84 protein-coding genes and 1 pseudogene are annotated in these 89,368 nt (G+C 53.5%); 36 read left to right on the forward strand and 49 right to left on the reverse strand.

Annotated features, from left to right (window positions below; all coding sequences use genetic code 11):
- The 5 genes from BN1123_RS20815 to BN1123_RS08110 all read left to right on the forward strand — a co-directional run.
- A partial coding sequence (locus BN1123_RS20815; protein ID WP_235620511.1) for a sigma factor-like helix-turn-helix DNA-binding protein occupies positions 1-316 on the forward strand: 316 nt, incomplete at its 5' end.
- Positions 309-1,085 (forward strand): DUF3379 domain-containing protein, encoded by a 777-nt coding sequence (locus BN1123_RS08095; protein WP_042026314.1) that lies wholly within the window; start codon positions 309-311, stop codon positions 1,083-1,085. The genes BN1123_RS20815 and BN1123_RS08095, both read left to right, overlap by 8 nt.
- 392 nt (positions 1,086-1,477) lie before the next feature.
- Entirely contained in the window at positions 1,478-2,803 is a 1,326-nt protein-coding gene (locus BN1123_RS08100; RefSeq protein ID WP_042026315.1) for an outer membrane protein transport protein, read from the forward strand.
- A gap of 253 nt (positions 2,804-3,056) precedes the next feature.
- Positions 3,057-4,343: an outer membrane protein transport protein gene (locus BN1123_RS08105; RefSeq protein ID WP_042026316.1), complete on the forward strand. Its 1,287-nt coding sequence runs from the start codon at positions 3,057-3,059 to the stop codon at positions 4,341-4,343.
- Positions 4,344-4,460: 117 nt separating this feature from the next.
- Entirely contained in the window at positions 4,461-5,684 is a 1,224-nt protein-coding gene (locus BN1123_RS08110) for an EAL and HDOD domain-containing protein (RefSeq protein WP_042026317.1), read from the forward strand.
- Here the strand turns inward: BN1123_RS08110 and BN1123_RS08115 are convergent.
- The gene (locus tag BN1123_RS08115; RefSeq protein ID WP_042026318.1) at positions 5,681-6,844 is read right to left on the reverse strand and encodes a thiolase family protein; all 1,164 of its coding nucleotides are present in this window, start codon (positions 6,842-6,844) and stop codon (positions 5,681-5,683) included. The genes BN1123_RS08110 and BN1123_RS08115 overlap by 4 nt on opposite strands.
- A gap of 120 nt (positions 6,845-6,964) precedes the next feature.
- Here BN1123_RS08115 and BN1123_RS08120 point away from each other — a divergent pair, with 120 nt between their 5' ends.
- Positions 6,965-7,360: a MerR family transcriptional regulator gene (locus BN1123_RS08120; RefSeq protein ID WP_042026319.1), complete on the forward strand. Its 396-nt coding sequence runs from the start codon at positions 6,965-6,967 to the stop codon at positions 7,358-7,360.
- A 106-nt stretch (positions 7,361-7,466) separates the two neighbouring features.
- On the opposite strand, the gene rplY is transcribed toward BN1123_RS08120, so the two are convergent.
- From rplY to BN1123_RS08145, 5 genes are all read right to left on the reverse strand, one after another.
- A complete protein-coding gene (gene rplY / locus BN1123_RS08125; protein WP_024945378.1) occupies positions 7,467-7,754 on the reverse strand; it encodes a 50S ribosomal protein L25 in 288 nt (95 codons plus the stop codon).
- Between the two features lie 117 nt (positions 7,755-7,871).
- The gene (locus tag BN1123_RS08130) at positions 7,872-8,708 is read right to left on the reverse strand and encodes a hypothetical protein (RefSeq protein WP_042026320.1); all 837 of its coding nucleotides are present in this window, start codon (positions 8,706-8,708) and stop codon (positions 7,872-7,874) included.
- 96 nt (positions 8,709-8,804) lie between these two features.
- Positions 8,805-12,704: an ATP-dependent RNA helicase HrpA gene (gene hrpA / locus BN1123_RS08135; RefSeq protein WP_042026321.1), complete on the reverse strand. Its 3,900-nt coding sequence runs from the start codon at positions 12,702-12,704 to the stop codon at positions 8,805-8,807.
- Between the two features lie 213 nt (positions 12,705-12,917).
- On the reverse strand, positions 12,918-13,340 hold the full coding sequence (locus BN1123_RS08140) for a CBS domain-containing protein (protein WP_042026485.1): 423 nt from the start codon (positions 13,338-13,340) through the stop codon (positions 12,918-12,920).
- 149 nt (positions 13,341-13,489) lie between these two features.
- Positions 13,490-14,380, reverse strand: a complete 891-nt coding sequence (locus tag BN1123_RS08145) for a LysR family transcriptional regulator (protein WP_042026322.1) — start codon at positions 14,378-14,380, stop codon at positions 13,490-13,492.
- A 115-nt stretch (positions 14,381-14,495) separates the two neighbouring features.
- Between BN1123_RS08145 and BN1123_RS08150 the strand changes: the two genes are divergently transcribed.
- From BN1123_RS08150 to BN1123_RS20820, 4 genes are all read left to right on the forward strand, one after another.
- Positions 14,496-15,647, forward strand: a complete 1,152-nt coding sequence (locus BN1123_RS08150; RefSeq protein ID WP_042026323.1) for a methionine aminotransferase — start codon at positions 14,496-14,498, stop codon at positions 15,645-15,647.
- A gap of 8 nt (positions 15,648-15,655) precedes the next feature.
- Positions 15,656-16,471, forward strand: coding sequence for a carbon-nitrogen hydrolase family protein (locus tag BN1123_RS08155; protein WP_042026326.1), 816 nt, complete (start codon positions 15,656-15,658; stop codon positions 16,469-16,471).
- A gap of 51 nt (positions 16,472-16,522) precedes the next feature.
- Complete coding sequence (locus BN1123_RS08160; RefSeq protein ID WP_042026327.1) at positions 16,523-17,293, forward strand: ABC transporter substrate-binding protein; 771 nt, start codon at positions 16,523-16,525, stop codon at positions 17,291-17,293.
- A gap of 1,088 nt (positions 17,294-18,381) precedes the next feature.
- Entirely contained in the window at positions 18,382-18,729 is a 348-nt protein-coding gene (locus tag BN1123_RS20820; RefSeq protein ID WP_082037509.1) for a hypothetical protein, read from the forward strand.
- A gap of 4 nt (positions 18,730-18,733) precedes the next feature.
- On the opposite strand, the gene BN1123_RS08165 is transcribed toward BN1123_RS20820, so the two are convergent.
- From BN1123_RS08165 to BN1123_RS08295, 25 genes are all read right to left on the reverse strand, one after another.
- Entirely contained in the window at positions 18,734-18,937 is a 204-nt protein-coding gene (locus BN1123_RS08165) for a hypothetical protein (RefSeq protein WP_042026329.1), read from the reverse strand.
- Positions 18,916-19,659: a hypothetical protein gene (locus tag BN1123_RS21300; protein ID WP_156130441.1), complete on the reverse strand. Its 744-nt coding sequence runs from the start codon at positions 19,657-19,659 to the stop codon at positions 18,916-18,918. The genes BN1123_RS08165 and BN1123_RS21300 overlap by 22 nt, the downstream gene beginning before the upstream one ends.
- Positions 19,660-19,703: 44 nt before the next feature.
- On the reverse strand, positions 19,704-27,290 hold the full coding sequence (locus tag BN1123_RS08170; RefSeq protein WP_042026331.1) for an LPD38 domain-containing protein: 7,587 nt from the start codon (positions 27,288-27,290) through the stop codon (positions 19,704-19,706).
- Between the two features lie 80 nt (positions 27,291-27,370).
- The gene (locus BN1123_RS08175) at positions 27,371-28,840 is read right to left on the reverse strand and encodes a hypothetical protein (RefSeq protein ID WP_156130443.1); all 1,470 of its coding nucleotides are present in this window, start codon (positions 28,838-28,840) and stop codon (positions 27,371-27,373) included.
- A 261-nt stretch (positions 28,841-29,101) separates the two neighbouring features.
- Positions 29,102-29,482, reverse strand: coding sequence for a hypothetical protein (locus BN1123_RS08185; RefSeq protein WP_042026333.1), 381 nt, complete (start codon positions 29,480-29,482; stop codon positions 29,102-29,104).
- A gap of 11 nt (positions 29,483-29,493) precedes the next feature.
- On the reverse strand, positions 29,494-30,120 hold the full coding sequence (locus BN1123_RS08190; RefSeq protein ID WP_042026334.1) for a hypothetical protein: 627 nt from the start codon (positions 30,118-30,120) through the stop codon (positions 29,494-29,496).
- Between the two features lie 362 nt (positions 30,121-30,482).
- Entirely contained in the window at positions 30,483-31,880 is a 1,398-nt protein-coding gene (locus BN1123_RS08200; RefSeq protein WP_042026338.1) for a hypothetical protein, read from the reverse strand.
- Positions 31,877-33,487 (reverse strand): hypothetical protein, encoded by a 1,611-nt coding sequence (locus BN1123_RS08205; protein ID WP_042026340.1) that lies wholly within the window; start codon positions 33,485-33,487, stop codon positions 31,877-31,879. The genes BN1123_RS08200 and BN1123_RS08205 overlap by 4 nt, the downstream gene beginning before the upstream one ends.
- Before the next feature lie 98 nt (positions 33,488-33,585).
- On the reverse strand, positions 33,586-33,831 hold the full coding sequence (locus BN1123_RS08210) for a hypothetical protein (RefSeq protein WP_042026342.1): 246 nt from the start codon (positions 33,829-33,831) through the stop codon (positions 33,586-33,588).
- A gap of 8 nt (positions 33,832-33,839) precedes the next feature.
- Positions 33,840-34,340 (reverse strand): hypothetical protein, encoded by a 501-nt coding sequence (locus BN1123_RS08215; protein WP_042026343.1) that lies wholly within the window; start codon positions 34,338-34,340, stop codon positions 33,840-33,842.
- Positions 34,324-36,150 carry a prophage tail fiber N-terminal domain-containing protein gene (locus tag BN1123_RS08220; RefSeq protein ID WP_042026345.1) on the reverse strand — a complete coding sequence of 609 codons (1,827 nt, stop codon included), beginning with the start codon at positions 36,148-36,150 and terminating at the stop codon, positions 34,324-34,326. The genes BN1123_RS08215 and BN1123_RS08220 overlap by 17 nt, the downstream gene beginning before the upstream one ends.
- A 3-nt stretch (positions 36,151-36,153) precedes the next feature.
- Positions 36,154-36,813: a phage adaptor protein gene (locus BN1123_RS08225; RefSeq protein WP_082037496.1), complete on the reverse strand. Its 660-nt coding sequence runs from the start codon at positions 36,811-36,813 to the stop codon at positions 36,154-36,156.
- A 9-nt stretch (positions 36,814-36,822) separates the two neighbouring features.
- Entirely contained in the window at positions 36,823-37,455 is a 633-nt protein-coding gene (locus BN1123_RS08230; RefSeq protein WP_042026347.1) for a hypothetical protein, read from the reverse strand.
- Positions 37,455-37,889 (reverse strand): hypothetical protein, encoded by a 435-nt coding sequence (locus BN1123_RS08235; protein WP_042026349.1) that lies wholly within the window; start codon positions 37,887-37,889, stop codon positions 37,455-37,457. The genes BN1123_RS08230 and BN1123_RS08235 overlap by 1 nt, the downstream gene beginning before the upstream one ends.
- 65 nt (positions 37,890-37,954) lie before the next feature.
- Positions 37,955-38,332: a hypothetical protein gene (locus tag BN1123_RS08240; RefSeq protein ID WP_042026351.1), complete on the reverse strand. Its 378-nt coding sequence runs from the start codon at positions 38,330-38,332 to the stop codon at positions 37,955-37,957.
- Positions 38,333-38,370: 38 nt separating this feature from the next.
- A complete protein-coding gene (locus tag BN1123_RS08245; RefSeq protein WP_042026352.1) occupies positions 38,371-39,588 on the reverse strand; it encodes a phage capsid family protein in 1,218 nt (405 codons plus the stop codon).
- A gap of 66 nt (positions 39,589-39,654) precedes the next feature.
- Complete coding sequence (locus BN1123_RS08250) at positions 39,655-40,611, reverse strand: hypothetical protein (protein WP_042026353.1); 957 nt, start codon at positions 40,609-40,611, stop codon at positions 39,655-39,657.
- A gap of 525 nt (positions 40,612-41,136) precedes the next feature.
- On the reverse strand, positions 41,137-43,263 hold the full coding sequence (locus BN1123_RS08255) for a portal protein (protein ID WP_042026354.1): 2,127 nt from the start codon (positions 43,261-43,263) through the stop codon (positions 41,137-41,139).
- A complete protein-coding gene (locus tag BN1123_RS08260; RefSeq protein ID WP_224212379.1) occupies positions 43,263-44,963 on the reverse strand; it encodes a terminase large subunit in 1,701 nt (566 codons plus the stop codon). Before BN1123_RS08260 ends, BN1123_RS08255 begins: the two co-directional genes overlap by 1 nt.
- Positions 44,960-45,808, reverse strand: a complete 849-nt coding sequence (locus BN1123_RS08265; RefSeq protein WP_042026355.1) for a hypothetical protein — start codon at positions 45,806-45,808, stop codon at positions 44,960-44,962. The genes BN1123_RS08260 and BN1123_RS08265 overlap by 4 nt, the downstream gene beginning before the upstream one ends.
- Before the next feature lie 28 nt (positions 45,809-45,836).
- Positions 45,837-46,388, reverse strand: coding sequence for a DUF2514 domain-containing protein (locus BN1123_RS08270; RefSeq protein WP_042026356.1), 552 nt, complete (start codon positions 46,386-46,388; stop codon positions 45,837-45,839).
- Positions 46,389-46,390: 2 nt separating this feature from the next.
- Entirely contained in the window at positions 46,391-47,065 is a 675-nt protein-coding gene (locus BN1123_RS08275) for a lysozyme (protein WP_231555601.1), read from the reverse strand.
- 541 nt (positions 47,066-47,606) lie between these two features.
- Positions 47,607-48,428, reverse strand: coding sequence for a hypothetical protein (locus BN1123_RS08285; RefSeq protein ID WP_042026359.1), 822 nt, complete (start codon positions 48,426-48,428; stop codon positions 47,607-47,609).
- Positions 48,421-48,906 carry a type VI secretion system PAAR protein gene (locus BN1123_RS21805; RefSeq protein WP_042026360.1) on the reverse strand — a complete coding sequence of 162 codons (486 nt, stop codon included), beginning with the start codon at positions 48,904-48,906 and terminating at the stop codon, positions 48,421-48,423. The genes BN1123_RS08285 and BN1123_RS21805 overlap by 8 nt, the downstream gene beginning before the upstream one ends.
- A gap of 183 nt (positions 48,907-49,089) precedes the next feature.
- Positions 49,090-49,500, reverse strand: a complete 411-nt coding sequence (locus BN1123_RS08295) for an H-NS family histone-like protein (RefSeq protein WP_042026361.1) — start codon at positions 49,498-49,500, stop codon at positions 49,090-49,092.
- 480 nt (positions 49,501-49,980) lie between these two features.
- Here BN1123_RS08295 and umuD point away from each other — a divergent pair, with 480 nt between their 5' ends.
- On the forward strand, positions 49,981-50,403 hold the full coding sequence (umuD, locus tag BN1123_RS08300) for a translesion error-prone DNA polymerase V autoproteolytic subunit (RefSeq protein ID WP_042026362.1): 423 nt from the start codon (positions 49,981-49,983) through the stop codon (positions 50,401-50,403).
- A gap of 3 nt (positions 50,404-50,406) precedes the next feature.
- The gene (gene umuC / locus BN1123_RS08305) at positions 50,407-51,681 is read left to right on the forward strand and encodes a translesion error-prone DNA polymerase V subunit UmuC (protein WP_042026363.1); all 1,275 of its coding nucleotides are present in this window, start codon (positions 50,407-50,409) and stop codon (positions 51,679-51,681) included.
- A gap of 1,056 nt (positions 51,682-52,737) precedes the next feature.
- Here umuC and BN1123_RS08310 read toward each other — a convergent pair.
- The 5 genes from BN1123_RS08310 to BN1123_RS08330 form a co-directional block, all read right to left on the reverse strand.
- Positions 52,738-53,436, reverse strand: coding sequence for a TIGR02642 family protein (locus BN1123_RS08310; RefSeq protein ID WP_042026365.1), 699 nt, complete (start codon positions 53,434-53,436; stop codon positions 52,738-52,740).
- The gene (locus BN1123_RS21670) at positions 53,378-53,764 is read right to left on the reverse strand and encodes a hypothetical protein (RefSeq protein WP_395523990.1); all 387 of its coding nucleotides are present in this window, start codon (positions 53,762-53,764) and stop codon (positions 53,378-53,380) included. Before BN1123_RS21670 ends, BN1123_RS08310 begins: the two co-directional genes overlap by 59 nt.
- 89 nt (positions 53,765-53,853) lie before the next feature.
- Complete coding sequence (locus tag BN1123_RS08320; protein WP_042026367.1) at positions 53,854-54,183, reverse strand: nuclease domain-containing protein; 330 nt, start codon at positions 54,181-54,183, stop codon at positions 53,854-53,856.
- Positions 54,180-54,773, reverse strand: coding sequence for a DUF1367 family protein (locus BN1123_RS08325; RefSeq protein ID WP_042026368.1), 594 nt, complete (start codon positions 54,771-54,773; stop codon positions 54,180-54,182). Before BN1123_RS08325 ends, BN1123_RS08320 begins: the two co-directional genes overlap by 4 nt.
- Positions 54,764-55,090, reverse strand: coding sequence for a hypothetical protein (locus BN1123_RS08330; protein WP_042026370.1), 327 nt, complete (start codon positions 55,088-55,090; stop codon positions 54,764-54,766). The genes BN1123_RS08325 and BN1123_RS08330 overlap by 10 nt, the downstream gene beginning before the upstream one ends.
- Positions 55,091-55,773: 683 nt before the next feature.
- Here BN1123_RS08330 and BN1123_RS20830 point away from each other — a divergent pair.
- The 5 genes and pseudogenes from BN1123_RS20830 to BN1123_RS08355 all read left to right on the forward strand — a co-directional run bounded on the left by BN1123_RS20830 (position 55,774) and on the right by BN1123_RS08355 (position 61,897).
- Positions 55,774-57,462 (forward strand): glycerophosphodiester phosphodiesterase family protein, encoded by a 1,689-nt coding sequence (locus BN1123_RS20830; RefSeq protein ID WP_082037497.1) that lies wholly within the window; start codon positions 55,774-55,776, stop codon positions 57,460-57,462.
- 63 nt (positions 57,463-57,525) lie between these two features.
- Entirely contained in the window at positions 57,526-58,494 is a 969-nt protein-coding gene (locus BN1123_RS08340; protein ID WP_042026374.1) for a glycerophosphodiester phosphodiesterase family protein, read from the forward strand.
- 79 nt (positions 58,495-58,573) lie between these two features.
- Positions 58,574-58,985 (forward strand): annotated as a pseudogene (locus BN1123_RS08345) (helix-turn-helix domain-containing protein); the annotation flags it as partial.
- Positions 58,986-59,160: 175 nt separating this feature from the next.
- Entirely contained in the window at positions 59,161-60,588 is a 1,428-nt protein-coding gene (gene uhpT, locus BN1123_RS08350; protein WP_042026375.1) for a hexose-6-phosphate:phosphate antiporter, read from the forward strand.
- A 406-nt stretch (positions 60,589-60,994) separates the two neighbouring features.
- Positions 60,995-61,897 carry an endonuclease/exonuclease/phosphatase family protein gene (locus BN1123_RS08355; protein WP_042026377.1) on the forward strand — a complete coding sequence of 301 codons (903 nt, stop codon included), beginning with the start codon at positions 60,995-60,997 and terminating at the stop codon, positions 61,895-61,897.
- Positions 61,898-61,955: 58 nt separating this feature from the next.
- Here BN1123_RS08355 and BN1123_RS08360 read toward each other — a convergent pair whose 3' ends face one another.
- The 5 genes from BN1123_RS08360 to BN1123_RS08375 form a co-directional block, all read right to left on the reverse strand.
- Positions 61,956-62,327, reverse strand: coding sequence for a hypothetical protein (locus tag BN1123_RS08360; protein WP_042026378.1), 372 nt, complete (start codon positions 62,325-62,327; stop codon positions 61,956-61,958).
- A 74-nt stretch (positions 62,328-62,401) separates the two neighbouring features.
- Positions 62,402-62,572: a DUF4411 family protein gene (locus BN1123_RS22020; RefSeq protein WP_082037498.1), complete on the reverse strand. Its 171-nt coding sequence runs from the start codon at positions 62,570-62,572 to the stop codon at positions 62,402-62,404.
- Positions 62,573-62,588: 16 nt separating this feature from the next.
- Positions 62,589-63,593: a FecCD family ABC transporter permease gene (locus tag BN1123_RS08365; protein WP_042026379.1), complete on the reverse strand. Its 1,005-nt coding sequence runs from the start codon at positions 63,591-63,593 to the stop codon at positions 62,589-62,591.
- Positions 63,594-63,596: 3 nt separating this feature from the next.
- Positions 63,597-64,547, reverse strand: a complete 951-nt coding sequence (locus tag BN1123_RS08370) for an ABC transporter substrate-binding protein (protein ID WP_042026380.1) — start codon at positions 64,545-64,547, stop codon at positions 63,597-63,599.
- Entirely contained in the window at positions 64,547-65,356 is an 810-nt protein-coding gene (locus BN1123_RS08375; protein WP_042026381.1) for an ABC transporter ATP-binding protein, read from the reverse strand. Before BN1123_RS08375 ends, BN1123_RS08370 begins: the two co-directional genes overlap by 1 nt.
- A gap of 589 nt (positions 65,357-65,945) precedes the next feature.
- Between BN1123_RS08375 and BN1123_RS21310 the strand changes: the two genes are divergently transcribed.
- From BN1123_RS21310 to BN1123_RS20850, 7 genes are all read left to right on the forward strand, one after another.
- Complete coding sequence (locus BN1123_RS21310) at positions 65,946-66,326, forward strand: hypothetical protein (RefSeq protein ID WP_156130444.1); 381 nt, start codon at positions 65,946-65,948, stop codon at positions 66,324-66,326.
- Positions 66,327-66,398: 72 nt separating this feature from the next.
- Positions 66,399-66,788 (forward strand): hypothetical protein, encoded by a 390-nt coding sequence (locus BN1123_RS21315; RefSeq protein ID WP_156130446.1) that lies wholly within the window; start codon positions 66,399-66,401, stop codon positions 66,786-66,788.
- A gap of 712 nt (positions 66,789-67,500) precedes the next feature.
- Positions 67,501-68,853 carry an AAA family ATPase gene (locus BN1123_RS08385; RefSeq protein WP_042026383.1) on the forward strand — a complete coding sequence of 451 codons (1,353 nt, stop codon included), beginning with the start codon at positions 67,501-67,503 and terminating at the stop codon, positions 68,851-68,853.
- Positions 68,854-68,946: 93 nt separating this feature from the next.
- On the forward strand, positions 68,947-69,678 hold the full coding sequence (locus BN1123_RS08390) for a hypothetical protein (protein WP_082037499.1): 732 nt from the start codon (positions 68,947-68,949) through the stop codon (positions 69,676-69,678).
- A gap of 149 nt (positions 69,679-69,827) precedes the next feature.
- The gene (locus BN1123_RS21320) at positions 69,828-70,355 is read left to right on the forward strand and encodes a hypothetical protein (RefSeq protein ID WP_156130448.1); all 528 of its coding nucleotides are present in this window, start codon (positions 69,828-69,830) and stop codon (positions 70,353-70,355) included.
- 425 nt (positions 70,356-70,780) lie between these two features.
- Positions 70,781-71,266 (forward strand): hypothetical protein, encoded by a 486-nt coding sequence (locus BN1123_RS08395; protein ID WP_197064480.1) that lies wholly within the window; start codon positions 70,781-70,783, stop codon positions 71,264-71,266.
- A gap of 173 nt (positions 71,267-71,439) precedes the next feature.
- Positions 71,440-72,321, forward strand: a complete 882-nt coding sequence (locus tag BN1123_RS20850; RefSeq protein WP_082037501.1) for a DUF2971 domain-containing protein — start codon at positions 71,440-71,442, stop codon at positions 72,319-72,321.
- 403 nt (positions 72,322-72,724) lie between these two features.
- Here the strand turns inward: BN1123_RS20850 and BN1123_RS21895 are convergent, their stop codons facing one another.
- The 5 genes from BN1123_RS21895 to BN1123_RS08425 form a co-directional block, all read right to left on the reverse strand.
- A complete protein-coding gene (locus tag BN1123_RS21895) occupies positions 72,725-72,850 on the reverse strand; it encodes a hypothetical protein (RefSeq protein WP_268746124.1) in 126 nt (41 codons plus the stop codon).
- Between the two features lie 346 nt (positions 72,851-73,196).
- Positions 73,197-74,012 carry a hypothetical protein gene (locus tag BN1123_RS21810; RefSeq protein ID WP_052449251.1) on the reverse strand — a complete coding sequence of 272 codons (816 nt, stop codon included), beginning with the start codon at positions 74,010-74,012 and terminating at the stop codon, positions 73,197-73,199.
- A 197-nt stretch (positions 74,013-74,209) separates the two neighbouring features.
- Positions 74,210-74,410, reverse strand: coding sequence for a hypothetical protein (locus tag BN1123_RS08415; protein WP_042026385.1), 201 nt, complete (start codon positions 74,408-74,410; stop codon positions 74,210-74,212).
- Between the two features lie 3 nt (positions 74,411-74,413).
- Positions 74,414-74,812 (reverse strand): hypothetical protein, encoded by a 399-nt coding sequence (locus BN1123_RS08420; RefSeq protein ID WP_042026387.1) that lies wholly within the window; start codon positions 74,810-74,812, stop codon positions 74,414-74,416.
- 33 nt (positions 74,813-74,845) lie between these two features.
- Entirely contained in the window at positions 74,846-75,061 is a 216-nt protein-coding gene (locus BN1123_RS08425) for a Cro/CI family transcriptional regulator (protein WP_042026388.1), read from the reverse strand.
- A gap of 168 nt (positions 75,062-75,229) precedes the next feature.
- Here BN1123_RS08425 and BN1123_RS08430 point away from each other — a divergent pair, with 168 nt between their 5' ends.
- Positions 75,230-75,805 (forward strand): helix-turn-helix domain-containing protein, encoded by a 576-nt coding sequence (locus BN1123_RS08430; RefSeq protein WP_042026389.1) that lies wholly within the window; start codon positions 75,230-75,232, stop codon positions 75,803-75,805.
- A 398-nt stretch (positions 75,806-76,203) separates the two neighbouring features.
- On the opposite strand, the gene BN1123_RS08435 is transcribed toward BN1123_RS08430, so the two are convergent.
- Positions 76,204-76,443: a hypothetical protein gene (locus tag BN1123_RS08435; RefSeq protein WP_156130450.1), complete on the reverse strand. Its 240-nt coding sequence runs from the start codon at positions 76,441-76,443 to the stop codon at positions 76,204-76,206.
- 270 nt (positions 76,444-76,713) lie between these two features.
- Between BN1123_RS08435 and BN1123_RS08440 the strand changes: the two genes are divergently transcribed.
- The 5 genes from BN1123_RS08440 (at position 76,714) to BN1123_RS08460 (ending at position 79,968) form a co-directional block, all read left to right on the forward strand.
- Positions 76,714-76,905 carry a hypothetical protein gene (locus BN1123_RS08440; protein ID WP_042026393.1) on the forward strand — a complete coding sequence of 64 codons (192 nt, stop codon included), beginning with the start codon at positions 76,714-76,716 and terminating at the stop codon, positions 76,903-76,905.
- Between the two features lie 2 nt (positions 76,906-76,907).
- On the forward strand, positions 76,908-77,273 hold the full coding sequence (locus BN1123_RS08445; RefSeq protein ID WP_042026395.1) for a hypothetical protein: 366 nt from the start codon (positions 76,908-76,910) through the stop codon (positions 77,271-77,273).
- Positions 77,270-78,112, forward strand: a complete 843-nt coding sequence (locus tag BN1123_RS08450; protein ID WP_052449252.1) for a PD-(D/E)XK nuclease-like domain-containing protein — start codon at positions 77,270-77,272, stop codon at positions 78,110-78,112. The genes BN1123_RS08445 and BN1123_RS08450 overlap by 4 nt, the downstream gene beginning before the upstream one ends.
- Positions 78,109-79,212 (forward strand): hypothetical protein, encoded by a 1,104-nt coding sequence (locus tag BN1123_RS08455; protein ID WP_042026397.1) that lies wholly within the window; start codon positions 78,109-78,111, stop codon positions 79,210-79,212. The genes BN1123_RS08450 and BN1123_RS08455 overlap by 4 nt, the downstream gene beginning before the upstream one ends.
- Positions 79,213-79,386: 174 nt before the next feature.
- Positions 79,387-79,968, forward strand: coding sequence for a hypothetical protein (locus BN1123_RS08460; RefSeq protein ID WP_042026399.1), 582 nt, complete (start codon positions 79,387-79,389; stop codon positions 79,966-79,968).
- A 233-nt stretch (positions 79,969-80,201) separates the two neighbouring features.
- On the opposite strand, the gene BN1123_RS08465 is transcribed toward BN1123_RS08460, so the two are convergent.
- Positions 80,202-81,395, reverse strand: coding sequence for a tyrosine-type recombinase/integrase (locus BN1123_RS08465; protein ID WP_042026400.1), 1,194 nt, complete (start codon positions 81,393-81,395; stop codon positions 80,202-80,204).
- A 183-nt stretch (positions 81,396-81,578) separates the two neighbouring features.
- On the opposite strand from BN1123_RS08465, the gene sbcB reads away from it, so the two are divergent.
- Both sbcB and BN1123_RS08475 read left to right on the forward strand, forming a co-directional pair.
- Positions 81,579-83,006 (forward strand): exodeoxyribonuclease I, encoded by a 1,428-nt coding sequence (sbcB, locus tag BN1123_RS08470; RefSeq protein WP_042026401.1) that lies wholly within the window; start codon positions 81,579-81,581, stop codon positions 83,004-83,006.
- Between the two features lie 144 nt (positions 83,007-83,150).
- The gene (locus BN1123_RS08475) at positions 83,151-83,651 is read left to right on the forward strand and encodes a hypothetical protein (protein WP_042026405.1); all 501 of its coding nucleotides are present in this window, start codon (positions 83,151-83,153) and stop codon (positions 83,649-83,651) included.
- A 69-nt stretch (positions 83,652-83,720) separates the two neighbouring features.
- On the opposite strand, the gene BN1123_RS08480 is transcribed toward BN1123_RS08475, so the two are convergent.
- Positions 83,721-85,430, reverse strand: a complete 1,710-nt coding sequence (locus tag BN1123_RS08480) for a glycoside hydrolase family 36 protein (protein WP_042026406.1) — start codon at positions 85,428-85,430, stop codon at positions 83,721-83,723.
- 168 nt (positions 85,431-85,598) lie between these two features.
- Here BN1123_RS08480 and BN1123_RS08485 point away from each other — a divergent pair, with 168 nt between their 5' ends.
- The 4 genes from BN1123_RS08485 to BN1123_RS08500 all read left to right on the forward strand — a co-directional run bounded on the left by BN1123_RS08485 (position 85,599) and on the right by BN1123_RS08500 (position 89,330).
- Entirely contained in the window at positions 85,599-85,955 is a 357-nt protein-coding gene (locus BN1123_RS08485) for a CidA/LrgA family protein (protein ID WP_026457331.1), read from the forward strand.
- Positions 85,952-86,638 carry an LrgB family protein gene (locus tag BN1123_RS08490; RefSeq protein WP_042026408.1) on the forward strand — a complete coding sequence of 229 codons (687 nt, stop codon included), beginning with the start codon at positions 85,952-85,954 and terminating at the stop codon, positions 86,636-86,638. The genes BN1123_RS08485 and BN1123_RS08490 overlap by 4 nt, the downstream gene beginning before the upstream one ends.
- A 175-nt stretch (positions 86,639-86,813) precedes the next feature.
- Positions 86,814-87,707 (forward strand): cytidine deaminase, encoded by an 894-nt coding sequence (gene cdd, locus BN1123_RS08495; RefSeq protein ID WP_042026409.1) that lies wholly within the window; start codon positions 86,814-86,816, stop codon positions 87,705-87,707.
- 357 nt (positions 87,708-88,064) lie between these two features.
- Entirely contained in the window at positions 88,065-89,330 is a 1,266-nt protein-coding gene (locus tag BN1123_RS08500) for a D-amino acid dehydrogenase (RefSeq protein WP_042026411.1), read from the forward strand.
- The last annotated feature ends 38 nt before the right edge of the window (positions 89,331-89,368 follow it).

An 89,368-nucleotide genomic window follows, 5' to 3' on the forward strand; every position in this document is an offset into this window, starting at 1 on the left:
GGAGAACGCCCGCCGTTTCGAGCGTAAACAGTTCGATCTTGTGGATCTGGATGAACATCCCCAAAGTCACCCGGATGCCCTGCCTAGCGAACAGGAGATGGAACACGAGTGGCTGCGCCGCCATATCGGCCGCCTGCCCGAGGAGTACCAGGAACCCCTGCTGCTGCAAGTGATGGGGGGATTCAGTGGTGACGAAATTGCCGAGATGCTCGGCCTCAACAAAAACACCGTCATGACCAGATTGTTTCGAGCCCGCAACCAGATCAAAGAGGCGATGGAACAGAAGAAACCAGCAAGAGGACACGGACATGGATGAACTCGAATTTCGCCGCAACGCCATGATCCAGCCCCATGATCAGCAGCCGGATTTTCTCGAGGCGGCCAATGCCAATCCGGCCAATCGCCAATATCTGGACGAGATGAAGCGGCTCGATCGTTCGCTCCATCAGGCCATGGAGGTCGACGTCCCAGCCGGACTCGCCCAGCGGATCCTGCTAAAACAGGCCTTGCTGCGAGAAGAAGATGAGGCCCGGCAACCGGCTCATCCCGTGGGGAACCTGCCCACGGCAACATCAGGTACTGCCAGGACCAATTGGCGCCATCTGGCCATGGCCGCCTCCGTCGCCTTCCTGCTTGGGCTCAGCACACGCTGGATAACCCTGCCCCAGGCTCCGGCCACGACCCAGTCCCTCGCCCAGGTGGCGATGGCCCATGTCTATGGGGAAGCACCTTTTATCAAGGGAGTCGACGAGCGGGTCAACCTGCAAAACATCAACGCCAAGATGGAGAAATATGGCGCCACCTTAAGCGGGATGGACGGGCTCAAGGTGACCTATGTCAACCATTGCTCTTTTTATCAGGGGCCCGCGCTGCACATGGTGATCCAGGGCAAGATGGGACCGGTCACCCTGTTTCTGGTACCCAAACACGTGCCCTTGACCCTGCAACCCAACTTTGAGGATGGCACCCTCAAGGGTGAAATAGTGCCGCTGCGGGGTGCCAACATGGTGCTGATTGGTGACATGCAAGAGCCCCTTGCGCCAGTTGCCGACACACTGGAGTCACGTCTGCACTGGTCCATTTAACAAAACCGGTCGATCCCCATATTCACAGGCAGTCTGGCTCGCCCAGCTGCCTGTTCAACTCAAGTTCCCCCCTCTTTTTCCGCCAGATGTCGCACGTTATCCCATTTTTCAAAAAAATATTTTTGTGAGCCAGATCGGTTAATTTGCTCTAAAAATGGCCTCCCACCCCCGAAATTGATGAATTAAACAGCCAAATAAAACAAATGATTAACACCTTGGTCACTTTTATGTATTCTGCTGTCACTGGTCTGATTTCTTACCTCCTACCAGATCCATAGAATCACGCCAGCATTGATTGGGAAGAAGCTGAAATAACAACGGATTTTGTCGAGGTCTGCAGTGAACATGCAGCCAAGTATCGGCAAAAAAATCTGCCTACAAGAGAGAACACCATGACCACAACAGTTTTCAAGAAGAGCCTGATTGCAGCCACTATTGCCCTGGCCACCAGCCAGGTTCATGCTGCTGCGTTCCAGCTGAACGAGCACTCCGCCTCCGGTCTGGGCCGTGCCTATGCCGGTGAAGCGGCCATTGCCGACAACGCCGCCGTGCTGGCCCGCAACCCGGCAGCCATGACCACCTTCGACAAGATGGCCGTTTCCGTCTCCGGCACCTATATCAAGCCGGATGTGGATGTAGAGGGGCAAACCTCCGGCAATTTGACTTTGCCAACTGGCACGTCGGTTCCCAACTACTTCAACCGTAGCGCCTCTGAATCAAATATCGCGCCCGCCGCTTTTGTTCCGGCCTCCTACTTCATTCAGCCACTGAATGATCAGTGGGCCTGGGGTATCGGCCTCTTCTCCAACTACGGCCTCTCTACCGAATATGAGAAGAACTTTGCCGCGGGTTCCGGTGCCGGTGATACCGAGCTGTTGACCCTCAATATCAACCCGAATATCGCCTACCGCATCAACGAGCAGTTCAGCATTGGTGCCGGCATCAATGCCGTGTATGCAGAAGCCGAGCTGAACCGCTATGCCGGTGTACTGGCACCTGTTTTGTCTCAAAAAACAGGGAAAGTACACTCCGCCGACACCAAAATTGCGGGACTTAAAGGTGACACATGGGGTTTTGGCTGGAACGTAGGCGCCCTTTATGAAGTCAACGATGACCATCGTTTCGCACTGACTTATCGTTCCCAGGTCGATCTCAGCTTTGATGGCGATTTCAATGGTACCAGCTCTAATTACAAGACTGTTGACGGCAACCTGAAGCTGGATCTGCCGGCACAGGCCGAGTTCGCCGGCTACCACCGCCTTAACCAACAGTTTGCCGTTCACTACTCCGTCAACTGGACCGACTGGAGCGCCTTCCAAGAGCTGAAAGCCACCAGCAACCAGTGTGCTGGCGGTGTCTGCCTGCAAAAAGACGAGAAGTTCAAGGACTCCACTCGTTACTCCATCGGCGGTACCTGGTATATCAACCCGGCTTGGGAAGCGCGTCTGGGCTTCGCCTACGACAACAGCCCGATCGAACCTGAATACCGCAGCCTGAGCATCCCTGACTCTGACCGTGTCTGGTACAGCGCCGGTGCTACCTACCACATCAACCCGGATATGAGCGTCGACTTCGGCATGGCCTATCTGGACGGGAAAGAAGTTGATGTTAACGAAGGTTTGGTCACCCACAGTGGCACTGTCAACAACCCTCGCTGGCAAGGTACCTCCCACGGCAACGCCTTCCTGGCATCTGCCCAGTTCAACATGAAGTTCTGATTGTTGAGCAACATAAAAGAGCGCCGCAAGGCGCTCTTTTTTTATGCAACATCTGCTTCTCGGCGTACAGCTGTAGCACACACATGTTCACTTTTCTTTTTTAATCAAACTATTAGAGTGCTTTCTCCCAGTATTTAATCCCGTTTTCATCCTCTGTGTGCCTCCGTGGTTGCCTTACTGGTCATACCATATAAAATCCTGCCTCCATTCATATGGCCTACTGAACATTCGGTTCATACCCAAGGATTTTGTCATGCAATCCATCATCAAACCGTCCGCCATCGCCCTGTTGGTGATCGCGGGTCAAACCCATGCCGCCGGATTCCAGCTGGCCGAGCAATCTGCCACCGGCCTCGGCCGCGCATTTGCCGGTGAAGCCGCCATTGCCGACAACGCCTCCGTATTGGGCCGCAACCCGGGTGCCATTACCCGCTTCAAACAGACCGCCTTCTCCGGCGGCTTCATCTATATTCGCCCCCAGGTCGATATCGAGGGGCGTGTGAGCGATAAGTTCGTGACCCCAGTGGGTAGCCTGCCCACCGGCAACAAGTCCGCCGACGCCAGCGACGTGGCGGGCGATGCCTGGGTGCCCAACCTCTATGTCGTCACCCCCCTGAATGAACGACTCAGCCTAGGGCTTTCCCTCTCCTCCCAATACGGGCTCGGGATCGAGATGCCCAAAGGGTACAGCGCCGGCCACTTTGGCAATGTGTCCGATATCAAGACGGTCGAGCTCGGCACGGCCCTGGCCTATCAGTTCACCCCCTTATTCTCCGCGGGCATGGGACTTTCCATTATTCGTGGCGAGGGAGAAGTAGGTGGCACCTTCCCCCACCAGGACAAGATCGCCAAGCATCTCGAAGGCACTGGGAACGAGCTGGGCTGGAATATCGGTGTGCTGCTCACCCCAAGCGAGCAGACCCGTATCGGTCTCACCTATCGCAACGGGGTCGATCTCAAGCTCAAGGGGGATGCCGTCGGGGTCGATGGCCAGGGACAGACGTTCAAAGATACTGGCAATCTGGTACTGCCACTGCCTGCCACCGCCGAACTTGCCCTCTTCCAGCAGCTCACAGACAAGCTCGCGCTCCATGGCAGCGTCAACTGGACTAACTGGAGCAAGTTTGTCGGTCTGGATGCCAACCTGGATCATCAGGGGCCGATGCACATCAAAGATGAAAACTGGCAGGACAGCTGGCGCTATGCGATCGGCATGACCTATCAAGTGGCGCCCAAGTGGCAACTGCGCTCAGGCATTGCCTACGATGAGAGTCCGGTCCCTGCGGCCAACCGCACCATTTCCATCCCCGACTCGGATCGCATCTGGTACAGCCTGGGGATGGGATATCAGTACAGCAAAGCGCTCTCGGTCGATGTGGGCGTCACCCTGATCGATGGCAAAAAAGTGGGGGTACATGAATCCTTCACGCAACCGGTTCGCCTGCCCAACGGCATCCCGGCCCACTACCAGTCCAATTTTGACGGCACTTCGGAAGGGGATGCCTGGCTGGCCGGTGCCCAGCTGAGCTATCTCTTCTAACTCGTTCTTCTTGCAAACAAACACTATGCCAGTCATTGACTCAGCGAGCCGGGTCAATACTGGCATAGTGCCGCGCTACACCATAGAATCAAGCCAGTACCCATATCGGAGCCAGGCATGTATTCCTACGTAGCTAGACAGCCGATCCTCGACAAGGATCTCAATACCCATGCCTATGAATTGCTCTTTCGCGATAGCCTGAACAATGTCTTCCCCAGCATCTCCTCCCAGCAGGCCACATCACGCCTGGTGGTGGAGCAATTTTTGCAGCAAAACATCGATCAATTGCTGGGAGGCCGACCCTGCTTCATCAACTTCCCTCACTCCCTGTTGCTGGATGGTCTGGCGGAATGCCTCCCTCCCGACAAGGTGGTGATTGAAATTCTGGAAGATGCGGCGCCGGATGATGCTCTGCTGGAGAAGGTCAAACAGCTGCATACACAGGGCTACCAGCTGGCACTGGATGACTTCACCCTGTCGCCGGAGTGGGAGCGTTTCCTTCCCTTTATCCACATCATCAAATTTGATCTCAGGGCCACCTCCCTGTTCCAGATCAAGGTGTTCATTCAACGTCACAAAAGCCTCAACCTCACCTATCTGGCGGAAAAGGTGGAGGACAAGGCCGAATTCGAACGGATGAAGAAACTGGGCATCCAACTGTTTCAGGGGTTTTTCTTCAGCCGCCCCGAACTGGTCAAGCAGGCGACCATGGAGCCGACCCAGGTAGTGGTCATGCAGCTGCTCAACGTGGTCAATCAGGCAGAGCCCGACATCAACCGGATTGAACAGCTGCTGAGTCAGGACGTGGCCCTCTCCCTCAAGTTGCTGCGTTATGTCAATCATCTCAAGGGGCGTACCAATCCCATCTCTTCCTTTCGCCAGGCGGCCATCTACCTTGGCAACACCCAGCTAAAGCGCTTTGTCTCCCTAGTCGCCGCCACCAGCGCAGGTAAAGGCAAGAGTGCCGAGCTCTATCAGATGTCCCTGATCCGGGCACGTTTCTGCGAATTGCTTGCCCATGTCCATGCTCCCGCCCAGCAGGAGCCGCAAGCCTTCATCACCGGCCTCTTCTCGCTGCTGGATGTGCTGATGGAACAACCGATGGACACGCTGCTGGGTACCATTCCGCTCGCCGAAGAAATCCGGTTGGCCCTGCTGGAGCGCAAGGGCGACCTGGGTTTCTACCTCGCATTTTGTGAAGAGTACGAAAGCGCCAACTGGGCACAGGTCGCAGCCAGAACGGCCAGGCTGGGGCTGAGCGAAGACAGGATCAGCCACCTCTATCTGGCCGCCACCACCTGGGTCAACGAACAGTTCCAGGCGATGACGGCAACCGACTAGTCGATCTCGACCGCCATCGCGGTCGCCTCCCCGCCCCCGATACAGAGCGCAGCCACCCCGCGTCGCAAACCCCGTTGGCGAAGTGCTGCGATCAGGGTCACCAGCACACGGGCGCCACTCGCTCCCAGCGGGTGACCCAGGGCGCAGGCGCCACCGTGCACATTGACCTTGTGATGGGGAATATTGCATCCGGCCATCGCCAGCATGGTGACCATGGCGAAGGCCTCGTTGATCTCGAACAGGTCGACCTCCTCCACCGACCAGTCGAGTTTGGCCAGCAGACGAGAGATGGCACCGATGGGTGCCGAGGTAAACTCCGCCGGCAACGCGGCATGGCTCTGATAACCCACGATCCTGGCCAGCACCGGGATCTTGTGCGTTTGCGCCAGCTCGGGCGCCATCAGGATCAAGGCGGCGGCCCCATCGGAAATGGAACTGGCGTTGGCTGCCGTGATGGTTCCCTCCTTGCCGAAGGCCGGCTTGAGCGTGGGGATCTTGTCAGGTCGCCCCTTACCGGGCTGCTCGTCTTCGGCAAGCAACAACTGCTCGCCCCGATAGACGGGAGCCAGCTCGGCGGCAAAGAGCCCCTCCTGCTGGGCCTGACGCGCCCGTTGCAGCGAGGCAAGGGCAAATTCATCCATGGCCACCCGGGTCAGCCCCGCCTGATCGGCGCTGTGTTGGGCGTGGATCCCCATCAACTGGCCATCATAGGCATCCTGCAGCCCGTCGAGGAACAGGTGATCGAGCACGGTTTGATGTCCCATGCGAAAGCCGCTGCGCGCTTTGTCCAGCAGATAGGGGGCACGGCTCATGCTCTCCATGCCGCCGGCCACCACGACCTGGTTATCCCCGAGCCGGATGCTGTCTGCGGCCAGCATCACCGCCTTCATGCCGGAGCCACACACCTTGTTGATGGTCGTGGCGGGGACCGCAAGAGGCAGACCGGCCTTGAGCGTCGCCTGCCTCGCCGGCGCCTGGCCGACACCGGCCCCGAGCACATTGCCAAGATACACCTCATCGACCTGATCCGGGGACAAGCCACTCTGCACCAGGGCCGCCTGAATGGCACAAGCCCCCAGCCCCGGGGCTGACACCTCTGCCAATGCCCCTTGAAAGGCTCCCATGGGCGTTCGTTTTGCCGCTACGATTGCAATATCCATTTGCTGCTCTCTCCTTGTTGGATGGTCCTAACATATGTGCTCTGGCGCCATGGAACAAGAGTTGCAGTGCAGTTTACGTTTAGGTAAGGTGCCCTCAGGATCGTTTGCCAAGATAGCCATATGAATAAAACCAAGGATGAGAGCCGGCGTTACAGCATCAGTGAGCTGGCCCGGGAATTTGATGTAACGACTCGCAGTATCCGCTTCTATGAAGATCAGGGCTTGCTTAACCCAGCCAGAGAGGGGCAGACCCGTATCTACAGCAAACAGGACAGGGTGCGCCTCAAACTCACTCTACGCGGTAAACGGCTGGGGTTCAGCCTGGCTGAGATCCGCGAACTGTTTGATCTCTATGATGCCGACAAGAGCAGCCGGACCCAGTTACAGACCATGCTAGAACTGGTGGCGGAGAGAAGGGAAACCTTGCAGCAGCAGATGGAAGACATCCGGGTCGTGCTGCTGGAGCTGGAGGCCGCCGAGCAGCGCTGCCAGCAGGCGCTGAACCAGATGAAATAAAAAGGGATTTATCCTGAACGCGCACTGGCAAGTGCCAACCGGGGAACCCCGGATAGCAAAAAGCCACTCCTGAGAGTGGCTTTTTCTTCAACCGGACAGTTAGCGATTAAACGCGAACGAAGTCCAGGTGAACCAGCTTGTAACGTACCGGGTGACGCTGGATAGCTTTCACTTTTACGTTAACTTCTTCGCCGTTGATCACCAGAGTCAGTACAGACTCATAGAATTCCGGCTTTTCTTGGGCCAGGATGAATTTCTTGTGGTCAACAGTGATGGACTGAGCTTCTTTACCTGCGCCGTAAACGATGGCAGGAACTTGGTCAGCATGACGCAGGCGGCGGCTCGCACCTTTCCCCAGGTCAGAACGGACTTCAGCTTGGAATACGAAAGACATAGTAAGTATCTCTTTTAGATGAATGTATGGTGTTGACTGCGACCGGTCAGCACCTCGCAAAACGAGCGCGAATACTACCACGGGCCAATATCGGATACAAGGCGCGTACTTCTCTATTTAATTGCCCTGCTCCAGCCTGGCAAACTGTTGCTGACGCTGGCCCGGGCTCAGGGCATCAAACTGCGCCAACGTCTCGGCGCGGGGGCAATAGAGCGCATCCCCAGTCTTGACCCGAATGCCGTTGCTCAGTCGGGAGCGATTGTCCGCCGCCAGCGCCAACAGGTAGCTGTAAGTGTCCGCCCCGATGCGATTGGCGAGCTGATTGGCGATACGCCACAGGGTCTCACCGGCAGCCACCCTGTGACACAGAGCCCGCCCATCCCCAGCCGCCGGTTCGACATCGTATTGATAGGAGGGCGGTGACATCCCTTCGGCCAACACCATGCCGGCTCCTGCCATCGTCCGGACGTTCATCCCCAGTTGTGCCAGCAGAGGCTCAGCCCCCTCGTCCCGCCCGCGCAGCGCCCGTTCATTGCGCGCCAGCTCCGGCATGCGGAACTCGGCGATAAAGGGAACCAGGGCATCATCCTCACGCGGTGACGCAGCTACCAGGGTGGTCGCAGGCGCCGTGGTCACGCCCTGATTGGGGGCAACCCCGTAGGCCATTTCGTCGATGCGCCTGAGCCTCGCCAGATAGGCCTTGGAGAGTTCGGCCTCCCCTTCGAACAGATCGAACGGTGGTACCAGCCTGGCAGGAAAGAGGATCTGCCAGCGCCCGTTTTTCTGCCTTTGCGCCAGCGGTGGAAACTGGTTGCCATGCCAGGCCACGAACATGGCGGGGGGCGTGCGCCCCAGCGGATAATATTCCGGGTTCAACTGTACCCAAGTTTGTTCGGCAATAGGCTGGTAACCGCTGATCACCACCTGCGCCACACTCAACCAGATCCCCAGCATCCTGCCTCCCAGTCTGGTTTGGCAACGGGGCGGCCAATCCTGCCCCTCCCCTTGTCAACGACACATATCATCTTGTTAATTCAGACAAATAGCAGCTTAGCACTGGGCGATGGCGTTTAGCACCCGTTTATCGGAGACCGGATAGGGGGTCCCCAGATTCTGGGCAAAGAACGACACCCGCAGTTCCTCGATCATCCAGCGGATGTTGGCCACCTCGGTGGGCACCAGTTGGGATTTCGGGATCTTGGCCAGCAGCGCCTTGTACTCCGACTCCACGCTGTGCACCTTGAGCATGTAGACCCGATCCCGGTTGGGATCGATGGCCAGCTTCTCAAGGCGCCGCTCGATGGCGCGCAGGTAGCGCAAGAGGTCCGGCAGCCGCTGCCAGCCGGTCTCGGTCACGAACCCCTTGTGAATGAGGTTGCCGAGCTGCTGCTGGATGTCGGACATGGCAAAGGCGGTGTCGAGCTGCATCTTGCCCTTGAGCCGTTTCTTGATCTCATGGGAGAGGGTCAGCACGGCTTCCACCTGTTTGGCCACTTCCACCACCGCATCGTTGAGCTCGGCGCGGACATACTCCTTGAGCGCCTCGAAACCGGCTTCATCCCAGGCCATGCCGCCGTGCTGCTCAATCAGCTTGTCGCAGCCGCAAGCGATGCAGTCATCGATCAGCTCCGCTACCTTGCCAAAGGGGTTGAAATAGAGCCCCAGCTTGGCCTTGTTGGGCAACTTCTCCTGCAGGTACTTGATGGGAGATGGCACATTGAGCAGCACCAGCCGGCGCTGGCCTGCCCACATCAGCTGCTGCTGCACCGCCGGGCTCTCCACCAGCTGGATGGCCACCGAATCCTTCTGATCCACTAACGCCGGATAGGCCTTCACCTCGAAACCGCTGCGCTTTTGGCTGTACTCCTTCGGCAGCTCGCCAAAGCTCCACAGGGTGAGGCCGGACTGCTCGATGTCATCGTCCGCCACTTGCGACAGGGTCTCCTGCACCTTGCCGCGCAGGGACTCTTTCAATGCCTCCAGGTCTTTGCCTTCCGCCACCTTCTTGTGCTTGTCGTCCACCACCCGGAAGGTGAGTTTCAGGTGATCGGGTACCGCAGCCCAGTCCCAGGATTCACGGGGCACGGCCACGCCGGTCATGCGACGCAGCTGGCGCTCCATCTCGTCCAGCAGCGGCCCCTGCTCGGGATTGATGCTGGCAAGCAGGGCATCGGCATAGTTCGGCGCCGGTACGAAGTTCTTGCGCATCGGCTTTGGCATCGACTTGATGAGGGCCACCAAGAGCTCGTGACGAAGTCCCGGGATAAGCCACTCGAACCCCTTCACCTCCACCTGGTTGAGCAGGGGCAACGGGATATGCAGGGTCACGCCATCGGCGGCCTCCCCCGGTTCGAACTGGTAAGTCAATTTGAGCTTGAGGCGCCCCTGCTGCCAGAAGTTGGGGTAGTCGAGATCGCTGATGTGGGCCGTGTCCCCCTTCATCAGCATCTCTTTTTCGAAGTTGAGCAGCTCGGGATCCTGCTTCTGCGCCTCCTTCCACCACTTGTCAAAGTGACGGGCAGAGATAATTTCTTCCGGCAGGCGGGCATCGTAGAAGCGGAACAGATCCTCGTCATCCACTAGGATGTCGCGACGACGCGACTTGTGCTCCAGCGCCTCCACCTCCGCCAGCAGCTTGCGGTTGTCACTGAAGAAACGATGGCGAGTCTCGAAATCCCCCTCCACCAGGGCGCGGCGGATAAACAGCTCGCGGCACAGGGCCGGATCGATGCGGCTGAAGTTGATGGTGCGCTCGGCAACCAGGGTCAGGCCGTAGAGGGTCACCTTCTCCTTGGCCATGACGGCGCCGTTTTTCTTCGACCAGTGGGGATCGCTGTGGTGCAGCTTGATGAGGTGGCCCGCCAGCGGCTCCACCCACTCGGGTTCAATCCTGGCGTTGATGCGGGCGTAGAGGCGCGAGGTCTCCACCAGCTCGGCGGCCATCACCCACTTGGGCGGCTTCTTGAACAAACCCGAGGCCGGGAACAGATGGAAGCGGCCATTGCGGGCGCCGAGAAACTCCGGCTTCTCCAGATCCTTGTTGCCAATATGGCTGAGCAGGCCCGTTAGCAGGGCGCAGTGCACCGTCTTGAAATCCGCCGGCTCCTGGTTGGCTTTAAAACCCAACTCTTTCACCGTCTGGCGCAGCTGGAAGTGAATGTCCTGCCACTCACGCACCCGCAGGTAGGAGAGAAACTCCTTCTGGCACATGCGGCGGAACGGATTGCTGCCAAGGGCATCCTGCTGCTCTTTCAGGTAGTTCCACAGATTGACGAAGGCGAGGAAGTCGGAATCCTTGTCTTCAAAGCGTCTGTGCTGCTCGTCGGCGGCCTGCTTTTTCTCCATGGGCCGCTCGCGGGGATCCTGAATGCTGAGGGCGGCGGTGATCACCATCACCTCGCTCAGACAGCCTGTTTGCGCGGCGCTGCTCACCATCTTCGCCAGACGGGGATCAAGGGGGATACGCGAGAGCTGGCGACCGGTCTCGGTCAGCTGCAATTTTGCCTCACGATCGCCCGTGGCAGGCAGCTCGCGCACCGCCTCCAGCTCTTTCAAGAGGGTCAAACCGTCCTTGATATGGCGCGACTCCGGCGGCTCGACGAAGGGGAAGGCCTCCATGTTGCCAAGGCCGAGTGCCAGCATCTGCAGGATGACGGAAGCCAGGTTGGTGCGCAGGATCTCGGGATCGGTAAAGGCCGAGCGGCCGTTGAAATCCTCCTCGGAGTAGAGGCGGATACAGATACCGTCCGCCACCCGGCCGCAGCGGCCTTTACGCTGGTTGGCGCTGGCCTGGGAGACCGGCTCGATGGGCAGGCGCTGCACCTTGGTGCGCCAGGAGTAGCGGCTGATACGGGCGGTACCCGGATCGATCACGTAACGAATACCAGGCACGGTGAGAGAGGTCTCCGCCACGTTGGTGGCGAGCACAATGCGCCGTCCGGCGTGGGGCTGGAACACCTTGTTCTGCTCGGCATTGGAGAGGCGGGCGTAGAGCGGCAGCACCTCGGTGTCGCGCAGGTTGAGCTTGCGCAGGGCATCGGCGGTATCACGGATCTCCCGCTCGCCGTTCATGAAGATGAGGATGTCCCCCAACCCTTCGCGGGCCAGCTCTTCGACTGCATCGAAGATCCCCTGCAGTTCGTCGCGCTCCTCCAGCCCCTCGCTCTTGTCACTGACGAGGGGGCGGTAGCGTACTTCTACCGGGTAGGTGCGGCCGGAGACCTCGATCACCGGCGCCTTGTTGAAGTGGCGGGAGAAACGCTGCGGGTCTATGGTGGCCGAAGTGATGATGACCTTGAGGTCGGGGCGCCTCGGCAGCAGTTGCTTCAAGTAACCCAGGATGAAGTCGATGTTGAGGCTGCGCTCGTGGGCCTCGTCGATGATGATGGTGTCGTACTGGGTCAGCATCCGATCATTCTGGATCTCGGCCAGCAGGATACCGTCGGTCATCAGCTTGATGTGGGTCTGCTCGCTCACCTGATCGGTAAAGCGCACCTTGTAGCCCACGTAGTGACCGAGCTCGGACTCCATCTCCTCGGCGATGCGCGCCGCCACGGTGCGGGCCGCCAGACGGCGCGGCTGGGTGTGGCCGATAAAACCTTTCACCCCGCGCCCAAGCGCCAGGCAGATCTTGGGGATCTGGGTGGTTTTGCCCGAGCCGGTTTCCCCGGCGATGATCACTACTTGATGATCTTGGATCGCCTTGGCGATCTCCGCCTGCTTCTGGCTGACCGGCAGGTTGTCGGGATAAGTGACCCTGGGGACGCCCGCCAGACGGGACTGGTAGCGCGCCTCGGCCACATCCAGGTCGGCGGCAATGGTCTCGAGCACGGCGGCCTGCTTGGCTTCCGGCAGCTTCTTGGCCCCGTGCAGACGGCTGGAGAGACGGCGGGCGTCGAGGTTCATGCAGGCAGATAGACGGCGGCGCAGCGCCTCGATAGAGAGAGACAAGGTACGAATTCCTTAAAAGAGTGCCCATCAAGGGCCATATCGATAGCTGGGGGTGATCCTAAAGAGCGGGAATGAGTGGTGCAAGCCTTTCAGTATCTGGCGTTAATGGTTCAAGGCTAACTGCCCAAAAATGGCCACAAGCCAGGGGCAATCCATATCAGAGACAAAAAAGCAGGCCAGCGGCCTGCTTTTGAGATAGTCACGTGCAGCGGCTTAGCCGTGCGCATGATGAACGAAGCAGGTTGTCAGCTGGGCATGGATAGCCTGCATCACGTTGTGGCGGTTGATCACCCCCACCAGATGCCCCTCCTCCACCACCGGATAGATCTTGGGCTTTTGCCCCATCATCATCTCCGCCAGCGCCAGAATGCTGGTATCCGGCCCCACCGTCAGCACCTCCTTGCGCATCACATCCTTGACCTGGGCCACCTGCTCGCAGTGATAGGCCTCCCTGAGCATGACGGCGATGCAATCCTGCTCGGAGATCCAGCCGATCAGGTGTCCCTTGTCATCGACAACCGGCCCCCCCAGCTGGTGGCTGTTCAAGAATTTCTCCACGGCCGCTTGTACCATCATGTCCGCCTTGAAGGTGATCGGCCTGTTTTGCATATAGTCCCTGGCTTTTAGCGATTCCATATCCATTCCCCCAATCGGCGCCTTGCGCGCAGATACCGGCACTATGCACGGCTTATACCAAGCATAGCCCGCTCACCGCAGTATGGTCTTGTCGCCACCTTGTACCAAGGCAGCATTACATCACGTATGTAGAGTCAGAATTATGTTTGTCAGAAAGAGGGGCGCTCGCCCAGCAACCACTGGCAGACCCGGGTTACGCCGGGAGGCGGGTTGCCAGGACAGACAAGCAGGGCGTATTCGTGATCCGTCTCCAGCACGGGGGCGAAGGGTGCCACCAGGGCGCCGCTCTCCAGCTCCTCGGCCACTATGGTGGGATCCCCGAGAGAGAGGCCAAACCCCTGCAACGCGGCATTCATCGCCAAGTCCAGGGTATCGAACAGCTGCCCTCCCTGGGGCTGCCAGGAGGTCGCGATGAAGGTGGCAAACCAGTTGCGCCAGTCCCGGCGATCGACGCTGGCATGGATCAGGGGGAGCAAGGGGAGCTCCTCCAGGGAGCGTTCGAACAGGCGGTGCTTGGCGGCAAACGCCGGGGCGCAGACCGGGGTCAGCCGCTCCCGGAACAGGGGCTGGCTGTTGGGATAGCGCCCCAGGCAGGGCTGGTAGACGATGGCGAGATCGAACGGCTCCCGGGAGAAGTCGATGCCGTGGTGGTGGCTGCCGCGCACCTCCACCGCCTCCCCCTCGAACGCCTGCAGCCGCCGCAGCACCCAGCGGCTGGCGCAGGAGGGCACCTTGATGCTGATGGCCTGCTCGTGGGGCAGGGCCTGCAGGGCGCTGAGCCCCTCCCCCATGCGTACCAGCCCCTCCCGGATGAAGGGCAGCAGGCGCTCGGCGGCCGGGGTCAGGGTCAGGCTGCGGGTGCCGCGCACGAACAGCAAGTGCCCCAGGCGCGCCTCCAGCTGGGCGATCTGCTTGCTCACGGCCCCCTGGCTGACGCACAGCTCGTCGGCGGCCAGGGTGAAGCTCAGGTGACGGGCGGCGCACTCGAAGACCTGCAAACCGTAGAGGGGCAGCTGGGTACGCGGCGGGGTGAACAACATGACAAGCCTCCATGCTTGAGAAAAACTCATGCATACCATGCCGAATAATCCGTTGTCCGGCAAGCGCCCCGGGGGCTAAAACAGGGGCTCATTCCCACACTCAGGTGACGGCGCCATGTCTTCCCCCCAGGTTCTCAGCAAACTGCCCCAGGTGGGCACCACCATCTTCACCGTGATCGGGGATCTGGCTGCCCGCCACCCCAGCATCAACCTCTCCCAGGGGGCGCCGAGCTTCCCCTGCGATCCCGAGCTCATCCGGGTGACCCACGAGGCCATGTTGGCCGGCGAGAACCAGTACGCCCCCATGACCGGGCTGCCCGCCCTGCGCGAGCAGCTGGTGGCCAAGATTGCGACCAGCTACGGCCACCACTATGACGCCGGCGAGGAGATCACCATCACCGCCAGCGCCAGCGAGGCCCTGTTCTGCGCCATCACCGCCCTGGTTCACCCCGGTGACGAGGTGATCATGTTCGAGCCGGCGTTCGACAGCTACCGCCCCATGATCCAGCTGCAGGGGGCCACCCCGGTGGTGATCGCCCTCAAGGCGCCGGACTTTGCCATTCCCTGGGAGGAGGTGGCCGCCCGCATCACTCTGCGCACCCGCATGATAGTGCTCAACACCCCCCACAACCCGACAGGCACCGTCTGGCAGGCGGCGGATCAGGAGCACCTCGCCCGCTTGGTGCGCGGCACAGACATCCTGATCCTCTCGGACGAGGTGTATGAGCACGTGGTGTTCGACGGCGCCCTGCACCAGAGCGTCATCCGTTACCCGGAGCTGGTGGAGCGCTCGGTCGCCGTCTTCTCCTTCGGCAAGACCTTCCACGTCACCGGCTGGCGCGTGGGCTACTGCGTGGCCCCCCGTCCCCTGATGGAGGAGATCCGCAAGGTGCACCAGTTCGCCATGTTCGCCGCCGACACCCCCATGCAGTACGGCTTCGCCCACCTGTTGCAGCAACCGGCCCACTACCAGGGGCTGGCGGCCTTCTACCAGCGCAAGCGCGACTTGCTGACCTCGGCCCTGGCAGAGTCGCGTCTGACCCTGCTCCCCTCCGCCGGCAGTTTCTTCATGCTGGCCAGCTACGAGCGCATCAGCGACGAGTCCGACAGCCTGTTCGTGCAGCGGCTGATCCGCGATCACGGGGTCGCCACCATCCCCGTCTCCGCCTTCTATCACGACGGCACGGATCAACGGGTCATCCGCCTCTCCTTCTCCAAGGATGACGACACCCTGCTGGCGGGCGCCGAGCGTCTGAGCCGCGTCTAGGAGGCCACATGGAGAGCGTACGCGTCGCCGTGCTGCAGATGGTCTCCGGGGATGACCTCGACCACAACCTGACCCAGGCCGAGGCGCTGCTGCGCCAGGCGGCGGCCGAGGGGGCCGAGTTCGCCCAGTTGCCCGAATACTTCTACCTGATGCCAGAAGATGAGCGGGCACGGGTCGCCCTGGCCGCCCCCGTCGGCGATCACCCCCTGCTGGCCTGGGTACAGGGGCTGGCCCAGGAGCTCGGGATCTGGATCCTGGCCGGCACCCTGCCACTGGCCAGCCACGAGCCCGGCAAGATGCACAACAGCAGCCTGCTCGTCGACCCCGAGGGCCGCCTGGCCTGCCGCTACGACAAGCTGCATCTGTTTGGCTTTTGCACCGGGCAGGAGCAGTATGACGAGGCCGCGACCATGACCCCGGGGGAGACGGTAGTGAGCCATCCCCTGCCCTGGGGACTGCTGCGCCTCGGGATCTGCTACGACCTGCGCTTCCCGGAGCTGTTCCGGCTGGGGCCGGCCTCCGACGTCATCGCCCTGCCCGCCGCCTTCACCCACACCACGGGGCTCGCGCACTGGGAACTGCTGCTGCGGGCCCGGGCGGTGGAGAACCTGGCCTTCGTGCTGGCCTCTGCTCAGGGGGGACACCACCCCGGCGGGCGCCGCACCTTCGGCCACAGCATGATCATCGACCCCTGGGGCCGGGTACTGGCCCGGGTCGAGGAGGGTCAGGGCATGGCCATCGCCACCCTGGATCTGGCAGCCCAGCGCACGGTGCGCAGCCAGCTGCCGGCCCTCGCCCATCGCAAGATAGCCGTCGGCCCCTAGGCCGACACCCGTTACGACCATCGACACGACGCCACACTCAAGGGACTGACTATGAAACTCAACACCGCAATGATGCTGGTGGCCCTGGCCACCACAGGCCAGGCCGCCGCCAAACCCCTGGTGATCGCCACCGACGCCACCTATCCCCCCTTCGAAATGGTCGACAGCAGCGGCAAGCTCGGCGGCTTCGAGGTCGAGCTGGCCTACGCCCTGTGCGAGGCCATGAAGACCGAGTGCGAGGTGATCAACCAGCCCTGGGATGCCCTGCTCCCCGGCCTGCAGGTGCGCAAGTACGACGCCATCATGTCCTCCATGAACATCACCGACGAGCGGCGCCAGAAGGTGGACTTCAGCCAGGTCTACTACATGATGCAGAACCGCTTCGTGGGGCGCAGCGACAAGGCCGCCGACTTCGCCGACGAGCCGGCGCACTTCAAGGACAAGGTGATCGCGGTGCAGGAGGGCACGCCCCAGGACAACTTCGTCACCGCCCGCTACGGCGACGTGGCCAAGATCAAGCGCTACGTCAACGCCCAGTCTCCCATGCTGGATCTGCAGTCCGGCCGCGCTGACTACACCTTCGGCAACATGGTGCAGTTGAAGGTCGGCTTCCTCGACAAGGAGATGGGCAAGCAGTTCGCCTTCGTCGGTCCCCAGTTCAACGGCACCCAGGACAAGATCCTGGGGGAAGGGGTCGCGGTGGCCCTGCGCAAGCACGACGACAAGCTCAAGAGCCAGTTCGATGCCGCCATCGAGAGCGTCAAGGCCGACGGCACCTTCGAGCAGCTGCTCAAGAAGTACCAGCTCGAAGATCTGCTCTAAGCGCTCAACTGGCAGGCCCTCGGCCTCAACTTGCCATGCCGGTCGGGCAACCCGACTGGTATGGTCTTTTTGGGTGTGCTCACCGCCCCTCAATGCCGTGGCAAGCGCAAGACATGCCCGCAGGCAACATTCGCCGTCGCAGATGGTCAGGACGCCCTGCCCGCCGACACACCCAAGAACCTCCCTCATTTTCCCCCTGCCGATTAAACCAGCAGGCAATTCCCCCAGGCTTCGCTCTGGCGGCACTATGGTTTACCATGCAGACCATTGTGGTGCCTGGCACCGCCCACCCTGGCGCCAGGCGCCGCCGTCACCGGATACCCCATCTCGAACAACATGAGCAAGACAGCGCACCCGGGCAGCGAGCCCACTTTTTACTTTCACGATTACGAGACACCGTAAAAAGCTTCTGATTCCAATCTAAAATTTTTGGATTTTCTCAATCTGTACTTGGTTTTGTACTAAGTTTGAGAGGCTGCAAGCTAACCGAATCCTTCCACATCATTTCGAAGAAATGGCATCATCGCGTAATTTGTCGACAGCGCGAATGAACGCCCCCCTCTCCCCATTGAGTCAACTCCAATACTCATATTCGCGAGATGCTGTATAAATTCACAGTCTTCTGTGGGCTGCCAAGAATATATAAAAAGGGGCCGAAGCCCCTAGCTGTGACTGAACTCAAGCCTGCATCATTCGCATAATTCGCTCTGTCAGTGCATGCCGATCTTGCGGCGTTAGGTCAATACTATCCAACTTATCCAATAACGCCTGTAAACCCGCTCGAATTTGTGCACTTTTCATGCCCCCTCCCCCGTTGAATATATATCCTGAGCAGATAGACCATCCCAGCACTTCATCATTGGGAGTATTTTTCAGGTACAGCTGGTAGATACGCTCGCCCCCTCTGGACTAGACTGGGGTGGAAACAATAAACGGTTCATGTCCATGGGGAGAGTGTTCGTTCAACACTTTTGAGAACATAAAGAAAAAATAATACTGAAGAAGTATACATAGTGATCTTGGTCACTGATGTCACGTTTCAAACGGTTCAGACTACTTCTTTTGTAATCAGGATGAGGATTGTCATTATGCGTTTAGCAACTATCGCAGCATTGATACTACTGTCTAGTTCTGCCTCTGCAGAATGCATTGGTACTGGTGATTTTAAAACCTGTTATGACAACAGTGGTAATACATACACTGTTCAGAAATTTGGCAACTCCACCTACGTCAATGGGCAAAACTCGAATACAGGCTCAAACTGGCACCAGCGTAGCCAACAATTTGGCAATAGTACTTATACCACTGGTCAGGATGCTGATGGTAACTCTTGGAACAGTACGGCTACAAAAGTTGGAAATTCCACCTTTATCAATGGTACTGATAGTGATGGCAATACTTTCCGTCGGACCTGCAATGAATATGGTTGCTACTAAAATTTCACCACATTGAAATTAATAGATTCAATACAAGTCCAACCAGGGCGAGCAGAAAGCTAAAAGCCATGAAGTTCTCCAAGCTCTTCTGGTTGGATCGACCAAAGCACAAACAGCCAATGAAAAAGGGGATCAACGCCAACGTGAAGCTGAAGTTAAACACTTTGAGTGCCAGCACCATACACCCTATCGCAAGCAGGATCCACATACCCTTCTCCTTCTAGAGAAAGGTTTTATTTTACGCCCATCACAAATAGCAAATCTAGGGCCGTAATTGCCGTTAGTGCTATCCATGATATTATTATCTAGTTCTATCCACTTTAAGAATTTACAAATATTAAAATATTTCTTTTTCTCTGAATACAAATAATCTTGTAGTAACCAGAGCAATGGGATAATCCCCATAATGAAATACACAATGAGAACCAATACAAAACCGCTGTTATTTTTCACTAACTCCATAGAGACAATTGTTGACATGATTGCTGACAAAATCAATATAAAAATTGGATTGTGAAAAAGACTTGATATATCAAGCTTCTTGAACCTAGCTTCATTCCATGCCAATAGATTATCTATCGAAATGCTGGATAGCTCTCTGTTTGATTTGAAGTCCATTCGGAACATACGATAGCGAGCATATAGCTCTCTCTCCGAAACTGATAGTGATGAACATTCCTTGGCGTATCGACCAATTCTCCATGAAAGCATATATCCTACTAAAAAAGCTACCGCAAACTCTGTTACGATGGTAAGAACTAAATTATATGAACTGTCCTTTGTCCATAAAAATACTAATACCGAAATGGCTACGTATGAAGAAATCCCTATCCAATACCATCTCTTGTGTCCGTTACGCTTCAACATTCCAATACGGCTGCAATTTTTGTACATATGAAATAGTTGATTCCAATGATTTACGTGATCCATTACCTCTCCAAACAATCATTGTTGTCATTTGAGAATCAAATATATCATTCCTCCCACAACAATCTATTCTTATTTACCACCCAATAAACCAGCTCATTCCTGCGGGTCAGCAAATCATCAATTCGTATGCGTTTCTCCTCCGCATTTAAGGTCTTATCTCGCTGGGTCAGCTCGACCTTGTTCCGTAGCGCCCTTACCAGTTGCTGGGTACGACTCAAGCTTTGACGCGCCTTCAAGATGCCGCCCTGTTCCTCCAGTAACTCCTTCGCTCTGTCGATCAACCCTTCGCGGCGGTACTGATCCACTGTTCTCTTGAGTTGGTTCACCTCATTCAGCATCCGGTAAAACTCTTCCATGTGTTGCGTAGACTTGGCTGGGCCAGTCCCTCGGTACACCGCTTTCACCAACGGGATCTCGTCAGCCCTCCAGCTTGCTGACTCACCAGGCCGAGTGACACGGATTAGTCCGTCTGCGGCAGCCATCACATAGCTGCCCATGGTGCCTGTATAGCCGATCACCAAGTGCTCCAACTGCTTGGGCGAGAACCCGGTGAGCTCTCCCAACTCACGCATCAGCAAACTGGTCTGCTCGTTGTAGCGGGCCTCTGCCTGGACAGCTAGGTCCTGCTGATTCTCAATGGGTCCCCAACGGAAACTGTCGTAGTTGAATGCGGCCTCCACCATCGGTTTGACGATTTGGGGGATGGGATTGAGGGCGAAAGTATCGCCAATGGCGCGTGTTACTGCCTTCCCAAACTGAGCTCCGGTATCTTTGTCTCCCATAGCGCGAGCCATACGCTCGGGGATCGTGCCAAATAACACGCCGATCTCAAACGGCTTGGGGATCCGCCAATGCTGCTCACCAAACCAGAAGTGCCAGTTGGCATCTTTATCCCAGTCTGGTAGCGCTTCATAGCGCTCATCGTCCCAGTTCCACGTTAACAGCGCCAAGCTCGCTGCAGTGATCATCCCTGCTCGCTTCGCTATCTCGCGTGGGTTGTCGCGCAGCTCGCGGGCTAACTTGCCAAGCCCTTGTGCCCTGGCATTGAAGAATGGCAGCACCTGCACCATCACCTGCATGGCCCGCGATGCGCCTAGCATAGAGAAGTCCATCAAGTCCTTTGACTCAAAAGCAGCTTGGGCATGACTCTTGCCAGCCTTAAGCGCTGCCTCATAAACCGCCTCTCGATTGGCATTTTCCAACGCCTCTCCCCACCGTCGATAATGGTCCCACACATCAGCCACAATCCCTTTTGCTTGGACGGCATTGTGGACAATCGACCTTTCATATTTGGTGATCTGCTCCGGAGTCATCCCTTTACGACGCAACGATTTACGAACAGCATCGGCCATTGCTCCCGGCTCAGTGCCGTTGACATAGCCGCCCAGAAAGCTGGCACCACTGAACATCACATCCAGTGTGCTTCCCTTCGTGGTCAAGGTTTTATTCACTCCCTTGATTGAGTCGATTAATGGCTTGAAACCGTCTTTGCTGATCGCCCAGCTCGATACTGAATCACGCAAGAAGTTGCGCAACATGAACTCCGGTGATGCAGTCACCCCGGCTGTTAGCAGTCGTTTGGCCTTGGCTGCCATGTTAACCATGGTCCCGAACGGCTGACGGTCGAAGAAGGTCATTGCCCGATAGAGGTCGGGGTCATTCACTCGGATCATGTAATCCTCTCCCTCCAGCTTGACGGTGATCAGACCCTTACCATTCTTGAGCTTCCGCCAATCCATTCTGTTCGGTGTGGGCACGACTTCGATGATGCCGGAGTCAGCCAGATTCCAGACTGTCTTTTGTGCCGCCATGTTTTTCATCGAAGCATCAATTAGCTTGCTGGTACCAGCGAAAATGTTCTCGAGCAAGTCGTGAGTGTTGGCCTTGCCCCCTTTGAGTTTCTTGATGCCAGCATTCTGGTTGGCAATCCCTTTCACCTTGAAGGGAGCTAGCACATCACCATCCTCCGACTCACGGAAAAACGGGATATACCACTCGCTTTCGAACTCGGCACGCGCTTCCGGAGTAAAGAGTCCAGCCTCTTGAGCCAAATCCAGTGTGGCGGCATTAAGCCGGTTCCAACGCGCCTTGGCATGCGTAAACATGGCTTCTTTGCCCTTACCAAGGGCTTTCAGTACACTGATATCCTGCTTGCTCAACAAATTCTCGCGCCCCTGCTCCATCAGCATTTCAGCCCGGTGTCCGGCCATCCACCCCAACCAGTTATGCAGGTCATTCCCAAGGTCAGAAAAAATGCCCAATAGGGCATCTTTTTCGTCGGTACCTGCTTTTCGCTGGATCACTCCATCCTTCCACTCCGGCAAACCATAAAGCATGGTTGCTTGCATCGTGGAAGCCGCCCCGGTTGCCATCCGAGCTGCGATGTACCCAGACTCAGTAGCGTCACTAATGCCTGCTACATCTTCTGCATACTTGATGGGGGCAAGCGCATCTAGCACTTCGGTGTTGGCTTTCTTGATGAAACGATTGAGCCATGACGAGAGCATTCCGCGATCGACTGAACGCAGCTTGGCAAGGTTGGCTTTGGTTGTATCGATGATGTCGGAGTGGGGGCCTAGGCTGAGTTTCTCCAGTGCCACGTCAGTAGCCATATTGGACTGGCTAAACCACTGACTATCACGGCCGCTCGATAAGACCCTGCCCTCCCCCTCCAATTTTTTACCCAACGCCTCGATCATGGTGCGGACTTCAGCAGCTTTGATACCTTCCGGCACAAACCCCACGGCACGCAAAGCCTGGGTGACCCAGCTTACTACTTTGTCCCAGCCACGGCGCCAGGCACTTTGTTCCAGCTCGGCCAAATGAGCGATGATCTCTACGGCCTGTACGCCGACATCTTCATCGGCGTAATTGGAGCTCACCCAATCCCATACGTCCTTCATACTGGGCTCAGCCTTGGACTGGATCACTCGACTGATTAGTTTGGTGTACTCTCCACCGCCAAGCACATTGGCTAGCCCATAATGGGCTATTACCTCATGGCGCAAGATCTCACGTAGACGCTTGGGATTGGCAACCGTATCAGCAGCCACATGCAGCGTCGCTGTATCACCATCAAATACCGCACGCCGGAGCAAACCTGGTTGAGTATCAAGCCCCACTACCAGCTCCAGATCATCCTGAGTGGCGTGGATCTGAACATTGATACCCCGAGCCCCTTGGTACCGCTTGAACCACTCACGGATAACCAAGTCAGCCTCTTTGCTGGTCAGGTGCTGAACAGGTTTCACGCCTTCCGCAATGGCTTGCTTGGAAAACAGGATGCGACGTTCCCCTTCTTCTCGCTCTTCAATCGTGTTGAAGAACTGGTCGAAACCGGAACGGATTGCCGGAATTTCCCCCGCCGTAGGATAGGGATAACTCCTATCCAGACGAATTCCCAAGGAGGCCTCAGCATCCCAGGCGGCTTCACTGACAATGTTGGCCAGGTAATCATTGCTGGCCCCCTGGTCTTGCAGCTTGGCTATCAGATAGGATTCAAACGCTCGAGCACTCAACTCTCGGTCAGTCGTCCAATAAGCCTTGCTGCGCTTGTCATCCAGTTTGCGTGAACGTTCTTTGAGAGCGGTTTGTTTGATGACTCGGTTGACGATACCGAATGCCTCGATCATCTCTCGACGCACCGCGCCACGATGGATAAACGAGCTTTCTCTGGCAGCCAGCGAGACATCTCGAGCCTCAGTCATCATCCCGCTCGGTTCCTCTCTCATCCTGGCAAAGTAGCTATCCAAAGCGTGCCACCACTCGTGACCCAATGAGCCGGCACCCTTCATCTTGGTCAGATTGATCACCACTTTGCCGGGTTCATAATGCGCTGCAGCTGGGCTAACTCCGCCTGAGCCTCTGGCACCAAAGGCCAAGCCCAGTTCACCATTGAGTGACAAGGCCTTGGGAGAAATGCCCAGTACCGCAGCCATGTCCATCAACGCATCGTAAGCATCATTTAGGTCTCGTTGACGGCGACGCTGCTCGACCCAGTTACCAAACTCCACCCCGCGAAAACCGAAAGCCTGGCCAAATAGTGCTGGCGTAACATTCGCCCCACCGCGCATGTCCTCGCCTACTCGAGGTTGATTGATATCTCGGCGTTCATGCGGGATCTTCTTAGCCTTTTCCAGCTTGCTGATCAGCTCGTCATAGTGGTCATCCCGATATTTCCTGGCGTCATTAGCACGCTCAAATGCCTCTGTCAGATCCAGGTGATTGCGGCCGATTTTTTTACCTACTATCCAGCCTTGGCCATGCCGACTATAAATGTCGAACGAGATGGCTCTTGGCTTACTCACCTCTTGTGTCAACTGATCGTATTGACGTTTGAACTCAGCAATCACCTCTGCCTTGTTTGATCCAGATGCAATAGTGCGTGGCCAGCCGCAAAAGACGTTCGACCGGGAGGCTCTACGAATGGTCCAAATCCGCTTGGGCGGATCGTATTTCACACCATCGTAAAGGCTGTAGCTGCCGACGCTGAGCTCGAGATCCGCCAGGCTGCGTCGGTGACCGACAGCCTGGTACAGCTCTGCTCTGTTTTGAATAGCATGGGCACTGCGCAAGTTGGCGTTTGACATCTCTTGTTTCGCCGTATCGATATCAACAGCGCCATCCATCAGACCCAGGGACAGGTCGCGCAGCAACTCCACTGCCTGTGCCCAGTTGCGAACCTTGTAGCTAACTCGAGGTTTAGCGGGGATGGCATCGCGTGCAGCCCTGGCAATGGCCACCGCATCGCGATCGACCCCAGCCTCAAGCAACTTGTCGTAGTCAGGCGCTGGCCATGCTTTGGATAAGGGCAACGCCTTGATCTGCTCGGTCGTCGCTCCTTCGATGGTGTCACGGTAAGCTGACCAAGTATCTTTGCGCGCCCCACCAATCTTCTCGCCAAAATCAGCTATCTTGTTCTGTCGCTCACTTCTACCCACGGAAACAGGTTTGGTAGTACCACCGTCATTGAGCCACCGCTTGAATGTGTCGAGCGTCATGGCCTTGATAGCGCCCAACCCCTGCCAGCCGTTCTCGTAGCTGGCCAGGTAACCAGCACGTGCTGCGGCTTCGTCGGCAAAGCCCAGCATCACCTTGTGCTCGTCAAACGCACCGGACCTGGGATCAATCTGATCCACCACAAAGACGGTCTCGCTATCAGGCTGATCACCAATAAACACATCCACTTGATCACCATCAGTGCCGGATGTTCGTTTGATATAGCCGTAGTCATGTGCCAGGGTCGATTGCCACGTTCTTCCGTCCTGATCAGTGCCTGTACGAGTGGAGCCCTTGGTGTTTTCAAGCGTGATGTCGAGACCCTGCAGCGTAATGTGGCCCTTCTTGTAGTTGCCGGCCTCTTTCTGCGCCTCAGTAGGGGCTGGCGCCACCTCAGCACGAGCAGCGAATTGGCGCACCTTGCCAGCTGATAGCTTGGCCACGATCAGCCCGCCCTTGCCGGGTATCACCTTCACACCATTGTTCCTGGCCCACTGTTTGATGAGTGGCAACTCTCCTTGCAAGGTGATGGTGCCATCAGGGTTATCAATGGCTTCTGCCCAAGGCGTCGTCACAGGGATTGGCTCAGGTTTCGTCACCTCAGAAACAGCAACCCCGGCATCAGTGGCCGGGGTTGTCAGTGTCTGGTCATCACGCTGCAGTCCAGTTGGTACAGGTACAGGAGGAGCGAGATTTCTTTGATCTCCGCTTCCAGTTCGGCTGGCGAGCTCGGTAGAGGCTGGTCCAGCACCCTCTGCAGCTGGTTGGCCTGCGCCAAGCTGATCACCTGGTCGTTCACCGCCGATTGCAGATATCTGGACAGGCTGGTCATGGGCCACCTCGAGTTGTTCATTGGAATGGAGGACATCACGGTAAACGGTATCGACTGCTGGTGTGAATTGCTGTGTCTGAGCGACATTGGGCTGATCAGCTTTGACTCGCTCAACCTCGGCGATTTCGGCAACGCCAAAGCCGCCGCCATTAAGGGGGACCGGCACCTCCATGTCCTTTCGGCTAGCAAGCAGGGCCTCCTTCATACTGGCGAATGGCTTACCTCGTTTAGTAACGCGAAGTGAGTTGAGTGGACCAATCCTCGCCGCTATAGGCGATACAGGAGCCTGAACCTCTTCCTCTCCCATTGGCACAGGTTCTGCGACACCTTCCGGCTGTTGGTTTTTTGCTTGAGCCAGCAACTCATCTACTGTCGGGGCTGTAGCCTCAGCGAGCGCCTCCTGCACCTCACTATTCTCAGCCATCCCCTTGAAGCGTTCTGCGGTATCATCTTGCCGGAGGTAGGCAGGCACATCGCGCAACTCATCAAATTGGCTATGACTGGGCCCCAAGGGAGATTGTTTTACCTCAGGTTCTGCCGCCGGTTCCGGCATGGCGCCTTTGGGGCCAGGCTGTGCCGGCGTTGGCTGGTTAGCCTCAGATGCCAACTCATCCTGGGCAGCAATATCATCACTGCGCAGGCCCGCGATCCCACCTGTTGCGCCACCAACACCAGCGCCAATCAAACCACCTTCGAGCGCCGCAGGGACAACCCCTTGATAAGGGTCGAAGACAGCACCGGTCACGTCACTCAGGGCTTCATTCACGCTGAGCTGTTGGGTACCTTCTTCAATAGCCTCACTGCCGCCCTCCCCGACAGCCCCTTTGACCACTTTTCTGAGCATGCCTCCACCAACCGCCTTGCCGGCCAGCATCTTGAAGAGCATGGTGTCCCCCATCAGGGTTCCTACAGCTGCAGCCCCCCAGGTCTTGGCATCTCCCATGGTGGCCTGACTAGCCAGATTGGCGGTTTCTTCACGCGCCATCTGCAATTTCTCGCTATCACTGAATTGTGCTGACCGCTGATCTGTGTCGATTCGTCGGAAGGCATCACGGAAAGTGGTACTGTTACTCAGTTCATCAAAGCTCATCCCCAGTACCGCATCCCGGGCATTCGTACCCGCTGAGCCTACCGAACCGGTCATCCCCGTGGTCACTGCCGCCCCGGTGGCCAAACGTGAGACCGTTTTGGATGCTACCAACTCAGCCACCTCTTGGGTGACACCACGCTTCATCATGGAAGTGGTGACCATCCTGCCAACCGTGGCCTTGGCAGCCAAACCAGTAATACCGCCGCTGGCGAGCGTCGGCAAAAGCGAGCCAATACCATTGGCCATCTTCATCGCCCAAACATCAATGTCCCCTGCTCCCTCTCCCCATACCGTGCGGCCTGAAGGAGATTCACTTACCAACGAACGCCCTAGCGCTTCCTTGGCATCATCACTCATTCCCGCCTTAAGGCTATCTGCGCCGGATTGAGCAAGCTCACCAATACCAGCCACAGCGTTCATCACTGGGGCTAACTTGTTCGCCATGCTGGCCCGCACATTTTGCAGGTACTCACCCTGATCTTTACCGGCATTCAAACGACCATAGTTGCCCGCCTGGCGAGCCAACTCGCCGATACCGCCGATCAGTTCCAACCCTCCAGCCCCAGTTGCGCGAGCCACATCAATAAGCCCTACATCCAAATTGCGCGGCGGTACGGGAGAAGCCAATCCTGATTCAAGGCTGTCCCAGAACTCATCCATGCGTGAATCGCTCTGCTGTGCTGTTGGCAACATGGTGGTGGTCTTATCCATGGCGTCCTCAAGAATGGAACAAGAAAAGCCCCGACCAGCGAACCAATCAGGGCTTGGCGAAACGGATCATTGAACTGCTTTTATTTGGCCATAGCCTGATATGCAGCAAGGCTATCTGGAGATTTGTTAAGAGCCTTGGTTGATTTGAACGGATTAATCAACGCCTTCAACGCAGCTTTCTCTGCAGCACGTGGATCGTGTTTGGCTGTCTTAGACACATCGCCATCACGAAGCGCATTGGCTGTTTGGCTGTCCTGGCGAAGTGTTTTCCATTCACCATAGATACGGTCGAGCTGGCCCAGATCCACATTGTCGGAGATCTTCATCCCCCTCAAGGCAGCTTCCCGTAAGAACTCATGACGTAGGCTTTCCTCACTCGCCCACTGATTGAGTCGCGAACGGTCTGGAGAGTCAGGTTCGGGGGCTGCTGACTGGCGAGTCTCCACACCGAAGACATCACGTAACCCCTGCGTTTGCTGTTTGGCTGCCTTACGCTCTGCTGCGATGGCAACCTCCTTCTCCTCCTGACTCAGCATGCTGTCTTGCCGGATCTGGCCAATGGCCTTTTCCGTATCGACTTGCACTTTGACCACGGCCTGACGGTACCCCTTCAAATCGGCACCCGGCACTAACCCAAGGCTGGTCCGAATGCTGTCAGTGTTGGTCATCATTTCCCTCGAGATGACCGCCCGCTTATATCCGGTCCCTATCCAGTCACTGATCGGGAGCACCTTAGGTTGATCATCCTCACGGGCAGTCCGGTTCTCCGTCACCGGCCGCAGTGCCGTTGAACCATCGTCATAGGTCACCTTAACCCCCAATACCACGCCAGCTCCATCTGGCGTCACCATGATGGAACCCAGCGCCTTGTCTTTGATGCGCTTGCCTGTGTTAGGGTCGATGTCACCGACCCCAGTCTTGATTTCATCCTCATAAAGGATGCCGGCCGATCCGAGCAGTTCCGGGTTGTTAATCCGCCTAACCCCCTCTTCACTGTTCCAATCCAGCTTGCCGCTCTCGACATCACGCATCAGTGCCCCGACCTGGGTCACAAAGGTCTTGCCAGCAGCAAGTCGCTCCTTCCCCTCATCGCCGATATACCTTGACGGGTTGTATTGCCCCGCACGCGGATCACTCACCGCCTCCAGGAAGGCATCGCTGACCCTTTTCCCGTCAGCAATATCCTGCCAACCCTGCTGAAATATCGGCATGTGTTCCTCTTGAAAGGCTTGTTTGTCGCGCTGTGCCTTAAGCCACTCGTACTCATCTTCGGCTCTGGCATCGGCTCTGGCACCTCTAGCAATGGAAGCTCGCGCCTGCTCTTCATACAACCCATCCCTGTGAGCCTCACGTTCCTCCTGTTTGCGATCTCGCTCTCTGGCATAAGATCTCTCGTCGGAGTAGCGTTCATCAGCCTCGCGCTGACGATTCAGCGTGTTTTGCCACATGGTATCCCGCAAACCTATCGCCTTATCCAGGCGTTCGTCCTCTTTCTGGCCACGTTGATACCGGTCCATGATGTTGAAACCAGCCAGAAAACCTTCTGCCAACCCCCTCACTGCCATATCTTGCCCCCTAGAAAAGGCTGGCCAATGCGCCAAGCCCGGCGCCAATCACCGTCCCTATCCCCGGCATCACCATTGTGCCCACGGCGGCACCAGTACCGATGTTGGTCATGGTTTGTCCCCTCTGTTGTGACCTGAGGCGCTTGTTCAGTGCTTCGCGCTGATCATCCAGTTGTGCCGACTCCTGCAGTCCCTGCAATGCCTGCCGCCGCGTCTGCGCACCTATATCGATTAGGCCATATCCCATCACCGCCCCCCACCCACTTTGATAGCCTCACGTAGCCCAGCGTCAGCACCGGTCATGATGCCCATCTGCCGCTCTTTCTCCTGTTCACGCAGGCCCTGCTCAGTCCCCACGGTCATCAAGGCCATCCGTAACCCCTGGCTGTTATCGCCGACCAGCTGCGCCGTATTGATCCCCATGCGGGCATTACGGTTGGCAGTCGCCTGCTGAGCAGCCCGCAAGGCGTTAGCGTTGTTAGTTGGCACACGATTCAACTGCTCTTGCAGCAACTGCCCAGTGGTCGCCAGCCCCATCAGTTCCTTTTGTTTCGGGTAAAACCGGTTCAACCAATCTTGGTATTGTTCCCGGGTGATCCTGGCGAACGTATCAGCGGCGTATCCCATGGCATCTCTCCTCAGTAACCTTTGCCCTGAAGCACGCTGGCGATGGGACTGATCTTCTCTTTGGATGCCCCAGGGTTCGCCCGTGCCATGCCATAGGCCGCAGCAGTCCCTCCCGCAGCACCAATCAGCCCGAGTGCCGCCTGCTTCTCATCAAACTCGCTCTGGGCATCGCCAGCGGCCTTCTGCAAGCTGATGTTGGCCAGATTGCGATACCCGGCCAACGCCTCGGCCTTTTGTCCCTGCCCGATTGAAGCCACGTCTACGAGACCGGCCACATACTTGTCCTGCTGGCTCGATTGCACCCGATTGGTTGTATCTGTTTGACTCAACGCCTGGTCTGTTTCGATCTCTGCCATCGCGTCCTGATACTTACCGCTGGTTGGATCCACCCTGTTCGCGGCCATCGCATCGGCTAGCCCGGTGCGTGCTTCACCAAAACTCTGTGCGGTTGCCAGCGCCGCCGTACCGGCCAGCTTGTCGTGAGCATCCTGGCTGTTGAGATCATCCACTTTGTCGATGAACAGGTCTTCGTACTGCTGCAGATCCCCCTTGTAGAGGTTCCATTGATTCATGGCGACCTCAGCCAGGGCTTTCTGCGCCTCGGTTTCCTTCACTTCATTGGAACCACCTTTGCCCATTTCACTGCCTCACAAATCCAGCTGAAATACCAATAAGCCCTCGGTATCGTCAGGCTGACGAACCCATCCCATTTTGGGCGCAACCCGAAGCCAACCACGACGGCGAGAGTGGAAGCGTAACCAACGTGCCCCAATCAAACGGGCCAGTCGCTTTACCTCCGGCAAGTGCCGCTTCGGCGCGCCCCCTTCCCCCCAGCCCACCCAGACCAATACCCCTGTGACGCCCTCCTCAACCAACGGTTTGAGCACAAAGCCGTCTACTCCACGCACAAACAAAAACGCCACCCTGTTACGGATAGCGTCTTGTACTTCACTCGTTAAATCGGGAGTCCCTATATCCTCAGCAATTCGATGCAGTGGTGTCATGTCAAATTACCAATGCGATACATGATCAAAGCGATGATTGGCCAGTTTACGGGGTTAGGTACCTTGTTAAAACCAGGGATAACGACAGTAGAAAATGCCCCGCTGTTAGCAAGAAAGAAGGTCAAAATTAGCTCAATACTGCCAGTGAAATTGGCGGGAAGCGTGACGGAAAAATTTCTGACGCCAAACTCAAAATAGCTGATATCACCATTATTCAACCTGTAACCAAACCTGGCGTAGGAACCGCTGGGCTGGTTTGGGTGTATCGGTAGACCTTCTTGCACAAATACGGGCACAACCCCGTCAATAAACAAGATATCTGCAGGGCGAATACTGGGTTCACTAATATTGAACGTGGCTAACGTGACCGTTTGTTCGTTAATTGGACTATCAAACCTGTATTGGTTACAGGGTTTGGTAACTGCCTGAGCGATACCTCCGATGATTTTATCCGCATAGGTCACGCCCTTCACAACACAGTCTTCTTCCACCGTGCAGTTACCGACTGTCATGTTCTTAAGGTATCCCCCTTCAGCCTGGAGCCGATTGCTGTAGATATTTCCATCGGCATAGATGATGGTATTCCAGCCTGCCCCCCAGCCGGAATAGGGTCCTCCTTTGCCAAACCCTGCTGACCCTCCCGCCATAAAGGCGTTACCCATATCAAACTGCCCGCCTGTAATGAGCGGTGCGCTGATGCTCACCCCCGCCTTGATAGAGTCGGCTGTAATTTTCTCGGAATGGATGATCTGAATGGTCGCAGCCTTGATCACGGCTTCACGAATGGCCACCTTTCCCTCATCGGTGACCCCGAAGATGATCTCTTTCTCGGCAGGCTTCGCCGGGTTATAGATGGCAAAACGTGAGGCAGAAGCAATGATCTCATCCACGTCTGGGCTGGTGCTTGTCTTTAAGCCAGCAGTGCTGCTCAAGGGGCCGGCCAGGCCATTCTTGTTGATGAATCGGACCCAGTAAAAGGCCTCAAACCCTTTCCCCACCGTGTCAGCGTAGACATTGGTCAGCGTAGTGCCGACAGCTATCGCATTGGCAGGGTTATCCACTTCTGCCCGCAATATTTCGGCGTAAGCGTGCCCTCGGTAGGCGGGGATATCCCACGTCAACGTAACGGTGTGAAATGCCCCTGTTGCGGTGACATTCGTCGGCGAGACGGGCGGCTGAACACCTGACCACTCGGGATCCGTCGGTGGAACCGTTGGTAACTCCGGCTCAATCACGCCACTGCTCGAGCGGCGTAGATTGAGTATGCCAAAGGCGGCGGCGTCTCGTAGCGTCAGCGCCTTATCAAGGCGATCTCCCTTCTGGCCGGTCAGGATCTGCATGTTTTCAGTCAACCCCAGTGGGGTATTACTGGCACGAAACGTCGGCTTCTTCATGATGCGGATACCTCCGCAATACTCCCACCCAGGGTGATCCGTTCGACCGACGCGGTTCCGTATACCTCAATTTGCCACCGTCGGCCCCGTACGGGGGGTAACCTGAATGCCGTCGCAGGCACGCTGCCAGGCGCCAGCTCAAACACCTTCACGCCATCCACCAAGAGCACAAAGCCGACCAGGGCCAATTGCTCTCCCATCAGGTGAGCGGCTGCCAGACGTACCCCAGGTGGCAGAATAAATACCTTGGAGCGCCAACGTAGGGAAAGTGGCGTCACCTCCGCATGCCACTGGAACACCTGATTGCCCTTGGCCAGTATCAACGCATCGCGCTGCATATCCGACACGGCCGCATCCCAGCGACCAGAGAGCCAGCGTAGATCTCCTGATTTGGGGTCGAACACAAACCCATGGGTATCGGTCAGGGCAACATACTTCCCTTCGCTGTACCAGGCTCTCAAGCTGTCAGGCCCCAACGCTTGCCACTGCGAGCGGGTGATCATCTTCTCGGTCACCAAATGCCCCCCATCGGCCCCAACCCCAACCAACCCATCCGGGGAGGCATAAAGCACCAGGCCATCCAGCGCCACCATGGACCGCGCATTGATACATGCTTGCTGCAGCGACGATAGCTTCTGACCCGTGATGGCAGACGGTGACACCCCTTGAAACAGATAGGGGTAACCCTTGGTTCCCACCACCAGAGCCGTGTCGATAGCTGCTATCGCCACAATGTCATGCTCAGTCGTCAGCTTGTACTTATCCGGCCAGGCATAGGGTAAGAAGGGTTCTGAAAACAGCACCGCATTGTCGAGAAACCCAGCGCAGATCCCATTAGCCATCTGACAAATTCCCCGCATGGCATTAGGCGGCATGGCGTAATCAAAGGTCTCGAGCGGGGGGCCCAGCTCCTCTTCTTTCTTGCTATCACTGTGGGTCACAGTCGCAATGGGAAGATCCGCAGCCAGCAGGAAATCCGCTATCCCGCCCCCCGCCACAGAGCGGTAAAGGCGTCGCCGAGTGATATTGCTGTTGTTGGTCGGAACGGGAGAAAGCGCAACGACGACTGTCGAGCCAGGAACAGTGATGGTGATCTTGCCGCTGGCTGGACCTGGCGCCCCCTCTTCGCCCACTGCGGTCACATAGGTTTCGACATAGAACCGAGTCTCGTCATCCGTAGGATCATCATCCTTCGCTTCAGACGGAGGGGTAATGGACTGCATATTGGGAGGGGTAGCCGGCGCAGGCACACCGAGGCGATACCATGAAGTTGGCTTGGTGCTGCCACCGGTGGCAATCGTGTCATAGGTCAGCTTGGGGAAGTCACTGTCGGTAAAGTAAACCCGGTTGTACTGATCCTGTGCGATAGGCGATCGCATTACTTCCACCAGCTTATCCCAGGTAAACCAGTGCTCCCCGTAATAGTGAAACAGCGTCACGGGAACCATCGGCAGCGTCATACCAACTGGCTTGTCACCCATCAACGGCGCCACGACCCCACGATCAAAATGACAATCCTGTGCCAGGATGGCCGCCTCGTCTGGCAATAGATGATCTGCCACACGCGGCACCATACCGCGCATGGTCACGATGTCGATCAGTGGCATGAGGCTTCTTCTCTGAACTCTGAGATGAAAAATCCGCTCGATAGCACAGGGCCAAGTGACCGTGATATCAAACTAATGGTTGTTAATGGCGAGCAAGTTCACCAGGCATTACGCAGCGGGACTTTGCGCTCGTCGTATTCAATGCAGTCCCGGCAGTGTGTAGGGTTCCGCATGATGAAGTTGATGACTTTCTCTAGCCTTAACGCCCATGCTTTACCCTGTTTAGCGTTGTAACCTACATTGCCAGAGAGGGTTTCGTCAGGCCGGCCTCCCAACAAGGTATTACCAAGCTGATCTATGGCGACCATCACGCGAAAGAGGTATCGGGATACACTGTTGTTCATATAGCGCCTCAAGAAGCACGGAAACTTTTAACAGTAACGAACATCGTTTCAACCACGGTCTCTTTTGAAATGAAGTCTATGGCTACTGTAATGGCCTTATCCCCAGGTAAATCCGGGGCAAGACATCCGACGCCTCGTTTTGTTTCATCTGGACTAAATGCGACGTTGCTCTCTGCCCCGGAAAAAATCATCGTCCCGTCATCACCTCCCCCTGTGTAACGGATCCTGATCTGGCACATGCCTCTAGTGATCTGAATATCGGAGATACCTGTTCCACCGGCCCAGATGTCATTAGCTGAACGCCAGAAATAAAGCATCCCATCCTCATTTTCTCCAATAGGGCTGCCAGGTTCCCCGATAATTGAGACAAATGCGGATTTGCCAGCAAGGTCTCCGACAAGCCCGGGCGTTGGCAAGTAGGCTTTTTTGAGGATGTTGGAAGCCCACCCATTGCCTTCAAATTCGCTGTTGGCTTGGGATAACCAGAAGGGTTTATTGGGGACGGCCATGAAGCGCTTCCACTTTTCTGTCCAGCTCCTTGATGGCCTCAAGAATCAGCGCGATGACCCCTGCATACGCCAGGGACAGATAGCCATCCTCATTGAGATAAACAGATTCAGGTTGAACCACCATCACGTCCTGGGCGATCAAACCTGCCTCCCGCTTCCCTGCCTTGTCATAGAGCTGCCCTGTGATCAACTTGACCTTGTCCAGGGCACCGGTGATCGGTTCTAAATTTTGCTTGAGACGAAGATCTGAGCGGATGTAGACATCAGCAAAGCTCCCGTTGCCCTCAACATAGATGCCGCCAGCGGTAGCGATGGCGTTCTCCTCCGTGTTGGCAACATAGAACTTCTTGCCGTTGTACGTGCGCACCCACGCCGTATCCGTCATGTGAATGCCGCCGCCGTAACTGGCGTTAAACCAGCCGGTTTGGCCAGTGGTCCGAATCCAGTTGCTCAAGGTGACAGTGCCATAATGGCCACCATCCGCCATGTAAGCATGGGTATGGTTCGCCGCAGCCAGATCAGGTTTGTCAGTTACCTCACCCCAAGCAGGCCAACGGGACGCATAGGAAGGCACTTCAGACAGTTGAGACCAGGGATGACTGTGTTCAGAGGGGGGCATCGTCACTGGTTTGTTCGTGATCTCTTCCCACCCCGGAGCCCAGCTGGCGGGTCTGGCCCCGACATCCACCGCACCAAGCACCACCGCCCCATTCATGCCGTTGACCGACACCACCGCATCGGTACCATCAATCTTGAACCAGCTGGCCGTCGCCGGGTCCCAGTGCAGGTAATCGCCAGCCAGGTAACTCACCGCACCGATCACACCGTCATGGGATATCCGATAAAATGGGATCCCCTGATTAGCCAGCGGGGCCGGCGGTGCGCCGGCAGCCGCATTCCAGCCGCCCAACCACACCAGCTGCGAGGTGATGGCCTTGGCCCATTTTTGTGCCTGCAGCGCCCAGTGCAGCGCCGAAAACTCACCGGGACGCCCTTTGACATCGCTATTTTCGGGCGTCTGAGCCCATGCTTCAGCCATCCCCTCTGCCGAACTCGCACGTTGCGCACTGTTACCAGCATGAGCTTGGTCTTGCGCCGTTTGACTGGCTTTTTCACTGGCAGTATCTGCTGCGGCCCGGGATTGAGCCGTTTTCGCAACCACCACATCGTGCATTTCTTTAACGGATGACAGGGCACTGGCGACAGACGTGGATTGTTGAGCAACATCCGTCGCGGATTTTGTTACTTCTGCCGACTGTGCAGCAATCCGAGTTGCATGATCAGCGACTTCTTTAGCGTGTTGATCTATTGTCGTCGCTTTCTCTGTTACCCCCTTTTCAGCATTGCCTGCGTTCAAAGCAGATGACGCAGCTGCCGTCGCCTGTTCAGTCGCAGTACGACTCGCGAGCCCAGTCGCAATCACATCTTTACCCGTTTGCTGCTTATCACTCGCTGCACTGTTTGCAGCCGATTCGGCTCGGTTCATCGCCTCAATCGCCTTTTCAAGCAGCGGAGGCGTCAAGTTAATACCGTTATCAACCAGGATACTGTTCAACGGACCTTCATGACTTTGTGCCGTCACGCTACCAATGCCTAAATAATCCATGTCACCACACAGGTCATTCTGGCTATAAACATCGTAGGTACCGATGGCGAGTTGGAAACGGTATTCGCCAGTGGGATCGCATTTGAAGGTCAGCACTGAGCCCATCAGCACTTCATTGGTGGTGTTGAGTGCTCGCAACTCAATAAGCGCCCCGGGCACTGGTTTACCAGTCGGGTCGGCGATCACACCGTTCATCTGGATCATGAGTTACCCCTGGTTGGTCTGAAATTTTTTATCTCGAATGGATACCAGTGTGCCGTCGGTCTCGATTTTGATACCGAGATACTCGGCAAACGCCTTGAGGTGTAGCTGGCTTCGGACAGAATTAGCCGTTTGTTCGGAGTCACGCATATAGGCGCGATAGATGATCCAGTCCATGCATGGCGTCAGGAAGGTGTCATCTACCTGCAGTGGCTTGCCGGTATCGTGTTCAGTGAGCGTGACAGGAGGCGGTAAAATACTCAGCACGAGATCAATTTTCACACCCGCCGCCACGCCGGGATAAAGCCAGAAGGTCCGTGGGTTGGTGGGCTCATATAAGTAGGCTTCTGCTTCACTGGCCCCCACCCCCATCATCCACTCGGGATCCAGGTCATCCAGAACCCCTCGCTCAAAAAAGCGGATCTTGCGCCCACCCGTGTTGCGCTCTACCTCTATCAGCTTGATACCGCCAGCGGGAATGGGCTGGCGAGTCCCCGCCACACAGATGAAGGTGAGCGTTTGGGCAAAAATATCAGGGCGATAGTTGGCGATTGCCGCAATGGCACTGTTGTAGTAACTCAGCAATGCGTCCAGGGGCCAACTCACTCGTTCCTTGTCAGTCAGTTCGATTGAGACACGTTCCAGCAGTGATTTGATCGTGCTCACACTCTCACCTCAGTAAAAGGTCCTGCGCCGATGTGAAGGGTTGAGCGGCCTGGCATTCGCGGTTTGTTCGAGTCGAAAGCGGAAGGCCTCTCTGACCGCCTCGTTAAACCTTAACTGGTTGAGTTGGGCAAGTTCGAGGTTGGTCCATGGTTTGCCAGGCTGGCACTGCAATATCGCAGCCGTCCCATCAGCGATAGCCTCGGCATAATCCTCAACCAATGCCGCCGGGATCAACGTCGCCGTTGGCAGGGATTCGATCGCACCGACAATGCAGATGTCCTGAAGGGATACCAGAAACCTGATCGATTCAGCCGATTGAACATGATAGTGCTCGCCAGCCGTCAGGAGCTGCTCTCCTGCGGTAATACGATGGATCACCGCACCAGTAACTTGCGGTTCATGAGCAGACTGACGAGCCTGACGGTTGATGCTGCAGGCCTTGGCAAAACTCACCGTCTGCCCCTCCAGCACCTGATCAAAGCGTCGCTCCAGGTGGATCAAGGCGCTTCGCTTGCAAAAGTCGATTGCGGTACGGATAAGTGCCTGGCGAATGATGCTGTCCAGCGGACCGGATACCCGCTGACGAACCAACGAGATTAGCGGTGCAGGATCCACCAACCGGTTGTCCAGCACAGCCCTCATTACTCACCACCCTGTTGCGCGCGCAGGGCATCGCGGACTCGAACACGAAACTCATCCACACGCTCATTGGAGCCCTGTTTCATGTCGAGTAGGTACTTCTCTGCCACCGTCGCCAATTGCGCCGATGTCATTTTGGCCAGATCCAGCCCCAGATGGACGACAACCATGCTTTGCTCGGCTGCCATTCGTAAAGCATCTTCATGGGCACGCACGGCCTCTTCGGCTGCGGCCTTTGCAGAAGCCGCTTGCGCGGCCAGTACGTCCTCCCGTTCCTCACCTCGACGCCACACAGTCGGAAACGCCAAAAGTTGCATGGCAATGTGGCTCTCTACATCCACCAGCTCATGACGAGGGAATACCAAGTGGGAACCAGTGACGGTGTCTTTTTTCATCGGCTTATCGCCGATATAGACAATTGCGATCTTATCGCTCACAGCTTTATCTCCTGTCAGGCAAAAGAAAAGCCCGGCTTGTGCCGGGCCTTGTGGCTGAGACAACCTTACAAATTGCCCACCACCTCATAGAGCAACTTGAGCTTCACTGTACCTGTCGCAGCACCGCCACTGATGGTTAGCGAGATACCCTCTCTTTCCTGAGTCATCACATCATCCACCGGGATGATGCTGTAAATTGCTGCAGCGGAGTTAAGCGCATTGATGATAATGGTTCCGCCCACTTTCACCGTCAGCTTGGTGTTGGCACCAAGTGCCGTGGTGATAAGGGAAACCCCTATCACCTTGATGTTTGGCTCTACCGGTTCATCAAACATAACTACCGCTTCTGCTGGCAGCGCTGTAAGGGTGACCATCAGCGACGGAGAGGTTGAGAGGTTGCCGAACGTGCCGTTGAACCAGCGGCGTAGGCTGTTTGTTGCCATGAGAGTGCCCTCTTTCTGTCATAACGAAGGATTGGTTGTTAGCGGACTACCGGGCTCACTGCCGTGTCGAGCACCATGCAACCGTGGTCCTGCACATTGCCGTTCTTCTGTTTGAAACGGATCTTTTGCAAGCCACTAATCCAGTGGATCGAGAGCTCGGTTGCGTTGCCATGGTCCGTTTTTTCCTCGTGCATACCGAAGGCGCCGCCTTGCTCACCTGAGCCAAAGGCATTGGCAAGTGCTTGACCACCAAGGAGGATGGCGCGGTCGATGGTGGTTTTAGCCGTGCTCTCTGCGGCGATGCCTATTTCTGAGTTAGCGGTGCATACCTTGACGTTGCTTCCCTGGTTAAAGCGGATCGGCATTCCTTCATATGGCTTGACCAAGAGCTTGCGCCACATCGCTCCCTCACCCCGGAATATGGGATGGTTCCATCCTTTGCTTCGCTCTGTCACCGCTGCCAGCATCGCTTGCCAGTCCTTACCTGTACTGGAGGTGTAGAAATCATGCCATTGGCGAGGTGTCACATAGAGCAAGTAGAGAGGCTCTCCACCAGAGGGATCAGAGGCCATACGAATGGGCTGGATCGGGTTAGCCATCTCGGCCAGGAACAACGCCATGTTGTCCACACAGCCCAGATTGAAGCGATCCGCTTCATCGATCGCCTCGAAAGTGGTGGCATCCCCCCCGAAGAAGTGGCGCTCATAGGTTGGTGCTGTGATTGGGTTGATCATGATCTCATTGAACTCAGGATCTGAGACCAGCGGGACAATAATGTCGTCAGCAATGTAGTCGCCGCGGGCACCAGCCAGCTGGATCATGCCTCGCTGATCGGTCAAACGGCCGTAATAACCATCCGTCAGCAAGGTGCGCGCAACTTGGCGAAGGTCATGCTTGGTACGTTTCTGACTCATCTTTCCGCCGGCATCCACACCATGACGGGTCTGATTAATGATGAGTCCGAAGTCCGCTTGGGAGAGGTTCTCCAGGCGACCAGCAATTTTCTTATCGCCCATAGTCGGACGACGGGACAGTTGATGGAAGATCTGCATGTCTACTTCTGTGCCAGCCTGCTTGGTCAGGTCGGTCACACGTACTACGGGGGCGCCGTGACTGGTTTGTTTGCCACCGTTGATCTTCACCCCCTTGGGGGCTGGCTCGGTCAGCATATTGACAAGGGAGTGGGCGCGGTTGGCCTCGGTAAAGAGGGCTACCTGCATAATTTTGTTGGCTTGCGCCTGGGTCACTTGGGTCATGATCCTCTCCTACCAAACAAAAACCCCGGCTCGGGGCCGGGGTTGAATTGAGTGGATGTGGTGTTGTTACAGGTCATGTTCCGCGAGTAGCTCCTCGATTTGAGCTGCACTCATGTTGGACATTTCTGCCATCAATTGCTCTTGGCTCATAGCGCCATACTTTTCGAGTGTGCTTTCATGCTGCACGGACTGACCGAGATCTGACGGACTGGACGGAATGTGGTCTTGCTCCACAAGCGTATCTGGGGCCGGTTCACTGGCGGGAGGAGCTGGCGGCTCCACCATGTCGCCAAAAGCAGCCTTGGTACGTTTGGTCACTTCCGCAAAACGTTCCGTCAGGGGTTTGTTTTTCCACATGGGATCAGCTTTCAGCCGTTCATCGACCGACACGGCAAAGGTGGCGCGATCCTGATCATGCTCCATCCAGGTTGCGAGTTCAGGTACCGCCTGCAGTGCAGTCTGAACATCGTCAGGGATAGCGTTGACCAGCGGCTGCTCATGTTGCTGGTAAGTGGGTTGGGTCAACTTATCGAGACGCTTGGCAATACCGGTCAGGACTTTCCCGATCTCGGGATAGTCCTGGGCCAGTTGCTCGATGTCCTCGAGATTGAGCGCATCCGGGTCGGTATCGGGATTGATACCGTGCTTATCCAGCAAAGCTTGCAGCCGCTCCCTCTCAACGACCTCGGTCTTGAGTTGTGCATTCTCGGCGGCCAACGCCTGCCGTTGTGCACGCTCGGCCTCGAGCACGTCGTAAGGGATCTGATGTTTGCCATCTTTAGATAGAATGACCTTGTCGGTTTCCAGCTCATCACTCTGCTGGTCATCTTGGTTCACCTTATCCTGACCCTGCTCCTCGGCCGCCGGCGGCGCGGTCTGTTCGCCCTTTTCATCGGTGCTGGGTTGCTCAACTTGCTCTTGCTGCTCTACGTGCTCTTCTTCGTCTTCCAGAGCGTTCAGGGCGGCTTCAAGCTCTTCAAGTGATTCGGCGCCAGTCAGATTGTCAAAGTCGATGGTATCCATTGCTGTCCTCGTGGTGTTTGTGGGTGGTATCGCTGCCCAAGCGGGAGAATGCTCTGCGTGAAAGCGCTCTCCGGCTGAGGCCGGGTACAAAAAAGCCCGCACAAGGCGGGCAAAGTTCTTTCTTCTATCGCTCAGGACGCTAGCCGGTATCAGTCATGTTTCGCACCAAGCAAAAACCCGGCAGGGTAGCCGGGTTTTGAAATGAAAACGCCCAACCTGAAGAGATTGGGCGATTATGGGAAAATCCTAACGCTAGCTGGCGATAAATGCAACAACCCTAGAGCGGGATCGCGTCGGTCTCGCTTTGTAAAACTCTCCAGCTGAGCCGGATACAAAAAAGCCCACTCCAAGAAGCGGGCTAAAAGAACAAGTGTCACTATACGAGCCAAACGGTTTTCATTTGGGGCGCCATGGCGGTTATTCGATCGATATCACACGCTACTGATAGCATTCAAACGCCCAAACAGGGCAAGTCGAATAACGCCAGAAGAAGGCTAATGCTCATAGCTCAAAAAATCAACAACATCAAATTTTAATATCATCGATTTGTTGCTGAATAGTCTGTTCAAGCTGAGCCTGCAGCACCGCACGCTCGGTTGAAAGCTGCTCTTCCTCTTGTTGCATTAATGCCATCTCCTGTAACACCCTCCCGGTGTTGGCCTGCTTGAGGGCGTCATCAAAGCGCATCGAGTCAATAAGCTTCTGCAGACGCAGGGCTTCGTTTTGCCACTTGGCGGCACGGGCCTCAATCTCGGTCACCTTGGCAACCGCCTCCCGCATGGCCAGCGCTTGTTGAAGCTGTTGCTCCTGCGCCAACAGCTGCGCGGCCTGTTGTTCCTCGGGCGTCATCTGCTCTGCCGGTTTGGCAATCCCCATGGCATTGCGTACCCGATCGGCAAATTCATGTTTGTTTGGCACATCCATCAGTTCAACCAGCATGTCAAAACAGGCAACTTGCGCTTCCGGGGGGAGTCGGATCATCACCTCCATCATCCGTTCGGCCAGTTGTTGTTTGTAGGCAGGCGTCTGCTGGATAGGCGCCAGGGCAATGTGGGCACGCAAGCGAGAGACATCATTGGTCAGTCCCTCCCCTGCAGGCACGTTTAGTACGATGGTCTTGCGGTTGCCCTTGTCCTCACGGTTGATGGCTACTTTCACATTCCGGTGCTTGGTCAGCTCTTCCATCAGGTAACCCAGGGCAAGCTGACCCACCATCTGCCGACCGAAGCGGTAGTTGTCGTTGATTTCGGACAGCGTTGTAGCGCCCTGCTCGACCAGATTGGCAATGGCCACACCAGACTGGCCTGTTGTGCCCTGCCCCAGATAAGCGGCATAGACTCCCATGGTATCCTGAATGAGTTGTACGCTGTCCTGCATCACCTGGAACTGCTGGGCGGCAACATTGAAGTCCTGCTCCACCCGAAATACATCAGAGATGGTTTGCTTGTTCTTGCGGTCTGGGTTGAGCTCAATCAGGCCATCAGCGCGCTCCACCTCCTCCAGGACTTGCACACGGCTCATGTCGGTAGCGTCTTTGTCCATGATCACCCGTTTCGCCTGCAGCAACCAGGTGAGCTTGATGCGACGCAAGTTCACTTCATCCTGGGCAGGAATGGCTCTGGCTATCAGCCCATACGGCTCGCGGCTACGATCTTTGCGATATCCCCAGAAAGGCACCAGGGGATACATGTTGTGTGGTGCGCTGCAGGGACGATCGACCAGAGCATGGGGGCCGGCAAACCAGGCCTCACGAATGGTCGCCACTGGCTGGCGTTCCACGACACCTCGGCCCAACCGAATGGCCGCCATATGCAATTCGTTGTGCTCATCAAACTCAATCGCTCGCCCGGTCTCGAGCAATAGCACACGTCGAATAATGTAGGTGCGATAGTAAACAACCTGCAGCAGCAAGCGCTTGCGGTCGATGCTACACCACTCTACCTGTCGGGCATCAAACTGCTGCCACTCGTCAAACGCACTTTGCGTACTCGCATCCATGCCTTCTATCGCGGCCAGGCTCACCACGCCATGCCAGGTTTCTCCGACGCTACAACGTAGCACTTCCGCTTTACTTGGGAACATGGTGCAAGCCTCGTCGAGATCCAGCCAGCGGCGACGCATCAACCAGCGGCAGTCTGATAGATCTAGTTCCCTGTAGTGCCAGTCCCAGAACACTTCATCCCGGTGTACGAAACCAAACCGGAAACGTGGACCGAAAAAGTCCGTGTTTCGCCGCACCTCAACCCAACCTATCCCTGTCTTGATTTGGCTGGCGTAGGCCTCTCCACAAGCTCGGTCACATCCTCCCAGGCGAGTCATATCGGCAAACTCCGCGTTCACCGCCTCGGCCAGCAGCTCATACTCCTCCTCGATATCATCGGCGACGACCATCAGATCGGTGCGGGTTTTGGCCTCCATACCCAGTACCCCGTCCACCGTTGGTGCAATCAGGTTGTGAATAGTGTTGGGTTGGCCGCGTTCTTTGAGTACCTGTTTTACGCTGGGCGGAAGTTGGTCATTGTCGTAGTAGGCGCAGCACAAGTTGGCGAACGAACGCCAGTCGGGCTGGCCCTGGATATCGCTCATCAACGCCAACAGGCGTGCCGTATCGAGTCGCCCCTTTACCGGCGACCTGGTCGTCATGTCATTCATCAGTGGGCCATCCAGTGAGTTTGTTGGCGTGGAGAGTTGTCTCTGACGATGCGTGCAGGCATACGAGCCCGCATCTCTTGGGAAATCATGTAGCTCATCAACTGGTCATCGAAGCAGCCGTCCTGAGCATTCATCCGGCCCCGCTTGTCGTAGACAAAGCAGGCCGCTTCATGGACGGTTCCTATCCAGCGGATCCCCGATTGTCCGGAGCGCAGCAGGGCCTTGAGACCGTCAACGATGATAGGTTTGCTCTGTGCCGTCGTAAGCCAACCGATGCGGTCCGTCTCGTCGTCACTTTCCCTATCGATGTACTCCTGGGCATAGATGCGCCGAGTGGGGTAGATGTCTCGTAGCCGTAGCAGGAACGCATGACCGTGGTTGTTACGTTCCGGACCGACGAAGGCAGGACCATACGCTTTGGAGCCATACCAGTGCCCGATATGGCTGGCCAGCATGGCCAGCAACCCCGGGTCGAGATATCCGAACCAATGTGCCACCTGCTCTCCGTTGGAGCGTTTCACCACATCGAATGAGCTGCGGTCGCCATGCTCCAGCCCCTCGGCGATATCGACACCAATGGCATAGTCCTCTTCCTGGTCGGGTAGTTCCCACACCAGGAGCATATTCATCAGTGTGCGCTGCCCTTGTTCGTCCAACGTCTCGGGAGAGTTAGCCCGCTCACGATTGCCGGTCACTGGATCTATGTCATAGACCAGCTCTGGTGCCCTGCACGCGCCCTCTGCGCGCATCGTCGCTGCTGGTGCAAACACCCGACGGCCAGATGTCAGGAATGCTTCCAGCGGGGTGCTCGGAAACTCCTGTTTCATCTCGTCGCCCAAGCTCACTTCTTTCAGCACATACCACTGGCGCTGCTCTGGCGAGATGGTGCAACCTATGGCCTGCTCTACCGCATCGAAATACGCTGCCTGGGCCTTGCTCATGGTGATGCCGTTGGCCGACACATCGGTGCGATACTTGGGGTCCTGCCACCAGGCGAAGAAGTGGAACTTCCAGTCCAAGTGAGTCAGCGCACCGCCAACCTTGGCCAGTTCGAGGGCTCGCATGCTCAAGGCATGGAAGTCGCCACCCACGCCCTCGGCCGTTGATTCGATGAATGCCACAGCGCCCGGGTGAATGGCCTGCAGGGTACCGGTACGCAATTCTTTGGCCTTCTCCGGGTATTTGGCACAGATTTTCCCGTGCTCGGAGACATGCAGGCGCTGGACCGTGCCAGAACGGAAGGACGTGGCCACTTGAATGCTTGAGCCGTGTCGGAAAAGGATATAGCCGCCATTCGCCCCGCCGCGTCGGGTCACTACCTTGAATTGGGTTTTGAGCCAGCTGGGCAGGTTATCGAACGGGATTTCAATCTTGGTACGATAAATCTCTCCGGCGGCAGTCAGGTCATGGGCAATGATCCCGCACTTTAGGTTCTTGTTGAACAGCGCCTCATCCAGCAAGTAGATATCGATGGCGGTGGAGAACCCCAGCTGGCGAGCCTTGAGGATGATGTTCAGCCACCACATGGTCCTGAACAGCAGCTCCTGCGCGGGCCGCAACCGGAAGCGCACCAGTTCCCCCTGCTCGTTCTCGATCATGTAGAGGTTGTTCATCCTCCACCACTTATCGCCGAGTTTGTCGCGGATGGCCGCCAGTTGCTCCGCTTCGGTCATAGTGGAGATATCGATGAATTCGGTCACGGCATCAACCCACCAGTGCCTGCTTCCTGCAGATCTTCGAGCATGTCGCCAACGGGGGTTGCATGACGGCCACCATCCTGCTCCAGGCGTTCCGCCTCAGCCTCCAATTTGCGAGTTGCGGCATCAATCCGCTTGGTGTCAGCCTCAATCTTCGGTGCGCTCACCTCATCAATGCGCAAGGCACTCAGGGTGCGCTCGATGGATTCAATCCGTTGAATGTTCCGGTCGAGGGCCTGCTCCGCTTTCAGGATCTTGTCATAGAGAGCAATGCGGTCGCTCAACTCCTGCGCCGCAGCCAGTTCATATTGCAATGTCTTCAAGCTTTTGGTGACCGATAATGCTCGCGCTCGAGTGAACAGCAGCTCATCCCGTAGCCTCAGCTCTTTGGCTTGATCGAATAGCTCATCGGCATCCAGGAATTTGGCGTAACCACCATGGGTTTTCGTCATCTGCATGCCGGGCTTAATGTTCGATGGTGGGTGTGGGTTACCGGCATTCCCCACGGACTCCCTGTGGCCCTTTATAAAACGCCCATGTTTATCTCGCCCACTGGCCAAGATGTTGCCCGCATTTTGGCCTGAGTCAGTCGAGGACTTCGTGGTTTGTGCAGATTGCGCACTTTGGCCAGAATTGCGCATTTTGCGTTCCGATAACTGCGCACTTTTTTGCGCACAGCGCACATCAGATTGCGCACCTGACTGTGCAGTTCGGGGTTTGATATAACGCCGGGCAGACTGATAGTTCAGGCCACGCTGCGCACACCACGCCTTGGCAGCAATCCCTGTTTCGGCATGCTCCTGTATAAATGCAGCCTGCAGCACCTGCCAATCAATGTGTTTACCCATCCTGTTGCCACAAACAACAACCCCGCCGTTATGGGCGGGGTTCTATGGTGTCGGTGCGGAGGGCGTCGTAGGCTCGCTCACAGGCCAATCCTGTGGCTCGAGCTCGGTCATACGCTGCCGCCAGCTCTCCCGCTCTCTTGTCAGCCCGACTGAGCAGCTCGGCGAGCACCATGGCAGATTGTTGGGTTGTCGGGCTTCCTTGGGTAGCGCAGGTACCACAGGCGCATTGACTAGCTCGGGCAGCCAGGCGACGGGCTTGCTGGCGCAACTTGTCAGACTCAAGGCCAGCAGCAACAGCATCAGCTTGTGCTTGAGCGATCTTTGCTTGTGCATGGTTCTTCACCTCACTGATTTCAGTCTGTCGGCGCATCTCTTCTTCCCGAGCCGTTCTCTCTGCTCTCACCCGGGCCGTTGCCAGCTTGGCCGCTTCGGCATTCCACTTCGCTTGCCAGGTCTTGCGCTCTCTTTCTTCGCCATTGGCGTCCCCGGACAGATAAAGCACCGTCCCACCACCAACCAACCCGATGACAATCAGGGCACCCGCCAAAAACGGCAGCATACCGCTATATGGGCTAAACATTGTCACTCCCCCTTGCACTTCGCATGAAGGCGTAGCCGGTCCTTCCATAGCCCAGCACATACCCGATTGCCCGGTACCGAGCAGTCTTGATTGCCGGCACGCTTGAACAGCAAGATGGCCTCACAGGCTCCCGGGTAGTCGCCCACGTTCAGGCGTTTCACGATAGTAGAGCGGCAGAAGGCCCCGGGCCCGATGTTGTGGGAGAGCTCGACATAGGCATCGTATTCATACTGATGGAGAGGGACCTTGATACATTGCTTGAGTGCATGCTCAAACTCCCGTATCTCCCGGAGGCTTCTATTGACGGCAGCCACCGGGTCGATGGTGTCGCCCATCCTGACACCCTCGGTACTCCCAAACCCAAGGGTGGGCACCCGAGTGCCATGGACTGGGTCGGGGTAAGCCACTGGTTCATACCCTTCCCGATTCAATAGCCCCACAAAGCCCGCCGCGCTCAACGCAAGTGCCGCGATGGCAATGCGGACCTTATTCACTTTGAGCCTCTCTTCTGGAGACGTGGCTTGATGCAATTCGACCAGATGAACCACACGACCTGCACCGCGATCCAAAACAACGTCGCCACCAGAACCCAGTCGTTGAGTGAGTAACCCGCCAAACTCATGCTCGAGACGACAACCGGTGGACCAGACCTTACGGTTGCGACGCCAACCATCCACACTGCCGCCATTCCTTCCTCTTTGCTCATTTCCCCCTCCAGAAACGACAAAGCCCGCACAAGGCGGGCCAGGAATGAAAAAGGCCAAGGTCACGGAGACTCTGGCCATCTTGGGTAGATGCTAACGCTACTAAGAGGAACTTTCAACAAGTACAGGGGCTAACACTTAAGCTCAACGACGCCGGTTATAAAATAATGACATTTTGTTTATAGCTTCCCTCAAAACAAAGGCGACTAGTAAGGCAGCTAAATACGATGTGAGTAATAGCATTGCCCATAGTGGATTATCTCTAAATACATAAAATACCGAAAATAAAAAACATGCGAAAAAAAACACAATCCATTTCAATCGCAAGTTTAAAATGCAGCTCAATATTATACCCACTGGGGCTAAGTACATACTGAACAACCAAATCGCATAGTACAGCTCTCTTCCCCCAGAAGTTGGTGTGTATAATTTCATGTAAATAATTCGCCCGGCCTCCTCAATCAAGAGAAATGACAAAGCTGACAATACGCCAACCAAAAGCATACCGATAAACTTACTTTTTCCATGAAGCATATTTTGCTGCCTCAGTCTTAGTTATTTTGTCTGCTAACCTGTTTGGGTTGACTGACGTCACATTCTCGATTACACGAGCTGCCGGGTATGTTCCTGTTTCATTTTTAACCGTGACATATTTATATTTTTCCTCTGCATATAATGCGCCCCTTAGAACGAAGTAGTTATCATACGTATTGGTGTAATCGAAGTCACCAGTTACTCTACCTGTTGGAGTTCCCGGCCCCCACTTAATTCCAGTATCCACCACTTCAGCAATGCTTCTATATTCTCTATAAGTGTCTACAGCAAACGGGATCTGTCCAACAGCATCGGTCCAATATGGAGTACCATCAACCATGACCAATAAATAGCCTTTACCTCCCTGACTGGATACTTTCCAGTCTCCTGGCATCCCTTTAGCAAAAGATATCGACATACGGTCAACTGAAGCAAATTCATCTATCTGCTTCCATGTAAAATGCCTATAAGCATCTTTGGTATAATCTTTAGTATTGAGATATATTAATTCACGATAGTTATCTGCCAGTGGCTCAAACCATTGATATTTATATTTATCATATAGCGTTTGTGCAGTCACAAACTTTAACCCTTCGCCTGGAGCACGCAACACGAACAGGATCAGCCCATCTTTTCGTGTAACTACAATGATATCAGGTAGCTTAATGTGTTCAGGGTCATCTTTTTGGGAGTCGGTCAACTCTACATCTTTTTTTAAAAAGGTTTTCCCTTTTCTAGTAACAAATTCAAATCCCTCTCCATCAATGGTGATTTTCTCAACCACTTCCTTGGAATTACTCATTTTCACCACCAATAAACGCTTTTATGACACCAGATTTTTTTATTAGACCGCTATAAGCAGACCCAGACTGTCCGGAAGATAATACATTTCCAACGTCATCTTCGATGATGTATCCAATAGCTGACGAAAAAGTTATCTTTCTATCAAAAAAGAGATTCTTAACCTGAGAACTAACAACTGGAGGAGCGATATCCCCAACAATGACGGTTCCTGATCCAATAATCACGCCACCACAGTCAACCGAGCCTCCAGTAATGGCTAGTGGCTTACCGTTTATAAGCACCGTTGATGAGCCAGAAGCGATCTTACGAGGATGTGGCGGATGGTTTGGCTTGTCGTGTGGTGCAAGAGGATCACCGACCCTCGCGGCAGGAATGCCGTCGATGAAGACGTCTGGTGAGCCGGCCGTTATGGCCGTAGGATGAAAGCCATCATGGTCAGTACCTATGTTGCCGACCTTGGCTGCATGCTTGGACATGTGAGCTCCATTGCCTCAAATGGAAATCATTCTATCGTATGGTTGTTTGTTTTAGAAGCATTCAGCCCATATGGCTATGACATCAATTGACGTACATAAATTGACAAAAATACCAGGTTTTTCCAACAGACGCGCAAACAAAAAGGCCAAGGAGTTTTCCTTAGCCTTCTCAACTATCGAAATTTAAATCAAGAAACTATCGAGGGAGGCACCACCTTCTACCGCCAGCGCGATTGCCTTGGGCATGCGGCCCTGGCCAGTCCAAGTTTTCTCTACACCATCTTCGGTATATTTGTACTTGGCAGGGCGTGGGGCACGAGTACGCTTAGCTGCAGATTCATTGGTACCTTTACTCTCCCCAGCCCCCAACAGCTCGCTCGGGTCGATACCAGCTTGCTCCAGCATAGCTTGGAACTCCGCCAGTTTAGCCTGACGCTCTTCCTGCTCTTGCATGGCTTTCAGCTCGGTTTCTTCACGCTCTTGGAAAATAAGGTCAAGCTTTTCCTTGGCTTCAGTCAATTGTTCAAAACTCAGCTCACGCAAGGCAGCACGCAGGCTACGTTGATTCAGAAATACTTTGATAAACTCGTTCATGTCATCTCTCTTTTAGATGTTATTTTTGTTCACAGAGTTAGGCTCCTAACAAAAAGTTGGGAGCTGTCTACAGGTTCTGATACTAGTGTGATCGTTTCATTGATTATCTTATATCAGCCATCTTGATTTCAACAATTTTATGCAATCACCATTGATGTATCTCTTATAATCTCTTTTGGAAGATGAATACACACTTTTATTTACCCCAACTCTCTTTCAATGAGTGTCAATACTCATCAATGAACTTGCTTTTTTAATTCCCGTTTTTAGCTAGCGCATATCTACACTGCAAAACTCCGGATAGTTTCTGATAGACAGCGCCCTGCCGCTTACCTCTTCAACAAACCCTCCAACGGGTCTCTATGCCTCTACCCCTCCCTAACCAATGTGGCATCTGACAAGCTTCAATTGTTCCACAGTGATCTTCTGCCAGAGCAACGCTATACTGTATTTATATACAGCACTATAGAGTTGACCATCATGTTCGCAGTTCCAGACTCCAACGCATCTGTCTTGGAGATCCCCTTATTTCTGTCCCCTGCAGTCTGTGGCTTCCCTTCTCCGGCCCAGGACTATGTCGAGCAGACCATCGACCTCAATCAACTCTGCGTAGAGCACCCTGCAGCTACTTTCTACGTGCGAGCCAGCGGGCACAGCATGGTGGAAGAAGGTATCAACGATGGTGATTTGCTGATCGTCGATCGTGCCATTAAGGCCCGTCACGGCGCGATTGTGCTGGCTTGCCTGGATGGGGAGTTCACCGTCAAGAAACTGCAATTGCGCCCCTGTCCCGCCCTGCTGCCGGGCAACCCTGATTTCCACCCCATCTACCCACAGGAAGGCCAGGAGTTGGAGATCTTCGGAGTAGTCACCTTTGTACTTCACAAAACCAAGCTGGGGTGAAGCATGCCAAATGCAATTGCCCTGGTAGACGTGAACAACTTCTATGCCAGCTGTGAGCGGCTTTTCCGGCCAGACCTCAAGGGGCGACCCATCGTGGTGCTCTCCAACAATGACGGCTGCGTTGTATCCCGATCTCCGGAGGCTAAGGCGATGGGTCTCAAGATGGCGGAGCCCTATTTCAAGATCCGCGAGCAATTCGAAGCACAAGGTGGGATCGCGTTCAGTTCCAACTATGCCCTCTATGGCGATATGTCACAGAGGGTGATGACTATCCTGGAGGGGATGGCTCCAACCGTTGAGGTCTATAGCATTGATGAAGCCTTCCTCGAGCTCAACGAGAGCTGGGCGGGAGACTTGGCCGAGTATGGTCGTCAGGTGCGTGAACGGGTACAACAGTGGACCGGCCTCACTGTCGGCGTGGGGATTGGCCCCACCAAGACCTTGGCCAAGCTTGCTAACTACGCAGCGAAGAAGTGGCCAGCAACCGGTGGAGTGGTAGATCTGCGCGATGAAGCTCGACGCGCTCGGTTAATGGCGATCACCCCAGTGGATGAGGTGTGGGGGATTGGCCGCCGGCTCAGCGCCAAGCTGGAGAACCAGGGGGTCAAGACCGTTGCCGATCTGGTCGCTGCAGATCCGAAAGCCATTCGCCAGCGATATGGTGTTGTGGTGGAACGGACGGTTCAGGAGCTACGAGGGCTCCCCTGCGCTGACCTGGAACAGGTCGCTCAGGCCAAGCAGCAGATCATCTGCAGCAGGAGTTTCGGTGAACGCATCACAACGACTGGTCCTATGCATCAAGCCTTGGCCGGTTACATGGAACGGGCCGCCGAGAAGCTCAGAGCGGAAGGGATGTGCTGCCGCCATGTCACCCTGTTCATCCGCACCAGTCCATTCAGTGATCGGGAACCATATTACGGCAATCAAGTGAGTACGAAGCTGGCGATCCCCACCCATGACACCCGGGCGCTGCTTGCCTTGATCCCCCCTCTCCTTTCCCGGATCTGGGTTGATGATCAGCGCTACCAAAAAGCGGGCGTCATATTGGCTGACTTCAGCCCTGCCAACCTTCATCAAGGTGACTTATTCGCCGATGAACAGCAAGATCCGCGCAGTGACGCACTCATGCAGGTGATCGACAGGATTAACCAGGGCCGCATGGGAAGAGTGTATTTTGCGGCCAGGGGCAGCGATACCAGGGAATGGATGATGAAGCGAGAACAGCTAAGCCCACGCTACACGACGAGTATCAACGATCTCCCCGCAGCGAAGACATGAGTTTGGATAAATGGGGAGATATTAAATACACGAACCTTCACTTTTCACCTTGATAAAGCAACTCCATAAGAGTTTCCATGCTTTTGCTTGAAAAAAGGGAGATATCAATACCTCTAACTTGGTGAAAGTTCTATCACGCGACTCGATTCACAAAAGTCCCTGTTAACTGAAAATGGACTCACTTCCCCCGGACACCTTACGTAATAAGGCATAAAACAAAATCTGCTACGAAAAAAACAACGTTTTCGCAAGCAAAAAAAGTTATTTAAATTTTCCATCTTCGATCTGGATACTTGCATTTGACGAAGCGGACGAAGGAAAACCCGCTCACTGTGAGCGTTCACTAACACCTGTCGCAACACCAACAATTTATCCACAGCCAGACAGTTATCCACACATTGCAAAGGCTGTATGACCTCACTATCTTGTAGTTCGAATACAGATAGACACTACATGTTGTAGTGTCCGTACAACAACCCCACTAGGAGAAAACCATGGCCAAGAACAGAACTGCACAGAGATATGTCCTGGGCGTACCACCGCCCATAACCAGGCAAACAAAGGGGGTTCCCTATGCCAATGCAGAAACGACCACCTGGTCGATGCCGAAAGGCAAGCCAATATGAAAAAACCACCTTACCAAGTTGGTTAAGGTGGCTTTTTTCGGAATGCAAACTAGCTATTCTCACAGTCATTAGAGCAGCATTAGTTTGGTTGTTTACGACAGTTGTAATGATAGCAATGCCGCATAGTTTAACTGACGGCCTCGGGGCTCCACCCCCTAACGCAATCACTACGCAGTACTACCACATCTAACCAAGGGCCTTCGGGCCCTTTTACTTTGGCTCATGGAGTTGTATCCATGAGCATTGATTTGCATGTGAATCATGGACAATGGATTCCACGACGTCAACCAAAATGTTGCTCTTTTGGAGAAAGGAAAGATCGCCAAAAAATCACAATGTCCATATTTTACAATAACTTAAACATACACCATTGTAACTTATAGTTTCAAAGATCATGCACAATCTTGTCATAGTGTATGATAGAAACCCTCTATGCTGCCCTCATATCCCGCACCTGCTGTTCCATAATCTTGGCCAGATCTGCTGCCTGATGGAGCACCTGATCAACCGCATCCTCGAGCGCTTGCTTCATGTCGCGTCCGAACCGACGTGAAACGAGCTCTACGTCCGGCAGCACTCTCCCAATACCGTGGCATTTAGGACATTCATCCCTGAGACGAGGCCGGATCCCTGTCCCGTTGCAATGGGGACATCGACCAGTTCGGTAGACTTCCTCTACGCAACGGTCATGAGCGACCTCCAAGATCTCGTTACGCTCGGTCAACAGACGTTGATATTCGTTGTCGTCCCCTGCACGGTGCGCACGTTTTGCTTTCTCCATAACGATCGCAGCACGTCGGCGCTCCTTATCGTAATACGGGTGGAATGATACACAGCGCTCTAGCTGCTCTGGCAATGGACGCCGCAACAAGATGGCCAGGGCCATTGTTCCTGCCTCGCTGTTACCAAGTATGTGGGCAAAGTGGACGAACAAATCGGTGGTGGCATGCTGATCCATGAGGTGATCAGCCATCAAAAACTGTAGCCCTAGTGGATTATCCTTGGCCGCTATCTGCAGTGCTCCGATATAGTCATCACGCCCCAGGGAAGCGAAATTGCCAGTAAATGGCTCATGTAACGCCCCTTTCGGTGAGAACAGGCGAAGTACCACTTCCAATGCTGTAGTCATGGCTTGGTCCTCGTTTGGTCTTTTTCAGGTTAAATGCAGAGAGCAACCAGGTGCGTAGCTGGCCGCTTTCAATGTGTTCTGGGGTGATCTCCAGTACGATCCAACTGAGCAAAGAGGCTTCGTTCATCTTGCAACGGTCTTCAATAAATCCCCTGCCCCGGGTATGACGGCCGCCGGAGTAGATCCCGCCGTGGACCTCGAGGGCAATCATGTGCTCTGGCCAGGCATAGTCGAAACGCCACTTGCGGCGTGGGTGGAATAACAGTTCGGTATAGGGCTTTGGAAAGCCTGCCAGCTGGGTGAATACCCTACTACGCAAAGTGGTCACCTGTTGTGACTTTCGCACCTGGTCCGCAACCTTCTTAGCCTTGGGGCATCTCCCTAATAAGCGTGCCGCGTCGTGGGAAGATAGGCGGATCACATTGCCCCCTTCACGCTGATAAGCCCACGCACAACCCAGTTGTGTAGCTGACGGGTCAACGCAGCATAAATGGCCTCCTCGCGTTCACCTGGGTGCCACTCATAGGGGAGCCGGCCATCGATGGCGTCATGACATGCGCGGCAGGCTTCGGCGGCGACAAGATCATCCCCTTTCAAAGCCAGGCCATGGGGCGCACTGGGTAAATGGGCCAGCACTGTGGTTTCGGTACCGCCAACACAGATACCCGGCAACTGCAGTTTGCAAAACTGGCCACGAGCGCCATTGCGCAGGATATCGGAGCGGATCGGACTGATTTCGTGTGTCATCCGGCAAACCCCATCAGTTGAGCAATGGCGTTTTCAGCTTCCTCTTCGGAGCGGAACTGCTTGTTCAGCACATAGCGCCAGCAGACCCCGAAGACAGCCCGATACAAATCAGCAAACTCGGCCTGGTCCATTTTGGCGAAACTGATACTTTTTGCCTCCTTGCTCATACCTCCGTCGGGCAACATCACGATGGTGTAGTAACCAGCTTCGACAGTGAGCCACTTGCGCATCACCTCAAACGACTTTTCTGCTTGAGGTCCATATCGCTCTACACGACGGCTGGCCAACTGCTCAAGGAACTCATCCTTTGCCTGGTTCAGCACACTGGTCGCCCGAAGACGTGAGAGGTAACGAACAAAGCTATTCAAGATCCCCTGCTCTGCTGGAGAGACCATGCCGCCAGCAGGTTCCCAGTAATCGAAGGTGAGGTTGAGTAATGCGAAGAAGCGGCGATGGAAAGCCGGGTTGCGACGTCCAATCCCTTTAGCCTGAATAGATGAACCAATGGGTAATGAGCGGATCACCTCAGCATCTGCCGGGGTAGATGGAACCAGTACCCCGCCAGACATTTTGAGTAGGGTCAATTCCATGCTTCCCCCTCCCCGACAAGATCCAGGGTGAGCTGTGACCTGGTTTGGAACTGGGCTTGTTCTTGGCTCCGCGCTCGCTTCTCAAGCAGTTGCTCTACCATCCAATTGAATGCCCAGATATATAGTTCTTTAAGCTGAGCGATTTTATGGGTGGTCGTGAATAACTCCGTGTTCCGGACATTTACCACTTTTTGAAATAACTTAACTTGCTCGGTGGAAAATACACCAACCTCTACAGGAGGAATGAACTTGGTAGAGATACAGGAATAGCGGCATGGGCGCACCGCAGATAGATCTTTGGTATGCGAATAAATCATGGTCTAGGTCCTGTTTAGTCATACATTGCCGGGTGGTCGAAGTCCAGCATAGACATAATACGCTCAAATACCGAGCAACACTATACGTCAGCGTAAGTGGCAAATTTTTCTAAAGTATCGACTCATGAAATTACAAAAACCAGGAAAGAAACCCCGATGGCCCCGCTAACTTATTACATTTACAAACCACATAGCCACACATTCATATGAATCCACATATATCGTATCATTCTGATAAACAATGCTCTAATAACTCTTAATCCTTAATTGATATATAGTCCAAACATGTAAGAAATATCGCAAACATAAATGAGCCAAACTTGTTATCTTTGCCTTCATCACAAGTTAGATTGGCAGTGTATAAAAAACCTAAATATCATCATCTTACCATCAAGTAATTACTCTATTTCGCTAATTGTCATTATAGACAAACTTTGTTAGTAGAAATCCACCCTCAGTATTACATCATATTATTTTGACGGCAGGCAGATACTTAAAAATATTGCATGTGTCACAAAACAGGAATACATATCAGAGTATATCAGTAACGTCTTTATGGTGTTTGTTTTTAATATCAAACAAGAAAATTGAACATATACCAAATTAACTTGAAGATGCATGAGCTGAAGGTGAAAACCTGCACCTCCAAGTTAATCTGACAAACGTAGCGTAAGGAGACCAATATGGCTAGATGTATTTGGAAATGGGTAGTAGCCGTTACAATTATCAGTTTAGTTAATACTGTTCACGCTGGCTGCTTCAATGCAAATCTTGTCAATAAAGCTATAAAGGAAACTGTAGGTAGTACTTTCCAGCCCATTGTGATCGCACATCGAGGCCTATGGGCCAAAGAAGGAAGTAATGACAACCCAGAAAACAGTTTGATTGCACTGAAATCAGCAGATAGAGCGTGCATCGAAGCCGTCGAGTTAGATGTAAAAGCCACGCAAGATGGCGTGCCATTTTTAATGCATGACTTCAATCTAGGTAGAACAACCAATGTTTATGACGAAATAGGAGGAGATAAGTTCAATCCTGAGAACAACTCAGGTGCGAATCCTCAAGCATCAACGCTTAATTGGGAAACAGTCAATAAGTTAAAGTTATTGAGTCCCGACAGGAGTGAAATTACTGAAGAAAAAGTAGCATCTATAAAAGAGGTATATGACTATTATTTTGACCAACGTATGACAACGTTACTTGTCTTTGATATTAAGACCCAAGAAAGTGCGATAGCAATTGCCAAGTTGCTAAATGAAGATACGAGAGATTACGGAAATGGACTTACTGCATCTGACTTCACGATATTTAAACTTAACGCTACGATATATCCCTTCCCTGAACAATTCGTTAATGACCTTCAAAAGAACAACATCACAATTCAACCTATGGTAATGGCTATCTACACTACCAATATGCTACAAGTTTTTTCTGACAAAGGTTGGGATATTAAAAATTCATTACAGGCATGGATTGCAAGAGATAAAATGGTTGAGATCAACTTAAAACAACCTGATGGATTACTCAGCGACTTAATGAAATTAACACATGATGCCAAAACAGCCATTGGCGTTTTCAATGCAATACCCGACTACAATGGTCCTGGGCCAATCCCAGGTGATATTCCTCAGGATAAAGCATTCTATAATAATAACGGCACATGTTGTTATCAATTGTCAGATAAGTTTGCCACATTTGAGGGAGTTAGTGACACCGACGATGAACGAGGAGATAGAATCTTTATATATGGCAAAGATAGTCAAAATTTCTCTGTAATAACTACTGACACACCGCTACAAGTGATAACTGAACTAGATGCCTTAGGATTAAGAGATACTTTAAGTTATGGTGGACCGCAAGCTAACGTCGCTATTCTTGCATGGGATGGAGAATCAGGTAGCTCCTCATGGGGAGGAGGCCCAGTATGTATTTTTGATAATCCGAGCAAGAATTACGGCTGGATGTATGCATGTATTCTGGCTCAACCATATAAAGAAGGATATGACGCAAGACTTGTTGTGAATGCGTTGGAACCGACTGGAGATTCGCAATTTGGCTCAGACCGTGGCACAAAAATACTCCTCAAGGATAAATCTGGTAATTGCTTAAACTACAATATGGATTCAACAGATACATTCTTTGATAGTAATTGCTCTGATACCGCAGCCCAATGGTTTAGGACAAAGGATAGACTCATCCGCACGGTTGAAAATGATGGGTATTGCTTAAGTTCAAAGTATAAAGGCCTTTATTGGGGCAATTCATATGGAATAACTTATATTGCAGGATGCGAAATAAATGATAGTTGGCAAAAATGGGTTTTTACTAAAGACCCATGGACTTCTACTCCTTTGCCAAACGACCAACAATAATAGCTAATAACAAAGGCGATAATGCTACCATTCAAAATTTCAGACATGCTTTAGGGAGTCACAATGAAACTTGTCAAAAAAATAATGATAAGCGTTTCACTAATACTGTCAACAGGCTGCTTGGCAGAAAACGCTACCAATAAAATTCTTGAAAATTTTGAAGCCTATCCTTTCTCGAAGATGACTGTTGCTCATCGAGCTCAAGCAGGTGTTGAAAGCCGAATATTTCCTGAAAACTCGATCGCCGCCATTCGTCTTGCGATCAATCGTGGTGTAGGGATTATTGAAATTGACCCTCGCCTTACAGCCGATGGTCATTACATTCTTGTGCACGATGAAACCTTAGACCGAACCACTGACGTTCAGGAGGTATATCCATATTTGAAGGAAAAAAAAGGTGAATTTGCAGGTAAGGTATTAGTATCAAAACTAACATTAGAACAAATTAAAAAACTAAAATTGACGGATGGTTTTGATGGTCAAGTACACCGTATCCCAACATTAGAAGAAGTTCTTAAAGTTGCTAAAGGCAAAGTGTTTCTCGATCTTGATTTAAAAGAAATTGACGTTAATAAACTAACTGCATTAGTGCAAAAAGTTGGCAATGATAATTTATTGGCTTACAACAGCAATGCTGAAAAACTGAAAGAAGTAACCGATAAAACAGGTATTCTACCATTGCCAATTAACACTCCCATCACCCAAGGCGGAGATCCAACCGCTGACTTTAAAAAATTCAAACACATGTGGGGGAAAGATTTTAAAATAATGCATACAACCATGTCAGACATCACGCCTGAACTAATTTCTCTTGCAGATAAAAATAAAGTTAGATTGTGGATTAATACCTTAAATGATGCCGATGGTGCAGCAGAGCGTTACGACTATTCTCTTTGGAGAAGCTACCTTAACTCAGGTGCTAATGTATTCCAATCTGATTTATCCATCGAGTTGGCTCGTTTCATTTCTTTCCGAAACTCATGCTCAACCATCAAACACGTCAGTGGGTGTGATGTTTTTATAGACCCGTAGTCATCAGATTAAAACTACACCCATTACTAATGAAGTAATGATTGATGTCATCGCAGACATGGGAATATGAAACATAGCCATGAAAGTGACACTAACGCCTCGGAAGAAACAAGAACTTGAACAGATGCACAATTCCACTCGTGATAGCCGAGTATGTGACCGTATTAAAGCGGTTTTGCTTGCTTCCGAAGGATGGAGTAGCGCCTATGTCTCCCAGGCACTGCGTATCCATGAAACGACGGTTGTGCGCCATATCAATGACTACCTTCAGTCCGAGAAATTAAAGCCTGAAAATGGTGGCAGCCAAAGTCGGCTTTCTACCACACAGACCATGCAGCTTATTGAGCACTTGACTGAGTATACTTACTTCCAGACCCACCAAATTGTCGCTTATGTACAAGCAGAATTCGGTATTCACTATACCGTGCCAGGAATGAATAAGTGGTTACATCAGAATAGATTTTCGTACAAAAAACCTAAAGGCCCCTCCCCCAAGCTCCGTTCTGAAAAAACAATCAATTCAATTGATAAAACCAAAGAACAGAGCGAAGCCCCTGATTTGATCATGGATGCCGTAGACCCTATGCAGACTACGAGGAGTGACTATGGCTGGATTCGATATGGTCAGGACAAGCCCACTGAGACAACGAGTTAAATGGATATATTATGACTTCACTTTCTGGATTTTTTGATATCAAAAAAATCCCACCAATTGGATTAACCACAGCTGAACAACGTAAGCTGTGGTTGAGACAATTTTTGAAGGCCTTTATGGTGGTATTTTTAGCTTATATGTGCATGTATCTGATCCGAAACAATTTCAAAGCAGCACAACCATTTTTAAAGGAAGACTATGGCATTTCAACTCTTGAGCTAGGCTATATCGGCTTGGCGTTTTCGATAGTATATGGCATTGGTAAAACGGTACTAGGTTACTTAGTCGATGGCAAGAACACTAAACGTATCATTTCTTTCTTATTGATTTCATCTTCTATCGTCGTAATTGTGATGGGGCTGGTCTTAAGTTTCTTTGGTTCTGTTGTGAGTGTATTTATTGTTTTATGGGGTTTGAACGGTATCTTCCAATCTGCCGGTGGCCCCGCATCATACAGCACAATTTACCGTTGGGTGCCAAGAACTAAGCGTGCTACAGCAATGGGATTATGGAATAGCTCACATAACATTGGTGGCGCCATTGCGGGGGCTCTAGCACTCTGGGGAGCAAACACCTTCTTTGGCGGTAACATTGCAGGTATGTTTATTTTTCCGGCGGTAATTGCCTTAGCCATCGGTATCATCGGCCTTTACTGGGGGAAAGATGATCCAGGAGAACTGGGCTGGAACCTGAGTGAGGAAATTTTCGAAGAGCCAATTGAAGAGAAAAATGTTGCTGCGGAAACGATGACTAAATGGGAGATATTCAGAAAATATTTACTATCAAACCCTTGGGTGTGGGTACTATGCTGCGCTAACGTTTTTGGTTATATCTTGCGTATCGGTATCGATAACTGGGCACCACTCTATGTACGAGAAACACTTCAGTTTAGTGACTATGATGCCGTCAATACCATACTATGGTTCGAAGCGGGTGCGTTCATTGGCAGTTTATTCTGGGGGATGATTGCTGACTTCTTTAAAGGCCGTACTGCTGCAGTAGGCACGGTATGCCTCACCATAGTATTCTTTGCGATCGATTTCTATCGTGATAGCTCAAGTGTCTTGACCGTAAACATTGCATTATTCTGTCTAGGGGCAATGATTTTTGGCACGCTCACATTAATTCCGATATCAATCATTAACCTCGCCCCTAAAAGAGGCGTGAGTGTGGCAAATGGAATGGCGGGTACTTTTGGTTACTTATTCGGTGATTCAACAGCGAAAGTTGCGCTGGCGTTAATTGCAGACCCGAAACGTGATGGTTTAACTGTCTTTGGGTATAATTTACACGGTTGGGCTGATGTATTCATTGTTTTCAATATTGCCTGTGTGATTGCTGTCGCCTTACTCTTCGTTGTCGCAATCGTTGAAGAACGTAAAATCAGAAAGATTCAAAAGGCAACAGAACTTGGTTTGAAAGTGGTAAATATAGACTAGCGGTCATTCTCTGATAAATGATCACCACTGGTTATCCTTGTTATTGCTTAAGGGTAACTAGTGGTGATAATACACTTTAAATTTTTATTCGTTGCTCCAGCTCAGTCAGATGATGCCGCTTGGTGCTATCAGAGGTAACACATTGCGAAGACTTAAGTTAAGGCAACGCTTACTTTGCGCAATTACACATCAATCCCCCCTATCTCACCACTACCAAGCAACTGCTGAGTCAAGTCCTCCTCCATACTACTTAACCCCATATATGCCATATTGTTCTGGTTAAGAGTGCCTTTAGCACTATTGTACCCCACCCCTACCCAGTGCGAAGTTTGTGCAAAACATCACTATTGCATGTGTTTGATTTTTGTACATTGACAAATCATTCGTCTGAACGAGGGTATAGAAAATGAATAAAATTGTTACATTCGCGGTTGCCGCTTTGAGCTGCTTGGTGGTCAATGCTCAGGCAAGCGACAAACTGGTAGGCAATGAAATTCTCGCTGTCCAAAGAGGCGGTGTACCCAACAAAGCGTACTCTCAAGAAAAGCCACGATTAAGGGTCGCGACCTATAACATAGGGAAAAATGAAGCTTCTGGTAATGTAACTGATTTTACCGCGCTCAACTCAGCAATCAGCATGATAAATGCTGATATTATCGCTGTTACAGAAGTCGATAACAAAACCCAGCGCAGTCAGAAAATCAATCAATTAGAAACAATCGCAACTGCCAACAAAATGTACTATGCCTTTGGTAAAGCTTTGGATTTTGATGGTGGAGAATATGGGTTAGGACTACTGTCAAAATATAAGATCCTGCATTCACAGACAGTGAAATTGCCGTCTGGCGATGCCGAACAACGTGTTGCGTTGCTGGCTCAGGTAGAGGTACCAGGTTTTGATTCGTCCCCCATCATCATGGTGACTCATTTCGACTGGCAAAAAGACCCGACTATACGCACCCAACAGGCTCGTTATCTATTAGACCTGAGCATTGGCGATGCCACCTCAGACTTCAAAGATATCGCATCATCCATCAAAATCCTGGCTGGTGATTTCAATTCAACGCGAGATGAACAACCCGTCCAAGAAATTCGCTATTTCTTCGATGAAGTCCGAAAAGATGGAACCGATACCCGTAGTTGGCCTGCCGTCAATCCTGCTATCGACATCGATCATATATTCACCTTCAAAGGCCAAAAGTGGGACGTCAAAAAACTGGAGATCCCGCACAATTCACCGGAATTTACCTGGTCTGCGGCAAGCGACCATCTCCCAGTGATTGCTGACCTTGAACTTTCCGAGCAATAACACAGATGGAGGAAGCGTCAAAGGAGCTTCCTCCCCCCCTTTAGAGATGCATTGAGGCTCACCGTGGCATGCGGGCAACCAGATGTCGCAGCTTCTCAACCACTGCATCATCTTTTCGCCGGGGCAACACTGCCCCCCTTTGCTCACTGGTCTGGAAGTGGCTCTTGGGGGGCTTGGGTGGGCCGAATGGAACAGCGGTAACTTTTATGACTCGCACCATCAACATAGACCTGGCTTGTTGAAGGTTCACCACGCACTTCTCACGCTTGAATTCAGACATGACACGCGGGTGACTGATGAGCTTACGGATCAGTTGCCCTGCTGCGGGGTAAGATAGATGGAACTTGTCACAAAGTTGCAGGCTACTGATAAAACTACCTTGTAGCAAAGCCCAAGCTGCAACTTCCTCGAAAAGGTCTTCTGATTGCATCCATGCCCTCCTTGGCTGGCCTACAAAACTAATGTAGAACACCATCGCCATAGGACAAAGAAAACAACTGCGAACTAGTTTCCCAGAATAAACCGAGCCTTAACTTCACGAAGCAGGTCGTAAGTATTGATGCAAGGCACTGCAAACTCCCGGCAAATATTGGAGACCTTCACTTTACGTGATGATGAGTCGACGAATCCTTCCTGGGTAACCACTGTGGCGCCGAGACTCATTGCTTGGGTCATTAACCAAGGGCACGCCTTACGGCCTTTTCCATACGATGTATAAAACGAAGGCGCCTCCGAGCGCGGCGGTGATGATACCAACAGGGAGCTCTTGCGGTGAAAGAATGGTCCTGCTGAGTAAATCGCCGGTTGTCAGCATGACGGCGCCCCAGAGCGCTACCAACGGCAATACACGTTTGTGGGTCATACCTGTAAACGGGCGCACAAGATGCGGCACCATCAAACCAATGAACCCAACTACACCAGTGAGAGCCACAATCGATGCGGTGCAAAAGGCACAACAGATAAAGATTTCGCTGCGCAAGCGATGCACATTAATCCCCAGTGAATGAATGGTCTGGTCTCCCACCAAGAGCGTGTCCAGCGCGCGATAGCGCTTTAACGCCAAACCAACAACACATAGTAGGCCAAACAGAGCGAACAATAGATTATCCCAACGGGCAAGCCCCAAACCGCCCATAGTCCAAAACAGAATCGTGCTGGCCGCACGTTGATCACCTGAGTAGATCAAAAAGCTGGTCACGGCGCCAAACAAAAATGAAATCGCCAAGCCGCACAGCACGAGATTATCGTTGCCCCGCTTTTTCTGCATCGAGAACAGAATAATCACCGCCGACGCCGACACAATGCCACCGGAAAATGCCGCCACCGGCAGCGTCCAAGAGCCCAATGCATCGCCAAGGCGAGTGATCACCAACACAGCCCCCGCCGATGCCCCTGCCGATAAACCAAATAAAAACGGGTCAGCCAAGTCATTGCGGGTCGCCGTTTGCAACAGCGCTCCGACCATGGCTAAACCCGCTCCGCCGATGATGGCTAGCAAAGCCCGCGGCAACCGCAAATCAACCAAAATACGGCTGATCATGTCCATCTGCCCATTGCCAAACGACATCAAGCCTGTCAGCACTTCGTTGAGCGAAAAAGTCATCGAACCGAACCGTAGACTCAGCAAAAGCTCCACGACTAGGGCGACGAGCCCAAACAGCCACATCAACCTATAAGCATTGAGTTTTAGCGACATAGGCTACTTCGGATAAAACGCATGTGAGAGCTTTTCAATCGCATCCACATTCGCCGGCCCAGGGGTTAATTGCTCGTAGCGCAGCTTCACGTAGCGCTGGTTTTGCACCGCATTGGTGTATTGCATCAGCGGGTGGTTTTCGAGGAAGTTTTGCAGCGAATCGGCGCCGCTTGCGGTTTGATAATCCAGCAGGATGATCACGTCTGGGTTGGCTTTCGCCACGTGTTCCCAAGAGGTTGTCGCCCAGCTTACTTCCATATCGTGAGTCACGTTTTTACCACCCGCTGCGCGGATCATTGCATCTGGCATGGCGTATTTACCTGCGGTAAATGGCTTGTCTTCCCCCGAGTCGTATAAGAAGACTTTTTGCACTTTGGCTCCCACCGCAGGCTTTGGTAATGCTGCTAAACGCGCTTTCCAATCGGCGACCAGCGCTTCGGCTTTATCCTGGCGTTCAAAGATCACACCAAGCTTTTCGATGTCGCCATATAGCAAATCCATGCTCGCGGGCATATCGACTTTATGCGTGTGCACACAGCTTTCAGTCAGCACCAAGGTATCGATGCCATACGGTGCAAGCGTCTGAGGCGTCACTTCACCACCAACATTCATGCCGTAATTCCAACCGGCGAAGAAGAAATCCGGTTTCACAGCGAGTAGCGTTTCCAGTGTGGCGTACTTAGGCGCAAGCTCTGGGATGTTGCCCAATTGATGCTTGAAGCTTGGTGACATCTTGTACCAGCCGCTGATGCCTGTCACGCCAACCATGCTGCCTTGCAGACCCAACGCAAACGCCATCTCCGACATGTTGATGTCATGAAACACAGCGCGCTCAGGACGTTTTTCAATCGTCAACGGACTACCGCAGCTGTTCACGGTCACAGGGTATTGAGTGCTGGCAGCGTGCACTGCAACCATCGGCAGCGTTAACGCTAAAGCGGCAAACCAGTTCATTAAGCAATTCCTTTCGAGATACAAATAGAGTGTGACGCTGCTTCAAAATGATGAATCGAGCGGCTTTCTTGTGGGTGATTGAAGGTCAACACCTGCAATCCAAAAATCGGAGTAATGTATTCGTTTTGCATAATTGCTTTGGCCGTATCGCACTTCACCACAGATTGCTGCGACATCAGCACCACTTTATCGGCAAACGGAGCCACCAACGGCAGATCATGCAACACTGCAATCGAGGCAATGCCTTTACGGCGCACCAACTCTAAAAGTTCTAGGCGCGCCAATGGGTCAAGGTGGTTGGTCGGCTCATCGAGCAACAGCAACTGCGGCTCTTGAGCAAACGCTCGTGCAATATGCGCACGTTGCTGCTCGCCACCGGACAGCGAGCCCATTTTGCGCGCACTTTTGCAGGCTAAATTGAGCTCGTATAACGTATTAGATACCACCCGCTCATGGCGATCCTGGCAACAACAAAACGTATGTGGTACGCGGCCAAGACTGACGTATTCACGCACGCTCAGGCGTGGGTCTACGTGATCATTCTGTGCTACCACCGCGATCACCTTCGCTTTTTGCTGGGGCGACATCTTACTCACCGGTACACCGTCTATGGTCAACGCTCCTTGAGTCGCGAGGTATTCACCCGTGATCGCTTTGAGCAAGCTTGATTTACCGCTGCCATTGGGACCAATCACGGCCACACACTCACCCTCAGTGATGCTAAAGGTCGCCGAGACCAGCGCTTGCCAACCCGCAGGGCTAACAGCACTGAGCTGATCAACATGTAACAAGGCTTTAGGGGCTGTCATGATAAATATCGCAGGGTATAACTTAGACGAGTTAGGGTTATGTTATAACATACCACTCACCTTGAAGTAAAACACACCTTTTTAAGGGCTGCCCTGTTTGACTCCTTTCAGTGGTGCTCGCTCATGTGGCGATATGAACACAGGGGCTCGATGAGCCCCATTGTGCATCAGTCAGCTGGTAACAATGGGACACTGCATAGGTCTTAAGAAGATGTGAGATTACATCTACAACATTTTAAGAGCACAGCCTGGTATCAACTTAATCGAAGATAAAAAATACGAGTTATCTTTATGCTATAGCCATCGAAAGAACCATTCTATACATGGATTTATACCCGATGCGAGCACCATATCATTCCAATGTTAACAAAAAACACCCCACGTTACTTAACGTACACTTCCACCCCTGCAATGCTTCACAAAGCTGAATGCCAGCTTAATCAGCGATTAATTGCTTGAGTAATCACCTTATTTATATTTCGAATCAAGCCATCAGAAGATGAATTCACTATTGATAATAACATTGCTTGTTTGTTACGCTAGCCAACGCTTAGACATAGATTAAATTAATAATAGTTTGTGGGAAAAAATGAAAACTTCTGTTATTGCTTTGGGATTTATCTCTTGTGTCACCCTTTCCGGCTGTGCAGGCATCATTAATGGTACAAGTGACAATATTACGGTTCGTTCTGCCAACCCTGAAGCTACCTTGTATGTTGATGGGATGAAAATGGGTAAAGACACCGTCATGTTCTCACAGAAACGTGGTAAAAAAACCATTCTGGAAGCGAAGGCTCCAGACTGTTCAACTGGTGTAGCACATACGGACTGGAAGTTTGATGGCACTAGCCTGCTTGGTATTTTTATTGATTTCGGAATTTTATCTATCCCGATTGACTTTGCGACCGGTGGTGCAATGGCTCCAGAACAAACTATCTACACAGTTAATCCTATTTGCGCAGAAAGCTAAGCAGTTACCCTTCATTAAATGAATGAAGTGAGTGAGCTAATAGCGCTTTTTCTAAGCTAAAGGGATTATGAAGTGAAACAGATTCTTGTTGTAAATATATGCCAGACATATCCGACAGGTCGCCCCGTAGAGTATTGTGCGCGTTCCTCCTGGGAATTGGATGATTCAAAAGCCCCATTCATTGATACCATTGTTGCTGTTTTCGAAAACCAAGTTAGAGCTGTAATTAAGGGTTGCACACTTGTACCTGCCACACCGGAAGTTGTTGGTAAGTGGTGGGATGAAGGGTGCAATGGCAGATGGTATGCAGATGGTGGGACAGTATATGATGAAACCCAAGTGTTTACCGTGCGCAGTGAATGTCCGCAAGTATATGCTCCATTAGCAAGTGTTCAAGGGATCCGCTACCTGACCCAAGAACAATTTGACCAGCTCCCTAATGGGAACATAAAGCTGAAATAAATAAGGCCCCTTTGGGGCCTTATTGCGACGTAGGAAGGTGTGCAGATCGCTAAGATGCTAACGACACACTCATGGATAATCTGTTGCTTCACCTGTTCATCTGCAAACCGGGTCTCAGCCCCTTGTTCCTTGGCACTGGCCACAAACCTGATGCTCTGCATGGCCAGCATCAGCAAACGCTTCAAAACCATCTCCAATTGGTTCTCTTATGCATGCGTTCGCTTTTACCAGATGCCTTACTGATAAGAAACTAAACGTTAGATGAATTCTGATCTATCGCAAAAAAACCGTTCAAAATCACGAACTTTTCTAACAAACACCTCAACAAATTGAGCGCCAATTGGTATCATCCTCGTACGGTTCCTATGTCTCACACAGGGCCTTTCGGATGGTGAGCTTCAATACCGTCAGAAAACGGGTTAAAAGCAGCAATCTGGGGGCTGTAACTTAGGGGCGGTAGCTTTGCCTGATGGTATTGATAAGCGAGAGTTGCGCAAAAAGAGGCAGTCAAGCGAATACGCTGAGCGACCCGATGTGAGCTGGTAATATTATGATTTAATGATGATTTTTACTTGGCGGCGATGAAGATGTTACGGAGTTATATGGAATTCTCTGCTAACGGATTAGTACCGCCTTCTATCTAATCACTGTTAGGCTGCAGCCTTTTCCGTCTTCGCAATTATTTTTACACGAAATTGAAGGAATAACCACGATGAAAATTCGTCAGGTGAAATGGAAAGATCACCCAGTGCTAGGCAATCTTTTTCTGGACTTTGTAGATACAGCTTCTGGGCAGCCCTTTGGGACAATCATATTTGCTGGGGAGAATGGGGCGGGAAAATCAACAGTACTTGAAAATCTTAGTGCATTCCTGAATCTCGGATCTATTGATAAATTTGAATACATCGAATATGCAGTCGATGGAGATATCTACAAAGCCATTCCAACATCTGACGGAACAACCCATCCCAATTTTTTCGATATCATAAATCCTGACGGCACAACCCAGAAAATCCGCTCTGATAAAAACAACCAGCCAAATAAAACACGAGAGAACCGCCTCGACTTGAGGCATTACGGCTGCGTATTCTCGAAAGCCAGATCTGACTATAAAACTCAAAAGATTACTACAACTTCAGTTAGCGCGCTTGATACAGAAAAATACGATACTGATATCAATGATGATTTCACGTCATTAAAGCAGTTAATTGTTGATGTCGTGAATCAAGACAATGCCGACTATATGGAAACAAATAAGCAATTGGGCTCTGCGCCAAAATCATGGCCTGATTACTATCCGACGTCAAAGATCTACCGCTTTAAAAATTCCTTCGACACATTTTTCGAAGGGCTGACTTATGAAAAAGTGCATGACGACGCAGGTGAAAAGACCATAAAATTCACAAAGAATGGGGTCTCCATTCCAATAGACAAACTAAGTACCGGAGAGAAGCAGATTGTCTTTCGAGGAATATTTCTTCTTAAGAATAGCGGAGTTCTTGAAAACGCTGCCATAATGATCGATGAGCCAGAGCTCAGCATGCACCCTAAATGGCAAGAAAAGATATTGCAATACTATACAGGGTTGTTCACGAATGTTAGCGGCGTGCAGAAAGCGCAGTTGTTTTTTGCGACCCACTCTGATCATGTACTGAAAAATGCTCTCGCCGACCAAACGAAAAACCTTGTAATCGTTCTGGAACGTGATGGCGGCAACATCAACACAAGAAAGATTGATTCGCCATCAGTTTTGCCTAGTATTACCAGCGCAGAAACAAACTATCTTGCATTCGATCTAATCTCAAATGACTATCACATAGAGCTCTATGGCTGGCTGCAAGACAAGGAGTCAAGAAATTCCGTGAAGGCTTGTGATGATTTCATCATTACACAACCACACTACAATCCAGCCATTCATGCTAAGCCATCGAACTTCAAGACTACCAACTATAGCTCGCTGCCTACATACATAAGAAACGCCATTCATCATCCGGATTCCGGGAACTCCTTCACTCGGGCCGAGCTCCGGACATCCATCGAGTTGTTAATTGAGCTATGTAAATAAAGAGCTAGCAGGCAGCCTAACAATTCGTTCCAAGCGACTGGCTTCGCCAGCGCCTGAACTCAAACGTTAGCTTTAATGAAGAAATAATTAACAATGATGAAAATAAAACAAATTGCAGTAGATAAGCTCTCTAACACCATGAGAATGTATGGTGAAGCTAGGTTTAACTTTGAACGAATAAAGTTAATAGATAAAGAAGAAGCAATTAACAACCTAGACCGCGCTTTTGAATCAAAGCTAGAGGCATTTCATAGTTTATACGATGTCACTAAATCAGATTTTAATTACTTTGAACACGCCGATACGGCACTGTTAATACTTATTCGTAATGCAATCCATCATAGAGATCATGACCTATTTATTAGTTGGAATAAGGAAATGTTACTTAATGGTGGCCTAGAAAGAAACAATGGCGCGGAATTTCTACTTGTCAGTAATAGGGTCTGTGATAGACCACCAGTTATGCAATATTACTACAAGTTAGAGGATGTTTTGTTTCGTCTTGATAAAAGCTTAGGCTCTCCTTTCCTAGAAAACAGAATGAAACCTGATCAAAAAGATGACTTACTCAGGAAACTAGATGAGCAACTCAAATTTAACGATATCATAGATTATGCGAAATCTGAGCGATACCCAATCAAGCAGATCTACTTAAATTTTATTCCTATTTTTACCTCTGCAGTTGTTAAGGTTTTCACTGAACTGAAATCTAAAGGTCTTCAGTTTGAGGGTTATGATGCAAAGGTATATGAAGAGCCATTTACAAATGAGCTTAGTGTTGATTATGCAGTAATTGATTACCATCCAGTCAGAATTTGGGTTTAAAGCTAACAAAACATTTAAGAGTGATTCCCAACGCATGGCATTTTTCATTTCATCGTCGGGTTTTGTTTTTACGGTGGTAAGGTTGGGTTTCGTAGTAGCGTGCTCCACCTTAATGCGGCGTTATATGACTAATCGAAGTCGAGGTAAAATTGGAAAACTTAAAAATATTCATCGAAAACTGGAGAGATCTAGTAAGCATCCTTGCAGTTGTTGTAGCAACTCTTTCATCGGTTGCTTCATTTAAGTCTGCATCTTCAGCTGCAAAATCAGCAAATCTTGCAGAGTCACAACAAAAGCTAATTTTGGTTCAGTCAATATCGAGTTCATTGCAGGCAATTTGTCACGGTGTAAATATTGCGAAAGAAACTAAAAAGTCCCTAGATTTTGCTTATTCAGAGTTAGCGGTATGGACTGGACAGGTTGGTGGTAGCAGGGTGCACCTTGCAAATAGTCAAACAGATAAAAGGGTGTCTGACTTATATCCTTTGAAAAATATTGCACTTGAGAAACTGTCTCAGATAACTAGTTTCCCTACACTCCCAATGATTGAGCTAATATCCGAACAAGTTAACTATGAAGCTTTTAACATGAGCGTGGCGGAAGCAAACATGCTATTAAACCAAGAGCTTAGTGAGGTAATGCAAACAATATCAAATTACCGAAATAAAGCCACATAACAAACGCTTCAAAAAGGACAGCCAACGCGTGGCATTTTTACTATGCGTTGCGTTAGTTGTTTAAGGTAGTATGAAGTGGCATTGGCATTGGTATTGCGTTGCTTACACCTTAACAGAGTGTTATTTGTCATTCGATACTTTTATAAGTTGTGCGATGGGCTTATCGTATAGCAAAAAATAAAGGCTGTTAACATATGAAGTTTGGTATATCCCAAGACTGATGTGATGATTTACTTGAATATCCAATCAATCAAGTTAAATCTCTTTTGTATCGTGAAGCTAGTAATGTTAGACATTATGAAAACTTAAAGTTTCTAATGAATTGCTATAAAACACAGCACGAAGCAGAACAGGTTTTGTCTTTATACTATCAAGGGAAACTACTGCCTTTGCCACCGATACACTTACAATTGGGTGGATTAAGTATGAGTGACCCGTACTTAATTGCTTGTGGTACAACAAATTTTGACGTGTTCAGCATTTACATGATGAACTTATGCTCCCTCCTTGGTATTCAGAAGTTCCTCAATCAGGGGAATGAATACGGTGACATCAAGGAGCACGCACAAGAAGTAAAAGAGCTCATATTCAACGAACGCAGTGAGTGGCTACCCAAGCCTGTTAAATTATGGCGAAACAAATTGGCAGCTCACTATGCAGCGGCAGATCCTCAGAAAAATGATAATGTGCTCACTTTAATGGATTCATTGTCGGCTGTGCCACAGTACAGGTTTCCTCGTTATACTGTAGCTTCAATGAATATTGTAGTTGACGGTAAAACCTCGCAATTGCAAGAGTGGTCTGTGACTCGTGTATATGATGATCTTACCGACAAGCTATCTTTGCAACCGTTAGTCCCGCTTATTAACACTCGTTTAGTTGGGCCAAATGGCAAAAAAATCCTTTGCTAACTAGCTCATAGGAATAATGACAAATAACAAGCTGTTCAAGAGAAATTCTTGCCGCGTGGCATTTTTGGCATGCGGTTAGTCTTGGTGGTGAAAATAGTCTGTGGAAGATTGGTTTAGGCGGCTCCCTCCCTAACTCGGCGTTAGCATACAAGCGTAATAATTTTGGAGTAAATGTGGCCATTTATAAATATGTGTCTTTCTCGAATTTGAAATATCTACTAGATGGAACGATTCGCTTTACTCAGCCTAAAGCGTTTAATGATCCGTTTGAACTACTGCCAGAAATATTCTTAACAGATGTCATAAATGGCTTCTCTATTGATGTTACTGCTCCAAAAAGATCAAGTGAGCCAGCAAAACTCAAGGATTCTTTCGAATCAGAACATTGTAATGACATAGTAGCTAGAGATGTTTTGAATATTTTAAATGATTTAATTGGCATTCTGTGCCTATCTCGAAACCCAAGCTCTCTTCTGATGTGGTCACACTATGCTGATGAATATAAGGGAGCTGTTGTGGAGTTCGATGAAAACCACGATTTTTTCACTGGTTTATTCCCTGTATGCTATGAATCAAATAGACCCAAAATAGACTTCAATCTACTGGAAGATGAGTCTGGGCATATTAGGTTATCTGAACTTTGCTACAAGCCTAAAGAATGGGAGTATGAAAATGAGTTTAGAATTGCAAGAAATTTAAGTGATTGTAAGAAAAATGGACATTTCAATGGTTTTGATGTTCATGTCATGGATGTTCCTCTTGAATGTATTAAAAGGATTACTATGGGTGAGAGAATGCCATTGGAAAATCAAAGGTATGTATTCGGTAAAACGTACAACACTAATATTTCATTGGCGTTGGCAGCTGTTTCAAACTGGGGCTATACTTTTAGATCTGAACCAATAAAGTTCGATCGTCCAATTTCAGAGTTATCGCCTATGATTTCACCAAGAACTGCGCACCTTTTTAAAGACTTAAATAGTGAATTTGGTGAAATGGCTAGGTGGATGATTGCCAATCACCCAATGTCTGAACTCGTAAACAAAACGCTGTAAATTGTATGCTAACAAAGCATTTAAGAGTGATTCCCAACGCTTCGCATTTTCAGTTTGAATCAGCTTTAGTGTTTACGGCACAATAATTTAAGTTAGGTGGCTGCATTGTTCACACCTTAACGCGGCGTTACATCGGCTTCTTTTCCAAGCTACACACCGCCTCCCGGATCTTCTGCGCATTGCAGCCCTCAAGCAGTCTCCCCTAGGCAGAGCCCAGCCATCACGGGAATAACGCCTGTGCCAAGCACACTCATCCTGCCGCCTAAGAGACTCACTCCAACGTTGCTTCCCCCAAAACCTACCTTCACCTCTCAACACATTCACTGGCGTGCTCCTCAGCCGTCCGGCCTCCTCAGCCACTTGCTCAGGCATCATATCGATAAGCAGCCAGTGCCCTGCCCCCCTATAGCCTCCCAGTGATGGTGTAACCACGCTGGCGGCGGTCGGTAACTATCCTGTCTAGCTCGGCCTGTACCGCGTCGCTCGTCACATCACCGTCACGCTGCAGCACGATTACGGTTGCCTCCATCTTGCACGCCGCTATGGAGAACTCAAGCTCGCGCGGCTTTGCCCGAGCAGCAGGAGGCAAACGGCGCAGTAGCTCTACCCTCACCTCCGCTGGCCGCGGCGCATACTGTCGAGCGGCATCCTCCCCAAACTGCAGCACCGCCTCGCGGATTTGCTGTGCGTTGAACCCCTTGAGCATACCTCCCCAAGCCATTGCGATACCACGAGCATTGCTCTCAAGTTGGTTAGCACTGGCTGGCCATAAACCAGCCATCAACGGGAATAGCTCGTCAGCCAAGAACATGGACATCCTGTCACTTACCAATCCTCCATCACGTAGCTCCAACGTTTGATCGTGAGCTTCTTGGTCAGAGTGGCGTGTTGTCGTCATAGCCCCCTCTCCCAGACTCTCTGAGTTTGTGAGCCGCTTTCTGGGCCACCTGCAGGCTATCTAGTGGCTTTCGCTGCACTGCAATCCTAAACGAACTGACTGCTCGACGAACCCAGTTTCGCCAGGTCTTCTCCCAGTCCAGCTTGACGGCCTTGGCGCCGGGCAATGATTGCCAATAATCCGCAAACGTCGCGGCCTCGATGAGGATCCGCTCTCGTGGTAGTCCTATTTCTTGAGCTGCCCACCTCCCCCACTCTGCTGGCAAGAACCAATCATTCGGCAAGCGGGTACCTCGTCGCGACGTTTCGCTTGCTGACTTTTTTTCACCTTGGGGGGATAAAGGGAGATCTTGGATCTCTGTAGTAATCTCTGTAGTAGTCTCTGTAATAGATAGCTGGTTTCCAGCAGTACTGATTGCTGCTTTCCCCCGAACCTGTTTGCTAGATTTCCGCATACTAGGTTGCAAGAAATCACATGCATTCATGACAGCTTCAAGTGTTACCAGATCGATGCAGAAATACAGCTGTGCAGGTAGACCCACCCGCTTTTCTTTCAATACACCGAGCTTGCGTAACGCCTTGCGTGCCCCTTCTTGTTCGTATCGAGTTAAGCCCGTCTCTTCCTCCCAGTCAGCCTGGGTTTTATAGAACCAAGAACAGCCATCTTCATGCACTTTGCAGCGCTTAGCCCAATAGATAGCCTGAGACAGAAATAGAGCAGCAGTGACTGAACCGGTGATGGCTACAAATGGGCGATGAAAGGCGATTGGCCGATCAAGAAAATTGATGTTCATTCTTGCCCCCCACCTCTCTCCATTGTCTCAAAACACCCCGTAGCGTTCACATAGTCATTCATAACGCCACACCGTGGGCAGTGATTGGCATGAAGGGAGGTGGCCTCAAGGGCCTTGGGTTCGATAGTCATGGTCTGGGTCCTATGTTCTGTATCTTTGCGCCCGGTGGTCAGTCGGGCAGATAGTTAGGTACTGGGCTATTTCGCTATGGCGTCCTCTTTGCGTGCGAGCAGCTCTTGTGAAAGTCTCAGGGCGTGTCGATTTGTACCAAGTGCATGAGCGGTTGGGATCAGTGCAGTGTCCAGTTCAAGCGCCAGTTCATGGATCACCGCTTTCAAGATGATGTTGTCCCGCTCGCTTACATGTTTGGCAGCATGACGATTTTTGTTTTTGGACATGGTTTATCTCCCTAGAACGAAATCGATCAAATCAGTAAGCAGTTGTACCGGCTTCCTACCGCGTTCCTGGTCATATACAGCCTCGTCAACGGCAGTGAACGTCAGCAATCCGTGCTCAGGAAGCCCCTCCCCCTTCAAAATCTCTTCGAGGGTTACTGGCGGATAACCTTGTGCGCTCAGGCTCATGTTGGCCCTTTTAACGGCCCTCCTCAGGATCTGGGGTTTATGTTGTGATATCGAGTTGAGCATGAGGAGCAATGCAGCCCGAGCGAAGGAGGTTTCGGTCATCTGAAGCTCAGCACCGACCTCACGCCACATATATCGATGAGCGGGTGTGCCGCGCATTTTCAGCGCAGGGATCACGTCCAGCTTGGCGTGATCAGGTAATGCGGATCGTCCCATAACGCAGGTCCTCACGATGGAGCAGACCGGTGGTTAGGCAGCCTGTTGAGTGGTATGGGGGTGCTCTTTGTTCAGGGGATAGTCCTCAAGACCAAGGCGCAATTCACCATTGCTGGCAATGACGAAAGCCACGGCATGCTGAGCCGGGATCACGTCCCCCCACTTCACGGCAAGGCTGCGAGAGATACCGATCGCTTTCATTGCGCGAGCCATGTTGCCGAAGTATTTAACCACTTCATGCTTCTTCATATGTCGGCTCCTAAGTATGTTATTTCGCCAATCGTTCATCATCGTAACCATTTGCCAGCTAGTAATCAACAACCAACGTGTACGATTAAGAACTTAAAATTTGTTCACAATCGATAACTTGAAGCGAGTGACATGAAACCTTCATTTAATGAGCGAGTTAGAGCCAGAATGGAAGCTCAAGGGCTTAGTGTTTCCGAAATCGCTAGAAGGGCGGGCATATCCAAGTCTCTAGTATCGAACCTTCTGAGTAATCCTCTGAAAGATGTCCGTGTCTCGACGCTATTCGGATTAGCTAAAGCTCTGTCTGTAGACCCTATAGAGTTGTATACCGGGCGCTCATCCGTTGAGGTGGTGAGTGATCTGGTTAATAGCGTCTACAGAATACCGGTACTTAACATTGATGAAGTACTGCAAAACCCAACCGACTCACTTCCGCTAGTCACCACGGATAGAATGCTGCTTACCGAAACACCTGGTGCTCTGATTGGTGTTGAGGCCCCTAACGACCAACTTGCTAAGCAAGGAATCCTAAAAGGGGATGTTTGTGTGATCGATCTGGGGGTTAACACAATAGAGCCGGATGCAGTCATGTTGCTCCAACTGACTCGTGCAAACCAAGCCAAGTTACTAAGAGCTATACCTGCAATCGAAGGCTGGGCCTTTGGGGTTGATGATGAACGCCTGCCTGTTATTGCAGCAAGAGATGTCATTGTGCTTGGTAGGATGATAGAGCGCCGAGGTTAAGCATCGTTCTGCAATAGACACCAAAAGCCCTGCTATATAGCAGGGCTTTTTTATTCGAAAAAATTCACGAAAGTGTATTGATTCATTGTTATCGATCGATAACAATGAATTCCGTAAACCATCGAGAACACACTGTTCTCATTAGTTCGTTGTTAGACCACTAACTCAGGACCCGCCCCTGACCAAGGCATGCGCCCGACCAGCGCGGCGCGTAAGAACGACAAAGCCCGCACAAGGCGGGCTTTGAAGGACCGGGGAATTACCCCCAGTCTGATTGCTGGGAGACCACCCAGCACTCAGGACCCGACCAGCTAATGCCAGACGGAATTAGCGAGGACCTACTCGCTAACGGGAGTAAATGTAACATGAGCAAGTGCATTTTTTCCAGGGCCGCAAAACTAGCCGACCACCTTCTGTGGCTCATCAATGACCATCTCAGCGGTAACAAAAGCCGCCGTTATACCCTCCATCTCCGCGCCGGTGAGATCGCGAATGAAGTTCGTCGCCGGCGCTGGGTCCATAACCATGCCAAAGCAAGCCAACGTCTGGGCCAGGTCCCTTATGGCCATCGCCTGATGTTGAATTTGCGAGCCCGGTACTTCCGCCTTGTCACCTGACATCTCGGTACCAGTACGCACCAGATAGCGTCCTCGCCATAGCCTCATATCCCTGTTCCGTAAGGACGCTTTGACTTCTCTCTACACGCCAAATGCGTCTGCTTTTGCTCTTTAACAACCAGGATTGGGCTGTCACCGAACGAAATCTGCTTGCCTGGCAGATCCCCGCTAACCCGTTCGATCCGGAATGTGGGGCTGGAAGGTGACGGGGTGCTGGCTTACGGGCCGGTCCCCCAACGAGGCTCTACTAACAATCAGGCCTCCTTGGAATAACCACCACAGGACCCGACCATGAAACGATTCACCGAAGCCCAAGTTATGGGCTTTCGCGGCTCAATGCCGCCCCGCACGAAATACCGTGACTGCATCAACGTCGAGCTTGACGCAGAAGCACGAAAGGTCGCTCGACTACGTACCGACACTCGCCGCGCTATTGAGGAATATCACGACCAACGCGCCCGTCGGCTTGAAATGGAGCTATAGCCATGACCCCTGAACATATCCTACTTGCCATGCTTGAAAGCAAAGAGGCACAAGCGAACGCCAAGGCTGAATGGATTGCCGAATGGTGTGATGCCAACCTGCCGCTGTTGCTAACTGAAGAGCTCGATACGGACCCGGCAACCCTGCTGGGGGAACTCAACGCAGACCACCATTGCCAGTTCAACGAAGCTATCTGTCTGCTGATGCGCGACGACGATCCCGTACCGCTAAAGCAGTTTATCAAAGAGGTTCTGTACGATGGTCTGGCCAACCTCGCCAAGAAGCTCTGGAGCTACCACCTCGCCGAGCTGGAGAACGCAATGAGTGCCGAGCAGTTTGAGAGGTATCAGCAGAGGGACGCCGCATGAACGTCACCGTCGATACCAGCCAAGCCTTACCGCGAGGCTTGGTGCTGGGGCTGGACATCGAGGAGTACCACGCTGGTCCAGGTGTCAGCAAATCACAGCTGGACGACATTGCCGAGAGTCCGGCCACCTACATCTGGCGCAAGAGCGCGCCTGTCGATAACGAGAAGCTCAAGGCGCTGGATATGGGGACCGCCCTGCACTGCCTGCTGCTGGAACCCGATGCGTTCAAGGAGCGCTTTATCATCGCCCCAGAATTCAACCGCCGCACCAACGCTGGCAAAGCAGAAGAGGCCGAGTTTCTGGCCAGCTGCGCCGAGCTGGGCAAGACAGTGATGGATGCCGAAGAGGGGCGCAAGCTGCAGCTGATGCGAGACAGCGTGATGGCACACCCTGACGCCCGCTGGATACTGGAGCAGGAGGGCGTCTATGAAAGTTCGCTCTACTGGATTGACCCTGACACCGAAGAACTGTGCCGCTGCCGGCCAGACAAGAAGCTCAGAAACGTCCCCATCTTGGCTGATGTGAAGAAGGTCGACGACATGGCCCGTTTCGAGCGCCACGTCGAAGAGTTTCGCTACCACGTCCAGGATGCCATGTATTCGGATGGATTCCACGAAATATACGGTGAATGGCCGGACTTCATCTTTATCGCAGTCAGCTCATCCATTGAGTGCGGCCGCTACCCAGTACGGGTTCGCCCGCTGGAGCAAGAGTGGAAAGAGTCTGGCCAAGACCTCTACCGCCGTGACCTGCGCAAATTCCACGAGTGCCGCGTCAACAATGACTGGCACGACCTGATACCACTTATTCGCCCGGCATGGGCAAGGAGAGCTGCATGAACCAAACCATTTCAAACCCCTTTGGCGTCCAGGACCAACGGCAAGAACGAGGGCTGGTTGCCATTGAACAGCAACGTGTGATCCAGGAAGTCCAAGCCGCGATGGTGATCGCCAAGAAGTTTCCACGCAATCCCGTAGAAGCGACAGACCGGATCCTGCAGGCCTGTTCACGGCCAACACTTGCTGAAGGAGCCCTCTATACCTACAACCGTGGTGGCTCTGAAGTTACCGGCCCAAGCATCAGGCTGGCAGAGGCATTGGCTCAGGCGTGGGGGAATATACAGTTCGGTGTCCGCGAGCTGGAACAACGTCAAGGGGAATCAGTCGTTGAGGCTTTCGCCTGGGATGTGGAAACCAATACCAAACAACTGAAAATCTTTACCGTGCCACACGTTCGCCCTGGTGCTAACAGGCAGAAGCCGTTGGATGAACCACGAGATATCTACGAAGTGGTGGCAAGCAATGGTGCCCGCCGCTTACGGGCATGCATTCTCGGGGTCATCCCTGGGGACGTGATAGAAGCAGCTCAGCGTCAGTGTGAGGTAACGCTCAACACTTATGCAGATACCAGCCCTGAATCCATCAAGCGGATGCTGGACATATTCAGTGACGAGTTCGGCGTCACGTCTGAACAGATCCAGGCATATCTGGGACGACGAGCGGATGCCATGCTCCCGGCCCAGTACGTCCAGATGCGTAAGATTTATGCGTCCTTGCGCGATGGTATGAGCAAACCGAGCGATTGGTTTAAGTCAAAGAGGGAGAATCCTGAGCCAGAGACCAGTATCGCCCTGGCCGCGATGCGTGGAGAAAATAAGCACGTGAAGGCAGAGGGAGAACAAGTTGAGCCCGAAGCCCCATCACAAAAGGCCGCTAGCCCAGAACAACAGGCCAATGAGCAAGAGGACAATGTAGTAGACCACTCAGGTGCCTACGCCGACCACTGTGCAGCCATTGAAGCGGCGGCTTCGGAAGAAGATTGGAAGCTGGCCTACAACAACGCCTGGCAGTGGGCCTGCGAAACCGGCAACCAAGAGATTGCTGACGGCATCATACATGTGGCTGGTGAGCGCAAAGCCCAACTACAAGCCACCAAATAACCGCGTTCCGATAAATCGCTGGCCAGCCGGCGTCTCAGATAGTCCCCCTCTCCCCCAGCCCCTCAATGCAGTGGCAGAACTGCAAGCCAGCCCCTGTCAAGGGCGCACACGAGTGCTCACAAATCATCCACTGCTGGAACCACAGATTTTGTGGATAACTGCAAGGACCTACATATGCACACCAATACCGTGACCCTGACCCCAGATAACTTCGCCCAGGCCAAAGCCGCCATCCTCTATGCGCTCTCTGAAAAGATGGAGCCAACCTTTACTTGGCATGGTCAACATATAGGCATGACACATGGAAAAACCTACAGTTTTGTCGGTTTTGACAAAGATGGTGATCTGCAATTCAAAAACAATGACAACACCATCTGCTATGCCAGCTCAAGCAACTGCAGCAAGGGTTGGTTTGAACTGAATATCACCCCGGAAAAGCTGGCCGAGTATAGTCAGCGACAAATGGCGCAAGCGATCACAAACCTACAGCAGCTGAAACGTACTTTTGAGATCGAACATGCTTTAGCCGCTGGCGATGTGATCCAGTGGAAACCACGCATGCGGGATCGCCCTTTCCCTGAATATGGAGCGCCGGTGATCGTGCTCGAGACAATTAGCCCTCCGCGTCAAACAAGCGATGAGTACTGCTCATCCGATGCCCCCACCAAATATGACCTGGTGGTGGGCATCATTATGGATGGTGTCTTTCGTCACTACTACGCGGACAGTCGCCGTTTCGAACGGGTTCCGCAGTGATACAGGCCTATGGCAATGAACAGGACGGCAACCACTTCATCTGCTGGTCAGCAAAACAACGAGCTGCCATTCAAAGATTCACCGGAGGATTTATGTTAGAACCCATTGAAAAAATTGAGCAGAAAGAACTGCTCGTGATGCTGGGAAAAGGCAGGACCGCACTTTACCACCTGCGCCATAAAGACCCGACCTTCCCCAAGCCTATCGACCACCAGCCACTGCGCTGGATCAAGTCACACATAATGACCTGGATTGACAGCCATAGCCGGGCCCAGACCCACTCCTAACTCACGCTGGAGGACTGACCACCACAACTCATACGCAGTGCGTTGGTCCTCCAACCAGTCATGCTTGTTGTATACCGACATTACACCGAGCAGCGCGTGACCCAGCATCACTTCGGTGATATGCGGTGTAACGCCCAGTTCCGACAACCTAGTGGACAGGGTGCGCCGGGCATCGTGGATCCGCCAATGCGGGATCCCGAGCGTGCTACGCAACCGGCTCACCAGCCTATTACAAGAGTGGATCTCCAGCGGCCCATTCCCCTTCCCTTGCCCAGGGAACAGATAGACCGGATCCACAGATGCTATCGCAGCCCGTTCAAACAGTTGCTGACCCACCGACGTGATGGGGCGACGGATTGGTTTGCCGGTCTTGCTGATCTCGGCCGGGACCGTCCAGACCATGGACTCGAAATCCAGGTCTTGACGCTTGAGTGTTCTGGCCTCTGACAGCCGGCAGCCATAGACCAGACACAACAGATGGATCACTTTATTGCCGGTACCTGCCCGGCTGGCCTCAATGGCACGCCAGATCTTGGCAACCTCGGCAACCGTCAACACACGATGTCCAGTTTTGGCTGGCGCCCCGACATCGCGAGCTCGTAGGCTCATCATGTTGGGCATATTGATCGTACCCCGGCGGATGTGCCAGTTGAAACAAGCCTTCAATCCCGTGATCACCGCACGGGTCACCCCTGGTGCCCGCTCGCTGATGGCATCGAAATAGGTCAGCCACATGTCCATGGTGATCTGATTGAGCGGCTTATCTGGCAAGCGGTTCTTCACTGACGAGAAGGTATATCGGTAGTTCTTCTGAGTGCCTTCACGGCACTCCCGCATCACATACTTCTCAAACCACACTTCAAACAATGCGGCAGGGGTAGGTTCTTCGCTAGCTACGACACTTTGCTTGGGACCGGCCTTGAGTTCAGCAGCCTTTATCCTGGCCTCCCGAAGCGACACTGCTGGGTAGCGGCCTATGGTCGACCGAACTTGCTTCCTATCCCGCATATGGCGCACTTGGAAGGTAATTAGTCCTTTGGGTGACACCCTGACACCCAAGCCATCGCCGTCAGTGACTTCGCTCTGGCCCGTGTATGGTTTACCATTGATGCCTCGCAGCCAGCTGTCTGAAAGTGCCATCGTTCACCCAATAAAATTTTGTACTCACAAAATATCATATTTTGTACTTAATACTGTACTAAATAGTTCGCGAACGACTCTATACGGCGGTGAACGATGAAAGAATTATCGAGTGCTCAGATATGACTGAACACACCATAAAAGACCATAAAATCAAACGCCTAGGCGATAAATACTAATCAAATGAGCACATCTACTAACCAAGGCGTACAGCCCACCTTTTACTTTCACGATTACGAGACCTTCGGCATCAGCCCTGCCAAGGACAGACCGGCGCAGTTTGCCGGCATTCGCACCGATGCGGATTTCAACCTCATCGGCGAGCCGCTGGTCATCTATTGCAAGCCGCCAGCGGACTATCTGCCGCAACCAGAGGCCTGTCTGGTGACCGGCATCACGCCGCAAAAGGCGATGAAGGATGGGCTGTGCGAGGCGGACTTCATCCGCCAGATCCACGAGCAGTTTGCCACCCCGGGCACCTGCGTGCTGGGTTACAACAGCATCCGCTTCGATGACGAGGTGACCCGCTACACCCTCTATCGCAACTTCTACGACCCCTATGCCTACGCCTGGCAGAACGGCAACTCCCGCTGGGACATCCTCGACATGCTGCGGGCCTGCTACGCCCTGCGCCCGGAGGGGATCGAGTGGGCCTTTGACGAAGAGGGCAAGCCGAGTTTCCGACTCGAAAAGCTGACGGTGGCCAACGGCGTGGCCCACGCCAACGCTCACGACGCGCTCTCAGACGTCCTGGCCACCATAGAGATGGCCAAGCTGGTTAAAAAAGCCCAGCCCAAACTGTTTGGTTATCTCTTTGATCTGCGCAACAAAAACAAGGTCAAGGCGCTCATTGACGTGGTGACCATGAAGCCGCTGGTCCATGTCTCCGGCATGTTCTCCCCCTGGCAGGGTTGCGTGAGCTGGGTGTCGCCGCTCGCCTGGCACCCCACTAACCAGAACGCGGTGATCATGGTGGATCTCACCCGTGACCCCACCCCGCTCATCGAACTCTCCAGCGAGGAGATCAGAGAGCGGCTCTACACCAAAAAAGAGGAGCTGGGGGATCTGGCCGGCATTCCGGTCAAGCTGGTGCACATCAACAAGTGCCCGGTGCTGGCGCCGGCCGCCACCCTGACGGCAGAGCGCGCCGACGAGTTGGGCATCGATCGGGAGCAGTGCCGCAAGAGCCTGGATCTGCTGCGCGCCCACCCCGAGGTGCGGGAAAAGCTGGTGGAGGTGTTCAATCAGGAATTTGCCGGCAGCAACGAGAGCGACCCCGATACCCAGCTCTACGCCGGTTTCTTCGGCCATGGCGACAAATCCACCATGGATCTGGTACGCGCCACTCCGCCGGATCTGCTGGGTGAGCGGGAGTTCGCCTTCAGCGATGCCCGCCTGCCGGAGATGCTGTTCCGCTACCGCGCCCGCAACTGGCCCCATACCTTGAGCGAAGCGGAACAGAAGCGCTGGCGTCTGCACTGCAGCGACTACTTCAGCCATCATCTGCCTGATTACGCCCCTCGCCTCGAAGCGCTGGCAGAACAAAATCAGGGTAACGAACGGAACTTTACGATTCTCAAGAGTCTCTATCGCTATCTGGAAGAGTTATGAGTTGTGAGTGATTTCACATAAATCTCCCCCACGGTTCCCCTTCATCGCGCAATAATGACGAAGGGGAATTTTCCTCAAGTACCAATATCTTGTGAACGTCTCGCCATGATGGCGGGGCACGGTCAACCGGATACCTGTCTGCCTATGCCTTCTTTGCGCGCGCTGTCTGGATTACTGGCTCTGCTGCCCCTGTTTGCCCAGGGCGCCTATCGCTTCGAGATGCCGGACTATCTTGCCCGACTGCCGGAGCAGACCTATCAAATCGTGGCCCACAGCTTCAACACCCTCTACGAGCAAACCGATTTTACCCCCCAGATCACCAACAGCTACTTCAACGACTCCCCCCTCTACAAGTTTGTCGGGGTACCGCTGGCCATCAGCGCTCACTCGGGCTTCCAGCTGGAGGTGTTCGGGCAGGCCTACAACCGCGCCTCCCAGGCCTATGTGCACCTGAGCGAGGACATGTCCCTCTATCGGGTGATGCGGGTGGATTTGATCGGCAACCCCAACGATCAGCTGGCCATCGGCTTTGGTCTCGGCGTGCCATTAAGTTCGCAACTGACCCTCAAGGCCATCGTCTCCAACAACGATATCCCTGGCTATGGCTCCGCCAATTACGCCGTCGGCTTTGAGTGGCACTACTGACCCCATTGCAAACCTCATAAACAAATCAGGCTCCTCACGGAGCCTGATTTGTTTGTCACTGCCTCTTGATCAGGGGTAGCGGATCACCCGCCCCTCTCCCCCTTGCAGGGTGAGTGAAGTGCCGACCGGCTGCTTATCCCAAAAATCCACCCCGCCTTCTGGCAGCAAAAATTCCTGGGGCAGCGCCTCCCAGTTGAACAGGCAGAGCAGGGTCTCGCCACCTGGCAGGCTCACCTCGCCGCAGGCAAAGTCCATCGCCTCGAAACGGGCGGAAGGGGCGCGGGCTGCACACAGGGCCAGCAACCGCTTGAGCTGGGCCCCCTGCGCCTCGTCAAGATCCTGCAGCCTGTCTCCCGCCAGCATCATGCCGCCGCTTGCCACCAGCGCCGCCAGATGGAAGTGGTAATCGGTGGCGCTGGCCTGTTGACTCGGCAGATCCCGCAGGCAAATGCAGTCGGGATCCAGCGCCCACAGCCGGTCGTTTTGCCAGGCACGGCAAAACGCCTCGCGGGCGATCTGGCGAAAACGCGGGCCGTGGCGCTCCACGTCATCGCTCACCCGCATGCCGTGCACCAGCCCCAGGCTCGGCCAGATGGGGGCGTTGCAGCCGAGCAGGAAGGCCCCCTCGCCCGCCCCGCGCAAGATGGCGGCCATGCCGCACCGATAGGCTTCAACCCGGGTGGCGGACGGGTCGTGGAACTGGCCGCCGTGAATGGCGCCCCAGAAGTTCGCATCGAGCTTGAAGTAGTGGATGCCCCACTGCTCGCGCAGGGTGCGAAACACCCGTTCGAAATGGGCCTGCACCTCGGGGTGGGTGCCGTCCAGCACATACCAGGGAGTGCAACGCCAGCCGCCGTAGGTGACCCGTTCGGAAGGCAGCGGCAAGCCGTCCTCTCCTTTCACGAACCAATCGGGATGCTCCATAAAGACTTGCGAGGTGGGCTCGGCGATAAAGGGGGCGACCCAGAGGGCGGGCTCGCAGCCGGCGGCGCGGATCTCTGCGGCCAGCGCCGCTACCCCTTGTTCGAATTTCGCGGAAGGGGTGAGCCAGTCTCCCATTTTGGCCTGATAGCCATCGTCTATCTGCACGTAGCGCAGGGCCGGGAAGCGCTCGGCGCGCACCGCCAGGTTCTCGCGAATGTCGGCGGCGCTCACATCGCTGTAGTAGTGATACCAGGAGCACCAGCCGCTGGGGCGCGTGGTGACCTGGCCGATCAGCGATCCATGCTCAGCCTCGATCAGATTCGCCAGCTCGGCCAGCAGATCCTCACGCTCCGGCCCTTCCAGGCAGATCAGCGCCTCGCTCTGCCAGTGCTGGCCGGCAGGCAGCAGACGATCCTCGCTGTTCATCAGGATCTGCAGGCGACCATCGGGATAGAGGCGAAACTCGCCGCCAAAGCGGTGGCAGCTGGCAAAGGCGAGCAGCAGCCAGCCCTTGCCGTGCTCTACCAGCAGCAGGTTGTGCACAGTGTGAAAACCTTCGTCATCGGTGATGCGATAGACGCTGGCATCGGGGCAACGCCCCACCGGCTGCGGCGATTGCCAGCTGCCCATGGTCTGGGCCAGCATCTGGAACCCCTCCCCATAGACGGGCGCATCAGGCGAGAGGCCGAGCTTGCCGTCAAACAGCACCCAACGCCCCACCGGGGTATCGTCACACCCCGTGTTGTCGAGGCGCACCCGGCACAGGGGGCCATCCCATTGGCGGGTTTGCAACAAGTTCGCGGGCAGATCATTATCGGTCGCCAGCTGGCGGATACGGGACAAGAGGGATGTCATCACTACTCCTTGTAGTTCGAAAAGGGTTCTATCAGACAATTTTCAAAAACGAAACTTCAATTAAATCAGCTTCAAATGAACTGATTTCAGCTGTTATTGTTTTAATGCCGCGACCCGGCCTCTCTGGTAAACTGCGCTTTTCTTCACAGTTATCAGGAAGGGGCTCACGTGATCGCGCAACGTGCCTTGCTATACCTTCGTGACTTTATGGTCATCGTCGCCTGCCTGCTGGCAGGCAAAACCGTGGCAGCCATCCTGCCCTTCGCCTTCCCCGGCAGCATCATCGGCATGCTGCTGCTGTTCGTGCTGCTCTCGCTGCAACTGGTGAAGTTGCAGTGGGTCGAGCTCGGTGCCGGTCTGCTGCTGCGCCATATGGGGGTCCTGTTCGTGCCGGTGGCCGTGGGCCTGGTGGCCTGGCTGGAACCCCTGCGCCAATCCCTTGGCCTCATCATGCTCTGCATCGTGGTGGGCATAGTGCTGATCCTCGGCACCGTTGGGCACCTTTACCAGAGGATGAACAAATGATCTTCTGGCTCTCCATTCCCCTAACCCTGGCACTCTATTTTGCCACCCGGGCGCTCCATCGCCGTCTGCCCTGGCCCATCATCAATCCGGTGCTGGTGCCCACCACCGTCATCATCGGTCTGCTGCTCTGGCTTGACCTGCCCCTTGAGCAGTACGAAAGCGGCACCCGCCCCATCACGGCGCTGCTGGAGCCCGCCGTGGTGGCGCTGGCCCTGCCGCTCTATCAGCAGGCACGCCAGATCCGGGCCAGGCTCAAGCCCATCCTAGTCTGCACCCTAGCCTCGGTATTGATCTCGGTATGCACTACCTTGCTGATCGGTCATTTTATGGGCGCCGACCCGGCACTACTTGCGTCCCTGATCACAAAATCCATCACCACGCCACTGGCCATGAGCGTGAGCCAGTCCCTCGGCGGCATTCCCGCCATCGCCGCCGCCGTGGTGGTGGTGGTCGGGATCATCGGTGCCCTGATTGGTTATCCGCTGCTCAAGCTGATGCGGGTCACCGACCCCGAGGCCCAGGGGCTGGCTGTGGGCGCCTGTGCCCACGCCATCGGCACCGCCACCTCCGCCGAACAGGGCATAGTCCAGGGGGCCTTCTCGTCGCTCGCCATGGTGGTGTGCGGCATTCTCACCGCTGCCGTCGCGCCACTCCTGTTCACCTTCTATCACTGGCTGAGCTAAGCCTTCATCAGGCGGGCCTGCGGGCCCGCCCGTGCGACCTGCCGCACAATTTGCACAAGACAAACGTTTCCATTACTATCCCGCTCCGTTTGCCCGTCAGGGCGTGAGCAAGCTCACACAATTCACCGAGCTTGCTCCCTACAATGGCCCCCCAATTGGCCTTTGAGGACACACTATGCATCCCCGTTTTGCCAAGCCACTCGATACCCTGCCCGCCCCGCTCAAAGCGGCGCTGCTGCCCATGCTCGACCCTGCCGACGGCAGTGCGTTCAATGCCCGTTTTACCCCGGATCAGGTCGCTACCCTGAAAGCCGCCAGCGGCCTTGATGATCGCGCCATGCGCCTGGTTCTGCTGCCACTGGCCGCCGCCTGCTCGGTCGCCCCCATCTCCAAGTTTTTTGTCGGTGCCATCGCCTGCGGCCTGAGCGGCACCTGGTATTTCGGCGCCAACATGGAGTTCGCAGGCCAGGGGCTGTTCCACTCGGTGCACGCCGAGCAGTCCGCCATCTCCAACGCCTGGCTGGGTGGCGAGACCGGGATCAGCGAGATCACTGTCAACTACACCCCCTGCGGCCACTGCCGCCAGTTCATGAACGAGCTGAGCACCGCCAAGACCCTGCAGGTTTCCCTGCCCGATGATCTCAGTGCCCTGCAATCCTTCCTGCCCCACTCCTTCGGGCCGGCGGATCTCGACATCACAGATGCCCTGATGAGCCCGCAGTCCCACGACGAGCTGGCCCTAGAGAGTGAAGATCCCCTCTGGCAGGCCGCTCTGGCCGCCGCTCGCCAAAGCTATGCGCCCTACAGCCAGGGTTATGCCGCGGTGGCGCTGCAATTTGCCGATGGCCGCCTCTTCTGTGGTCGCTACGCCGAGAACGCCGCCTTCAACCCCAGCCTGCCGCCGATGCAGATGGCCTGCGCCCATGCGGTGCTGAACGGTGCGGATCTCGCCACCATCCGTCGCGCCGTGCTGCTGGAGAGCAAAAACGGCCAGATCAGCCAGCGCGACGCCGCCCAGTCCACCCTCAAGGCACTGGGATCGGTCGAGCTGGAGTACCTGGCTGTCTAACCGGCCACTTTGCCTCTCTATCGCCAAGGCCCCCGCATCCAGGATGCGGGGGCCTTTTTTATCTGGATCCGCCCTCTTTGATACTCAACGAACTCCGTTGCTCCTCATGCCCGGAGTTCAACTTAATTGCCGCCACGGCGGGTGCTGCACGCCTGTTCCGGCCACTTGCAAGTGACGCCATGCAAAGGCGCCTAACCTGTCGCACTAAATGCCAGAAAACCAATCATCAACAACATTGAAAACCAGTTAAATAAATGTAAATAGATATTTATACCAATTATATCTTACCCAGTTGAATATACTGTGGCGGCTGATTAAGGTGGGGGCCTTATCAAGGCATCAGTCAAGGAAAGACGTATGGAGATAGTGGTACTCGGGGGTGGCGTCATTGGTGTAACCAGCGCCTGGTATCTGGCAAAAGCGGGCCATCAGGTGACCCTGCTGGAGCGGCGAGAGGGGGTGGCGCTTGAAACCAGCCACGCCAATGCCGGCCAGATCTCCCCCGGTTACGCTGCCCCCTGGGCGGCCCCCGGCATTCCCCTCAAGGCGGCCAAATGGATGCTGCAAAAGCATGCACCCTTCACGGTGCGCCCCACCGCCGACCCTTTCCAGCTGCGCTGGATGCTGAAGATGCTGGCCAACTGCACCCCGGCGGCCTATGCCACCAACAAGGGGCGCATGGTGCGCCTGGCCGAGTACAGCCGCGATTGCATGAAGGTGCTGCGCGATGAACTGGCCCTCGACTACGAGGGGCGCCAGCTCGGCACCCTGCAACTGTTTCGAAGCCAGGCCCAGCTGGATGCCAGCAAGCGCGATATCGAGGTGCTGGAAGAGTACGGTGTCCCCTACCTGTCGCTGGATGACAGCGGCTGCGAAGAGGCCGAACCGGCCCTGGCACGGGTGCGCGGCAAGATAGTGGGCGGCCTGCGCCTGCCTGGCGACGAGACCGGCGACTGCTTCCGCTTTACCAAAGCGCTGGCGCTGGAAGCGCAGAAACTCGGGGTCAAATTCGTCTTCAACTGCGACATCGACGAGATTGAGGTCGCCCATGGCCGCGCCGTGGCAGTGCGGGCGGGCGAACAGCGCTACCGTGCCGATGCCATCGTCTGCGCCCTTGGCAGCTACGGCACCGGCTTCCTGCGTCCGCTGCTGCGCCCGCTCGGGCTGGAGCTGCCGGTCTATCCGGTCAAGGGCTACTCCCTCACCCTGCCGATGACCAATCCGGATGCGGCCCCCCGCAGCACAGTGCTGGATGAAACCTACAAGGTGGCCATCACCCGTTTTGACGAGCGGATCCGGGTCGGCGGCATGGCGGAGCTTTCGGGCTACAACCTGGTGCTCAACCCCAAACGCCATGACACCCTGGCCATGGTGGTGGGGGATCTCTTCCCCGAAGGGGGGGACATCAGCCGCGCCGAGTTCTGGACCGGGTTGCGCCCCATGACGCCGGATGGCACCCCGCTGGTGGGCCCAAGCCCCATCCCCGGGCTCTGGCTCAACACGGGCCACGGCACCCTGGGCTGGACCATGGCGGCAGGTTCTGGCCAACTGCTCTGCGATCTGATTAGCGGCAGCGCAACCGCCATCAGCGACGAAGGGCTGACCCTGGCTCGCTACGCCTGAGTCGCTCCAGGCTCCATCGGCAGGCCACCTTATGCAGG

The organism is Aeromonas enteropelogenes, from assembly GCF_000819845.1.
In the GTDB taxonomy this organism is placed as follows: Bacteria; Pseudomonadota; Gammaproteobacteria; order Enterobacterales; family Aeromonadaceae; genus Aeromonas; species Aeromonas enteropelogenes.

Bases quoted from the DNA above. Each gene is read 5' to 3' on its own strand.
- BN1123_RS08220 (WP_042026345.1), bottom strand. From the start codon at position 36,150: ATGATCCAGATGAACGGTGTGATCGCCGACCCGACTGGTAAACCAGTG.
- BN1123_RS08390 (WP_082037499.1), top strand. From the start codon at position 68,947: ATGATGAAAATAAAACAAATTGCAGTAGATAAGCTCTCTAACACCATG.
- BN1123_RS20820 (WP_082037509.1), top strand. From the start codon at position 18,382: ATGCGTTTAGCAACTATCGCAGCATTGATACTACTGTCTAGTTCTGCC.
- BN1123_RS08295 (WP_042026361.1), bottom strand. From the start codon at position 49,500: ATGAACGAGTTTATCAAAGTATTTCTGAATCAACGTAGCCTGCGTGCT.
- BN1123_RS08355 (WP_042026377.1), top strand. From the start codon at position 60,995: ATGAATAAAATTGTTACATTCGCGGTTGCCGCTTTGAGCTGCTTGGTG.
- BN1123_RS08240 (WP_042026351.1), bottom strand. From the start codon at position 38,332: ATGGCAACAAACAGCCTACGCCGCTGGTTCAACGGCACGTTCGGCAAC.
- BN1123_RS08215 (WP_042026343.1), bottom strand. From the start codon at position 34,340: ATGGCCGTCCCCAATAAACCCTTCTGGTTATCCCAAGCCAACAGCGAA.
- BN1123_RS08445 (WP_042026395.1), top strand. From the start codon at position 76,908: ATGACCCCTGAACATATCCTACTTGCCATGCTTGAAAGCAAAGAGGCA.
- rplY (WP_024945378.1), bottom strand. From the start codon at position 7,754: ATGTCTTTCGTATTCCAAGCTGAAGTCCGTTCTGACCTGGGGAAAGGT.
- BN1123_RS08155 (WP_042026326.1), top strand. From the start codon at position 15,656: ATGGAGAGCGTACGCGTCGCCGTGCTGCAGATGGTCTCCGGGGATGAC.
- uhpT (WP_042026375.1), top strand. From the start codon at position 59,161: ATGACTTCACTTTCTGGATTTTTTGATATCAAAAAAATCCCACCAATT.
- BN1123_RS08170 (WP_042026331.1), bottom strand. From the start codon at position 27,290: ATGGATAAGACCACCACCATGTTGCCAACAGCACAGCAGAGCGATTCA.
- BN1123_RS08460 (WP_042026399.1), top strand. From the start codon at position 79,387: ATGCACACCAATACCGTGACCCTGACCCCAGATAACTTCGCCCAGGCC.
- BN1123_RS08370 (WP_042026380.1), bottom strand. From the start codon at position 64,547: ATGAACTGGTTTGCCGCTTTAGCGTTAACGCTGCCGATGGTTGCAGTG.
- BN1123_RS08140 (WP_042026485.1), bottom strand. From the start codon at position 13,340: ATGGAATCGCTAAAAGCCAGGGACTATATGCAAAACAGGCCGATCACC.
- umuD (WP_042026362.1), top strand. From the start codon at position 49,981: ATGTTCGCAGTTCCAGACTCCAACGCATCTGTCTTGGAGATCCCCTTA.
- BN1123_RS08450 (WP_052449252.1), top strand. From the start codon at position 77,270: ATGAACGTCACCGTCGATACCAGCCAAGCCTTACCGCGAGGCTTGGTG.
- BN1123_RS08490 (WP_042026408.1), top strand. From the start codon at position 85,952: ATGATCTTCTGGCTCTCCATTCCCCTAACCCTGGCACTCTATTTTGCC.
- BN1123_RS08205 (WP_042026340.1), bottom strand. From the start codon at position 33,487: ATGCCACTGATCGACATCGTGACCATGCGCGGTATGGTGCCGCGTGTG.
- BN1123_RS08100 (WP_042026315.1), top strand. From the start codon at position 1,478: ATGACCACAACAGTTTTCAAGAAGAGCCTGATTGCAGCCACTATTGCC.
- BN1123_RS08465 (WP_042026400.1), bottom strand. From the start codon at position 81,395: ATGGCACTTTCAGACAGCTGGCTGCGAGGCATCAATGGTAAACCATAC.
- BN1123_RS08385 (WP_042026383.1), top strand. From the start codon at position 67,501: ATGAAAATTCGTCAGGTGAAATGGAAAGATCACCCAGTGCTAGGCAAT.
- BN1123_RS08120 (WP_042026319.1), top strand. From the start codon at position 6,965: ATGAATAAAACCAAGGATGAGAGCCGGCGTTACAGCATCAGTGAGCTG.
- BN1123_RS08110 (WP_042026317.1), top strand. From the start codon at position 4,461: ATGTATTCCTACGTAGCTAGACAGCCGATCCTCGACAAGGATCTCAAT.
- BN1123_RS21895 (WP_268746124.1), bottom strand. From the start codon at position 72,850: ATGGAGGCAACCGTAATCGTGCTGCAGCGTGACGGTGATGTGACGAGC.
- BN1123_RS08160 (WP_042026327.1), top strand. From the start codon at position 16,523: ATGAAACTCAACACCGCAATGATGCTGGTGGCCCTGGCCACCACAGGC.
- BN1123_RS08420 (WP_042026387.1), bottom strand. From the start codon at position 74,812: ATGGGACGATCCGCATTACCTGATCACGCCAAGCTGGACGTGATCCCT.
- BN1123_RS08115 (WP_042026318.1), bottom strand. From the start codon at position 6,844: ATGGATATTGCAATCGTAGCGGCAAAACGAACGCCCATGGGAGCCTTT.
- BN1123_RS08325 (WP_042026368.1), bottom strand. From the start codon at position 54,773: ATGGAATTGACCCTACTCAAAATGTCTGGCGGGGTACTGGTTCCATCT.
- BN1123_RS08430 (WP_042026389.1), top strand. From the start codon at position 75,230: ATGGAAGCTCAAGGGCTTAGTGTTTCCGAAATCGCTAGAAGGGCGGGC.
- BN1123_RS08145 (WP_042026322.1), bottom strand. From the start codon at position 14,380: ATGTTGTTCACCCCGCCGCGTACCCAGCTGCCCCTCTACGGTTTGCAG.
- BN1123_RS08200 (WP_042026338.1), bottom strand. From the start codon at position 31,880: ATGAAGAAGCCGACGTTTCGTGCCAGTAATACCCCACTGGGGTTGACT.
- BN1123_RS08190 (WP_042026334.1), bottom strand. From the start codon at position 30,120: ATGGGCAAAGGTGGTTCCAATGAAGTGAAGGAAACCGAGGCGCAGAAA.
- BN1123_RS08425 (WP_042026388.1), bottom strand. From the start codon at position 75,061: ATGAAGAAGCATGAAGTGGTTAAATACTTCGGCAACATGGCTCGCGCA.
- BN1123_RS08415 (WP_042026385.1), bottom strand. From the start codon at position 74,410: ATGTCCAAAAACAAAAATCGTCATGCTGCCAAACATGTAAGCGAGCGG.
- BN1123_RS08265 (WP_042026355.1), bottom strand. From the start codon at position 45,808: ATGGGTAAACACATTGATTGGCAGGTGCTGCAGGCTGCATTTATACAG.
- BN1123_RS08340 (WP_042026374.1), top strand. From the start codon at position 57,526: ATGAAACTTGTCAAAAAAATAATGATAAGCGTTTCACTAATACTGTCA.
- sbcB (WP_042026401.1), top strand. From the start codon at position 81,579: ATGAGCACATCTACTAACCAAGGCGTACAGCCCACCTTTTACTTTCAC.
- BN1123_RS20830 (WP_082037497.1), top strand. From the start codon at position 55,774: ATGGCTAGATGTATTTGGAAATGGGTAGTAGCCGTTACAATTATCAGT.
- BN1123_RS21310 (WP_156130444.1), top strand. From the start codon at position 65,946: ATGAAAACTTCTGTTATTGCTTTGGGATTTATCTCTTGTGTCACCCTT.
- BN1123_RS08165 (WP_042026329.1), bottom strand. From the start codon at position 18,937: ATGTGGATCCTGCTTGCGATAGGGTGTATGGTGCTGGCACTCAAAGTG.
- BN1123_RS08365 (WP_042026379.1), bottom strand. From the start codon at position 63,593: ATGTCGCTAAAACTCAATGCTTATAGGTTGATGTGGCTGTTTGGGCTC.
- BN1123_RS21810 (WP_052449251.1), bottom strand. From the start codon at position 74,012: ATGAACATCAATTTTCTTGATCGGCCAATCGCCTTTCATCGCCCATTT.
- cdd (WP_042026409.1), top strand. From the start codon at position 86,814: ATGCATCCCCGTTTTGCCAAGCCACTCGATACCCTGCCCGCCCCGCTC.
- BN1123_RS08270 (WP_042026356.1), bottom strand. From the start codon at position 46,388: ATGTTTAGCCCATATAGCGGTATGCTGCCGTTTTTGGCGGGTGCCCTG.
- BN1123_RS08440 (WP_042026393.1), top strand. From the start codon at position 76,714: ATGAAACGATTCACCGAAGCCCAAGTTATGGGCTTTCGCGGCTCAATG.
- BN1123_RS08475 (WP_042026405.1), top strand. From the start codon at position 83,151: ATGCCTTCTTTGCGCGCGCTGTCTGGATTACTGGCTCTGCTGCCCCTG.
- BN1123_RS08105 (WP_042026316.1), top strand. From the start codon at position 3,057: ATGCAATCCATCATCAAACCGTCCGCCATCGCCCTGTTGGTGATCGCG.
- BN1123_RS08320 (WP_042026367.1), bottom strand. From the start codon at position 54,183: ATGACACACGAAATCAGTCCGATCCGCTCCGATATCCTGCGCAATGGC.
- umuC (WP_042026363.1), top strand. From the start codon at position 50,407: ATGCCAAATGCAATTGCCCTGGTAGACGTGAACAACTTCTATGCCAGC.
- BN1123_RS08455 (WP_042026397.1), top strand. From the start codon at position 78,109: ATGAACCAAACCATTTCAAACCCCTTTGGCGTCCAGGACCAACGGCAA.
- BN1123_RS08330 (WP_042026370.1), bottom strand. From the start codon at position 55,090: ATGATTTATTCGCATACCAAAGATCTATCTGCGGTGCGCCCATGCCGC.
- BN1123_RS08285 (WP_042026359.1), bottom strand. From the start codon at position 48,428: ATGAGTAATTCCAAGGAAGTGGTTGAGAAAATCACCATTGATGGAGAG.
- BN1123_RS21300 (WP_156130441.1), bottom strand. From the start codon at position 19,659: ATGGATCACGTAAATCATTGGAATCAACTATTTCATATGTACAAAAAT.
- BN1123_RS08395 (WP_197064480.1), top strand. From the start codon at position 70,781: ATGAGTGACCCGTACTTAATTGCTTGTGGTACAACAAATTTTGACGTG.
- BN1123_RS08210 (WP_042026342.1), bottom strand. From the start codon at position 33,831: ATGAACAACAGTGTATCCCGATACCTCTTTCGCGTGATGGTCGCCATA.
- BN1123_RS08185 (WP_042026333.1), bottom strand. From the start codon at position 29,482: ATGGGATACGCCGCTGATACGTTCGCCAGGATCACCCGGGAACAATAC.
- BN1123_RS22020 (WP_082037498.1), bottom strand. From the start codon at position 62,572: ATGACCCAAGCAATGAGTCTCGGCGCCACAGTGGTTACCCAGGAAGGA.
- BN1123_RS08500 (WP_042026411.1), top strand. From the start codon at position 88,065: ATGGAGATAGTGGTACTCGGGGGTGGCGTCATTGGTGTAACCAGCGCC.
- BN1123_RS08360 (WP_042026378.1), bottom strand. From the start codon at position 62,327: ATGCAATCAGAAGACCTTTTCGAGGAAGTTGCAGCTTGGGCTTTGCTA.
- BN1123_RS08250 (WP_042026353.1), bottom strand. From the start codon at position 40,611: ATGGATACCATCGACTTTGACAATCTGACTGGCGCCGAATCACTTGAA.
- BN1123_RS08375 (WP_042026381.1), bottom strand. From the start codon at position 65,356: ATGACAGCCCCTAAAGCCTTGTTACATGTTGATCAGCTCAGTGCTGTT.
- BN1123_RS08095 (WP_042026314.1), top strand. From the start codon at position 309: ATGGATGAACTCGAATTTCGCCGCAACGCCATGATCCAGCCCCATGAT.
- BN1123_RS08230 (WP_042026347.1), bottom strand. From the start codon at position 37,455: ATGAGGGCTGTGCTGGACAACCGGTTGGTGGATCCTGCACCGCTAATC.
- BN1123_RS21805 (WP_042026360.1), bottom strand. From the start codon at position 48,906: ATGTCCAAGCATGCAGCCAAGGTCGGCAACATAGGTACTGACCATGAT.
- BN1123_RS08480 (WP_042026406.1), bottom strand. From the start codon at position 85,430: ATGACATCCCTCTTGTCCCGTATCCGCCAGCTGGCGACCGATAATGAT.
- BN1123_RS08150 (WP_042026323.1), top strand. From the start codon at position 14,496: ATGTCTTCCCCCCAGGTTCTCAGCAAACTGCCCCAGGTGGGCACCACC.
- BN1123_RS08245 (WP_042026352.1), bottom strand. From the start codon at position 39,588: ATGACCCAAGTGACCCAGGCGCAAGCCAACAAAATTATGCAGGTAGCC.
- BN1123_RS08310 (WP_042026365.1), bottom strand. From the start codon at position 53,436: ATGACTACAGCATTGGAAGTGGTACTTCGCCTGTTCTCACCGAAAGGG.
- BN1123_RS08255 (WP_042026354.1), bottom strand. From the start codon at position 43,263: ATGAATGACATGACGACCAGGTCGCCGGTAAAGGGGCGACTCGATACG.
- BN1123_RS08130 (WP_042026320.1), bottom strand. From the start codon at position 8,708: ATGCTGGGGATCTGGTTGAGTGTGGCGCAGGTGGTGATCAGCGGTTAC.